102 protein-coding genes, 2 tRNA genes and 10 pseudogenes (1 of these 114 cut by a window edge) are annotated in these 112,498 nt (G+C 70.6%); 57 read left to right on the top strand and 57 right to left on the bottom strand.

Annotated elements, in window-relative coordinates; translation table 11 throughout:
- The 3 genes from ACFZDA_RS10610 to ACFZDA_RS10600 all read right to left on the bottom strand — a co-directional run.
- On the bottom strand, positions 1 to 993 hold the 5' portion of the coding sequence (locus ACFZDA_RS10610) for a right-handed parallel beta-helix repeat-containing protein (RefSeq protein WP_391077991.1). 1,278 nt of this gene lie to the left of the window's left edge; the window shows 993 of its 2,271 coding nt (coding positions 1-993); its start codon is at positions 991 to 993; its stop codon lies beyond the left edge, outside the window.
- A gap of 474 nt (positions 994 to 1,467) precedes the next feature.
- Positions 1,468 to 3,948: an RICIN domain-containing protein gene (locus tag ACFZDA_RS10605; RefSeq protein WP_391077988.1), complete on the bottom strand. Its 2,481-nt coding sequence runs from the start codon at positions 3,946 to 3,948 to the stop codon at positions 1,468 to 1,470.
- A gap of 351 nt (positions 3,949 to 4,299) precedes the next feature.
- On the bottom strand, positions 4,300 to 5,295 hold the full coding sequence (locus tag ACFZDA_RS10600; protein ID WP_391077985.1) for a substrate-binding domain-containing protein: 996 nt from the start codon (positions 5,293 to 5,295) through the stop codon (positions 4,300 to 4,302).
- A 311-nt stretch (positions 5,296 to 5,606) separates the two neighbouring features.
- Between ACFZDA_RS10600 and ACFZDA_RS10595 the strand changes: the two genes are divergently transcribed.
- Entirely contained in the window at positions 5,607 to 6,632 is a 1,026-nt protein-coding gene (locus tag ACFZDA_RS10595; RefSeq protein ID WP_391077982.1) for a substrate-binding domain-containing protein, read from the top strand.
- A gap of 315 nt (positions 6,633 to 6,947) precedes the next feature.
- On the opposite strand, the gene ACFZDA_RS10590 is transcribed toward ACFZDA_RS10595, so the two are convergent.
- Positions 6,948 to 7,283 carry a hypothetical protein gene (locus tag ACFZDA_RS10590; RefSeq protein ID WP_391077980.1) on the bottom strand — a complete coding sequence of 112 codons (336 nt, stop codon included), beginning with the start codon at positions 7,281 to 7,283 and terminating at the stop codon, positions 6,948 to 6,950.
- A 118-nt stretch (positions 7,284 to 7,401) separates the two neighbouring features.
- Here ACFZDA_RS10590 and ACFZDA_RS10585 point away from each other — a divergent pair.
- Positions 7,402 to 7,581 (top strand): annotated as a pseudogene (locus ACFZDA_RS10585) (hypothetical protein); the annotation flags it as partial.
- 45 nt (positions 7,582 to 7,626) lie between these two features.
- Here the strand turns inward: ACFZDA_RS10585 and ACFZDA_RS10580 are convergent.
- Positions 7,627 to 7,899 (bottom strand): hypothetical protein, encoded by a 273-nt coding sequence (locus ACFZDA_RS10580; protein WP_391078594.1) that lies wholly within the window; start codon positions 7,897 to 7,899, stop codon positions 7,627 to 7,629.
- Between the two features lie 26 nt (positions 7,900 to 7,925).
- Between ACFZDA_RS10580 and ACFZDA_RS10575 the strand changes: the two are divergent.
- Positions 7,926 to 8,129 (top strand): annotated as a pseudogene (locus tag ACFZDA_RS10575) (transcriptional regulator); the annotation flags it as partial.
- A 208-nt stretch (positions 8,130 to 8,337) separates the two neighbouring features.
- On the opposite strand, the gene ACFZDA_RS10570 reads toward ACFZDA_RS10575, so the two are convergent.
- Positions 8,338 to 8,712, bottom strand: a complete 375-nt coding sequence (locus ACFZDA_RS10570; protein WP_391077976.1) for a winged helix-turn-helix transcriptional regulator — start codon at positions 8,710 to 8,712, stop codon at positions 8,338 to 8,340.
- A gap of 90 nt (positions 8,713 to 8,802) precedes the next feature.
- On the opposite strand from ACFZDA_RS10570, the gene ACFZDA_RS10565 reads away from it, so the two are divergent.
- From ACFZDA_RS10565 to ACFZDA_RS10555, 3 genes are all read left to right on the top strand, one after another.
- A complete protein-coding gene (locus ACFZDA_RS10565; RefSeq protein ID WP_391077973.1) occupies positions 8,803 to 9,615 on the top strand; it encodes an MBL fold metallo-hydrolase in 813 nt (270 codons plus the stop codon).
- A gap of 257 nt (positions 9,616 to 9,872) precedes the next feature.
- The gene (locus tag ACFZDA_RS10560; RefSeq protein ID WP_391077970.1) at positions 9,873 to 10,223 is read left to right on the top strand and encodes an SgcJ/EcaC family oxidoreductase; all 351 of its coding nucleotides are present in this window, start codon (positions 9,873 to 9,875) and stop codon (positions 10,221 to 10,223) included.
- A 321-nt stretch (positions 10,224 to 10,544) separates the two neighbouring features.
- Positions 10,545 to 10,895 (top strand): DUF4440 domain-containing protein, encoded by a 351-nt coding sequence (locus tag ACFZDA_RS10555; RefSeq protein WP_391077967.1) that lies wholly within the window; start codon positions 10,545 to 10,547, stop codon positions 10,893 to 10,895.
- Positions 10,896 to 11,427: 532 nt separating this feature from the next.
- Here the strand turns inward: ACFZDA_RS10555 and ACFZDA_RS10550 are convergent.
- On the bottom strand, positions 11,428 to 13,437 hold the full coding sequence (locus ACFZDA_RS10550) for an FtsX-like permease family protein (RefSeq protein WP_391077964.1): 2,010 nt from the start codon (positions 13,435 to 13,437) through the stop codon (positions 11,428 to 11,430).
- Positions 13,434 to 14,213: an ATP-binding cassette domain-containing protein gene (locus ACFZDA_RS10545; RefSeq protein WP_391077961.1), complete on the bottom strand. Its 780-nt coding sequence runs from the start codon at positions 14,211 to 14,213 to the stop codon at positions 13,434 to 13,436. The genes ACFZDA_RS10550 and ACFZDA_RS10545 overlap by 4 nt, the downstream gene beginning before the upstream one ends.
- A gap of 162 nt (positions 14,214 to 14,375) precedes the next feature.
- Here ACFZDA_RS10545 and ACFZDA_RS10540 point away from each other — a divergent pair, with 162 nt between their 5' ends.
- Positions 14,376 to 15,572 (top strand): histidine kinase, encoded by a 1,197-nt coding sequence (locus ACFZDA_RS10540; RefSeq protein ID WP_391077958.1) that lies wholly within the window; start codon positions 14,376 to 14,378, stop codon positions 15,570 to 15,572.
- Positions 15,569 to 16,228, top strand: coding sequence for a response regulator (locus ACFZDA_RS10535; protein WP_391077955.1), 660 nt, complete (start codon positions 15,569 to 15,571; stop codon positions 16,226 to 16,228). The genes ACFZDA_RS10540 and ACFZDA_RS10535 overlap by 4 nt, the downstream gene beginning before the upstream one ends.
- Before the next feature lie 280 nt (positions 16,229 to 16,508).
- Here ACFZDA_RS10535 and ACFZDA_RS10530 read toward each other — a convergent pair whose 3' ends face one another.
- Together ACFZDA_RS10530 and ACFZDA_RS10525 are read right to left on the bottom strand one after the other, a co-directional pair.
- A complete protein-coding gene (locus ACFZDA_RS10530; protein WP_391077952.1) occupies positions 16,509 to 17,768 on the bottom strand; it encodes an MFS transporter in 1,260 nt (419 codons plus the stop codon).
- 52 nt (positions 17,769 to 17,820) lie between these two features.
- Positions 17,821 to 18,933, bottom strand: a complete 1,113-nt coding sequence (locus ACFZDA_RS10525) for a DUF5937 family protein (protein WP_391077949.1) — start codon at positions 18,931 to 18,933, stop codon at positions 17,821 to 17,823.
- Between the two features lie 530 nt (positions 18,934 to 19,463).
- Between ACFZDA_RS10525 and ACFZDA_RS10520 the strand changes: the two genes are divergently transcribed.
- Positions 19,464 to 19,536 (top strand) — tRNA-Arg (locus ACFZDA_RS10520).
- Positions 19,537 to 19,640: 104 nt separating this feature from the next.
- On the opposite strand, the pseudogene ACFZDA_RS10515 reads toward ACFZDA_RS10520, so the two are convergent.
- Positions 19,641 to 20,476: pseudogene (locus ACFZDA_RS10515) on the bottom strand (tyrosine-type recombinase/integrase); the annotation flags it as partial.
- Here ACFZDA_RS10515 and ACFZDA_RS10510 point away from each other — a divergent pair.
- Together ACFZDA_RS10510 and ACFZDA_RS10505 are read left to right on the top strand one after the other, a co-directional pair.
- On the top strand, positions 20,366 to 20,599 hold the full coding sequence (locus ACFZDA_RS10510) for a hypothetical protein (protein ID WP_391077946.1): 234 nt from the start codon (positions 20,366 to 20,368) through the stop codon (positions 20,597 to 20,599). The pseudogene ACFZDA_RS10515 and the gene ACFZDA_RS10510 sit on opposite strands and share 111 nt — an antisense overlap.
- Positions 20,593 to 20,979 carry a hypothetical protein gene (locus ACFZDA_RS10505; protein ID WP_391077943.1) on the top strand — a complete coding sequence of 129 codons (387 nt, stop codon included), beginning with the start codon at positions 20,593 to 20,595 and terminating at the stop codon, positions 20,977 to 20,979. Before ACFZDA_RS10510 ends, ACFZDA_RS10505 begins: the two co-directional genes overlap by 7 nt.
- Positions 20,980 to 21,020: 41 nt before the next feature.
- Here ACFZDA_RS10505 and ACFZDA_RS10500 read toward each other — a convergent pair whose 3' ends face one another.
- Complete coding sequence (locus tag ACFZDA_RS10500; RefSeq protein WP_391077941.1) at positions 21,021 to 21,548, bottom strand: SMI1/KNR4 family protein; 528 nt, start codon at positions 21,546 to 21,548, stop codon at positions 21,021 to 21,023.
- A 678-nt stretch (positions 21,549 to 22,226) separates the two neighbouring features.
- On the opposite strand from ACFZDA_RS10500, the gene ACFZDA_RS10495 reads away from it, so the two are divergent.
- The gene (locus tag ACFZDA_RS10495; protein ID WP_391077938.1) at positions 22,227 to 23,441 is read left to right on the top strand and encodes an IS110 family transposase; all 1,215 of its coding nucleotides are present in this window, start codon (positions 22,227 to 22,229) and stop codon (positions 23,439 to 23,441) included.
- Positions 23,442 to 23,500: 59 nt separating this feature from the next.
- On the opposite strand, the gene ACFZDA_RS10490 is transcribed toward ACFZDA_RS10495, so the two are convergent.
- Both ACFZDA_RS10490 and ACFZDA_RS10485 read right to left on the bottom strand, forming a co-directional pair.
- Positions 23,501 to 23,770: a hypothetical protein gene (locus tag ACFZDA_RS10490; protein WP_391077936.1), complete on the bottom strand. Its 270-nt coding sequence runs from the start codon at positions 23,768 to 23,770 to the stop codon at positions 23,501 to 23,503.
- Positions 23,767 to 24,339 (bottom strand): hypothetical protein, encoded by a 573-nt coding sequence (locus ACFZDA_RS10485; protein ID WP_391077934.1) that lies wholly within the window; start codon positions 24,337 to 24,339, stop codon positions 23,767 to 23,769. The genes ACFZDA_RS10490 and ACFZDA_RS10485 overlap by 4 nt, the downstream gene beginning before the upstream one ends.
- A gap of 392 nt (positions 24,340 to 24,731) precedes the next feature.
- Between ACFZDA_RS10485 and ACFZDA_RS10480 the strand changes: the two genes are divergently transcribed.
- Together ACFZDA_RS10480 and ACFZDA_RS10475 are read left to right on the top strand one after the other, a co-directional pair.
- Positions 24,732 to 25,586 (top strand): hypothetical protein, encoded by an 855-nt coding sequence (locus ACFZDA_RS10480; protein ID WP_391077932.1) that lies wholly within the window; start codon positions 24,732 to 24,734, stop codon positions 25,584 to 25,586.
- A gap of 447 nt (positions 25,587 to 26,033) precedes the next feature.
- A pseudogene (locus ACFZDA_RS10475) lies at positions 26,034 to 26,462 on the top strand (hypothetical protein); the annotation flags it as partial.
- Between the two features lie 227 nt (positions 26,463 to 26,689).
- Here ACFZDA_RS10475 and ACFZDA_RS10470 read toward each other — a convergent pair.
- The 4 genes from ACFZDA_RS10470 to ACFZDA_RS10455 form a co-directional block, all read right to left on the bottom strand.
- Entirely contained in the window at positions 26,690 to 28,774 is a 2,085-nt protein-coding gene (locus ACFZDA_RS10470) for a beta-galactosidase (RefSeq protein WP_391077930.1), read from the bottom strand.
- A gap of 76 nt (positions 28,775 to 28,850) precedes the next feature.
- Entirely contained in the window at positions 28,851 to 29,996 is a 1,146-nt protein-coding gene (dgoD, locus tag ACFZDA_RS10465) for a galactonate dehydratase (RefSeq protein ID WP_391077928.1), read from the bottom strand.
- A 136-nt stretch (positions 29,997 to 30,132) separates the two neighbouring features.
- Positions 30,133 to 30,897 carry an SDR family oxidoreductase gene (locus ACFZDA_RS10460; RefSeq protein WP_391077925.1) on the bottom strand — a complete coding sequence of 255 codons (765 nt, stop codon included), beginning with the start codon at positions 30,895 to 30,897 and terminating at the stop codon, positions 30,133 to 30,135.
- Entirely contained in the window at positions 30,894 to 31,934 is a 1,041-nt protein-coding gene (locus ACFZDA_RS10455) for a substrate-binding domain-containing protein (RefSeq protein ID WP_391077923.1), read from the bottom strand. The genes ACFZDA_RS10460 and ACFZDA_RS10455 overlap by 4 nt, the downstream gene beginning before the upstream one ends.
- A gap of 485 nt (positions 31,935 to 32,419) precedes the next feature.
- Here ACFZDA_RS10455 and ACFZDA_RS10450 point away from each other — a divergent pair, with 485 nt between their 5' ends.
- From ACFZDA_RS10450 to ACFZDA_RS10400, 11 genes and pseudogenes are all read left to right on the top strand, one after another.
- Positions 32,420 to 33,784 (top strand): extracellular solute-binding protein, encoded by a 1,365-nt coding sequence (locus ACFZDA_RS10450; RefSeq protein WP_391077921.1) that lies wholly within the window; start codon positions 32,420 to 32,422, stop codon positions 33,782 to 33,784.
- Positions 33,781 to 34,806, top strand: coding sequence for an ABC transporter permease subunit (locus tag ACFZDA_RS10445; protein ID WP_391077918.1), 1,026 nt, complete (start codon positions 33,781 to 33,783; stop codon positions 34,804 to 34,806). The genes ACFZDA_RS10450 and ACFZDA_RS10445 overlap by 4 nt, the downstream gene beginning before the upstream one ends.
- Positions 34,806 to 35,627 (top strand): ABC transporter permease subunit, encoded by an 822-nt coding sequence (locus tag ACFZDA_RS10440; RefSeq protein ID WP_391077915.1) that lies wholly within the window; start codon positions 34,806 to 34,808, stop codon positions 35,625 to 35,627. The genes ACFZDA_RS10445 and ACFZDA_RS10440 overlap by 1 nt, the downstream gene beginning before the upstream one ends.
- A gap of 104 nt (positions 35,628 to 35,731) precedes the next feature.
- Complete coding sequence (locus tag ACFZDA_RS10435; protein ID WP_391077912.1) at positions 35,732 to 36,415, top strand: bifunctional 4-hydroxy-2-oxoglutarate aldolase/2-dehydro-3-deoxy-phosphogluconate aldolase; 684 nt, start codon at positions 35,732 to 35,734, stop codon at positions 36,413 to 36,415.
- Positions 36,412 to 37,371, top strand: coding sequence for a PfkB family carbohydrate kinase (locus ACFZDA_RS10430; RefSeq protein WP_391077908.1), 960 nt, complete (start codon positions 36,412 to 36,414; stop codon positions 37,369 to 37,371). Before ACFZDA_RS10435 ends, ACFZDA_RS10430 begins: the two co-directional genes overlap by 4 nt.
- 40 nt (positions 37,372 to 37,411) lie before the next feature.
- On the top strand, positions 37,412 to 38,491 hold the full coding sequence (locus ACFZDA_RS10425) for a beta-propeller fold lactonase family protein (protein WP_391077905.1): 1,080 nt from the start codon (positions 37,412 to 37,414) through the stop codon (positions 38,489 to 38,491).
- Between the two features lie 43 nt (positions 38,492 to 38,534).
- Positions 38,535 to 38,762 (top strand): annotated as a pseudogene (locus ACFZDA_RS10420) (alpha-L-arabinofuranosidase); the annotation flags it as partial.
- Between the two features lie 215 nt (positions 38,763 to 38,977).
- Positions 38,978 to 40,510 (top strand): alpha-L-arabinofuranosidase C-terminal domain-containing protein, encoded by a 1,533-nt coding sequence (locus tag ACFZDA_RS10415; protein ID WP_391077903.1) that lies wholly within the window; start codon positions 38,978 to 38,980, stop codon positions 40,508 to 40,510.
- Between the two features lie 208 nt (positions 40,511 to 40,718).
- Complete coding sequence (locus ACFZDA_RS10410; RefSeq protein WP_391077900.1) at positions 40,719 to 41,126, top strand: hypothetical protein; 408 nt, start codon at positions 40,719 to 40,721, stop codon at positions 41,124 to 41,126.
- 75 nt (positions 41,127 to 41,201) lie between these two features.
- On the top strand, positions 41,202 to 42,494 hold the full coding sequence (locus ACFZDA_RS10405; protein WP_391077898.1) for a glycoside hydrolase family 27 protein: 1,293 nt from the start codon (positions 41,202 to 41,204) through the stop codon (positions 42,492 to 42,494).
- Positions 42,495 to 42,858: 364 nt separating this feature from the next.
- Positions 42,859 to 43,420 (top strand): annotated as a pseudogene (locus tag ACFZDA_RS10400) (Uma2 family endonuclease).
- Positions 43,421 to 43,708: 288 nt separating this feature from the next.
- Here ACFZDA_RS10400 and ACFZDA_RS10395 read toward each other — a convergent pair.
- Positions 43,709 to 44,103, bottom strand: a pseudogene (locus ACFZDA_RS10395) (DNA-binding response regulator); the annotation flags it as partial.
- A 10-nt stretch (positions 44,104 to 44,113) separates the two neighbouring features.
- Here ACFZDA_RS10395 and ACFZDA_RS10390 point away from each other — a divergent pair.
- A pseudogene (locus tag ACFZDA_RS10390) lies at positions 44,114 to 44,394 on the top strand (transposase); the annotation flags it as partial.
- Between the two features lie 25 nt (positions 44,395 to 44,419).
- Here ACFZDA_RS10390 and ACFZDA_RS10385 read toward each other — a convergent pair.
- Positions 44,420 to 45,136 (bottom strand): methyltransferase domain-containing protein, encoded by a 717-nt coding sequence (locus tag ACFZDA_RS10385; protein WP_391077895.1) that lies wholly within the window; start codon positions 45,134 to 45,136, stop codon positions 44,420 to 44,422.
- A gap of 74 nt (positions 45,137 to 45,210) precedes the next feature.
- Here ACFZDA_RS10385 and ilvY point away from each other — a divergent pair, with 74 nt between their 5' ends.
- Positions 45,211 to 46,095 carry an HTH-type transcriptional activator IlvY gene (gene ilvY / locus ACFZDA_RS10380; RefSeq protein WP_391077893.1) on the top strand — a complete coding sequence of 295 codons (885 nt, stop codon included), beginning with the start codon at positions 45,211 to 45,213 and terminating at the stop codon, positions 46,093 to 46,095.
- A 152-nt stretch (positions 46,096 to 46,247) separates the two neighbouring features.
- Positions 46,248 to 46,646, top strand: coding sequence for a nuclear transport factor 2 family protein (locus ACFZDA_RS10375; RefSeq protein WP_391077890.1), 399 nt, complete (start codon positions 46,248 to 46,250; stop codon positions 46,644 to 46,646).
- A 28-nt stretch (positions 46,647 to 46,674) separates the two neighbouring features.
- Here ACFZDA_RS10375 and ACFZDA_RS10370 read toward each other — a convergent pair whose 3' ends face one another.
- On the bottom strand, positions 46,675 to 46,851 hold the full coding sequence (locus ACFZDA_RS10370; protein ID WP_391077887.1) for a hypothetical protein: 177 nt from the start codon (positions 46,849 to 46,851) through the stop codon (positions 46,675 to 46,677).
- Positions 46,852 to 46,867: 16 nt separating this feature from the next.
- On the opposite strand from ACFZDA_RS10370, the gene ACFZDA_RS10365 reads away from it, so the two are divergent.
- Both ACFZDA_RS10365 and ACFZDA_RS10360 read left to right on the top strand, forming a co-directional pair.
- Complete coding sequence (locus ACFZDA_RS10365) at positions 46,868 to 47,734, top strand: alpha/beta fold hydrolase (RefSeq protein ID WP_391077884.1); 867 nt, start codon at positions 46,868 to 46,870, stop codon at positions 47,732 to 47,734.
- Positions 47,735 to 47,824: 90 nt separating this feature from the next.
- Positions 47,825 to 48,082 carry a transposase gene (locus tag ACFZDA_RS10360; RefSeq protein WP_391077880.1) on the top strand — a complete coding sequence of 86 codons (258 nt, stop codon included), beginning with the start codon at positions 47,825 to 47,827 and terminating at the stop codon, positions 48,080 to 48,082.
- A gap of 289 nt (positions 48,083 to 48,371) precedes the next feature.
- Here the strand turns inward: ACFZDA_RS10360 and ACFZDA_RS10355 are convergent, their stop codons facing one another.
- The 3 genes from ACFZDA_RS10355 to ACFZDA_RS10345 form a co-directional block, all read right to left on the bottom strand.
- On the bottom strand, positions 48,372 to 49,835 hold the full coding sequence (locus ACFZDA_RS10355) for an amino acid permease (RefSeq protein ID WP_391077878.1): 1,464 nt from the start codon (positions 49,833 to 49,835) through the stop codon (positions 48,372 to 48,374).
- 556 nt (positions 49,836 to 50,391) lie between these two features.
- Complete coding sequence (locus ACFZDA_RS10350; protein WP_391077875.1) at positions 50,392 to 50,688, bottom strand: hypothetical protein; 297 nt, start codon at positions 50,686 to 50,688, stop codon at positions 50,392 to 50,394.
- A gap of 337 nt (positions 50,689 to 51,025) precedes the next feature.
- Positions 51,026 to 52,471, bottom strand: coding sequence for an aminotransferase class I/II-fold pyridoxal phosphate-dependent enzyme (locus tag ACFZDA_RS10345; protein ID WP_391077872.1), 1,446 nt, complete (start codon positions 52,469 to 52,471; stop codon positions 51,026 to 51,028).
- A 78-nt stretch (positions 52,472 to 52,549) separates the two neighbouring features.
- On the opposite strand from ACFZDA_RS10345, the gene ACFZDA_RS10340 reads away from it, so the two are divergent.
- Both ACFZDA_RS10340 and ACFZDA_RS10335 read left to right on the top strand, forming a co-directional pair.
- Positions 52,550 to 53,503 (top strand): aldo/keto reductase, encoded by a 954-nt coding sequence (locus tag ACFZDA_RS10340; protein WP_391078566.1) that lies wholly within the window; start codon positions 52,550 to 52,552, stop codon positions 53,501 to 53,503.
- 136 nt (positions 53,504 to 53,639) lie between these two features.
- Positions 53,640 to 54,929, top strand: a complete 1,290-nt coding sequence (locus tag ACFZDA_RS10335; RefSeq protein WP_391077869.1) for an MFS transporter — start codon at positions 53,640 to 53,642, stop codon at positions 54,927 to 54,929.
- A 63-nt stretch (positions 54,930 to 54,992) separates the two neighbouring features.
- On the opposite strand, the gene ACFZDA_RS10330 is transcribed toward ACFZDA_RS10335, so the two are convergent.
- Positions 54,993 to 55,970, bottom strand: a complete 978-nt coding sequence (locus ACFZDA_RS10330) for a LysR substrate-binding domain-containing protein (protein ID WP_391077865.1) — start codon at positions 55,968 to 55,970, stop codon at positions 54,993 to 54,995.
- Between the two features lie 87 nt (positions 55,971 to 56,057).
- Here ACFZDA_RS10330 and ACFZDA_RS10325 point away from each other — a divergent pair, with 87 nt between their 5' ends.
- A complete protein-coding gene (locus ACFZDA_RS10325; RefSeq protein ID WP_391078563.1) occupies positions 56,058 to 57,224 on the top strand; it encodes a nuclear transport factor 2 family protein in 1,167 nt (388 codons plus the stop codon).
- Between the two features lie 20 nt (positions 57,225 to 57,244).
- Here ACFZDA_RS10325 and ACFZDA_RS10320 read toward each other — a convergent pair whose 3' ends face one another.
- Positions 57,245 to 57,655, bottom strand: a complete 411-nt coding sequence (locus ACFZDA_RS10320; RefSeq protein ID WP_391077862.1) for a VOC family protein — start codon at positions 57,653 to 57,655, stop codon at positions 57,245 to 57,247.
- A 99-nt stretch (positions 57,656 to 57,754) separates the two neighbouring features.
- Positions 57,755 to 57,862 (bottom strand): annotated as a pseudogene (locus ACFZDA_RS10315) (winged helix-turn-helix transcriptional regulator); the annotation flags it as partial.
- Positions 57,863 to 57,947: 85 nt separating this feature from the next.
- Here ACFZDA_RS10315 and ACFZDA_RS10310 point away from each other — a divergent pair.
- Positions 57,948 to 58,865: a zinc-binding dehydrogenase gene (locus tag ACFZDA_RS10310; protein ID WP_391077859.1), complete on the top strand. Its 918-nt coding sequence runs from the start codon at positions 57,948 to 57,950 to the stop codon at positions 58,863 to 58,865.
- 186 nt (positions 58,866 to 59,051) lie between these two features.
- Here the strand turns inward: ACFZDA_RS10310 and ACFZDA_RS10305 are convergent.
- Positions 59,052 to 59,579 (bottom strand): annotated as a pseudogene (locus ACFZDA_RS10305) (oxidoreductase); the annotation flags it as partial.
- A 58-nt stretch (positions 59,580 to 59,637) separates the two neighbouring features.
- Between ACFZDA_RS10305 and ACFZDA_RS10300 the strand changes: the two are divergent.
- On the top strand, positions 59,638 to 59,880 hold the full coding sequence (locus ACFZDA_RS10300) for a metalloregulator ArsR/SmtB family transcription factor (RefSeq protein WP_391077856.1): 243 nt from the start codon (positions 59,638 to 59,640) through the stop codon (positions 59,878 to 59,880).
- A 112-nt stretch (positions 59,881 to 59,992) separates the two neighbouring features.
- Here the strand turns inward: ACFZDA_RS10300 and ACFZDA_RS10295 are convergent, their stop codons facing one another.
- The 6 genes from ACFZDA_RS10295 to selD all read right to left on the bottom strand — a co-directional run bounded on the left by ACFZDA_RS10295 (position 59,993) and on the right by selD (position 67,397).
- The gene (locus tag ACFZDA_RS10295; protein ID WP_391077853.1) at positions 59,993 to 61,204 is read right to left on the bottom strand and encodes a ferritin-like domain-containing protein; all 1,212 of its coding nucleotides are present in this window, start codon (positions 61,202 to 61,204) and stop codon (positions 59,993 to 59,995) included.
- The gene (locus ACFZDA_RS10290; RefSeq protein WP_391077850.1) at positions 61,152 to 62,003 is read right to left on the bottom strand and encodes a PhnD/SsuA/transferrin family substrate-binding protein; all 852 of its coding nucleotides are present in this window, start codon (positions 62,001 to 62,003) and stop codon (positions 61,152 to 61,154) included. Before ACFZDA_RS10290 ends, ACFZDA_RS10295 begins: the two co-directional genes overlap by 53 nt.
- Positions 62,000 to 63,130, bottom strand: a complete 1,131-nt coding sequence (locus ACFZDA_RS10285) for an acyl-CoA dehydrogenase family protein (protein WP_391077847.1) — start codon at positions 63,128 to 63,130, stop codon at positions 62,000 to 62,002. The genes ACFZDA_RS10290 and ACFZDA_RS10285 overlap by 4 nt, the downstream gene beginning before the upstream one ends.
- Before the next feature lie 63 nt (positions 63,131 to 63,193).
- Positions 63,194 to 64,966 carry a selenocysteine-specific translation elongation factor gene (gene selB / locus ACFZDA_RS10280; protein ID WP_391077844.1) on the bottom strand — a complete coding sequence of 591 codons (1,773 nt, stop codon included), beginning with the start codon at positions 64,964 to 64,966 and terminating at the stop codon, positions 63,194 to 63,196.
- Positions 64,957 to 66,357, bottom strand: a complete 1,401-nt coding sequence (gene selA / locus ACFZDA_RS10275; RefSeq protein WP_391077840.1) for an L-seryl-tRNA(Sec) selenium transferase — start codon at positions 66,355 to 66,357, stop codon at positions 64,957 to 64,959. The genes selB and selA overlap by 10 nt, the downstream gene beginning before the upstream one ends.
- Positions 66,354 to 67,397, bottom strand: coding sequence for a selenide, water dikinase SelD (gene selD, locus ACFZDA_RS10270; protein ID WP_391077837.1), 1,044 nt, complete (start codon positions 67,395 to 67,397; stop codon positions 66,354 to 66,356). Before selD ends, selA begins: the two co-directional genes overlap by 4 nt.
- A 75-nt stretch (positions 67,398 to 67,472) precedes the next feature.
- Here selD and ACFZDA_RS10265 point away from each other — a divergent pair.
- Positions 67,473 to 67,565 (top strand) — tRNA-Sec (locus ACFZDA_RS10265).
- Positions 67,566 to 67,645: 80 nt separating this feature from the next.
- On the opposite strand, the gene ACFZDA_RS10260 is transcribed toward ACFZDA_RS10265, so the two are convergent.
- From ACFZDA_RS10260 to ACFZDA_RS10225, 8 genes are all read right to left on the bottom strand, one after another.
- The gene (locus ACFZDA_RS10260) at positions 67,646 to 67,930 is read right to left on the bottom strand and encodes a hypothetical protein (RefSeq protein ID WP_391077834.1); all 285 of its coding nucleotides are present in this window, start codon (positions 67,928 to 67,930) and stop codon (positions 67,646 to 67,648) included.
- Entirely contained in the window at positions 67,927 to 68,379 is a 453-nt protein-coding gene (locus ACFZDA_RS10255) for a hypothetical protein (RefSeq protein ID WP_391077831.1), read from the bottom strand. The genes ACFZDA_RS10260 and ACFZDA_RS10255 overlap by 4 nt, the downstream gene beginning before the upstream one ends.
- 1 nt (position 68,380) lies before the next feature.
- Positions 68,381 to 68,956, bottom strand: coding sequence for a hypothetical protein (locus ACFZDA_RS10250; RefSeq protein ID WP_391077828.1), 576 nt, complete (start codon positions 68,954 to 68,956; stop codon positions 68,381 to 68,383).
- 82 nt (positions 68,957 to 69,038) lie between these two features.
- The gene (locus ACFZDA_RS10245; RefSeq protein WP_391077825.1) at positions 69,039 to 69,353 is read right to left on the bottom strand and encodes a hypothetical protein; all 315 of its coding nucleotides are present in this window, start codon (positions 69,351 to 69,353) and stop codon (positions 69,039 to 69,041) included.
- The gene (locus ACFZDA_RS10240; protein ID WP_391077822.1) at positions 69,350 to 69,886 is read right to left on the bottom strand and encodes a hypothetical protein; all 537 of its coding nucleotides are present in this window, start codon (positions 69,884 to 69,886) and stop codon (positions 69,350 to 69,352) included. Before ACFZDA_RS10240 ends, ACFZDA_RS10245 begins: the two co-directional genes overlap by 4 nt.
- Positions 69,883 to 70,437 carry a MauE/DoxX family redox-associated membrane protein gene (locus ACFZDA_RS10235; RefSeq protein ID WP_391077819.1) on the bottom strand — a complete coding sequence of 185 codons (555 nt, stop codon included), beginning with the start codon at positions 70,435 to 70,437 and terminating at the stop codon, positions 69,883 to 69,885. Before ACFZDA_RS10235 ends, ACFZDA_RS10240 begins: the two co-directional genes overlap by 4 nt.
- Positions 70,438 to 70,496: 59 nt before the next feature.
- Positions 70,497 to 70,820 carry a hypothetical protein gene (locus ACFZDA_RS10230; protein WP_391077816.1) on the bottom strand — a complete coding sequence of 108 codons (324 nt, stop codon included), beginning with the start codon at positions 70,818 to 70,820 and terminating at the stop codon, positions 70,497 to 70,499.
- Positions 70,821 to 71,525: 705 nt separating this feature from the next.
- Positions 71,526 to 72,488 (bottom strand): helix-turn-helix domain-containing protein, encoded by a 963-nt coding sequence (locus ACFZDA_RS10225; protein ID WP_391077813.1) that lies wholly within the window; start codon positions 72,486 to 72,488, stop codon positions 71,526 to 71,528.
- Between the two features lie 243 nt (positions 72,489 to 72,731).
- On the opposite strand from ACFZDA_RS10225, the gene ACFZDA_RS10220 reads away from it, so the two are divergent.
- A complete protein-coding gene (locus ACFZDA_RS10220; RefSeq protein ID WP_391077810.1) occupies positions 72,732 to 74,147 on the top strand; it encodes an MFS transporter in 1,416 nt (471 codons plus the stop codon).
- A gap of 42 nt (positions 74,148 to 74,189) precedes the next feature.
- Here the strand turns inward: ACFZDA_RS10220 and ACFZDA_RS10215 are convergent, their stop codons facing one another.
- The gene (locus ACFZDA_RS10215) at positions 74,190 to 74,960 is read right to left on the bottom strand and encodes a TetR/AcrR family transcriptional regulator C-terminal domain-containing protein (protein ID WP_391077807.1); all 771 of its coding nucleotides are present in this window, start codon (positions 74,958 to 74,960) and stop codon (positions 74,190 to 74,192) included.
- Between the two features lie 130 nt (positions 74,961 to 75,090).
- On the opposite strand from ACFZDA_RS10215, the gene ACFZDA_RS10210 reads away from it, so the two are divergent.
- Positions 75,091 to 76,761, top strand: a complete 1,671-nt coding sequence (locus tag ACFZDA_RS10210) for a CocE/NonD family hydrolase (protein ID WP_391077804.1) — start codon at positions 75,091 to 75,093, stop codon at positions 76,759 to 76,761.
- Positions 76,762 to 76,790: 29 nt separating this feature from the next.
- Here ACFZDA_RS10210 and ACFZDA_RS10205 read toward each other — a convergent pair whose 3' ends face one another.
- Both ACFZDA_RS10205 and ACFZDA_RS10200 read right to left on the bottom strand, forming a co-directional pair.
- The gene (locus ACFZDA_RS10205; protein ID WP_391077801.1) at positions 76,791 to 78,074 is read right to left on the bottom strand and encodes an amidohydrolase; all 1,284 of its coding nucleotides are present in this window, start codon (positions 78,072 to 78,074) and stop codon (positions 76,791 to 76,793) included.
- A 139-nt stretch (positions 78,075 to 78,213) separates the two neighbouring features.
- Positions 78,214 to 78,807, bottom strand: coding sequence for a hypothetical protein (locus ACFZDA_RS10200; RefSeq protein WP_391077793.1), 594 nt, complete (start codon positions 78,805 to 78,807; stop codon positions 78,214 to 78,216).
- Positions 78,808 to 79,203: 396 nt separating this feature from the next.
- Here ACFZDA_RS10200 and ACFZDA_RS10195 point away from each other — a divergent pair, with 396 nt between their 5' ends.
- The 7 genes from ACFZDA_RS10195 (at position 79,204) to ACFZDA_RS10165 (ending at position 84,002) form a co-directional block, all read left to right on the top strand.
- A complete protein-coding gene (locus ACFZDA_RS10195; RefSeq protein ID WP_391078561.1) occupies positions 79,204 to 79,827 on the top strand; it encodes a glycoside hydrolase family 11 protein in 624 nt (207 codons plus the stop codon).
- Between the two features lie 2 nt (positions 79,828 to 79,829).
- Positions 79,830 to 80,537 carry a polysaccharide deacetylase family protein gene (locus ACFZDA_RS10190; protein ID WP_391077790.1) on the top strand — a complete coding sequence of 236 codons (708 nt, stop codon included), beginning with the start codon at positions 79,830 to 79,832 and terminating at the stop codon, positions 80,535 to 80,537.
- A gap of 88 nt (positions 80,538 to 80,625) precedes the next feature.
- Positions 80,626 to 81,195, top strand: coding sequence for a hypothetical protein (locus ACFZDA_RS10185; protein ID WP_391077787.1), 570 nt, complete (start codon positions 80,626 to 80,628; stop codon positions 81,193 to 81,195).
- On the top strand, positions 81,192 to 81,743 hold the full coding sequence (locus ACFZDA_RS10180; RefSeq protein ID WP_391077784.1) for a hypothetical protein: 552 nt from the start codon (positions 81,192 to 81,194) through the stop codon (positions 81,741 to 81,743). The genes ACFZDA_RS10185 and ACFZDA_RS10180 overlap by 4 nt, the downstream gene beginning before the upstream one ends.
- 62 nt (positions 81,744 to 81,805) lie before the next feature.
- Positions 81,806 to 82,300: a hypothetical protein gene (locus tag ACFZDA_RS10175; protein ID WP_391077781.1), complete on the top strand. Its 495-nt coding sequence runs from the start codon at positions 81,806 to 81,808 to the stop codon at positions 82,298 to 82,300.
- A gap of 143 nt (positions 82,301 to 82,443) precedes the next feature.
- Positions 82,444 to 83,277, top strand: coding sequence for an SAM-dependent methyltransferase (locus ACFZDA_RS10170; protein WP_391077778.1), 834 nt, complete (start codon positions 82,444 to 82,446; stop codon positions 83,275 to 83,277).
- Positions 83,278 to 83,303: 26 nt separating this feature from the next.
- Positions 83,304 to 84,002, top strand: coding sequence for a hypothetical protein (locus ACFZDA_RS10165; RefSeq protein ID WP_391077775.1), 699 nt, complete (start codon positions 83,304 to 83,306; stop codon positions 84,000 to 84,002).
- Between the two features lie 137 nt (positions 84,003 to 84,139).
- On the opposite strand, the gene ACFZDA_RS10160 is transcribed toward ACFZDA_RS10165, so the two are convergent.
- Entirely contained in the window at positions 84,140 to 85,327 is a 1,188-nt protein-coding gene (locus ACFZDA_RS10160) for an MFS transporter (protein WP_391077772.1), read from the bottom strand.
- A 70-nt stretch (positions 85,328 to 85,397) separates the two neighbouring features.
- Here ACFZDA_RS10160 and ACFZDA_RS10155 point away from each other — a divergent pair, with 70 nt between their 5' ends.
- The 3 genes from ACFZDA_RS10155 to ACFZDA_RS10145 all read left to right on the top strand — a co-directional run bounded on the left by ACFZDA_RS10155 (position 85,398) and on the right by ACFZDA_RS10145 (position 87,845).
- On the top strand, positions 85,398 to 86,384 hold the full coding sequence (locus ACFZDA_RS10155) for an ArsR family transcriptional regulator (RefSeq protein ID WP_391077769.1): 987 nt from the start codon (positions 85,398 to 85,400) through the stop codon (positions 86,382 to 86,384).
- A gap of 9 nt (positions 86,385 to 86,393) precedes the next feature.
- A complete protein-coding gene (locus ACFZDA_RS10150) occupies positions 86,394 to 86,897 on the top strand; it encodes a glutathione peroxidase (protein WP_391077766.1) in 504 nt (167 codons plus the stop codon).
- A 69-nt stretch (positions 86,898 to 86,966) separates the two neighbouring features.
- The gene (locus ACFZDA_RS10145; protein WP_391077763.1) at positions 86,967 to 87,845 is read left to right on the top strand and encodes a MerR family transcriptional regulator; all 879 of its coding nucleotides are present in this window, start codon (positions 86,967 to 86,969) and stop codon (positions 87,843 to 87,845) included.
- A gap of 105 nt (positions 87,846 to 87,950) precedes the next feature.
- Here ACFZDA_RS10145 and ACFZDA_RS10140 read toward each other — a convergent pair whose 3' ends face one another.
- From ACFZDA_RS10140 to ACFZDA_RS10130, 3 genes are all read right to left on the bottom strand, one after another.
- Complete coding sequence (locus ACFZDA_RS10140; RefSeq protein WP_010035575.1) at positions 87,951 to 88,142, bottom strand: DUF397 domain-containing protein; 192 nt, start codon at positions 88,140 to 88,142, stop codon at positions 87,951 to 87,953.
- Positions 88,143 to 88,338: 196 nt separating this feature from the next.
- Positions 88,339 to 89,196, bottom strand: coding sequence for a Scr1 family TA system antitoxin-like transcriptional regulator (locus tag ACFZDA_RS10135; protein WP_391077758.1), 858 nt, complete (start codon positions 89,194 to 89,196; stop codon positions 88,339 to 88,341).
- Positions 89,197 to 89,435: 239 nt separating this feature from the next.
- The gene (locus tag ACFZDA_RS10130) at positions 89,436 to 90,191 is read right to left on the bottom strand and encodes a GPP34 family phosphoprotein (RefSeq protein WP_391077754.1); all 756 of its coding nucleotides are present in this window, start codon (positions 90,189 to 90,191) and stop codon (positions 89,436 to 89,438) included.
- Positions 90,192 to 90,427: 236 nt separating this feature from the next.
- On the opposite strand from ACFZDA_RS10130, the gene ACFZDA_RS10125 reads away from it, so the two are divergent.
- A complete protein-coding gene (locus ACFZDA_RS10125; RefSeq protein WP_391077751.1) occupies positions 90,428 to 93,370 on the top strand; it encodes a D-alanyl-D-alanine carboxypeptidase in 2,943 nt (980 codons plus the stop codon).
- 201 nt (positions 93,371 to 93,571) lie between these two features.
- On the top strand, positions 93,572 to 95,419 hold the full coding sequence (locus ACFZDA_RS10120; protein ID WP_391077749.1) for an MFS transporter: 1,848 nt from the start codon (positions 93,572 to 93,574) through the stop codon (positions 95,417 to 95,419).
- A 3-nt stretch (positions 95,420 to 95,422) separates the two neighbouring features.
- On the opposite strand, the gene ACFZDA_RS10115 is transcribed toward ACFZDA_RS10120, so the two are convergent.
- Positions 95,423 to 96,262, bottom strand: coding sequence for a hypothetical protein (locus ACFZDA_RS10115; RefSeq protein ID WP_391077747.1), 840 nt, complete (start codon positions 96,260 to 96,262; stop codon positions 95,423 to 95,425).
- Between the two features lie 78 nt (positions 96,263 to 96,340).
- Here ACFZDA_RS10115 and ACFZDA_RS10110 point away from each other — a divergent pair, with 78 nt between their 5' ends.
- Complete coding sequence (locus ACFZDA_RS10110) at positions 96,341 to 97,126, top strand: SDR family oxidoreductase (RefSeq protein WP_391077744.1); 786 nt, start codon at positions 96,341 to 96,343, stop codon at positions 97,124 to 97,126.
- Between the two features lie 174 nt (positions 97,127 to 97,300).
- A complete protein-coding gene (locus tag ACFZDA_RS10105; RefSeq protein WP_391077741.1) occupies positions 97,301 to 98,875 on the top strand; it encodes a sodium:solute symporter family protein in 1,575 nt (524 codons plus the stop codon).
- Positions 98,876 to 99,436: 561 nt separating this feature from the next.
- Here the strand turns inward: ACFZDA_RS10105 and ACFZDA_RS10100 are convergent.
- Positions 99,437 to 100,552 carry an ADP-ribosylglycohydrolase family protein gene (locus ACFZDA_RS10100; protein ID WP_391077738.1) on the bottom strand — a complete coding sequence of 372 codons (1,116 nt, stop codon included), beginning with the start codon at positions 100,550 to 100,552 and terminating at the stop codon, positions 99,437 to 99,439.
- A 258-nt stretch (positions 100,553 to 100,810) separates the two neighbouring features.
- On the opposite strand from ACFZDA_RS10100, the gene ACFZDA_RS10095 reads away from it, so the two are divergent.
- Both ACFZDA_RS10095 and ACFZDA_RS10090 read left to right on the top strand, forming a co-directional pair.
- Entirely contained in the window at positions 100,811 to 101,632 is an 822-nt protein-coding gene (locus ACFZDA_RS10095; RefSeq protein ID WP_391077736.1) for an alpha/beta fold hydrolase, read from the top strand.
- Positions 101,633 to 102,122: 490 nt separating this feature from the next.
- Positions 102,123 to 102,635 carry a DUF2165 family protein gene (locus tag ACFZDA_RS10090; protein WP_391077733.1) on the top strand — a complete coding sequence of 171 codons (513 nt, stop codon included), beginning with the start codon at positions 102,123 to 102,125 and terminating at the stop codon, positions 102,633 to 102,635.
- Positions 102,636 to 102,644: 9 nt separating this feature from the next.
- Here the strand turns inward: ACFZDA_RS10090 and ACFZDA_RS10085 are convergent, their stop codons facing one another.
- Together ACFZDA_RS10085 and ACFZDA_RS10080 are read right to left on the bottom strand one after the other, a co-directional pair.
- Complete coding sequence (locus tag ACFZDA_RS10085; protein ID WP_391077730.1) at positions 102,645 to 103,205, bottom strand: hypothetical protein; 561 nt, start codon at positions 103,203 to 103,205, stop codon at positions 102,645 to 102,647.
- 83 nt (positions 103,206 to 103,288) lie between these two features.
- The gene (locus ACFZDA_RS10080; protein WP_391077727.1) at positions 103,289 to 104,287 is read right to left on the bottom strand and encodes a glycosyltransferase; all 999 of its coding nucleotides are present in this window, start codon (positions 104,285 to 104,287) and stop codon (positions 103,289 to 103,291) included.
- Positions 104,288 to 104,411: 124 nt separating this feature from the next.
- Here ACFZDA_RS10080 and ACFZDA_RS10075 point away from each other — a divergent pair, with 124 nt between their 5' ends.
- On the top strand, positions 104,412 to 104,864 hold the full coding sequence (locus tag ACFZDA_RS10075; RefSeq protein ID WP_391077724.1) for a GtrA family protein: 453 nt from the start codon (positions 104,412 to 104,414) through the stop codon (positions 104,862 to 104,864).
- 43 nt (positions 104,865 to 104,907) lie between these two features.
- Complete coding sequence (locus tag ACFZDA_RS10070) at positions 104,908 to 106,317, top strand: hypothetical protein (protein WP_391077721.1); 1,410 nt, start codon at positions 104,908 to 104,910, stop codon at positions 106,315 to 106,317.
- 75 nt (positions 106,318 to 106,392) lie between these two features.
- On the opposite strand, the gene ACFZDA_RS10065 is transcribed toward ACFZDA_RS10070, so the two are convergent.
- From ACFZDA_RS10065 to ACFZDA_RS10055, 3 genes are all read right to left on the bottom strand, one after another.
- Positions 106,393 to 108,978 (bottom strand): bifunctional FO biosynthesis protein CofGH, encoded by a 2,586-nt coding sequence (locus ACFZDA_RS10065; RefSeq protein WP_391077718.1) that lies wholly within the window; start codon positions 108,976 to 108,978, stop codon positions 106,393 to 106,395.
- A gap of 43 nt (positions 108,979 to 109,021) precedes the next feature.
- Positions 109,022 to 109,228: a hypothetical protein gene (locus ACFZDA_RS10060; protein WP_391077715.1), complete on the bottom strand. Its 207-nt coding sequence runs from the start codon at positions 109,226 to 109,228 to the stop codon at positions 109,022 to 109,024.
- Between the two features lie 72 nt (positions 109,229 to 109,300).
- Positions 109,301 to 110,155: a TIGR03619 family F420-dependent LLM class oxidoreductase gene (locus ACFZDA_RS10055; RefSeq protein WP_391077712.1), complete on the bottom strand. Its 855-nt coding sequence runs from the start codon at positions 110,153 to 110,155 to the stop codon at positions 109,301 to 109,303.
- 202 nt (positions 110,156 to 110,357) lie between these two features.
- Here ACFZDA_RS10055 and ACFZDA_RS10050 point away from each other — a divergent pair, with 202 nt between their 5' ends.
- Complete coding sequence (locus tag ACFZDA_RS10050) at positions 110,358 to 111,866, top strand: CehA/McbA family metallohydrolase (protein WP_391077709.1); 1,509 nt, start codon at positions 110,358 to 110,360, stop codon at positions 111,864 to 111,866.
- Positions 111,867 to 112,100: 234 nt separating this feature from the next.
- Here the strand turns inward: ACFZDA_RS10050 and ACFZDA_RS10045 are convergent.
- Positions 112,101 to 112,498 (bottom strand): beta-propeller fold lactonase family protein (locus ACFZDA_RS10045; protein ID WP_391077705.1); only part of this gene is annotated, 398 nt, incomplete at its 5' end.

The following is a 112,498-nucleotide window of genomic DNA, read 5'->3' as shown; positions in this document are numbered from 1 at the left end:
CATGTTGGTCTCGACGCCGGAGACGCCGACCCGGTCGATCACGTTGCCTTCGACGAGTCCGCCGCGGACGCCGGTGAGGTAGATGCCGTTGCAGCCGTAGGGGGTGTTCGCCTGCGTGATGTAGTTGCCGCGGAACGTGACGTTGGTGTACGGGGTGTAGGCGGGGTCGGTGGCCGTGGCGCGCTTGCCCCAGCCGGTGTAGACGGCGCCGGGGGCGTCACCGGCGTACTGCTTCGTGACGATCCCGCTGAACGAGGTGTTCTTGATGGTGGAGTTCTCCACGGTGATGTCGTCGAGCACCGTGGGGGCACCGGGCGCGGTGATGTCCTGCACGCTGGTGAGGAACGCGATGCCGCCGGTGTCCTTCGAGCGGTCCCAGCCCTGCGCGAAGGTGATCCCCGGCTTGTTGTTGGCTGTGCTGCCGCCGACCCACTTGACCTCGCCGGTGACGTCGTGCACGTCGACCGAGTCGATCACGAAGTGGTGCAGGGTCTGCCCGTTGTCGCCGTGCACGCCGATGCCGCGGAAGTCACCGAGCTGCGAACCGTCCGTCGTCCCCGTGGGCACCGCGTTGGATACGTCGAGGTTGCGGATCTCCCAGTACTGCTGGTTGTTCAGCCGCACCGCGTCGCCGACCGTCCCCTGACCGGCGATCTTCGGCTTGGCACCCGTCCCGTAGCTGTCGATGGAGATCGGGGAGCCGTCGATGCCGGACCCCTTCGGCCACAGCTGCCCGGTCCAGCTGTCACCCGACTCGAAACGGATGGTGTCCCCGGGCTGGAACGTCGTCGCGTTCACCTTGCTCAGCGAGCGCCAAGGCGCGCCGGTGCTGGTGCCGGCGTTGCTGTCACTGCCGCTCGTACTCACGTAGTACGTGGTTCCGACGGCGAAGGCCCGCTGCGCGGGGATGAGCACAATCGACGCGAGCACGACGGCCAGCGCGCACAGTACGGCGGCGCTCGATTGTGGCAGAAGTCTTCGATTGACGGTCATGGTCCTCTTCTTGTCGTCCGGGGTGTGGTCCTGGCTCCTGTCATGACGCCTGTGGCCGGGCCTGCGGGTAACGGCTCGGGGCCCGGACGGCCCCGGTTCGTGCGGTGGACGCACCAGCGAGTGCGCGACGACATCCGGGGGAATCCGGGCGGACATGGCCCTTCGGCGGCCGGGCCCTGCGGAAGTTCCGACACCTCGAACGCGGCGTGGCGCGAGTCCTCGTGGTCGCCGTTCTTCCGCCACCGCGGTTCGCCGGGAATCCTCATGTCTGCCTCTCCGGAAGTGTTCTGGAAAGCCTGCGGGAAAACGTATTCCGCTCAGGGTGCCCAGCGGTTGTCAAGTGCGTCAAGGCTTTGAGCGGGCCTGCTCCTGGGGGCCGGTCTGACACGCACGCCGTCGCTTCCGGCGCCCGTCGGGGGGCAGGCCCGGGGTTCGGGACTGCCCCGCTCACGGTCTTGCTCGCTGCTCAGCCGGTCAGGCCACCTTCACCAGCTTCCACCGCTGGTTGCTGCTGCCGTTGGTGAACCACTGGTCGATGGGGGTGTTGTCGGTGGTCCCGGCCTTGTACACGTCGGCCTTGTACCCGTTCGAACGGGACTCGATGGTGTACGTGCCGCTGCCGGCCGGGACGATCAGCCACTGCTGGCTGACGCTCCCGCTGGGGGTCCCCACCTGCAACTGAGTGCCGGGCCAGGTGGATGCCGCGTTGACGTCGAGGGCCTTGCCGCTGGTCACACCCGTGACGGTGAGGTAGCCGCCGCTGGTGTAGGCCAGCTTCCACTGCTGGCTGCCGCTGTTCGCGTCGGTCTTCTGGACAACGGGCGTGCCGTCGCTGGTTCCACCGTTGTAGACGGTGAGCACCTTGCCGCTGCTGAGGCTGACGATCTTGTAGGTGCCGGACAGGTCGCTGACCGGTTCGTGGGTGATGGAGAAGTTGGAGTACTCGACGGGGTAGTAGCCGACCGTGCCCAGGCCGGCCAGGCCCGCGCCGTAGCTCGCGTCGGTGACCGTGCCGACGGTGTTTCCGTCGATCTTGGCCGTGATGGTGCTGTCCTGGAAGGTCAGGGACAGCTTGTGCCAGGTACCCGTGCCGGGCGCGGTGACGGTACCGCCGGCGAGGGTGGTCCAGTTCCACGAGTTGTTGCCGGCGGTGTCGGTCTTCAGCAGCGACCAGGACCCGGTGTCGGACAGGCGCAGGTGATAGGCGTTCATCCCCCCGGCGCTGAACTTCGTCTGGGTGCCGACACGGCCCAGAAGCTCTGCGGAGCTGCCGCTCTTCTCCAGCAGTACATCGGAGCTGACCGTGTAGTTGCTCCAGCCGATGTCGCCCATGATGGTGTAGGGCTGGACGGCGTTCGAGGCCGGATACCACCAGATGATCGGCTTCTGCGGTGCCGTCTGGCGCAGGCACTGGCCGGTGCGGCCCCCGGTGCAGGGGGCGGCCTGGAACGCGCCGTTCATGGAGGCGAAGTACTTCGCCTCCTGCCCCGTGCCGTAGCCGGCGAAGGAGTCCGAGTACGGCATGACGAGCCGGTTGCGGGCGGGCGAGGTGGCCGTTCCGGCGCCCTGACCGGTTCTGGTCGTCACGGTGTAGACATGACCGGGGTCCAGGGTGAGGGTGTACGTGCCGTTGCCGGCGGTCAGGTCGGTGTTCTGCGCCATGCGGGGGGTGGCGCCGCCGGGCTGCGACAGATCGGTGGACCACACGTGCAGGGTGCCGCCGGGCAGACCTCCTGCCACGTTGAGGGTGACCGTCTGGGACGCGGTGGCGTCCATGGTCTCGAAGACGGTGCTCCAGGCGCTCTTGTCGGGCGCGGCGTAGCTGACGTAGCTGCCGTTGGTCCGGTCGCCGCCGAGGTAGCCGGAGGCGGTGTCGAGGTACTTCCAGCCGGGCGAGGTGAACTGCGTGGTCTGGGCGATGGACCAGGCGGTGCGGGAGACGCTGTAGGCGCCGGACCACGGCTGGTTGGCGGTGACCAGGCCCTGGTCGTGGAAGTAGAGGTTCTGGTAGTCGGCGGCCAGCAGGGGCCAGTTGATGTACGCACTCAGCCTGGCGTCGAGGTAGCCGCGGTTGATGGCGCGGGCGACCGGGGCCGCTCCGGTTTCGGCGTTCTCCGAGCCGTTCTCGCTGGCCCAGAGCTGCTTGCCCAGCGACTGGGCGTCGGCGGAGGAGGAGCAGGTGGTCATCGCGGACGCGTACGTGCAGGGGTAGTGCGCGCCAACGATGTCCACGGCGTTGTTCAGGGTGCTGTCGGTCTTCATGGCGGTGGCGATGTTCCAGTTGGTCTCATCGCTGCCGACCAGCTTGGTCGAGGTGTAGCCGTTCGCCGCCAGGGCGGACTTGAGCTGCTCGTAGAAGCCGGCGTTGTACGTCTTCTCGTTCCGGCCGCCGATGTAGTCGATGGTCAGGCCGTGCTGTTTGGCGCAGCCCAGCCAGTCGATCAGGTAGGTGATCCCGTCCGTCGAGTAGAAGCTGCCGTTCCCGATCCAACCGGGGGCGCCCCAGGCCAGGGCGAAGAGCTTGATGCCGGGGTTACGGGCCTTGGCCTGCTCCATCATCCACCACTCGTAGCCCGCGTTGCAGTCGATCTCGCCCCTCGCGTGCTCGAAGCTGGCCTCGGAACCGTCGGTGGAGTTGGTGTCGCCGCCGATCTCGACCTTGAGGATCTGCAGGGCCGCGCCGTAACCGGGCTTGAACAGGTAGTCCAGCACCTGGCTGCGCTGGGTGGCCGGGTAGTCGAACAGCAGGCGGCTGTTGCCGCCACCACCGCTGATCGCTCCGACACCGTCGAAGGTGCGGCCGCCGCTGGCGCCGTCCACGGTGATCGCCGTGTCGGTGGCGGCATACGCCGGCGACACTGCTCGGCCGGTCAGCAGGGCCAGTGCCATGAGTAGGGCGGCCAGGGCCGCCAACCGTCTGATGTGCCTGTCAGGCAGGCTCAAAGCATTGTGCACGGGGCCTTCCTTGGGTGCGGTGCGGGTGTGTGACTTGCACTGAGACGCGGTCCTGGGCCCTGTTGCGTGGGACCGCGCGTCCGGCAGGGGCCAAGCTGGGAAGGTCGTACTCGCATCGGGCTTGACCGGTCGACGGCACATCGATCGCCACGGGGACGCCGAGGCAGCTCGGGCAACCGCTGGAGTTTGCCGAAAGCCCAGATGTCCGTACTCGGAAACGGTCGGGAAATCGTATTCCGCGTGAGTGTGGCCGTCTGCGACCGAAGGCGTCAAGGGTTTGTGCAGGGGTTCATGGAGGTTCTGCGTGCGTCGGCCTCCCTCCACCGGGCCGCACCCCGGCTGAGGGGCGGTTCAGGCCACGCGGATCGTCGCGCTGTCGCGCACCACGACCTGGCCGCGCATCATCAAGTGCTCCTTTTCCGCACGAGCCCTGAGTGCGAGGCGGACCGCTTCGGCACCCGCCTGTGCCAGCGGCAACGACACGGTCGTCAACCGCGGTGTCACGTCGATCGCGAGTTCGATGTCGTCGAAACCGGTCAGCGAGACGTCCGCAGGCACCGCCACTCCGGCAGCCCGGAAGGCGGACATCGCACCGATGGCGATGGCGTCGTTGGCTGCGAGCACCGCATGGGGCGGCTCCAGCCCTTCGGCGAGCAGCCTCTGCGCCGCGTCGAATCCACCTTGGCGGCTCACCGCACAATGCGAGATCCGGATGTGTCGCTCCTCGACACCGCCGTCGCGGAGCCCGGCCATGAAGCCCGCGGTGCGGGCGGATACGTTCCCCCGCCCGCGGGCGCCGGCCAGGATCGTCATGTGCCGGTGCCCCAACTCGGCGATGTGATGGGCGAGTTCCTTTGCCGAGCCGTGGTTGTCGAAGCTGATGGAGTCGAACGGCATGTCGGTGTCGCCGACGATCACCACCCGGCCGCCCTCGCGTTCGTAGCCGAGCAGCTCGTCGAGCAGGCGCCCGTCGAGCGCGTTCGCGTCGAGGCGGCTTGAGGTCAGGATGAGCGCACGGGGCCGGAGGGCACGCTGCAGCCGGACGGTTTCCAGCTGGCGCTCGGCGGTGCCGTGGGTCGACGAGACGGTCACGAACGCCCCGGCGTCGCGCGCCCGCCGTTCCATCGCCGCGGCGACCATGCCCATCGACGGGGTCGTGAGGTCGTCGCCGACGACCGCGATCGAGTCGTTCGCGCGCCGCATCGCCCGGGCCGAGGCGTCCGCGCTGTAGCGCAACGCAGCCGCAGCGGCGAGGACCCGCTGCCGGTATTCCGCCGCGACCGTCCGGGAACTGCCGCCCAGGACTCGTGACGCAGTCGGCACCGACACACCGGCAGCCGCCGCCACATCACGCAGAGTGACTGTCGGTCTGGCTGGATGAGGCATCGTGCCGTTCCCTCCCGCTTGACGAGGCGAGCCGCCGTGGACGGTATCCGAGAATATCCGTGGCCGGCCCTCTACGAGATACGGACGATTTCACCGATCGCGGTTCCGCAACGGCGCGCGCCCAGGGCGACATATCCGAAGGCGCGAGCGTTCTGCCGCGGAGTGACCTTCCGTGATCACCCCGCACTCCAAGACGCTGTGCGGCTCGGTGCACAATATGCGGCATGGAAGATGGGTCGGCAGCGCCTCCTCCGCCCCCCAGCGGAAAGCCCGTGTCCGGGGAGCGCAAGGCGACCCTGCGTGATGTGGCGCGGGCGGCGGGCGTCTCCCAAGCCACCGCGTCGCGCGTGCTCAACGGCAGCATCCGGAACGTCCAGCAGGAGAACGCCGCCCGTGTGCTCGCCGCAGCCGCTGAACTCGACTACACCCCGCACCTGTCCGCCCAGGCGATCGCGCGGGGCTCGACCAACATCGCCGCGCTGGTCGTCAGCGGTGTCGACGACCCGTACTTCTCCTCCATCGCGGGAGGGGTGACGCAGGCGGCGGAGGCCGCGGGACTCATCGTCACCATGGCGGTCGCGGACCGCTCCCCCGAGCGGGAACTCCAGATCGTCAGGACCCTGCGCGGCATGCGGCCCCGCGCCCTCATCCTGACCGGCAGCCGCATCGAAGGCACCGACACCCGCGCCCCTCTGGTCGAGGAACTCGACGCCTACCGGGAAGCGGGCGGCAGCGTGGTCCTGATCAGCCGGCACGACCTGCCGTTCCACACCGTCAGCATCGACAACTACGGTGGAGCGCGGCAACTCGCCCGCGCACTGGTCGGCCTTGGCTACCGTCGGTTCGCGGTGGTCCGCGCAGGCGCCGGACTCAAGACGTCCCGTGACCGGTGCGATGGCTTCGTGGAGGGCCTGCGCGAGTTCAACATCGACGTGGACGAGCGGTACGTGGTCGAAGCCGAATTCAGCCGCCGAGGCGGAGGTGCGGCCGCCCGCGAGCTCGTCCGGAGGGGCTTGGCCGCCATCGAACTCGTCTTCGCCGTCAACGACGTCATGGCGATCGGCGTCATGACGGCCTTCCGCGACGCCGGGCTGGCCCCCGGCCAGGACGTCGCCGTCGCCGGCTTCGACGACATCGGCCCAGCGGTGGACGTCCACCCGGCGCTGACCACCGTGACCGTACCCCTGCACCAGGTCGGGCTCTGCGCGATGGAACTCGCGCTCTCCGACGACGATGCCCCGCGGATCGTACCTGTCTCCACGAACGTCGTCCTGCGGGACAGCACACCCCGTCGATAACACGCCTTCGGGGTGGTCGTCGGTGCTCCGGGACACGCAGCGGCGGGAGCGGCCGGCTCCCCTGGGCGTTCAGTCCGTACGCCACGCGCGGCGTCACCATCGTCGACCCCACCTCCGACGAACACGGTGAGCGGGCATACGCAGACCACGGCCTCGCTGGGCGGACGTCTCAACGGTCAGGTCCAGGGACGTGGTGTACGGCGGTTCGTCGAGGCCGTCGCTTAGTCGGGGAAACGAGACACAGCGCGGAGCGGTCATCGGAACGGCCGTACACGCTCACACCACCCCGAACGTTCTCGGCCTTGAGTCGCTTGATCACCGCGGCCTCCTCGAAGGTGGCGCCCCAGTGCCGGTACGGCCGACGTCCTCGCCATGCGCGATGCGCAGCGCGTGCATGAAATCGACGAGGGGCATGCCCTGCCGGGCCCGTCGCGCGGCATGCGGGCGGACGAACGCCACGTCATCGTCCGTGACCGGACGGCCGCGGGCCAGGCTGACGCTCAGCGCGTCGACCGCCTCCCTCACGTGGGCCACCACGTCGGTCAGCAGCGCTTCATCCACGAGAGCGGCGTAGTCGGGAATCTCTGCCCGCATGGCCTCCAGAGCCGCCTCGGCCGGCGACTGCCGCTGAGCGGCGATGATGTCGGCCACCTCGCTGAGGGCGGCCACCTGACCTGATCGGCGCATCACGGCCTCAGGCCAGGAGAGCCACGGCGCCATTGCGCTGGGAGATCACTGGGATGAACCAACGCTCTCGGCAAGGCCCGATGACGCCAACATCGGCTCCGTCTTCGGCACCGGCTTCCCGCCGTGCGCCAGTGGCGTGCCGCAGCACATCGACGGCTGCCCAGGCGGCAAGGGTGGATTCGCACGACGCGCGGCCACGAAATACGGCGAGCGGTTCACGGTGCCCAAGTCGCCGCGCGCGGCAGTCACCGCGGCGGCCTGACTCATCGCGCGAACGGCACGGGCGGACCCGTTCCGCGCAGGCCGGTCAGAGCCGGCTGTCCGGGGTCACCATGCGGTTGTCCAGGCTCGTGATCAGCCCGTCGGCGTCAAGGGTGGCGTACTCGATGCCGCTCAGGGCCACCAGGCGGTCGTCGGCCCTGCGGGAGGCGTGGAGCCAGCGGAGTTCGATCCTGCCGTCGTCGAGCTTGGTGGTGGTCCAGACGTGCTTGCTGTCCACCATGCCCTGCGCGAAGCCGCCGTGGACCTCCCCGAGGGCGGAGATGCCGACCAATGGCTGCTGGCCCTCGAAGAGCTGCACGATGGCGTCGGGCGCGAAGAGCGCCAGGCATCAAGAACATGCGGCATCCCCCCGTCGGCGACCTCACCCTGTCCTTCGAGACCTTCCTCCTGGCCGATGACAGCGACCAGGCCCTGATCACGCATCACGCGGAGCTGGGATCGCCGTCCGCAGAGGCCCTGCGGCTGCTCGCGAGCAGGGGCGCGGACGCCATGCGGGCCGGATCGGACACGTCGGCCCCGTCCGCCTGATGGGACCGCCCACCGGTTGCGTCAGCGCACGGGGTACACGCCGAAGACGTCCGTGCCGCTTCGATCCACGCCTTGTACGGTCACGGGCCCCCGGTGACCCGCACGAAGACCACCGACGATCCCGCCGTCGGCGGCGACCGGCAACGGCAGAAGCCGTTGTGCATCCACCGTGACAGCACGGTGACGTGTGCACACCGAGCCTGCCTTTTCAGGGCTTCGGGTCGGTGGTGTGGGTGCGCCGGTAGTGGTCGTAGTCGCTGGTGTGTTCTTCGGCCCAGTTCTGCAGGTGTTGCAGTGCTGAGGTGACGCCGCGGGCGAGGTCGGTCAGGTCGTACTGCACTGTCGGTGGGCGGCTGGTGTGCACGGTGCGGGTGATCAGTCCACTGGTTTCGAGGTCGCGCAGGGTCTGCGCGAGCATCTTGTCGCTGACACCGCCGGCCCGCCGGCGCAGCTCGGACCAGCGTTGCGGGCCGTCCATGAGATCCACCAGGACCAGGGCGGCCCACCGGGCGGTGACCAGGTCGAACAGCTGCCTGCCGGGGCAGGCGGGATTACGGACGTTACCTCGCGTGCTTTCCTGCACGTGCTCACCTCACCTGAAGGTATGTACTTCCCAGAAGAAAGTAACTCGGTCAGAGTGAGGGAGCCAACCGCTGATCGTCAAGGAGTACCTGTGGTAACCGACGTTGCCGTGACCCGCGCCGTGAACACCGTGACGGTGCTCGGCGGCCCCACCGCGCTGATCCGCCTGGCCGGCTGGACGCTGCTGACCGACCCGACCTTCGACGCCGCCGGCACCGAGTACCAGGACGGCCCGGTCCTGGTGCGCAAGACCGCCGACCCGGCGCTGAAGCCCTCCCAACTGCCCGCTCTCGACGCCGTCGTGGTCAGCCACACCGGGCATCAGGACAACCTCGACACCGCCGGGCGTACGGTGGCCTCCGGTGCCTCGGAGGTGTTCACCACCGTCGCCGGCGCCACCGATCTCGGGAGCGCAGCCGTCGGCCTGGAGCCCTGGCAGACCCGGACCCTGTCGAAGCCGGGCCGCACGCCGCTGAACATCACCGCGGTCCCCGCCCGCCACGGGCCCGTCGGCACCGAGGACATCACCGGTCCGGTCACCGGCTTCCTCCTGCACACCGACGACGGCTCGGCACCGAGCGTGTACGTCTCCGGTGACACCGTCGACCTGGACGCGATGAGTGCCCTGGCCGGCCGGTACCGCGTCGACGTGGCGCTGCTGCACCTGGGCGCGGCCGGCTTCGAGGCATTCGGTGACATACGACTGTCGCTGACCGCGACCCAGGCCGTCGAGGCCCGCCGCCTGCTCGGCGACCCCCTCGTGGTGGCCGTGCACGCCGAGGGCTGGGCGCACTACACCGAAGACCGCGGCCACGTCCAGCAGGTCTTCGACGCCGCCGGCGTCCCGCTGCACTGGCCCACCCCGGGCGAGCCCATCACCCTGCCCGACCCGCACACCCGCTGACACCTCACCCCGTGCCGCCAGCGGCGCACCGGCCCGCTCCTTCTACGCCGCCGCAGACGCGGGAGCGGCTGCGGTCACCGCACTGCATGAGGGGCTCGCCGCTGCGCCGGACAAGATCATCGGTGCGCACGACAGCGCCCAGCAGCTTGCGGGGCTGACGCCGCGCACCACCGGTCAATGGCTTACGCAGATCGGCCTGTTGCCGACGGGCCCGTCCGCAACGAAAGAAAGAAACGAAAGAAAGAAAAGGAAAGAATATGAAGCCGGAAGTCGTGCACGAGCGCTTCGCCCAGTACCTCAAGGACCAGGACCTCGACGGACTGGGTTCCCTGTTCGACGAAGACGCCATGTTCGTACCGGGACCGGGACAGCAGCCCGTCTACGGCAGGGAAAGCATCAAGGAAGCGCTGAAGCCCTACCTCGCCGCGCCCAGCACCATGGAGGTGGTGGCCACGTCGGTCCATCAGAACGGCGACCTGGCGATGGTCCAGCCGTCCTGGCGGATCACGAGCGAGAGCGGCACCGTGGAAGGAAAGGCGGTCGAGGTGATGAGGAGGACGACCGAGGGGGACTGGGTCTACATCATCGACAACCCCTACGGCGTCTGATTCTCGTCAGCCCCCGCTGCACTGGCCCACCCCGGGCCGGCCCCTCACCCTGCCGGACCCGCACACCCGCTGACACCTCACCCAGTGCCGCCGCCGGCGCACCGGCCCGCTCCGTCCACGCCGCCGCAGACGCGGGAGCGGCTGCGGTCACCGCACTGTACGAGGGCCTCGCCATCGCGCCGGACAAGATCATCAGCGCACGACAGCGCCCGGCAGTTTCCGGGGCTGATGCCGCGCTCCCACCAGTCAATGGCTCACGCAGGTCGGCCTGTTGCCGACGGGCCCGTCCGCAACGAAGAAACGAAAAGAAAAGGAAAGAACATGAAGCCGGAAGTCGTGCACGAGCGCTTCGCCCAGTACCTCAAGGACCAGGACCTCGACGGACTGGGTTCCCTGTTCGACGAAGACGCCATGTTCGTACCGGGACCGGGACAGCAGCCCGTCTACGGCAGAGAAGGCATCAAGGAAGCGCTGAAGCCCTACCTCGCCGCGCCCGGCACCTTTGAGATGGGGGCCGCGTCGGTCCATCAGAACGGCGACCTGGCGATGGTCCAGGTGCCCTGGCGGATCACGAGCGAGGACGGCACCCTGGAAGGAAAGTCGGTCGAGGTGATGAAGAGGACGACCGAGGGGGACTGGGTCTACATCATCGAAAACCCCTACGGCGTCTGATTCTCGTCATCCCGGCATCAACCTCGGGCGACGGAACCTCGTCACGGCAGCGGCGGCCGTATCGACGTTCTCGATGCGGCCCCCGCTTGCTGTCCGGCGTCGGTGACACGGCCATGATGCCGACGGGGGTGAGTCGTTCGATGGTGTGCCGGCCGTCGGGAAACGCCGTGGCCAGTGCGGTCAGCAGCATGACAAGGACGTCGCGGTCGGACTTGCGCCGAAGCCTGCGGGGCGGTTGTGGTCGTGGAAGTCCTCGGCCAGTGAGCTGTTCCCAGTAACCGTCGGATACCGTCCGTGAGGGCGAGGCGCGTCGCGCAGTCCGCGGTATCCCCAGGTCCGGGCAGGCGTAAGGCCCCTGGGGGAGTTGCCGTGATAGTTCCGTCGAGGTCCTCCTTCAGGGCCGTCGATGAGACACTCCGTCGGCAGGTCGTCGGCTACGCCCACGGCCGGGGCGGGCGGGAGACCGACAGTGAGCTCGCCCGCGGCCGACCACGGGCGGCGTGGGTGCCGGGCCGGGCCGGCACCCACGGCATCACTCCCCGCGCGCCCCCGCCTGCCGGGTGACCGAGCGCAGCAGGGGGCGGCTCAGGCCGCCGGCCGCGAGAATCCCGCCGGCCCCGGCGGCGCAGCACACCGCGAGAACGGTCAGGCCACGTGCGTCGAACGAGGAGTCGCCGCCGGCCAGCATCATCGAGCCCCCGCACAGCAGCCCGGTCGCGACGGCCCCGCCCGCCAGCACGGTGACCGGGATGAGCGTCTCGCGGTTGCGGGCGGCGTCCAGGACGCGCAGCGGGGTCCCAGCCAGGTGCAACAGGGCGTAGGTGCGGCGGCGATCCAGGACGGCGGCGGCCGCGGTGATCACGGCCGAGGTGATGGCGACCGTGAAGGTCACCACGAGCACCACTCGGGTGAGGGTGGTGAAGTCCTGGGTGAACTGCGTCTCGGACCAGTTCACGTCGATGGTGGTGAGCGGGTACTGGTCCGGCGTCAGGCCGGTCAGCGCGGTGCGGGCGCGGTCCAGTTCGGCCGGGCCGCCGGAGACGGTGGCGGTGACCTGACGGCTGTCGTAGGCAGCCGTGGCCACGAAGCCGTCGTCCACGCCGACCACGGCGCTCACGTCGGCGGCCCGCAGACGCTGTTCGGCCTGTTTCCGCACCTGCGTCACCTTGTGGACCGGAGCCGCGATGGCGAGCTGGTCGGGCCGTCCTCCCCACGGGGGAGCGGCGTCCAGGGTGAGCAGGGCGAAGAATCCGGCGACGAAACCGGCCAGGGTGAGTCCGGAGACGATCCGCCAGGCAGCTTTGGGATCGTCCAGCAGCCGGCGCCCGGCCAGCAGTGTCGCCGGCCGCTTGGCCAGGGCGGTGACGATCCTGCCGAGCAACCGGACCACCCACGGCCCGATCACGGCCAGCACCAGGAAGACCGCGGCGAACGCGTACAGCGCGAGGGAATCGTCGCTGCCGTACTCCTTGCTGATCCAGCCGTATCCGGCGACGACGGCCACGAAGACCACCGCCCGCACGACGCTCACGCCCCGGCTGCGGGAGCGGCGTGCCACGCCCAGCGGGCCGACGACCACCTGACGGAGTCCGGCGAGCGCGCTGACCACGACCAGCGCGACCACCCCGGCCATTACCGCCAGCAGTGGCAGCGCGCCGATCCACAGGTCGGCCGGGTACCAGGCGCCGCCCGCGAGCGGCAGACCCGCCGCCGCCGGCAGCAGCACCGCGTACCCCACGGCGCCGAGCAGCGCCCCGGCCGCCCCCGTGAGCAGTGCCTCGGCGGCCGTCATTCCGGCGACACGGCCCGGCGTGGCACCGATCAGGCGCAGCGCGGCGAGGCGCTGGTCGCGGCGGGAGACCGACAGGCGCGCGGCCGAAGCCGCCAGCACCAGCAGCGGAACGATGACGAGGATGGTGGCGACCCGGGCCAGGGACTCGTACATCCTGCCCGTGCCGTCCGTCAGCGGCGCGCCGGTGAAGGACGCGACGCGAGTGGGGGAGACGATGTCGCCGGCCCGGCGCGGATCGGGCGCGCGCTCGGCGGTGACCGCCGGGTCGCCGGTGCGGTGTCCGATCACCGCGACGAGTTCGCCGGGGTGGGCCAGTGCCTCGCGGCCCACGGTTCCGGTGGGCGTGCCGGGCACCGGATGGCGGTCGGCGGGCAGCCGGTCGAGCAGGGCGCCGAGCGCCGGGGAGACCCACAGTTCGCCGGGCGCGGGGAGGCGGCCGAGGCCGGGCGGGGCGGGAGCGGCGCGGCCGGGCAGTCGGGCGACGTCCACGACGGTGACGGGTGCTCCTCCGGTGAAGGTGGTCCCGACCGCCTCGACCGCCACGGGGCGGGAGGACTCCACGGGGTTGCGCCAGTCGGTGCGGTCCGCGCGGTGCTGGAAGCCGAGGTTCATCGCGACGCACAGCAGCAGCAGTGTGGTGGACACGGCCGCCGCCGCGACCGCGAGCCCGGTGGCGAGCAGGCCGGTGCGGCCGCCGGCCCGCGTGAGCCGCCAGGTCAGTGCCCAGGTGGTGCGGTCCAGTGTCCTCATCGCCGGTACCCCGCATTCGCCTCGGCCCCGGTGCCCGTCCCTGCCCCGGCCTCCGACTCGGAGTGAGACTCGACCAGTCGGCCGTCACGCACCTGCACCGTGCGGTCGCACCAGCGGGCCACGTTCGCGTCGTGGGTGACCAGGACCAGGGCGGCGCCCTGGCGGCGGCTGACGTCCGTCAGCAGGTGGATGACCTCCATGCCGGTGGCCTGGTCCAACGCGCCGGTCGGCTCGTCGGCGAAGATCACCTTTGGCTTGCCGACCAGAGCCCGGGCGATGGCCACCCGCTGTGCCTGACCTCCGGACAGCTGCCCGGGGCGCCGGGCTTCCAGGCCCTGCAGTCCCAGGGGGCCGAACCACTGCCGGGCCTGCTCGACGGCCGCCCGGCGTGGAGTGCCGCCGAGCATCAGCGGCAGGGCGACGTTCTCGTCGGCGGGCAGTTCCGGCAGCAGCTGGCCGGACTGGAAGACGAAGCCGAACGCGGTGCGGCGCAGCTCGCTGCGGGCCGGTTCACGAAGCTGGTCGATCCTCCCCCGGACTTCGTCCGGGGGGACCCCCGTCTCGCTTCGCTTGCCGTCCAGCAGGACCTCACCGGAGTCGGGCCGTTCCATGCCTGCCAGGCAGTGCAGCAGGGTGGACTTGCCGGAGCCGGACGGGCCCATGACGGCCAGCGACTCGCCGGCCGTCACGACGATGTCGACGCCGGCCAGGGCGCGGGCCATGCCGTAGGACTTGAACAGGCCGGTGCCGGTCAGGACGGCGGCGGGGGTGTTCATCGGGCGGACTCCCCGGAAGAAACGGTGATCATCGGATGCATGCCGTCCACGATCGGGGCGTACGGCACCCGGCGGGCTCGGCCGGACGGCCGGTTGTGAGGGTCGGACATCGGCCATTCGGCCGAGTCCGCGGGGAATCACCTCTTCCGTATTCTGCCGAGCGTGTACACCGAGACTTCGCTGCTCCGCCGGGCGCTGATCGCCGCCGGCTGGATCCTCCTCAGCCTGCTGGGACTGCTCGACGTGTTCGCCGGTCGGGAACCCGACTACCGCTGGACGAGCTGGCTGCCGATCGTGTCCGGGCCGCTTGCCTGCACGGCGCTGTTGTGGCCCGGCCGTGGGCCCAAGACGCAGGTACGTGCCGTACTCGTCGCCGGCGGCTCACTGGCCCTCACTATCGGGATCGGCACAGTCGCGGGCCCGGACGGTGCCGGTACCTGGGGACTGCTGGAGAGCGGCGCTCTGCTGGTGCTGCTTTCCCGTGCAGTGTGGGAGGTGCCGCGCCCGAGGACCGCGGCAGCCGTGTCGGCCGCACTGGCCGTGGCGGCCGTCGCGATCCCGCTGCGCTGGCTGCCGAGGGACATCCAGACCGACAGCCAGACCGCCATCAACTGGTGCCTGCTGATGACGCTGGGCGCCGGCACAGCTCTCGCCTGGGGCCTGCGCGCACGGCTGCTGAAGGAGCAACGGGCCCGCGACATCGCCGCCGTACGCCAGCGCCAGCGCCTGGAACTCGCCCACGACCTGCACGACTTCGTCGCCCACCACGTCACCGGCATCATCGTCCAGGCCAACGCCGCGCTGGCACTCCGGCACACCGCACCGGAACAGGTCGGACCGCTGCTGGAGAACATCACCCGGTCCGGATCGGAGACGCTGGACTCGATGCGCCGCCTGGTGCGGGTCCTGCGCGAGGACGACCACGAGGGCATCCGGCCCGGCGAGGTGTGGGCGGAACTCGCCCGTCTGGTCTCGGCGTTCTCGCAGGACGAAGCCGACGTCCAGCTGCACGTCGCCGCGGCCGCCCGCGAGGCGCGTCTCGCCCCCGAGGTGGAGACCTCCGTGCACCGAGTCGTGCAGGAGGCCCTGACCAACGTGCGCCGCCACGCGCACGGCGCCGTAGTGGCCGTACGGGTCGACATGGACGGGCCCCGGCTGCGGGTAGAGGTGCACAACACGGCACCGGCCGCACGCCACCCCGGCCCGGTCGGCGGACGCGGCGGCTTCGGACTGGTCGGCCTGCGCGAACGCGTAGAAGCGGTGGAGGGTGCGCTGACCGCCGCCCCCACCGACGACGGCGGCTGGCGGGTGACCGCCGCCTTCCCGATGCCGGCCGCCATGGCAGGATCACCGGCGTGAACGACACGGTGATCCGCGTACTGATCGCGGACGACCAGGAAATGGTCCGCATGGGCTTCCGGCTGATCCTCGGCGCCCAGCCCGGCATCGAGGTGGTCGGCGAGGCCGCCGACGGCGCCGCCTGCGTGGAACTCGCCCGCCGACTGCGGCCCGACGTGTGCCTGGTCGACATCCGGATGCCGAAACTGGACGGCCTGGACGTCACCCGCGCGCTGGCCGGACCCGGAGCCCACAACCCGATGCGGGTCGTCGTGATCACCACGTTCGACCAGGACGACTACGTCCACACGGCGCTGCGCAACGGGGCGTGCGGCTTCCTGCTCAAGGACGCCCCGCCCAGCCTGCTGATCGAGGCGGTACGGGCCGCCGCCCGCGGCGACGCGCTGGTCTCCCCCGCCGTCACCGTCCGGCTGCTGAGGGAGCTGTCCGCCACACGGCCCGCCCCGGACGCCAAAAGCCCGCTCACCGACCGCGAACTCGACGTGGCCCGACTCGTCGCGGTGGGCCGCACCAACCAGGAGATCTGCGACCAACTCGTGGTGTCACTGTCCACGGTCAAGACCCACCTGGCCAACATCCAGCAGAAGATCGACGCCCGTAACCGGGTCGAGATCGCCGCCTGGGCCTGGGAGTCCGGCACGGTGCGGGAACGATAGGACCGGCTGCACAGCCGCCGCAGCCAGACCGGGAGTTCGACGCTGCGGGTAGGGCCGGGGCTTCACCCTGGAGGCCGGTCCGGAAGTCCGAGCACGGCTCCCATCTCGCCGCCCGGACGATCACGGAAGGTCAGGCGGGCGCCCAGGAGGCGTGTCTGGCCGAAAGGGCGGCGGCGCGGAAGTCTGGTTCAACACGAACGGCTCACGACTGGTGCGGCTGGCCTCGCTCACGGCGGGCCGTCCGGAATCGGGGCCGGCGGGACGACAGCAGGGGGGTCAGTCACCGGGCGGACTCCGGCGCGACTGCCGGTTGTTCGGCCTCGGAACCAGACGGGACGCCGATGCGCAACTGCCCGGGCCGCTGTGCTCTGGCTGTGCGGGCCAGAGTGAGCGCGGCACTCATGGCCAGAACGACGAGGGCGGCGCCCGAGAGGAGGAAGGCGTCCTGGACTCCGGTGAGTGCGATGGTGGTCGAGGCCACGAAGGGGGAAACGGCCAGGGCCCCTGCCACTCCGGCCTCCCACAGACCCAACGCCTTCGCCAGATGGTGACTCGGTATGCGCTGCTGCACCAGCGCGATCAGCGGGATGTCCGTGAGGGCCGAGGCCAGCCCGGTGGCGATCAGAAGCACTGCGGCCCCGGCGGTGGAGGTGACGATTCCGAGCGGCGCACGGAAGATTCCGAGCAGGGCCCAGGCCAGCACCGCCGCCAGGGCGAGTCTGCGCATCCGCAGGCCGGCCAAGAGGAGCGCCCCCGCCACTTCCGCGACCCCGGCGACGCCCAGCAACAGGCCGTAGCGGCCGCCCTGCCCCACGACGGCGACCAGCCCCACCGTCAGGAAACCACTGGTCAGAGCGAGGGCGAGCACGAAGGTCACGATGACCACCAGCACGTCGGGAGCGGCCCGAACGGCCCTGAGCCCGGCGGCGAGATCGGCCCACAGCCCCACCTGCCCTGCGGCCAGGACGGGACGGGTCACGCGGATGGCGGCCACGGCGCCCGCCGAGCCCAGGAAAGTCAGTCCGTTGACCACCAGCGCCGCCCGCATGGAGCCGTAGGCCAGCAGCGGCGCGAGCATGAGCGGGCCGACGAAGAAGGCGGCCCGGAAGGCGACTTGCAGCAGCCCGTTGGCCTGTTGCAGACGGTCGGCCGGGACGATCTGCGTGACGATGGCGTTGCGGGCCGGGGCGAACGGGGCGCCGATCAGGGCCAGCAGCGCCGTTGTCACCACGAGCAGGGGCAGGTTCAGCAGACCGAGGGACAGCAACACCGCGGCCACCGCCACCACGGCGACCCGGGCCAGATCGGTGGCGATCATCAGCTTGCGGCGGTCGTAACGGTCGGCGTACGAGGCGGACACGAACGTGGCCAGGAACGCGGGCGCGAACGCGGACACGCTGACCACGGCGACGGCCGTCGGGTCCTTCGTCAGCGACCAGGCCAGCCAGGCGGTCGCGGCGGTGTACAGGCCGTCGCCGAAGCGTGAGACGGCCTGGCCGACGAAGAGAAGCAGGAAATTGCGGTCCCTGAGCAGTGACATGACGCCACTGTCGGATCTCCTCGGGCACCTGATCCACTTATTAGGCAGATGGCTAATCAATGGGGTCGGTGGTGTGCAGAAAGCTCTCCAGGCTGGGAGCGAGACCCGCCACCTGCCCGGGCAGGAGCCGGTACAGGACGTAGTAGCCCTCACGGCGGCGTTCGAGCAGGCCCGCGTCCGCCAGGACGCGCAGGTGCTTGGACAGGGCGGCCTCGCTGACGCCGACGAGCGGGGCCAACTCCTGGGTGCTGCGCGGGCGTTCGGCGATCAGCCGGAGGGCGCGCAGGCGGGTGTCGTCGGCGAGCGCGCGGAGCATGGCGACGAGCTGTGCGGGAGGAATCCTGGGGCGGGCTTCCCGGGCGATCGACGAGACGGGAAAGACGAGGCCGAGGGGCCAGGGACCGTCACAGTTGACCCGGACGTGCGGCCACACATACGCGCTGGGGAGGAGCAGCAGAGTGTCGTCCGGGCCGATGGCGACCTCGTGGTCGTGGGGGCGCTCCAGCCAGAAGCGTTCGGCCTGCCGGTCGCTGCGCACCTCCGGCCACAGGCCGCGGAGCATGCCGTACAGTCCGCGCTGTTCGATCTGGTGCCCGGCCTCGCTGACCCCGGCGGCCAGTTCCGGTTCGATCCGGGCCCATTCCTCCTCGAACGCCTCCCGCCAGTAGCGTTCCAGCATGCTCAGGAACCTTTCGAGGAGTGCGCGGGGGTCGTCCAGGAGCATCGCGGCCATCGCTTTATCGCTTTCCCGCGCGAGACGCTCCCGCAGCAGGGCGCGTACGTCCGGTTCCCGCAGCGCGTGAGGATCCCTGCCCTCGCCGCCGCCCGGCCACGGCGACAGCAGCGGGACAGCGAACTCCAGCCGGACCAGCTCCGGGTCCGCCGTACGCAGGCCGGCCAGCTCGCTGCCGAAGTCCGCCAGCCCACCGGTCGGCCGCGGAAAGAGGAACTCGGGAAAGTACGAGCGCACCGCGTAGGAGAACGCCTCGATCTCCCGCTTCAGCGCCGGCGACAGCTTGCGCATCGCACGCACCCAACCGTGTTGGACGGGGTGATGCTTGGGCTCCACCAGCACGTGAAGGCTCAGTACGGCTTCCATCGTCGGCGAGTAGGCGAACCCCACACGCTCAGCACCACCGGCGGGCACCCGGAACACGATCGTCATGACTCGTCATCCTCGCCGTCCGGCGTCCCCGGAGGGAGCGTGCCGCGCGAGACGGGGGTCGGCGATGCTGACTTGACGATGACCTGTGCGTCGTTCTCGCCGTGGGCCCACCCCGAGGTTGTGAGCGTGTCCCGCTTGCGTGCTGCGCAAGAGGCCCCTGCCTCCGCGGGAGCGACCTGTCATGCCAGGCGCCCCGAGACAGCGGCAAGTAGCCCCACAAGCTGACACAGGGGGCAGAACGGTCCTACGGTCCTCGGTTCCGGCTTCCACAACGTCCACCGCCCGCGCGACGCAAGCCTCAGGCACCGCAGGTCAGAGGACTCCAGCTCGCCGCCCCGAGCTCCTGCCCCCACACAGAGGACCCTCACTGGCGCGCATCCGCTAAGCTACCCTTGGTCAGTCGTTGGTACGTGACGTTGTCTGCTCAGATGACCCAGCGGAGAGCGTTGCACCACGTCTGACCAGCGGGCTTGCGCTCCTCGTCGAAGATCCACACCCTGGGTTTTCAACAAGGTTTTCTACAAGCCCCGGCCTTCGTAGCTCAGGGGATAGAGCACCGCTCTCCTAAAGCGGGTGTCGCAGGTTCGAATCCTGCCGGGGGCACAAGAGAAAAGGCCAGCTAGGAGCAGGTTCCTAGCTGGCCTTCGTCATGGGACCTAGGAACGTTCCTAGGTCCTGACATACGCATCTGACATCAACAAGCGCGGTCACTGACGATGGGGGCTTCTCCTGAGCAGGCGGTCCATGTGGCTCATGGCTTCGCGCTGCGTGTCCTGGACGACATGGGTGTAGACGTCCATGGTGACGCTGATCTGGGAGTGACCGAGGATTTCCATGACAACGCGGGGCGCGACCCCGGCCGCCGTGAGCAACATGGCCGTCCCGTGGCGAGCGTCGTGCAGCCGGATCACGCGGAGGCCGGCGGACTGGGCGACGCAGGTGAAGGAGCGGTACAGGTTGCGCGGCTCGACGGGGCGGCCGGTGCGTGGCGAAGACGTAGTCCGACTCCTGCCACCTCTCCCCCGCTTTGGCGCGAGCGTCCGTCTGCCGTAGGCGGTGCCAGCGCAGGGGCGCGATGCACAGGGCGGGGAGAGGAACCGCCCGGCGACGGCCGCTCTTGGGGTCGTCGTCGTACAGGACGCCCCCGCGGCGCTGGACCTGGTGGCGAACGTAGAGGACGCGATTGTCGAGGTCGACGTCCGACCAACGCAGGCCCACGATCTCTCCCCGGCGGAGCCCCATGGCGATGGCGAGCACGAAGGCCGCGTAGAGCGGGTCTTTGCGAGATGCGGCGAGGAAGTCGAGTGTCTCGTCGAGGGTCCACGGGTGCAGCTCGGGCTTGTCCGTGCGGGGCGACTCGACGAGCTTGGCAACGTTGCGCGCGATGAGTTCCTCGCGACAGGCGGAAGGACAGCGCCGAGCACAGAACTCGGTGCGCCTCCTTGGCGGTTGCGGCGGTGGTCTCCTTCTCCAGGCGGACGAGGAACCGGCGGATGTCGGCGACGCCGAGGGACTCAAGCCGCTTGGAGCCGAGCAGTCGCACGGCCGAGGTCTGGGCATGGTCAGCGCCATCGCTCACCGCATCGTCGTGCACGACGGCGACCAGGGCCACACGGTCACCGCGGAGCGGTACGCAGACGCACTGCGGGGAGGTCATCTGTGCTGAATCAGGGAACCCGCCGCGGCTTCTGGTGCGAGTGCTGGACAGAAGACCTCACCGAGCAGCGGGCACCGGCACTCCCGGCATCCTTCGACGCCTACTCGGCACCGCAGGCCGACCGATGGGTGGCGGTGACACTCCGCACGATCTCACCGGCGCTCGACACGGATGCCTCAGAAGAAGCCTGGGAATGGCTATACGAAGGCCGCATCAGGACCCGACAAGCCCTGTTACGAGCCGAGCCATGCGCGGTGTCAGTGACCCACGCAAGCACCCGCGTCACCTGGGCTATCCGACCCGTAGCCTTCCTGTCACTAGTACACCGCCAGGGCATCGAACTTCCATCCTGCTCAGCCAACTTCAAGCCCCAGCCCAGGAGCGACTAGGTCGCCTTCGAAGCAGGCTACGGCTGTGCGTAGGAGCCCTTTCAGCGACAGAACTCCATGATGGTGTCATCGAAGTCCGGGAACTCCCGGGTTGCCTGCTCAATGACGACAGCCGGCGACTGCTTACAGTCGGCGGCGAATCGTTCGGCAACGGCCGCCAACTCCGGGTTGTGATGCGGAGTCCAGTCAGGCTCGTACGAGGTGGCCGCCTCCCAGGGACCGTATCCGCCGGCCAGCAGCCACAAGAACGCCCCCAGGTCACGCGCCAGGACACTGGTCTCACCCTCGGAACCAAGGAAGACCACAGGCTGATCAACGAGCGGGCGATGCGGGAGGACGAGCCAGAACGCCGCATAGCCCCCCGTGCCGTCCTGGCCGAACACGCGGAAGCTGTCGCCATCCAGCTCGCCGTTGCCTGTCCAAGCGCGGAACCAATCGGTGGTCTCCTCGGCGGACAGGAAGGCCGGGAACGCCTCGAAGTCGACGCCGTTGCCGTCGTTGTAGTCGAAGGGAAGTGCCAGAGCGGCAGCAAGGGCCGCAGGGAACTCCCGATCATCGGTAGGGGTCACGCGAACAGGCTAGCGAGCAGCTCTGTCACTGGGACTGCCCCATACAGGTCGCGCTGCTGGCTCAGCTCCCTTGTCGATGCGCAGCGGCTGCCGAGGCCGCGTGCTGACAACCATCAGCTGGGACCGAAGTGTCAGGCATCTCCCGGGACCTGACAGCCCGCCAGGCAAAGTGAGTTACAACTTTCTCTACTGGTTTCAAGGCCCGCGCACGGCGCGGGCGCGCGCCGCCTCTGCGGCGCGGCCTGCCTCCTGTCTGCGCCCCGGCTGGCCGCGCCCGGCGGCGCGCTCGACGGCTGCGGGCATGAAGTGGGAGACACCCTCTGTGGCTGAGGCGGTCGGCTCCACGGCTTTAGGCAGCCACTTTGGGGCGAGCCTCTAAGATCATGGCCCCAACGTCGTGCTTTAACGGGCAGGTCCACAGACTGCCCGACTCGCCGGAAGCTTACGGGGCCATGATCACTCGCCCCAAAGCAGCTCCGTAAGGTGTTTGGCGGTCCGGAAGAGTGGGGTGTGGCTCTAAAGTCGCTTGCCCCCGGTGGCTCCGGTGGAGTGGCCGCCCCGCTCTTCGGGACGCCCGGGCCGCTGATTGAGATGTGCGATTCGGTCGCTGTTTACGGAGCTGACGGCGGGGTGTCCTCGGACCGGAACGGCACGCTGTCCGAGGCCGAGGAGATGCACATGACCACACAGGTGCCCTGTTTATGGGTCGGTATCGATGCCAGCAAGGCCCACCACTGGTGGGTCGCCATCGACGAGACCGGAATCACCATCTGGAGCCGGAAGGTCAGCAACGACGAGGCCGTCATCCTCGCCGGCCTGCGCGATGTCCTTGCATTGTCCGGTGAGGTCCGCTGGGCAGTGGACCTCACCGGCACGGCGCCCGCCCTGTTGCTGGCCCTCCTCGCCGACCACGGCCAACGAGTCATCTACGTACCGGGCCGAACGGTCAACCGCATGGCCAGCGCCTACAGGGGCGAGGCCAAGACAGATGCCCGCGACGCCTACGTCATCGCCGAAACAGCCCGTCTGCGGAGAGACTTCGCCGCCGTCGAGGTGCCCACGAACCCGGTCGCTGACCTGGCTCTGCTCACGACCCACCGCACCGACTTGATTGCCGACCGGGTCCGTCTGCTCAACCGCCTCCACGACGTGCTCACCGGCATCAGCCCTGCCCTCGAAGCGGCCTTCGACTACGCCGACCACAAGGGCGCCCTGGTCCTGCTCACCGGCTACCAGACCCCCGCCGCCCTGCGCCGCTGCGGCCAGGCCCGCCTTACCCGCTGGCTCGCCGCACGAGGCGTGCGCCACCCCGAAACGGTCGCCGCCACCGCCCTCACCGCCGCGCATGCCCAGCACATCCAACTGCCCGGCCAGGACACGGCCGCGGGCATCACTGCAGACCTCGCAGCGCAAGTGCTGGCCCTGGACGAACGACTCAAGCAACTCGACCGGCAGATCAGCGACGCCTTCCGCACCCACCCGCAGGCCGCCGTCATCGAGTCGATGCCGGGGATCGGCCCCATCCTCGGCGCCGAGTTCCTCGTCGCCGCGGGCGACCTGGCTTCCTTCCCCGACGCCGGTCACCTCGCCTCCGCCGCCGGCCTGGTCCCCGTCGCCAAAGACTCCGGACGCCGCACCGGCAACCTCCGCCGGCCTCAGCGCTACAGCCGCCGCCTGCGCAGAGTGTTCTACCTCTCCGCGCAGACCAGCATCATCCGTGACGGCCCCAACCGGAGCTACTACCTCAAGAAACGAGCCCAAGGGCACAAGCACATACCCGCCGTCATCGCCCTCGCCCGCCGCCGCGTCGACGTCCTCTGGGCCCTGCTACGTGACGACCGCCCCTTCACCATCAGTCCACCAGCAAGGACACGGGCCGCTACAGCAGCTTGACTCGGTCATTAAGACTCCGCCGACCTACATCGAATCACCCTATCGCACGCGACTACGCACTATGGGATATCAGCAGAATCATCTCGCGCAGTCTTCTTTTCACCATTAGACCCCTCTGCATCGAGTTGCCGCAGAAGCGATTGCAGCACTTCCGGGTCAACCTCTTCCGCATTGAGCGTGAATTGCGTATCTCCTCGCCGAACGGTGATTTTAGGGTTCCGATTTCGGGCGGCCCTCCAGGAGAAAATGGCAGTGACGAAAGTAGCAAGAGAAACGCCTGAGCTGAATGCGATGCTCAACACGTCGAGGAGCCCACCAGCGAGTGTCACAGCTCCTCCAGCTCAACGATCAGAGCACTGCTGCCAGCCGTTATGAACGTAATGCCAAAGAACCATAGGGACTGAATCCCAACGGCATGTTGATCAATCTGATCGCTATCTTGAAGACCGGACGATATGTTCGCGAAAACGATTGACGTCAAACAAGCGATCACAATGTTTCCGAAAGCCAGGACGTTGGCAATTAACTTGCGCCGTGGCGTCCTCTTGGTGAGAATCTGCCCGGCTGCCGCGGCAGCCAACCCTGCCGTCACAATTAGCAATTCACCGCGCCCGATGAGATCCCAGAAGCCGAGGCCTTTGCCACGGCTTCCATTGATCAGCATTCCCGCAAGAATCGGCATTACCGCAAAGATGACACCAAAGAACAGCCAGTGCATCACTTTACTGAGGGCTTCTTCTCGAGTACTCAGCGAGCGAACTGCGTTAGCCGTAGCACCTGAAATGGGCAGCGAAACAGCATCATTTGATGTGCTCCTATCGCCCTGCCCCGCTACTGACTGATCAGTCGTTCCAGCAGCACTCCTTTGGGACTGCTGAGAGTCTGCCGTCTCAGACATCAGACTCCGTCCAAGCGCAGTGCCACATATGTGTGCCCCCTCCCAACCCACATTAGCGGCACTCAGTGTACTTCTGATCACCGTCTGTTGATCGAGGTTCAGGGCGCTCAGTAGGAACCGTCAGATCTCGCGGTTGCCCAGGCACCGTAACGCTCTCAAGCCTGAGCGCCCTCCCGGGCCGTCCTCGGGCCGTGGAAGGGCGCTCAATGGTGACCAACGTCGACAACTGCCGACAGCTCAGCAGCAGGTCAGGGCGTTAATCGACAAGACGGCCGCAGGTCACGGCCGCCGAAAATCAGTTGTGGCTGAACTGAGACAGGGCCGCCCCGGTCCAGCGCTCCTGTGTACGGGATTGCCGTAGGAGGAGGCAGCCGTTACGGCATGCTCGGGGCATGGACCTAGAGGGGATCGGTGCCATGTCGGCTGCAGCAGTGGCAGCGCTCGGAGTCCCAGCCGCTGTCCTGGTGGGCCGTTGGCAGATGCGCGGCGCGCTGCGAGCAGCTGAGGAGACTGGCCGTGCCGGCATTGCTCAGGCGGAGTCGACTTACAGAGCTGCCTTGGATGCTGTTCGTACCGAGGCTGACGCGGCTCACCAGCAGTGGCGACGTGGCATCCGACGTGACGCGAACGCAGGCTTCCTTCTAGCCATGACGCGCTGCGTACAGGCCGCCGAGACGCTACCGCGGGGACGACTAGAGACGTCTCAAGTCCTCAGTGCCGCCGAGGACGAACTCATTAGGGCGAAGAATGATCTGAGCGCAGCGCTTTGGGTGGTAAAGCTCGAAGGGCCTCCTCATATCGCCGACGGTGCTGGGAGCGTGTCGTCGCTTACATTCGAATTCACGGCGGCGCTGGCTCGGAAGGCTGAGTATCACCATGCGGCCAGCATCCTCTATCACCTCAGCTTGTCCAACCCCACAGCTGCGGAACTGGACGCCTCGTTGATGGGATTGGCCGTGGTAGTGAGCGAGACGGGGTACAACGCACGGCCCGGAGCACGACAGATGCCACCTCAGGAGGTGACGGAGGCCGTCGAACGCGCAACCGAGCTCCATGGCCAGCTGTCGGACGACATAGGAATGTCTGAATGGGTCGTGCTGCTCAACGAGGCGCTCAACTACTACACGGACCCAGAGGCGCTCAAGCGGCGGCTCACGTCGAGCGTAGAGCAGCTGCTCCCTGCCTGCAGACAGGCTCTGGATGCCCGATCAAGTACAGGTAATCCTTCCCTGGCGACGGATCTCTGACATCCAAAGCTGACATCAACGACGCCGGACGGGGGCGTACACCAGCATCTCTGTCCGGCCGTCGCACCAGTCGCCAGCAGCAGCCGGAGCTGACGCGGATCGAACTCCTAAAGCGGGTGTCGCAGGTTCGAATCCTGCCGGGGGCACAGGAAAAGGGCCAGCTCAGGAGGCTTTCCTCCCAGGCTGGCCCTTCGTCGTGTTCGAGGTCGTGCCACATGCGTGCCACTGGAGTCCACGCGGAGTCCACATCCGGTGTCTCTCACTGTTGGATAGGGACGTGCCGAAGAGCGATCACTACGCGAGAACCAGCATGCGACTGATCATATGGGGCTGCCTTGCCGGGTTGGCCGTGGCCTTGGCTATCCCGGTGTACATAGTGGTGGCCGTACTCCTGGGCGGGGTGCCGGCCCCATGAAGGAGCAGCCCGCGCAGGCGTTGTCTCAATGAGACTCAGTCTGGGAAGTCGGGTCGACGGGGTACGAGTGGGACGCCGAGCAGCGCAGGCACTACGAGGGCGGAGAGCCGTACAAGGACTTCAACAAGGACAAGACCGGCGAAGGCTACTGGTGGGACTCCTACATCCCGGAGAGCCAGGTCGGTGCCCCCAGCTCGCTCGACTGCACCAAACCGATCTTCTGGGTGGACAACGGCGACCCGTCGCCGGCGAACATCCCTCAGGCCATCACTCCGGAGATTCTGGCCCAGCTCGCGTACGCCGAAATCCGCGTCCCGTCGACGACCGTGAAGCTCGCGCCCAAGGACACCACGAAGGTGAACCTGCCGACCTGGGCATGGCTGGACTCAGCAAAGTTCAAACCGGTGTCGGTGACGGCCAGCGTTCCGTTGCTGAACATCCAGGCGACGACCACCGCCGAGCAGGCGTGAGCGCTGCGCGGTGCCGGTGCAGCGCCGCGAGATCGTGCCGGTCGAACGGGGAGTTCTCCAGCCACTTCACCGAGCCGACGAACAGCAACTCCTTGGCGGCACCGGGAGTCAGTCGGTTCCCCTTGTGCAGGGCCAGGCGCAGCAGGGCGCGGCCGACGTGGCGCGGACTGACCTCGCGCTGACCCGTATGCGAGGGGAACTGGAACGTCATCCCCGTCTCATCGGTTTTCACGGTGGGCTCGGGGAACGTGACGGAGGACCGCCCCACCGAACGGCGGCAGGCGCACACCACCAGCGACGGGCGACGGGGGGTCGCCTGCCAGCAGGTCCTCGGGCTGGATCACTCCGGTCCCGAGATCGATGGTCACCTCGTCGGTGGTGTGGTTGAGCAGGAAGAGGTGGTCGGAGCCGTCGGCGGCGCGGCGGCGGACGGCTTCGACGCCATCGGGGGTGTCCAGGACAGGCGTGACCCCGGCACCGGTGCAGCAGTCCAGGACGAGGCGGCGCATGGTCTCCCGGTCGGGTGACGTGCCGAGGTAGGTGGCGGTGCCGGTGCCGAAGCGGTGCCGGGTGGCCGCGGGCCGCCCCTTCAGTTCCCCGTCGGTGTAGGCAGCCAGCGCCTCGGCACCGGCAAGGTCGATCACGTCCTGCCAGTCGGTCGCGGTGCCGGTGTGTCCGGCGTGGTGCAGCCCGTGGGCCCGGTCGGTCTGCAGCGGGTTGAAGTCGTCGATGTCGATGCCCAGCAGGTCGCGGAAAGCGCCGGGGTGGCCGCCGGGCCGTACCCGGTCGTACTCGTCGACGATGCCTGAGAAGTACGACATGAGCAGGTGACCGCCCGCGCGCACGTACGCGGTGATGTTGGCGGTGGCGGCGTCATCGACCAGGTAGAGGTTGGGGACGACCACCAGGCGGTAGGGGCTGAGGTCGGTGTGCGGGCGGACGAAGTCGACGGGGACGTTGGCGTTCCACAGCGGGCGGTAGTGGTCGATCAGGCGGTCGGTGAAGTGCAGGTCGCTGGAGGGGTGGTCGGGCCCCTCCAGCGCCCACCAGTTCTCCCAGTCCCACACCACGGCCACCTCGGCCGCGTCGCAGGCGCCGCCCGCAAGGTCCGCCAGCCGCGCCACGTCCCGGCCCAGGTCGGCCACCTCGCGCCAGGTGCGGGTGCGGGTGCCGCCGTGCGGGACCATGGCCGAGTGGAAGCGTTCGGCGCCGGCCCGGGAGGCCCGCCACTGGAAGAACATCACCGAATCCGCGCCCCGGGCCACCGCCTGCAGCGAGCGCACCCGCAACTGGCCTTCCGGCCGGGAGTGGTTGCGGTTGCCTGCGAGGTTTCTGCCGGTGGCGGACTCCAGCATCAGCCATGGCCGGCCGCCGCGCAGCGAGCGCATGAGGTCGAAGTTGTACGCGGCGAGGAGCTGGCCTTCGGGATCCTCAGGGCGCGCGTAGATGTCGAGGGAGACGATGTCCTCCTCCGCTGCCCACCGCCAGTAGTCCAGGTACTTGAAGGAGCCCATGAAGTTGGTGGAGACCGGCAGGTCGGGAGTGTGGCGGCGGATGATGTCGCGTTCGGCGGTGCAGCACTCCAGTGCCGCGGCGTCGGAGAAGCGGAAGAAGTCCAGCAGTTGGCCGGGGTTGGGGCCGGAGATCAGCCGGGAGCGGGCGGCGGGGGTGCCGACGTGGTCGAAGGAGTCGTAGCGCTGGCCCCAGAAGGCCGTGCCCCAGGCGTCGTTGAGGGCGTCGATCGTGCCGTAGCGGTCGGCGAGCCAGCGGCGGAAGTGCGCCACGGAGACGGGGCAGTGGCAGCCGAAGCCGATGTACTCGTTGCCGATGTGCCACATGGCCAGTGCGGGATGGCCGGCGTAGCGCTCGGCGAGTCGGTCGGTGATGCGCGCCGCGTAGTGCCGGAAGACCGGTGAGGACTGGCAGTAGTGGCAGCGGGCGCCGAAGGCGATTCTGCGGCCGTCGCCGTCCACGGGCAGCGTCTCGGGATGTTCGTGGGCGAGCCAGGAGGGCGGTGCGGCGGTGGGCGTGGCCAGGTCGACGCCCACGCCTGCTTCGGCCAGCAGGTCCATCACCTCGTCCAGCCACCCGAAGTCGAAGACACCGGGCCGTGGCTCCAGCAGGCCCCAGGAGAACACGCCGACGGTGACGAGGTTCACGCCTGCCTCGCGCATCAGGCGGACGTCCTCCCGCCAGGTGGCGGCCGGCCACTGCTCGGGGTTGTAGTCGCCGCCGTACGCCAGGCCACCCAGCCGTTGGCGCAGCCGCTTCAGGCGTTCTTCGGCGGGGTCGGTACGAGACACGGGCTCTCCTGTCGTCGGTTCGGAAAGGGGCCGGGGAGGCGTCGGCTGCTGCTGTACAGAGCGAAGTCAGGGGCCGCTACCAGGAGGCCAGCGAGCCGTCCGCGTTGCGCCACAGGGGGTTGCGCCAGTGGTGGCCGCGTTCGGCGGCGGTGCGGACCGCGTCCTCGTCGATGGTGATGCCCAGACCCGGTGCGGTCGGGCGCTCGATGTAGCCGTCGCGGAACGCGAAGGTCTCCGGGTCCACGAGGTAGTCCAGCAGTCCGCTGCTGTCGCCGTAGCCGATGCCGAGGGCCTGTTCCTGGATGAGGAAGTTGGGTATGGCGAAGTCGAGTTGCAGGCTGGCGGCCAGCGCGATCGGGCCGAGCGGGCAGTGCGGCGCCACCAGGACGTCGTACGCCTCCGCCATCGACGCGATGCGCCGGCTCTCGGAGATGCCGCCGGCGTGACTGATGTCCGGCTGTGCCACGGCGATGCCGTCCGACAGCACGGAGCGGAAGTCCCAGCGGGAGTAGAGCCGTTCACCGGTCGCGATGGGGATCGAGGTGGAGCGTGCGACGGCACCGAGGTCCTGGGTGAACTCGGGCAGCACCGGCTCCTCCACGAACATCGGCAGCAGCGGTTCCAGCAACGGCAGGACGCGCCGGGACATCGCTCCGCTGAAGCGGCCGTGGAAGTCCAGTGCCACGTCGCGGTCCGGGCCGATGGCCTCCCGGACCGTTCTGGTGGTCTCCACGATGGCGTTGATCGCGCCGGCCGTGGCGAGTGGCTCCAGCTGTCCGCAGGGGTTGAGTTTGACCGCGGTCATGCCCTTGGCGACCTGTGCGGCCGCCGACTCGGCCAGATCGTCGAGCGTCTTCCCGCCGACCCAGCCGTAGACGCGTACCCGGTCACGCACATGGCCGCCGAGCAGCTGGTACACCGGCACGCCGTGGGCCTTGCCCGCGATGTCCCACAGGGCCTGGTCGATGCCTGCGAGGGCACTGTTCAGTACGACGCCGCCGCGGTAGAAGCCGCCCTTGGCGAGCGTCTGCCAGTGCTCCTCGATGCGGGCGGGGTCCTGCCCCACGAGGTAGTCGAACATCTCCTCGACGCACTTGGCGACGGTGTGCGCCTTGCCCTCGACGATGGGCTCTCCCCAGCCGGAGATGCCCTCGTCGGTGTCGACCCGCAGGAAGAGCCAGCGCGGTTCGACGAGGAAGAGTTCGTATCCAGTGATCTTCACGGTGGGGACCTCCGGGTCCTGGTGCGCGGCCCGAGGGCCGGTTGGTGCGAGGGAGGGGCGGTGTGGGAGTACGGGCCAGGGGCGCTGAAGGTACGAGGTTCGCGGGCGGTCCACGTGGCTGCCCGGGTACCTCGTGCTACTCCTGGGAACTGATGCTGCGGCCGCCGTCCACGAGCAGGTTCTGGCCGGTGATGAACGAGGCGTCGTCGGAGGCGAAGAAGGCCACGGCGGCCGCGATGTCCTCGGGGGTGCCGAGCCGGCCGACCGGCGTGCGCGCGGAAGTCCGGGCCCGGTACTCAGGGTCGACCTGTCCCCACAGGGGCGTGACCACGGCTCCTGGAAGGATGGAGTTGAACCTGACTTGCCCCCCGTACTCGACGGCGAGTTGGCGCACCAGGGCGTCGATGCCGCCCTTGGCCGCCGCGTATGCGGGGAAGCCCCTGAACCCGAGGGCCGCGTGGATGGAGGAGGTGACGACCACCGCGCCATGGGCGGCCCGGAGCAGGGGGAGCGTGGCCCGGACGCCGTAGAGGACCGAGTCGAGGCAGAGACGCAGCTGGTCGTGCCAGGTGGCGTCGTCCAGCTCGTGCGCCGGCCCGTACAGGTTCCGGCCGGCGTTGAGGTGCACGATGTCGAGGTGGCCTGTCCAGGACGTCACCGCCTCGACGGTCTCGGTCCACGCGTCGGCCGAGGTGACGTCGAGCCGACGGTGCAGGGCCCGGCCTCCCTCGGCGCGGATCTCCTCGGCCACCCGGCGGGCGCCCTCGGCGTCCACGTCGGTGACGAGGACCGACGCGCCTTCGGCGGCCAGGCGGTGGGCGGTGGCCTCGCCGATGCCGGAGGCGGCCGCGGTGAGCAGGGCCGTACGGCCTTCGAAGCGGGTGAGGTCGGCCCAACTCATGGGGAACCTCCTGGTCTTGCTGTCGAACCACGCAGCATCAGACGCGGTTCGGTGGGTATGACGATGTCTCCGAGTGGCGCCCCCTCGATGGCTCCCACCAGGGCGTCCACGGCCGCGGTGCCCAGTTCGTACAGGGGCATCGCCACCGTGGTCAGCGGCGGGGAGAGGTGGCCGGCGACCGGCAGGTCGTCGTTGCCGACCACGGAGACGTCCTCGGGGATACGCAGGCCGAGGTCGCGGACCGCCGCCATGGCGCCGATGGCCTGGGCGAGGGAGCTGGTGTAGAGCGCGGTGACCGGCGGACGCGTTGCGCCGTCGGCCGGACGGAGCAGTTCCAGTGCCGCGGACACACCTCCCTCCTCGGTGAAGTCACCGGACGCGACAGGGGCGGCGGACAGCCCGAGTTCCTCGGCGCGCCGCAGGAACGCCTCCCTGCGGACCTCACCGGGGGTGATGCCCGGCGGGCCCGCGATGTGTCCGACCGCGCGGTGACCGAGGGAGTGCAGGTGGTCGAGGGCGGTGACGCTGGAGCGGGCCACGTCCATGGTGACGTTCCGGCCGGAACCCTCCACGGCGCGGTTGAGGAAGACATGGGGCACCGGGCTGCGGCTCAGAGCGTCCAGCAGCGGATGTCCGGGGCGCGCGGAGGCGATGAGCAGTCCGTCGACCCGGCCCTCCTGCACCAGGTCGTTGAAAGTTTCGTCGGCTTCCTGCCCGTCGAAGTCCTCCGCGAGCAGGGAGAGATAGCCCAGTTCGCGGGCACGCTGATAGGCGCCGCGAGCGATGGTGACGTACGTGGGGTTGCCCAGAGCGGGGACAAGCAGGGCCAGGGCGTGCGTGCTGGCACCGGCCAGGGCCCGGGCCCCGGAGTGGGGGCGGTAGCCCAGCGCCTCAGCGGCCTCGTGGACGCGGCGCCGGGTCTCCGGACGGACGGACAGATCCTGCCTGCCGTTGAGCACCTTGGACACGGTGGCCTTGGACACTCCGGCTTTCTCCGCCACATCCACCAGCCTGGCTCTCACGGGCTGTTCCGGCATGTGGGCCTCCCCCTTTCCGATGTGCGCCAGGGGCGCTCGGAGTATCCGGCGATGGCGTGTTCCGACCCCTTGACACCTTCTGGCGCCGCAACTTAACGTTCACGCCAGCTCAAGTCAACCGGTTTCCTCAAGTGGAAATAAGCGGTATATCTGAGCAAAACCAAAGAAACCGGTCAACTCACCCCTCTCGTTGTCGCTGGCTGAAAATTGACGACACGTAAGGCGCGTGAGGAAGCATCCCGAATGGCGCACCGCGCACGTGACCACCGTCGCAACCGCGACTTCGTCACGACCGCGCCGGCATCCCCGAACGCAGATGAAATCCCTGCCCGGGGGAGTCGGTGAATCGCTGAGCGAGTCCGGCGCTCCCTCCTCTCAGCTTCCCTGCTTCCTTCAGGCGCCCGCATGCCGCCCACATGCCGCCCGCATGCCGCCCGCATGCCGCCCGCACGTCCCATACGCCCTATAGGAAAGGGTTTGCACCCATGTCCAAGCTGCCCACGACGTCCCTCGACAGACGCCGATTCCTCGCCCTCTCCGCCGGTGCCGCACTCGGCGCGTCCGCACTGTCCGCATGTGCCGCCTCCGTCGACGAGGGAGGCGGTTCCGGGAAAGGCGGTTCCGGTGGAGGCGGCCGCACGACGCTCACCGTCATGTCCGTCGACAGCGAGATGGACAAGAAGACCATCGCTGCCGCCGAGCAGGCGCTGGGCGTGAAGATCAGCTACCTCGGCTTCGACCAGACCAAGCTCAACGCGATGCTGGCCAGCAAGAACCCGCCGGACGTGGTGCGCGGCAGCGGGGCGACGGACACGCCGTACTTCGCCGCCCGCGGGCTGATGGCCGATCTGGACCCCTACTTCGCGAAGAGCGCGGCGCTCAAGGTCTCCGATCTGGACCCGGTCAACGACCTGTGGCGCTACGACGGCAAGACGCAGGGAGCGGGCCCGCGCTACGGCATGGCGAAGGACTACTCACAGGACGCGATGTTCTGGTACCGCGCCGACATGTTCGAGGCTGCGAAGCTGGACCTGCCCGGCGGCACCGAGCCGCTGCCCTACGACGAGTGGCTGGACCTGGGCAAGCGGCTGGTCAAGCGCCGGCTCGGCAAGGTGAAGGTGTACGGGATGAACGCCGGGGGTGGCAACACCGCCATGTTCATGGGCATGACCGCCTCGGCCGGCGGCAGGCTGTTCGCCGACGATCTCGCCTCCGTCGACTTCTCCTCGCCCGAGGCGTTGAAGGCACTGCGCTGGTACCTGGAGTACGCCAAGGCCAACATCGGCCCGAGCCCCGTCAACCCGAACCCGGACGGCTGGGACTGGCCCACCTACCAGGCCAACCGCATGGCGATGGCCAGTGACGGCTACTGGTTCGGCGGGATGATCGGCGGCGATGCGAAGATCGCCGAGGTGTCGCGGTTGGCCCCCGCGCCGCAGCTGGGCAGCCACCGCATCAGCCCCTGCTTCGGTGCCACGGGCTACTGGATACCCAAGGAGGCCAAGAACAAGGACGCCGCCTGGAAGTTCTTCGAGTGGTACTTCGGCGGCCAGCCGGCCAAGGACCGGGCCGGCAGCGGCTGGGGCATCCCGACCCTGAAGTCACTGCACCCGATGATGCCGCAGGACAAGCCCTACCAGAAGCAGGCCTACACCGTCCAGCAGAAGGAACTGCCGTACCTCCAGGTCATGTCTGTCACCCCGTACACGCAGGTGACCGCTCTGGACGCGGTGATCAACAAGGTGCTGCCGGGAGCGGTCAGGTCGGACAGGTCCGCCGGGAAGGTCGCGGACGCGCTCAACTCGCAGATGAACAACCTGATCGCCAAGGGCAAGGAGCTGGTGGGGTGAGCACCCATCAGGTCACCGGCGGCACCGCCCGGGTCGCGCCGTCCCCCTCCTCGGGGGCGGCCGCCCGCCCGGCACACAGGCGGTTCTCACTCAGACAGCGCAGGGCATGGGCCTTCTACGCGTTCACCGGCCCGTGGGTGCTGGGCTTCCTGGCACTGACGGCCTACCCGCTCGGCTACGCGCTGTGGCTGAGCTTCACCAACTCCGACGGACTCTCCAGCCGTACCCGTTTCGTCGGTCTGACGAACTACAAGGAGGTCTTCTCCGACCCGGACACCCTGGCCTCCCTCGGCCGGACCGCGCTGTTCACCGGCATCACCCTGCCGCTGTCGATCGTGGCCGGGCTGCTGCTGGCGGTGCTGGTCAACCAGCCGATCCGCTCCCGGGGCCTGTTCCGCACGCTGCTGTACCTGCCCGCGGTCGTGCCGCCGGTCGGCGCGGCGCTCACCTTCAAGCTGATCTTCGACCGGGACTCGGGGTCGGCCAACGGACTCCTGGACCTCCTCCACGTCAACGGCGTGTCCTGGCTGGTCGACCCCTACGCCCGCTGGGTGCTGATCGTCCTGACGATGTGGGGCGTCGGCAACGTCATGATCGTCTCGCTCGCCGGGCTCCAGGACATCCCGAAGGAGCTTCTCGAGGCGGCGCGGGTCGACGGAGCCAGTTCCTGGCAGTCCTTCACCCGGATCACCCTGCCGCTGCTCTCGCCGGTGATCTTCTTCCAGGTCGTCACCGGGATCATCGGATCGCTGCAGAGCCTCGCGCCGCTGCTGATCGCGCTCAACCCCAACCCGGCGGGCGTGACGTCCGTGCCCCAGAGCAACTACTTCTACATGATCAACGTCATCGCCCAGTTCTTCGCCAACGGACGCTACGGCTACGCCTCAGCGATGCTGTGGGTGCTCTTCGCGATCATCATCGTCGTCACCTTCCTGCTGTTCAAGGTGAGCAAGGGCGCCGTGTTCTACTCCGTGGAAGCGGAGCCGGAGAAGAACAGGCCTCGCAGAATGGGAGACGCGTGATGGTGTTCGCCCGGCGCAACGCGATCTACATGCTCCTCGTGGCGCTGCTCGTCCTCTTCCTCAGCCCCTTCGGCTGGCTGGCGGTCACGGCACTCAAGGATGCCTCGGAACTACGGGTCATGCCCATCCACTGGTGGCCGCATCACCCGAGCCTGGACAACTTCCGACAGGCACTGACCACGTTCGACTACCTCGGCTACGCCCGCAACTCCCTGACGATCTCCGGCGTCTACGCCGTGCTGGTCACCCTCGCCTCGGCCTGGGCCGGATTCGGCTTCGCCCGGCTGACCGCCCCGGGCAAGCGGGCCATCTTCGCCGTCCTGATGTCGACGATGATGCTGCCGGGGATCATCACCCTCATCCCGACCTACCTGATGTTCGCCAAGCTCCACCTGCTGAACACCTACATGCCGTGGGTACTGTGGGGCCTGTGCGGCGCACCGTATCTGATCTTCCTGTTCCGGCAGTTCTTCAGCAACATGCCGAAGGAACTGGAGGAGGCCGCGATCATCGACGGCTGCGGTACCTTCCGGATCTTCCTGCGGATCTTCCTGCCGCAGTCGTGGCCAGTGATCGCCACCAGCCTGATCCTGTCCTTCAGTTGGTCATGGGGCGACTACATCGGCCCCGCGCTGCTGCTGGACGACGCGCACACCACCCTCGCGGTCAAGCTCGCCACCGGCTACGTCAACGCACACGGCCTGCCGATGCCCAACCTCGTCGCGGCGGGCGCCGTGATGTACGTCGTCCCCGTGCTGGCCCTGTTCCTGATCATGCAACGCGGCTTCATCTCCGGGATTTCCACCTCCGGACTCAAATGACCCACAAGGAAACTGATTCAACGTCAGTTTTTCTCGTGAGACCTGAAAGGCAAGACGATCATGACCGACGTCCAGGGCACCGACACGACTCGCGAGGTGGGGTGATGGAACGCCCGGCCCTCACCCCGCAGCTCGGCCGGACCAGGGTCATGGCCATCCTCCGGTCGGTCGACGCCTCGGGCCTGCCCGCCGTTGCCCGCGCGCTCGCGGCCGGCGGCATCACCTGCCTGGAGGTCACCCTCACGACCCGCGGCGCGCTCGACACCCTGGCCTGGATCAGAGACGACCTCGGGCCCGAGGTCGCGGTGGGCGCGGGCACGGTCATGAGCTGTGGCCAGGCCCGGGACGCGCTGGCGGCGGGTGCCGACTTCCTGGTGGCGCCCATCGTCGACGCCGACGTCATACGCGGCGCGGCGAAGAGCGGTGTGCCGTGCTATCCGGGCGCGTGGACGCCGACCGAGGTTCACGCCGCCTGGCGGGCCGGTGCCGCCGCCGTCAAGCTGTTCCCGGCCTCGACCGGCGGTCCCGGACATGTGCGTCAACTCCGCGCTCCTTTGCCGGAGATCCCGCTGCTGGCCGTGGGCGGCGTCGACGTCGCCCACGCCGGTGAGTACGTCGCCGCGGGAGCGTGCGCCGTGGGAATCGGGTCCCCGCTGCTGCGCGGGGCGGACCGGGACCCGAGCGCCGGGGCACTGGAGTCCCTCACCACGAGGGCGCGCGACCTGCTCGACGCGGTCGGCGACACCGTGCGGCTCCCCCATCCCGAGGCCGAGGGGGCCGACCGGTGAGCAGGCGGCACAAGGAGCCCTATCTCGTCACGGTGGGCGAGACCCTGGCGGCGCTGTCCGCGTCCCGGCCGGGCCCCCTCTCCCTGGGGGCGGATGTGCGCCTGGGACTGGCCGGAGCGGAGTCCAACGTCGCCGTCGGAGTCAGCCGGCTCGGCGGCAGCGCCACCTGGATCGGCCGTGTCAGCGACGACGCGCTCGGCGACCTCATCCTGCGCGAACTGCGCGCCGAAGGGGTCACCACGCTCCCCGTACGCGACCCCGCCCCCACCTCACTGCTGCTGAAGGAGCGACGCACCACCGGCCACAACCGCACGTACTACTACCGCACCCACTCCGCCGGTTCGCGGCTGGTCCCTGAGGACATCCCCGAGGACGTCGTCGCCGGGGCGGCCGTCCTGCACGTCACCGGTATCACACCCGCGCTGGGTGACGGCCCCGCCCGGGCCGTCGCGCGGGCCGTGGACATCGCCGCCGACGCCGGGGTGACCGTGTCCCTGGACATCAACTTCCGCTCCCTGCTGTGGAGCGAGGCAGAGGCCCGTGCCGCCCTGATCCCGCTGCTGCGCCGCTGCGACCTGGTCTTCGCCGGACAGCACGAGGCGGAGCTCACGGTGGACGGCGCCAAAGACCCGGGCCGACTCGCGGAAGGCATCTGCCACTTCGGCCCCGCCTCCGCCGTGATCAAGCGGGGCGCCGAGGGCGCGTACGCGCTCATCGACGGCCGCTCGTACCGGCAGCCCGCCATCCCCGTCCAGGTGCACGACTCCGTCGGCGCGGGCGACGCCTTCGCCGCCGGCTACCTCGCCGAACTCCTCGCGGGCGAGCCGCCTGAGCGGCGGCTGAGGACGGCAGCCCTGCTCGGCGCCTTCGCGGTCAGCACCGCCGGTGACTGGGAGGGCCTGCCCCGGCGCTCCGAACTGCGGCTCCTCGACCACCACGACGACAACGTCCGCTGACCGCCCCGACGGCCTCCCCGCATCCACCCAAGGACCACTCATGCCCAGCCGTAGCTCCGACGACCGTCCCCTCGTCCTCGCCGGCTCCTATACCCCGGACAGCGGGGGTGACGGCACCGGAGTCGCCGCCCTGCGGCTCGATCCGGCTACCGGCGGACTGTCGTACGACGGCGGGGTGCCGCCCGTGCCGGTCAGCGGCGCATCCTTCCTCGCCGGGCACCCGGTCCTCGATGCCGTCTACAGCACGAACGAGACCGGTCCGGGAACCGTCAGTGCCGTCACCAGGCTGCGCCCCGACGGTGTCCTGACCCCGCTGGGCGCCCCGGTCGACAGCGGCGGCGCAAACCCCTGCCATCTCACCGTCCACCCGGACGGAGGCTGGCTGCTGACCGCCAACTACGGCAGTGACACGGTGCGCGGCAGTGTCGGCGTGGTCCGCCTCGACGCGGACGGACGCCCGGTGGAGCTGACCGATGTCGCCGTCCATGAAGGGGCGGGCCCGGTCGCCGGACGGCAGGAGAGCAGCCACGCCCACCAGGTGCTCGTCGACCCGGCGGGGCGTTACGTCCTCGCCACCGATCTCGGCGCGGACGCCGTCTTCACCTACCGGCTCGACACCCGCACCGGACGTCTCGAACAGACGGCGGTGAGCCACCTGCGTGCCGGCTCCGGCCCGCGCCACCTCGCCTTCTCTCCCGACGGGGAACTGGTCTTCAGCGCGGACGAACTGTCCTCGACCCTCACCTGTCACCGGTACGACGCCGCGCAGGGCACCCTGACGGCTGTCGCCACCGTGCCCGCCACCGCGGCCCGGGACGTCGTCAACCAGCCCGGCGGCATCGTCGTCTCCCCCTGCGGTCGCTTCGTCTGGCTGACCAACCGCGGAGCCGACACCGTGGCCGGGTTCCGGGTCACCGGCACCGCCCCGGAGCCCATCGGCGAGACGGCGAGCGGTGGCACGTGGCCCCGCGGCCTGACCTACGCGGCCGGTCATCTGCTGGTCGCCAACCAGCACAGCGGCACGTTGGCGGCCCTGCGCGTCCTCGGTTCGGGAGCCCTCGAGCAGGCCGCCCCAGCCACCCGCGCACCCTCCGTCGTGTGCGCGCTCGTTCTCCGCTGACCCACTGCGACTCCCTTGTTCGGCGTCCGTGTGAAAGGCAGTCATGTCCGTTCCTGGAGACACCCCGGTCGCACGCTTCTCCCTCGACTCGGCCTTCGGTGTCGGTGCCGTCCACCCCCGGCTGTACGGGTCGTTCGTCGAGCACCTGGGCCGCTGCGTCTACACCGGCCTCTACGAGCCCGGCCACCCGCGGGCCGGCACCGACGGTCTGCGCCAGGACGTCCTGGAACCGGTCCGGGAACTGGGTGTCACCACCGTGCGCTACCCCGGTCGTCTGGTGCGCGCCTGACCGTGGAGCGAGCCGAGGCGGGCACCAGCACCGACTCTCCTCGACATCGCCGAAGCCGATCACCTCGACCCTGCCTCGGACTCGCAGGTGGGCGTCGGCGAGAGCGCGCAGCACATCCATCACCGTGGTCCGTCACACAGAACACACCGCGCCCAGCCTTCTCAACGATCCAAACCACCCATGTTGGAGTACCACCCGTGTCCACTGCCACTGCCACCGCGGTCATCAACCTCGACATCGAGGGTCCGAAGATCAGCCGACACCTCTACGGTCACTTCGCCGAGCACCTCGGCCGCTGCGTATACGGCGGCTTCTGGGTGGGCGAGGACTCACCGATCCCCCATGTGGGCGGCATCCGCCTCGACGTCGTCGAGGCCCTGCGCGCCCTGAACATCCCCAACCTGCGCTGGCCCGGCGGCTGTTTCGCCGACGAGTACCACTGGAAGGACGGCATCGGCCCGCGCGAGCAGCGCCCCCGCATGGTCAACACCCACTGGGGCAACGTCGAGGAGAACAACCACTTCGGCACCCACGAGTTCATGGCCCTGTGCGAACTCCTCGGCGCCGAACCGTACATCAGCGGCAACGTCGGCTCCGGCACCGTGCAGGAGATGAGCGAGTGGGTCGAGTACCTCACCCGGGACGGCGACAGCCCCATGGTGCGACTGCGCAAGGCCAACGGCCGCCACGAGCCCTGGCGCGTGAAGTACTGGGGCATCGGCAACGAGACCTGGGGCTGCGGCGGCAACATGCGCGCCGAGTACTCCGCCGACCTGGCCCGGCAGTACGCCACGTACTGCCGCGACCACGGCGACAACAAGCTCTACCGCATCGCCTCCGGCGCGAACGGTGACGACTACAAGTGGACCGAGACGCTGATGCAGCAGATCAGCTGCTTCGGCTGCGAGGCCACCCCCCGCACCTTCTTCCAGGGGATCTCCGTCCACCACTACACGATGGCCGGTCCCCGGGATGCCAAGGGCAGCGCCACCGACTTCGACACGGACGACTACTACCGGACGATGCTGTCCGCGCGGAAGATCGACCGCATCCTCGCCGGCCACTCCACGGTCATGGACATCTACGACCCCGGCCGGAGCGTCGGCCTGGTCCTGGACGAGTGGGGCACCTGGTGGGACGTGGAGCCGGACACGAACCCGGGCTTCCTGTTCCAGCAGAACACCTTGCGGGACGCCCTGGTGGCGAGCACGCACTTCGACATCTTCCACCGGCACGCCGCCCGCCTGTACATGGCCAACATCGCCCAGACCGTCAACGTCCTGCAGGCGATGGTCCTCACCGACGGCGACACGCTCGTTCTGACCCCCACCTACCACGTCTTCGAGATGAACAAGGGGCACCAGGACGCCGCCTCGCTCGATGTCCACCTGCGTACGCTCAACACCCGGCGCAGCGTGGGAAACGAGGAACTGGACACCCTGTCCGCCTCGGCCAGCGTCAAAGACGGAACGGTCCTCGTCTCGCTGACCAACCTGGACGCGCAGAAGCCCGCCGAGGTGACGCTCGACCTGCGCGGCGGCACCGTCGGGGAGCCGACCGCCCGGCTGCTGACCGCGGACCGGCTCCAGGTCCACAACAACCCCCACATGCCAGAGGCTGTGGCCCCGCGCCCGTTCAACGGCGTGAAGGCAACCGGCCAGGGGCTTGTGCTGACGATTCCGCCGCACTCGTTCGTCACCGTCGAGGCTCCCCTGGCCCGCACGAGCTGAGAACCGCCATGACGACCAGGAGATCCGACGCCGCCGCGCAGACGATGATCGACGTCGGCACGGCTCTGCCAGACCACGGTCACCGAAGCGCCGAAGCCGCCGGCTTCACCGCCTGGCACGCCAAGTCGGGTGCCTGGGAGCCCGACGGCGAGCGCCTCGTCCGGCAGACGGCCGGCGGCACCGGCGTCAGGCTGTCGCTCGGGAGGCGGTGGACGGGCCGCCGTACGTCTTCGCCGTCCGGGCCAGGAAACCGGCCGGAGCGCAGGGATTCGTCCTCGGCTTCGCGGGAACCTCCTCCGGCGACTGGTACCAGTGGACCGTCGGCGGCTGGAAGAACCGGCCCAAACGATTGCAGTGCGTGGACGACGGCATCCAGCACGACATCACCGACGCGAGCAGGCCCCTCGAGACCGGCCGCCGGGTACGACCTGCGCGTCGGCGTGGACGGGCGGCGCATCCGCTGCTACCGCGCCGACGGGCTGCTCCCCGACATGGGGGTCCTGCCGCACGCCATGAGCCGCTCGCCAAGGACATCACCATCGAGGTGGTCCGACGCAACCCCGACGACGAGGGCAGAGGCTTTCTGTCCCCGCCTCCCCGGCCGAGGACCGGGTGACCGGCCCGGTCTGCGATCTCCCGCCCTGCTCCTTCACCGTTCTGCACCGCACACATACGCCGAAAGGGAACAGCGATGAACCGACAGCCTCGTCCGATCCCCGCACACCGGGCGCGTCCCCCGATGGGGTGGAACAGCTGGGACTGCTACGGCACCACCGTCACCGAGGACGAGGTGCTCGCCAACGCACAGTTCATGCGGGACCACCTGCTTGCGCACGGCTGGGACACCGTCGTCGTGGACGGCCAGTGGTACGAGCCGACGGCCCGCGCTCACGGCTACAACCCGGACGCGCCGGTGGTCATGGACGCCTATGGCCGCCAGCTCCCAGCCCCGAACCGGTTCCCCTCCGCTGCGGGAGCGGGCTTCGCGCCGCTGGCCCAGCGCGTGCACGACCTCGGTCTGCGCTTCGGCCTGCACATGATGCGCGGCATCCCCCGCCGCGCCGTCGCGGCCAGGCTGCCCGTCGCGGGAACCGGCTTCACGGCCGACGAGATCGCTGACACCGACTCGCTCTGCCCCTGGAACACCGACAACTACGGCCTGAACCACGACCACCCGGGCGCCCAGGCGTACTACGACGCCCAGGTCGCCCAGTTCGCCGAGTGGGGCGTCGACTTCATCAAGGCCGACGACATGCTCTTCCCCTACCACGAGCGGGAGATCGCCGCCTACGCCCAGGCCATCGCCCGCACCGGCCGGCCCATCGAGCTGAGCCTGTCCCCCGGCACCGACGTTTCCCTCGCCCGTCTCGACCACTTGCGGGAGCACGCCGTCATGTGGCGGATCTGCGACGACCTGTGGGACCGGTGGGAGGACGTCGAGACACAGTTCGCCCGGATGGCCCGCTGGGCTCCTTGGCAGAGTGAGCGCGGCTGGGCGGACGCCGACATGCTGCCCCTCGGTCACATCGGCATCCGGGCCGAGCGGGGAGAGGACCGGCTCTGCGCTCTCACCTATCCGGAGCAGGTCAGCCTGCTGACACTGTGGCTGGTCTCCCGCTCCCCACTGATGATGGGCGGCGACCTGCCCACGAGCCCGAAGGAGACGATCGAGCTGCTCACCAACGACGAGGCACTCGAGGTGCTCTGGCACAGCAGGGACAACCGGGAGGTCCTCCGAGAGCGTGACCTCGTCCTGTGGACAGCCGGCGACACCGACGGACGCACCCGCTACGCTGCCGTGTTCTCCCTGTCCGACAGCCCTGAGCGCGTCACTGTCCCTCTCGGTTCCGTCGGTGCTCGCCCGGACGACCAGGTACGCGAACTCTGGACTCACGCCGACGTCCCGCACGACGGCCGCTGCCTCAACATCGACCTCCCAACCCACGGCGCTGCCCTCTACCGCCTCATACCCTCAGCCGGCTGAACAGCGCAGGGACGGTAGCGTCGCGAACCGTCCGATCCACGTGGTCATACCGTCGGCCTGCATGGCCACCAGTACGCCGACGACACCATTCCTACGGCTGTGGCCGGACGGGAAGCCGTCTCCCCGTTCTCGTCCCCTGGCGCGCGGCGCTCACCGGTGTGGCCAGCAGGTCGGTGGTGCCGCTGGTCTGTTGCGATCCACTGGTGACGAGTCCGTCGTCGGTCCTCACTTGTCGTGGGCTCGCTGGTTGGATACCGACCGGCGGGAAGCGGGCGTGAGCGGGATCAGCCTGCCGGACGGATGGCCGACAGTACGCTGAACCCATCGGGATCGGGCCCGCGGCACAGTGTCCGGGAGGTGCTTCATGACGGCCGAGATGGTGGCACCGGCGTGGATGCATGAGCAGATCACGGCGCAGGAGTACGACTCCTGGTCCGAGGAGCAGTGCGCTGGCATCGAGATCGTGGACGGGATGGTCGTCGTGAGCCGAGCGCGTCCAAGCGGCACAACCGGCTGGCCCGTATTCTGGCGAACGCCTGGATGCCGCGGGCCCGGAGTGGAACGCCGACACGGGCTTCGACGTCCGGCTTCAGGACATCCTGCTCACCAATCGCCGTCCTGACGTCGTCGTGTACCGCGCGGACACGATCGACATCACCCCCACCCGTCCTGAGCACGTGCTGCTGGTCGCGGAGGTGGTGTCGCCAGGCTCGGAGACCACCGACCGAATCGTGAAGGTCGACCAGTACGCCAAGGCAGGCATCGGCTTCTACTGGCGGATCGAGCAGGCCGCGACAGGCGTTCCTCTCGTGTACACCTACGTTCTCGACCCCGCGACGAAGACCTACCGGGAGGGGCATGTGTTCACCGGCGTCCTCAAGGTAGCGGCCCCCTTCCCGGTCGAGATCGACCTCGGCCAGATCTGACCCACGCGCTGCTCAGCAGTCGGCAGCGCGTGAGCGATGCGTGAGCGGACGGCTCGATACAGGGCGGCATGCGCCGGATCAAGTGGCTCGCCGCGCGCTTCTGAACAGGGAAAACAGCACCGCAAGGCAGTGCCAGGCATCCCCCGGCAAGAATCCGACCCCATAGGACAAATGAGGTGCGTGTCGGCGGTGGGGAGCCTTGGCGCGACTCCCCCGCAGAATGCTCCGGCCAACGCAGGTACGAGAACTTGGGCGACCGTCTTGGGTCTCACATGAGGGCCGCCCGTCCTACGAACCCCACACTCCACGCCGCCCGTCACCCGCGAACCCGGTCTCGTAGGCGACGATCACGAGCTGGGCACGGTCGCGCGCACGCAGCTTGGCGGGCAAGCGCCCGATATGGGTCTTGACCGTGGCCAGGCTCAAATGAAGGTGCTCCGCGATCTCGGTGTTGGACAAACCCCGCGCGATCAGGCCGAGCACCTCCAACTCCCGGTCGGTGACGCCGTCGAGCGAGCGGCTGGCGGCCTCGCAGGCTCCGGACGGCGGGGGAACTCCGCGATCAGGCGGCGGGTCACCGAGGGAGCCAGCAGTGCCTCGCCCGTGGCGACGACGCCGACGGCGGAGAGGACCTCGGTCGGCGGCGTCTCCTTGAGGAGAAAGCCCGCGGCGCCTGAGCGTAGGCCGTTGTTCGCCCACAAAGGCGGCACCATCAGGCGCTGGGCGAAGAAGAACCGGGTCGAGCTGTGCTTCACCCCGACCTACGCGTCCTGGGCCAACCCGATCGAGGCGCACTTCGGGCCGTTGCGGCAGTTCACCATCGCCAACTCCAACCACCGCAACCACACCGCGCCCTGCACGCGTACCTGCGCTGGCGCAACGCCGACGCCCGCCACCCCACCGTGCTGGCCGCCCAACGCCGCGAACGCGCCCGCATCCGCAGCGAAAAAGGCATCCGCTGGGGCGGACGTCTGTTGGACAAGGCCGGAAGCGAAGCAGCTATCGGCGGTGGCAGAGGATCTCGCCGTGCGTCGGCGTGCGGGACGTACGCGAGACGATGTTGAAGCCGGCCCGCTCCAGCATGCCTTCCAGGACCCAGGCGTATGTGGAGAACTCCTCCCGGACGTGCGCCTCGAAGTCCGCCCGGGTAAAGCCCCGGCCCTCGGGGTGTCCTGCGGTGTCGATCCACTGCTGCAGATGCTCTGCGGCGTCGGCGGGCTCGAAGCTGAAGATGACGTCCCACAGGTAGAAGGTGCCGCCCGGCCGCAGCATGCCGGCCGCGTTGAGGAGTGCCTGCTGCTTCCAGAAGTCCGGCAGTTGGTGCAGGGCCGACTTGGTGGTCACCACGTCCGCGGGTCCCGCGTGGTGGGCGTAGTCCAGGAAGCCGGCGCGGTGCCAGTGTGCGCTGGCGCCGGCCCGTTTCGCCTGGGCCTGGGCGAAGGCGAGCATCTCCTGCGAGACGTCGACGCCGTGGGCCTCGGCCCCGCGTCGTGCTGCCTGGATCACCAGCGAGCCGGTGCCGCAGGCCAGATCGACCAGGCGGCTGCCCGTGTCGACGCCGAGGCGGTCAAGGAGCGCGTCGTCGGCGTCCGGGTCGGTGCCCTGGTTGCGGTCGTAGGCGGCCACGGCAGCCGGGCTGCCCAGGTCGATGCCGACGGGCTCGTACTCGCGGAAGAACCATGCGGGGCGTGGGCGGGTGCTGTCGCTTCGTGGCATGACCCGTTTGTAGGGTCCGGGCAGGTCCACCGGCAACAGCAACATCCGCAGCATGGCGTTCCGGAAGGTGAAAGATGCAGGACCACGACCAGTACCGGCTCTTCCTCCATCTCGCCTCCACGCTGAGCTTCACCCGAACCGCGGCCGACTGCCACGTCAGTCCCGCTACGTTGTCCCGGACCGTGCAGCGGCTGGAGACCTTTGCCGGGCACCGGCTCCTGGACCGCGGCCCGCACGGCGTCGCGCTGACCGAGCACGGCCACCGCTTCCGCCGCTACGCGGCCGAGGCCCTGGAGCTGTGGAACCGTTACACCGACAACGACTTCACCGAGGGCCAACTCGGCGGTCAGTTAAGGGTGTTCGCCTCGGTCACGGCCTGCCAGAGTCTGCTGCCCGACCTGCTCGCACCTCTGCGACACGCCCATCCCCGGGTGCAGATCTCGGTGCGGACCGGTGACGCCGCAGCCGCCCTCGCGCTCCTCGACGAAGGCGAGGCCGACCTCGCCGTCGCGGCCCTCCCCTCCCGGGTTCCGGCTACCCTCCTCGCCCGCACCGTCGCCCGCACCCCCCTCGTCCTCGTCCGGGCCGACCCCCCACGACCAAACGCGCAGCTTCCTGATCCCGACGAGCCGTTCGTACTCCCCAGACAGGGCCTGGTCCGAGACATCGCCAACCGGTGGTTCCGCCGCCTCGGCATCACACCCCGCATAGCCGCAGAAGCCGACGGACACGAAGCCCTGCTCACCCTGGTCGCTCTCGGCTACGGCACCGGCATCATCCCTGACCTCGTGCTGCAGCACTGCAGCATCCGGCACCGGCTCCACGTCGCCCCGGCCCCGTCCAGCCCAGGCGAACTCACCATCGGCGCATGCATCCGGCGCACCGATCTCCACCGCCCCCTGGTCGCCGCCGCCTGGGCAGCAACAGGGCCCGGTCAACCTTCCCGGTCAGAGCACTAGCTACTTGTAGTGGTGGCCGTCTTGTTCTCTTCCCTCGTCGCAGCGATGGCCTTTTGACGTCCCCGCCGGACGGCGGGCTTCAGATCGGCAGGGGTGGGGAAGGCGCGGCTGGTAAGGGTCGTGCGCCGCAGTCCGATCAGGAAGTCCACACCATGGCTCACACCGCACAAGCGACAGCCGTCCCCGGCTGGGTCCTGAAGTTCATGGACGCCATCGACACCCTGGAGTTCGGCAAGGGATTCGCGCCCCTGACCGACAACACCGACATGTACTTCGGCGCCGCGCACATCCACGGCGTCGAGGCCATCAAGGAGTTCTTCGTCAAGATCGACGCGCCGCTGGTCATCAGCCATGAGGTCCTGGAGTTCTGGACCGCGGGCGAAGGCGTCCGTCTGCTGCGCGGTGAGGCGGTCATGGCCAAGAAGAGCGAACCGGAGCGGGTGGTGCGCGCCCCCTTCATGCACATCTTCTACCTCGAACAGGAAGAGCCGGTGCGCATCCGGACGCTCCGTGTCACCGCGGGCCCACTGCAGACCGACGCCGTGATGTGACGCGGCTCAGGGCAAGGCCCCCGCGAGGTCACGGCTTGCCGGTTACCGCGCAGAATTCGTCGATGTCGCGGGTGCGGCCCGCGTCCGCGGGGTCGGGACGCCGCCGCGTGAGGGGAACGATGCCGGGTTCGAGCAGTTCCAGACCGTTGACCAGTGGCCTGCTGTTGAGCAGGTCCTGCTGCGCGTCCATAACCAGAGTACGCATTTCAAAGGGGTTGGATATGAACTCGGTGCACCACCGGACCGCCACTGTCGACGGCTATGAGATCTTCTACCGCGAAGCCGGCCCCGCCGACGCCCCCGTGATCGTCCTGCTGCACGGCTACCCAACCAGCTCGTTCATGTTCCGCGAACTCATCCCGCTGCTGGCCGACGACTACCACGTCATCGCGCCGGACCACCTCGGCTTCGGCCACTCCGACGCCCCCCTCGCAGGGGAGTTCACCTACACCTTCGACGCCCTCACCGAACTCACCTCCGGACTGCTCGACCAACTGGGCCTGGACCGCTACGCCCTCTACGTCCAGGACTACGGAGCCCCCATCGGATGGCGCCTCGCGCTCCAGCACCCCGAACGAATCTCCGCCCTCGTCACCCAGAACGGCAACGGCTACGAGGACGGTTTCGTCGAGTCGTTCTGGACCGATGTGTGGGCCTATGGGGCGAACCCCGGCCCCGACACCGAACCAGCCGTCCGCGCCGCGCTGGGCGTCGACGCCATCCGCTGGCAGTACCTGCACGGCGTGCCCGACCCGAGCCTGGTCAGCCCGGACACCTGGGAGCACGACTTCGCTCTCGTCTCCCGCGAGGGCAACGACGAGGTCCAGCTGGCGCTGTTCCGCGACTACCAGAACAACCGCCCGCTCTACCCGCTGCTGCACGAATTCCTACGCACCAGCGAGGTCCCGGTGCTCGCCGTGTGGGGCCGCAACGACGAAATCTTCGGCCCGGCGGGCGCGCGGGCCTTCGCCCGCGACGCCAAGGACGCGGAGGTGCACCTGATCAACGGCGGTCACTTCCTGCTGGAGAGCCACCTGGACATCGTCGCGGGTTACCTGCGCGGCTTCCTCGGGCGGGTGCTGGGATAAGTAGGGTCGAGCGATAACGCCCCATGGATCGCTCATGTGAGGATCCAACCAGCGAATGAACTCGGTGGCCGATGAGGTCCCCCCCGAGATGTGGGGTTGGGTGACGAGCCGAAGCCTGTGATCCGCCGCATGGCCGAGGAACTCGGCGTGCACCACGAGGCTGTGCGTAACGCGATCCGTCAGGACGAGGCCGATACCGGCGAGCGAGACGACATCCTCACCACCGCCGAGCGTGCGGAGCCGGCCGCTCGGCGAAAGGAGAATGCCCAGCTCAAGCAGGCGAACGAGGTCCTGCGGACGGCCTCGGCTTTTTTCGCGGCCCAGCTCGACCCGACCCGGCCCAGGTGACCGCGCTCCTCGATGCGCACCCGCACCTGGGGGTCGAGCCTGTACCCCGGGAACTTTCCATCCCCTCCTCCACCTCCTACCGAGGGCGCCAGGCCGAGAAGGAGCCGTGCGAGCGACGCCGCCAGGACGCCGAGCGGATGCGGTTCGAGGTCGTCCATGCCGTCCTCGCGCTCGTTCATGTGCGTCAGACCGGTCGCGGCTTGTGCGCCCGGTGGTGGAGGCAGGCCCGCCCCGCCTTGGCAGGCGAGGCGGGCCCTGAGCTCTTCCGTCCGTACCCCTTTCGCCTGCGCTACGGCCGCACGGCAGTTTCGTCCCGCTGGTCCTTCCCTGTGCCGGAAGCGGAACCGATCCGCTCACGGACCAGCGCGATCGCCACGACCAGCGCCGCGACCAGCAGCGACAGCAACAGGATCTCGCGGTTGTCATGCTCGGTGTCGGTGAGCATGTAGCCCAGCACGAAGACGATCAGCGCGATAGTCGCCCAGGTCAGGTACGGGTACAGCCACATCCGCACGACCAGTTTCTCCGGCTCGTCGCGCTCGATGACCTTCCGCAGCCGCAGCTGCGAGAAGCAGATCACCAGCCACACGAACAACGCCACGGCACCCGAGGAGTTGACCAGGAAGAGGAAGATCGTGTCCGGGTAGGCGTAGTTGAAGAAGACGGCCACGAATCCGAAGGCGACCGAGGCGAGGACCGCGGCGACCGGCGCGCCGCGTGAGGTGGTCCGTGCGAACGACTTCGGCGCGTCGCCACGCTCGCCGAGGGAGAAAACCATGCGGGAGGCCGTGTAGAGGCCGGAGTTGAGGCAGGACAGCACGGACGTCAGCACGATGAAGTTCATGATCTGACCGGCATGCGCGATGTCGAGGGAGTCCAGGGCTGCGACGTACGAGCCCTTCTCCGTGACGGAGGGGTCGTTCCACGGCAGCAGTGTCACCACGACGAAGATCGAGCCGAGGTAGAAGACGGCGATGCGCCAGATCACACTGTTGGTGGCTTTGGTGACCGCACGCCGCGGGTCCGCGGTCTCCCCTGCCGCGAGCGTGACGATCTCGCTGCCCATGAAGGAGAAGACGACGAGCAGCATGCCCGTGAGGATGGCACCCGGCCCGTTCGGCAGGAAGCCGCCGTGGCTGGTGAGGTTGGCCAGCCCTGCGCTCCGACTGTCCACGCCGGGCAGGACGCCGAAGACGGCGAGCCCGCCGACGACGATGAACGCGGCGATCGCGACGACCTTGATACCCGCGAACCAGAACTCGAACTCGCCGTAGGAGCTGACGGAGACCAGGTTGGTGGCGGTCAGCACAACCATCACGATCAGCGCCCACGCCCACTGCGGCACGGCCGGTATCCAGCCCTCCAGGATCACCGCGCCGGCGGTCGCCTCCACGGCGAGGACGACGACCCAGAAGAACCAGTACAGCCAGCCGATCGAGAACCCGGCCCAGCGCCCGAGCGCACGGTCGGCGTGCGCGGAGAAGGACCCGGACGTCGGGTTGGCGGCCGACATCTCACCGAGCATCCGCATCACAAGGACGACCATTGTCCCTACGAGGGCGTAGGACAGCAGGATGCCGGGGCCGGCGGTGGCGATACCGGAGCTGGACCCGACGAACAGGCCGGCGCCGATGACACCGCCGATGGCGATCATGGACAGGTGGCGGTCCTTCAGTCCGGCTTGAAGGCCGTCCGAGGCTGGAGTCTGCTCGCGGCTGCCGGGTGGCATCTGAGCCTTGTTCGTCGTGGTCATGAGCGTCCTTGACTAGGGGTTCAAAGATTCAGCGGCCTGCCGCCCGGCCGACGGCATGGGCGGACCAGGGAAGGCTGCGGCTGTGCGGGGGCGATGCCGGGAGCGCGTGGGGAGGACTCCACAGCGCTGTCAGAGGCCAAGGGCCGGTGCACACCTGCGCGATCTTGTGGAGACAGGTGAACTGCGATTTCCGCACCGGTTGCGATTCTTTGAGACCGCCCCGGGTCAAGCCGGAAGGTGGGGGCTTCCCGGATGTCTCATGGGCAGCAAGGCTAAGGACGAGCTGCGAAATCCGTACATGCTCCATCCTGGCCCGCGGTGGCCAGCTCATTTGTCCGGAGTGGAGCTTGCGCACCGGGCCGCCCCCGTCCTCCAGGCGCCCTCGCGCCGGGCTGTACGTGGGTCAACCCATGCTCCTCATCGTTCGCCATGCCGGCATGTGGTCGGCGACGACCGCCACCGAGCCGTGCATGAGCCGGTCCGGGTCGTCCAGGACACAGCTCCCAGCCGTCCAGGCATACGGCGCGCGCCGCGAGTCTGCGGGCCTGGGCCGGGCTCAGGAACCGCCGAGGGTGATCAGCGCCGTGACCTGCGACGGACGGTGGGTGAGCAAGAGCACCAATGCCTGGGCGCGCCCGGTTTCGCCCTCCCGGGCGAGCTGCTCGACCACCGCTACCAGGGCCTCGCCCCACAGCCGGTGGCGCGTGAGCGAGCAGAAGAGGGCTGCGGCGCGCTCGGTGTCGCCGCCACCGGCCGACGCACCGACCCAGTTCGGCCTGGTGCCGGGCGAGACGGTCGCGATCGACGGCGCGACCGGCGGTGTGGGGACCGTCGCGGTCCAGTTGCCAGGCACGGCGGTGCGGTCGTCATCGCAACGGCCAGTCCCGGAAACCACGACTACCTGCGCGTGCTCGGGGCGCCACCGGTCGAGTACGGAGATGGTCTGGCCGACCGCGTACGCCAGGTTGCGCCCAACGGGGTGGACGCCGCTCTGGACACGCCCGGAGGCGGCTCCATGCCGGCCCCGATCGAGCTAACCGGCGACGGGAGACGGGGCGTCCTCGGACAGGTGGCGGCGATGGTGGCCGCCGGCAGCCTCACCATGCCCAGCGCTCGCACCCACCTCATGACCGATGTCGGCGCCGCACACCGCGGCAGCCGAACCGGACGCGTCCGCAAAAGGCTCGCTCTCACGTGGACAACCGGTCGCTGACCACTCTCGGACGGTCCCGCGCGCTCTGATCGGCCACCGCCGCGGCGAGCAGGGCCACGGCGTCGTCGACGGCACTGTCGGCGAGGTTGCCGTAGCCCAGGACGAGGCAGTTCGCCGGTTCTCTGCGGTCCACCTGGTAGGTGCGCAGGTCGACCAGCCGGAGTCCACGGGCGGTCGCGGCTGTGACGACGCCGGCCGCGTCGACGCCGGCACCGAGGTGCGCCACCAGGTGCAGGCCGGCGGCCGTACCGGTGACCCGGCACGCCGGGAGCCGGGTGCGCAGTGCGTCGAGCAGGGCGGCCCGCCGGGCCCGGTAGCGCCGTCGTACCGAGCGCAGGTGCCGCTCGTAGCCACCGGTGCGGATCAGGCGGGCGAACGCCAGTTGGTCCAGCACCGGCGGGCCGGACCGGGCGGTGCCGCTGGTCTGCAGCATCCGGCACCACCTCGGGGGCGCGACCACCCAACCGATGCCCAGGGCCGGCGACAGGGTCTTGCTGACCGAACCCAGCAGCACGACCCGCTGCGGGCACATCCCCTGGACCGCGCTCAGCGGCCGGTGGTCGTAGCGGAACTCGGAGTCGTAGTCGTCCTCCAGCACCACCCCGTCGACCCGCCGCGCCCACTCCACGAGCGCTGCGCGTCGCCCGGCCGTGAGCGTGACGCCGGTCGGGAACTGGTGGGCCGGAGTGCTGAGTACCGCGCGGACCGACGGGTCACGGTCCAACTCGTCCACCCGAAGGCCGTGTTCGTCCACCGGAACCGGGACGACGCTCAGCCCGGCCTCGCGCGCCACATGGTGCAGGCGGGTCCAACCGGGGTCCTCGACGGCCACGCGGGCGATCCCCTCCGCTCGCAGGGCGCGGAACAGACGGGCGGCGCCGTCCGTGACGCCCGTGGAGACCACGATGTCGTCGGTGTCCGCCACGACGCCCCGGCAGCGGTGCAGGTGGTCTGCCAGGGCCCGGCGGAGCTCCGAGTGCCCGCCCGGGACGGGAAAACCCAGATCGGCAAACGGCACACGCCGCGTCTGGTCGCGGAGTGCCTCACCCCACCGGGACCGCGGAAAGGCGCGTAGGTCGGGAAGGCCCGGCGTCAGGTCGAACCGCGTCGGCGACGTCGGCGGTCGGTCGGCGTCCGGTTGCATGGGCGCCGCGTCGGGAGACCAGCGCACCCGGGTGGCCGACCCGACCCGTGCGTCCAGATATCCCTCGGCGACCAGTTGCGCGTACGCCTGCGTCACGACCCAGCGGGAACAGCCCAGGTCGGCGGCCAGGACGCGGCTCGGCGGCAGAGCGCTGCCCGTGGGCAGCCGCCCGGAGCGGACCGCCGCCCGCAGCGCGCGGGTCAGCCGCTCGTGCTTCGCGCCGGTGGCGGGGAGGTCGAGCAGCGCGCCCCACGCGAGATTGGTCCGGGATTCGGTCATGCGATTGGATCGTACGGCCTCGCCAACCGTCGTTAGCGTGAACCGCGATCACGACAGGAGGCCGACGTGGAACAGAGGATGCTGTCCGACGGCGGTTCGGGGCTCGGCGTGAGTGCGCTGTGTCTGGGAACCATGCACTTCGGTACGACGGTCGACGAACGGCGGGCATTCGCCGTCCTCGACCGGTTCACCGACGCAGGCGGCACGTTCATCGACACCGCCAACACCTACGCGTTCTGGGTGCCCGGCGGAACCGGTGCGGAGAGCGAGGAACTGCTGGGCCGGTGGCTGGCGTCCCGGCGGGCCCGCGACCGTGTCGTGCTGGCCACCAAGGTGGGTGCGCTGCCCGACCCTCCGGGTGCCGCCTGGCCGCAGCACGCGGAAGGGCTGGCCGACAAGGTGGTCCGGGCTCAGGCCGTGGCCGGCATGCGCCGCCTGGGCACCGATCATCTCGACGTCTATTACGCCCACATCGAGGACCGTCGCACATCGTTGGAAGACACCGTGGCCACCTTCGCGTCGCTGGTGACCGAGGGCCTGACCCGGGTCACGGGGTGCAGCAACCACGCCGCGTGGCGCGTCGCCAAAGCCCGTGAGATCGCCAGGGCCGCGGGCCTGCCGGGTTTCAGCTGCGTTCAGCAGCGCCACACCTACCTGCGACCGCGACCGGGTGCCGAGTTCGGTGCGAATCCGCATATCAGCGACGAGTTGCTCGACTGCGCACGTGAGGAGCCCGACCTGACGGTGCTCGGCTACTCGGTGCTGCTGTCCGGCGCGTACACCCGCTCCGACCGGCCGCTGCCCGAGCAGTACGACCACGCGGACAGCAGACGACGGTTGGAGGTGCTGGGCGACGTGGCGAACGAGTTGGGTGCGACGCGGAACCAGGTGGTCCTCGCCTGGTTGCTCCGCGGCAATCCGCCGGTGTTGCCGGTACTCGGCGTCAGCTCGGTGAGCCAACTCGACGAGTGCCTCGGCGCGCTGGACCTGGAACTGGACGACGAACTGCGGCACCGCCTCGACAACGCCTGACCAGGTCGCGCATCGACGACACACCGCACCGACGGGACTGCGCCGACGGCCCTGACATCCCGCTCCCCGACCGCTGCGAGGGCCACCGTCCCACCAGGCCCCGACGACTGTCCCCACGGCGTACCTGGAGGTACTCGTGCCCCGTGTCCGCGGCCATCAGGCAGTCCTGCTCCGAGCCCGCGTCGCGACGTCGCTGGCCTTCCTGGCCTTCGGGACCGCGTTGGGCGCCTGGACCTCCCGTATCCCCGCGATCAAGCAGCGGCTCGACCTCGGCGACGGACAGTTGGCCGTCGGGCTGCTCGCCTTCGCCGCCGGTGCGATCACCGGCATGCAGGTGGTCGGTCGTCTCCTCGACCGGTACGGCAGTCGTACGGTGCTGGTCCCGATGGTCTTCGTCGAGGGAGTGTTCCTGATCCCGCCCGCCCTGGCGGTCGACGTGGTGACCCTCGCCGTCGCCCTCTACGCGTTCGGCACCGTTCACGGCGCCCTCAACATCGCCATGAACGCCAACGCCATCGATGTGGAACGCGCCGCCGGCAGGCCGCTGATGTCGTCTTTCCACGCGATCTACAGCATCGGTGGTTTCGCCGGGGCGGCGGCCGGTGGCCTGTCCGCCCATGCCGGTTCGGCCGCGGCCACCACGTTTCTCACCGTCGGCGCCGCCGTCGGCGCGGCCGCCCTGTGGACAGCACGCTGGGCGTTGCCCGCCGACTGCGTCCCACCGGTGCGCCAGGACCGCTCCACCATCGGAGACGACCGTCCACAGCGGAGCGACGCCGCTCCGGCCGGGGTGCTGTTCCTCGGGATCCTGGTCTTCTGCTGCCTGGTCGGAGAGGGCGCGGCGGCCGACTGGAGCAGCGTCTACCTGCGCGACACGCTGGGTAGCGGAGCCGGGTTCGCGGCTGCCGCGTACGCCGCGTTCTCGATCATGATGGTGGCCGGCCGGCTCGTCGGGGACCGCCTGACGGCGCGAGTCGGCCCGGTCGCCCTGGTGCGCGGCTGCGGTGCCGTCGCGGCGGTCGGCCTCGGCGCCGCGCTGCTGGTCGGCCACCCGCTGGCAGGCATCGTCGGCTTCGGCTGTCTCGGCGCCGGTCTGTCGTGCATCGCGCCACAGGTGTTCTCCGCCGCCGGCAGCCGTGACCCGAGGCACGCCGGCCGCGCGATCGCCCGCGTGGCCAGCATCGGTTACCTCGGTTTCCTGACCGGGCCGCTGCTCATCGGCGCCGTAGCGGAGCTGACCGGCCTGGCATGGGCTCTGACCATCCCGGTGGTCCTCGCACTGTTCGTCACACTGACCGCCGCCGCCGTGCGGCCACGACCGCCGGGCGTGGGTCCGTCGGGGGCGGGTCCGTCGGGGGCGGGTCCGTCGGGGGCGGGTCCGTCGTGGGAGGCCGGTCCGCGTACGCCCGGATGGACCAAGCCATAGGGTGAGCACGCCGTGGATCGGACACGCCGGGCAATGCCTGATTCGCTTCTGCTGCGGGGGCTTTCAGCCGGGTGTTTCCGTGATGCCGTCGTGAAGTGCCGGCGCGGCGGGGTCGACGTTCGTCTCAGTCGGCTGGTGCTCGGCGTGGGTGGGACACCGTGGGCCGAAGGCTGTCGCGAGCTGGTCGAGCAGGGACGCTGCGGACGGGTTCGGGTCGCGACGCGGGGTGATCGCGTAGACGCCCCGGGCCGGGGGATCGATGAGGGCCACTGTGGTGACGTCGGCCCGCAGCGCGCCCGTCAGCACACCGGGTATGAGCGCGATGGCGTGGCCGGTTGCGACCAGGGCCACCTTGCCGGGCAGATCGGCCGCGGTGAGGTCGATGCGGGCGGTCACTCCGGCGCGGGCGGCGTGCTGGCGCAGCAGCGCTGCCGAGCCGTCGTTGTCCTCGACCCAGGTCTGGTCGGCCAGCGTCCGGATGTGCACCGGGCCGTGTCCTGCCCGCGGATGGTCGACGGGCAGCACGACGACCATGTCGTCCATCCCCAGGAACCGTCGTTGGACACGTGGGTCGTTGGGCAGCCCCGGTGGCGCATCGGTGACGACCGCTACGTCGAGATCGCCGGCGATCACGCGGTCGTGCAGTTGTGAGCTCAGCCCGGGCACCAGGTTCCACCGGAGGGGGGCGGCCTCGTCCAGCAGGCGGCGGATCGCCGCGGGCACGATCGCGGCAGCCAGAGACGGCGTCGCGCCGATCGCCAGAGGCCGGCTGAGCGCCCCGTCACGAACGTCCCGTACGGCACGCACGGCGCGATCGGCGTCGTTGAGCGTGACCAGGGCGTGGTGACGGAACACCTCGCCGGCAGCCGTCGGACGCACGCCGCGCACATGCCGCTGTACCAGCGGCACCCCGAGTTGGCGCTCCAGCCCGGCGATCTGACGGGATACGGCCGACTGCGTATAACCGAGTTCGGTGGCCGCCGCCGACAGCGACCCCAGCCGACACACCGTCACGAACGTTTGCCACACGGCCAGTTCCATGGCGCAAGTATGCCCTGCCGGTCTGCGCGGCCCGCATGGCTGCCCTGCTGGACCTGCGCTTGTCGCAGGGGGCGCGGTGCCCGCACGCTGGGACGCATGACCGCACCGCGCACGATCGCCGTCCTCGGCCTGGGTCGCATGGGCGCCGCCATCGCGACACGACTCGCCAACCATCATGGGGATGTCGTCGGTTGGACACGCTCTGGGCACAGCACAGGCGCTGTCGAGACGACCGGCGACCCGAACGAGGCCGTGGCGAAGGCCGACATCGTTCTTCTGGCGTTGTTCGACGGCCCGGCCTGCCGGCAGGTTGTCGACCGCGTCCGTGACTCGCTGCGAACGGACACGATCGTGCTGAACACCAGCACCATCGCCCCCGCCGAAGCGTCGGCGCTGGCCCGGCAACTCGGCCGGTCCTACGTCCACGCGCCTCTGCTCGGCTCCGTGCCGGCTGCCGCCGCGGGCACCCTGCAGATCCTCGCCGCCGCCGGCCAAGACGCGCTCGACGGAGCTCGGCCGGTGCTGGAGACGCTGGGCACCGTGCGGCGTGTCGACGACGCCGCCACAGCCGCCGCGCTCAAGCTGATCGCCAACTGCGGTCTGGCCGGCGCCGTCCTCGCGCTGCGCGACTCACTGCGGCAGGCCGACGCCCTGGGCCTGCCCCGTGACCAAGTGCTGGACGTCCTCGAACGCGGCCAGCTCGGCGGACTCGTCGCCCGCAAGCGGGCCTTCCTCGCCGACGGGCCGACCGCTGTCCCGGCTGAGTTCACGATCGGTGCGCTGGCCAAGGACATGGCGCTGCTGGCCGCCGCGTCGAACACGCCTCTGCGCAGCGCGTCCGACCTGGCCGGCATCTCTTCCGCCGCTGAGGCAGACATCGCCGTCGCTGCCACGGCCCCCGCCGTGGAGGACGCCGTGCTCGAACCGCTTCGTGCCTACATCCGCGGTCACGTCACCGGCGACGCCTCCCACTTCCGCGACGCGTTCCTGCCCACCGCCCATATCGAGGGGATACGGGACGGCGCCTTCGTCTCGTGGCACCTGGACGAGTACTGCGCTCTCTTCCACGGCCGGCCGGCCCCGGATGAACCGACCCGCTCCCGCCGCATCGACGCCATAGAGGTCCACGGTACGGTCGCGACCGCAACGATGACGCTCTGGCACGGCGCTGACACCTTCACCGACATCTTCCTGCTGGTCCACGACGACGGCCGCTGGCGCATTGCCAACAAGGCTTACCACCGCAACGCTTGAGAGGGCGGTTGGGGATGACATCAGCCGCGCTTGGGCCAGATCGGGCCCTGCTCGGTCCAGATGACGCCCTTGTTGCGGCACAGGCAGAAGGGGTGGCCGATCGGGTCGGTGTAGACCTGCCAGCCGTAGCCGTTGGGACCGATGAAGTCCTGCCTCAGCGTCGCGCCGAGGTCGAGGACGCGGCGCTGCTCGGACTCGATCTCGTCCACTTCGAAGTCGAGGTGGAACTGCTTGGGGTGCTCGCTGTCGGGCCACTGCGGAGCGCGGTAGTCGTCCACCCGGATGAATGCCAGCTCGATCTCGCCGAACTGGATGCCGGCCCAGTCCTCGGAGCTGCCTTCCTTGATCGGACGGCCCGTCACCTCGGAGTAGAAAGCCGCCAGCATCATCGTGTCCGGACAGTCGATAATGAAATCGGTGAGTCGCAGCATTCCGCGATCTTGTCACAAGCTCACACCCGACTCCGGAACAGGCCTTAAGCAGCTCCGCTGAGGTGGGGGAACAAAAAGTTCCTGTGGGCTTCGCCCTCAGGCCATGGGTGTGAGGCTGTACTCGACCTTGGGTGGCACGGTCGGATAGACGGTGCGGATGAGCAGCCCGTCCCGCTCCAGTCGGCGCAGGTTGAGGGTGAGCATCCGCGTGACATAAATGTGCCTCCTTCCGCTGGGCAGCAAGGTTATCGATGATGACTGCTGTTACACGTCGTGAACCAAGGGGGAAGAGATGTCTGTTCGTGCTCTCGTCGTCGATCCGTCCGCACCCGCCGCCGTCCGCCTCGCCGCGGTTCCCGACCCCGTGCCCGGACCGGGCCAGGTCCTGGTGGACGTCTCCCATGCCTCCTTGAACTACGGCGACCTCAACGACGCCCGCTCCGGTCGGGTGCCCCCGGGTGCGGTGCTCGGTTCGGACACCGCCGGGGTGGTGGTTCAGACCGCAGCCGACGGAACCGGCCCGGCGGTGGGCACCCGGGTGGTGGCCCTGACGTCGGGGGCGTTCGCCGAGCGCGTCGCGATCGACGTGGGTGCGCTTGCCGAGGTGCCCAAGGGCTTGGACCTGGCGAAGGCGGTCGCCCTGCCGGTCGCCGGAGTGGCCGCACTGCGCTCGCTGCGGGCCGCCGGGCTCGCGCCGGGCAAGAGGGTGTTGGTCACCGGCGCCTCCGGCGGGGTCGGCCGGTTCGCCGTCCAGCTGGCGGCGCGGGCCGGTGCCCACGTGATCGCGTCCGTGGGCTCGACGGCCCGCGGGGAGGGGCTGGTCGACATCGGCGCCGACGAGGTGCTGATCGGCCTGGAGGGACTCGAGCGAGCCGTCGACGTGGTCATCGACAGCGTCGGCGGCCCCCAACTGGTGGAGGCGTGGGGCCTGCTCGCTCACGGGGGCAGCGTGCAGAGCGTCGGCTGGACTTCCGGGGAGCCAGCGGTCTTCCCTCCCTATGCGACCGTCGGCCCCACCAAGTCGCTGACGTCCTTCGTCATCGAGGGCGATGCCGGCCCGGACCTGGCCGTTCTCGCCGAGCTGACCGCTGAGGGGTCCCTCACTGTCGAGATCGGCTGGCAGGGTTCCTGGGACCACTTCGCCGAGGCCGCCGAGGCCCTCCGCGGGCGCCGTGTCTCCGGGAAAGCGGTGCTGCAGGTCACGCGGTGAGCGGCATGCCCCGGCACTGTCTCCGCAGGGCTAGGACGTCGGGGGCGATCATGTGCGGGTCAAGATGCGGTGCCAAGCAACGCAGGACCGCTTCAGGGCCCCGGAGGGGCAGATGCTTGGCCGATCGGGCGTAGCCGGGGCGTCTGACATCAGCGGTTGACATCAACACCGTCGGACAACAGCGGATCAAGCCGACCGCGGGCGGAACGGGGTCGGCCCGCAAGGGAATTCGCGCAGGCCGGCGAGCACGACCCTGGTCATAGCGGGCGGGCCGCAGACGTACACGTCGCGTTCGGTGATGTCCGGGACCAGCCGGTGCAGGCTGTCCGGACCGAACGGCGGGGTGCCGCACTCGTCGGTTCTGCCGGTGAGCAGGTGCAACCGGCCGCCCCGGAGCGTGACCAGGTGCCGTACCTCGTTCAGCAGCACCGCGTCGGCCTCGCTGCGTACCCGGTACAGCACGACGACGTCACCGGTCGCCTCCTCCAGCATGGCCCGCATGGGTGTGATCCCCACGCCGCCGGCGATCAGAAGGGTGCCGGGGCGGCTGCGGTGCAGCGAGGTGAACGCCCCGTACGGTCCCTCGACGAAGGCGCGGCTGCCGACGGGGACGTTCCGCAGGCCTGCGCTGGTGCTGCCCACCGCCTTCGCCGTGAGGCGCAGGCCCTGTCCGCCCGGTGCCGCCGACAGGGAGAAGGGGTTGGCCGACCACCAGTCCCGCGGTACCGCTCCGGCCGGGCAGCTGACCCTGCGGGACCTGCACGACCGGCTGATGGCGCTGACCTCGCCCGCCCGGATGGAACTCTGCCGCCATCTGCTGGGCGAACCCATCACCCCCTCGGAGCTCGCCGCCCGGCTCGGCTCCACCGAACCCCAGGTCTCCCGCGCCCTGAGGACCCTGCGCGACGCGGGCCTGCTGCGCTCCACCCGGGACGGCAAGCTGGTACGGCACCGCCTCGCGACGGACGTCGTCCAGCGGCTGGGCCACGATGTCCTCGCCACCGTGGCCCGCTGAACCCCCGAGGCGACCTCGGCGGTTCAGCGCCCCACCGGGGGCTCGGGCCGAGGCAGGCACTCAGTGCCCGCCCGCGTGTCCTTCCAGACCGCGCCCGGGCCCGTGAGGGCGCTCACATGAAGTTCTTGGTGTGCAGAGCCGCCAGTGCCGCCGCTTCGTCGTCGGGAAAGCCGATGAAGGCCAGGCGCCTTCGGCGGCCTTCGTCCATGGCCTGTTGGAGCTGTTGCACCTTTCGCCATCCCCGTTCGATGGCCGCCGGCTGCCACGAGCCGGCGGCGATGAGGACCAGGGAATCGAAGACCCGCTGGTTGAGCCCGGCGGTGTCCACGAGTGCGGCGTGCCTGCGCTCCACCGCTGTGCGCAGACGCGTCAGAAAGGCCGGGTCGCGTTCGACCGCGTGGGCGGTGTGGGCGACCCCGAACGCCACGTGCCGGGCCTCGTCGCGCGCGGCCAGGCGGGTCACATCCGCCGTGACGGCGTCCGGCGCGTGGCGGTGGAGGAATCGGAGCAGGTCGACGAAGGATCCTTCCCCGAGGACGGACAGCAGGAAGGAAGCGAGGGTGAAGTCCGGTTCGTCCAGCAGCGTCTGGAGGGAGGCGCGGCCGCCCACGCCCGACACCCCCAGTTCGGTGCGGTTGAGCAGGGCACGGCGGGTGAACACCTCCATGTGCCGGGCCTCGTCGGCGACCTGCACGGCGAGGAGCTGCATGACCTCCCTGAAGTGCGGATGCAGGCGGGAGAGCAGGCGGGCGGGGAGTACGAGGGCGGCCTGCTCGTTCTCCACGAGGTACGTCATCACCTGCACGACGGCGTCCTCGATGGCTCCGGGGAGCTCCACCCGCGTGTCCCAGTCGACCGCCGTCGCCGGATCCCACTGCCCCGCGGCCGCCTGCGCGTAGAGGCGTGGAGCCACATCCGCCCACACGAGGTCGCGGTCCACCCAGTCCACCGAGAGGGCGGGCCCGCCCGGCTCGACGAGAGCGCCGCGGGCCGCGAGTCCCCAGCGACGGTCGGCGTGTTCGACGACCCGTCCCGGAAGGGCGCTGCCGGCCCGCTCGGCACCGTGCAGGCGGTCCTCGTCCGATGATCCCCTGACGATCACGGGAGTGGTGCCGGCCATGTCGAACCCGTGACCGTTCGCCCGGCACCAGGCACGCAGGTGGACGGCGAGCGCCGGGTGCCGTCCGTGAACGGCCAGGCGCGTCCCGGGGGGACGGGCCACCAGGGCGTGCTGGAGGAGGAGGTGGCCGCCGACGTCGAGGCCCAGACCCTCAAGGTCGATAGCCGGCAGCCGTGACGCGTCCTCGTTCGTCGTAGAAGCCACTCGTGCTCACCGCCCTCTCCAACGCCGTGTAGCCCTGGAGTCGGCCCGGTCGCCATTCCTTGAGTCCTTCGAGGTCGAGCAGGGGCCTGACCTCGGCGTCGGCGTAGTCCATGGCCAGGAGCAGCCGCGCGAACGCCTCGATTGCCGCCGGGTCCGCCGACGGCCCGGCCGTCATGTTGCAGTGGTCGTAGGGTTCCGTCTGGGCGATCACCCTGACCGCCCCGGAGGGCATGAGTCCCTCGCGTGAGAACGTCAGCAGGTTGGTGTCGCTCAGGCACGCCGCATCGGCCTTTCCGGCCAGCAGCGCCTCCACCGCCGCGCGCTCGCCGCCGATGTGGTCGCCGTGCAGTCCCGTACCGATGTCGAAGCGCAGCACGCGGACGTCTCGCAAGTGGCCCGCCGCGCGGAGCAGTTCCAGCGGCAGCAGGGTCGCCTGGGGCGAGTCGACGGCCCCCGTGGCCAGGGTGCGGCCGCGGAGGCCGGCCGGCGAGGTCAGCGCGGAGTCCGCGCGCACGACGACGACGGACGTCAGGTCGCAGTCGGTGTCCCGCATGGCCACGGCCCGCACCTCTTCGCCGCGCGCTTCGGCGAGGCGTCTGGCGCGCACCCAGGCCAGCGGTGAGTTCCACGCGGCGTCGATCCGCCCGGCCAGGAGATCGGTCACCTGACGCTCGTAGTGGGAGTACAGGACGTAGTCGAACGCGAAGCCCTGGCCGCGGAACCAGGTGCGGAAGCCGTCCCAGATGGTCACGACCTTGGGGTCGTAGGCCACCGCGCCCAGCACCAGAGAGGTCGTCATCGCGCGCCCCCGTCCAGGAGGGGCAGGCCGAGCAGGGCACGTCCGGTGAAGTCGAGGAGGGCATCGGTGGTGGGTGCCATGACGCGGGCGGCCCGCGAGTCGCGGAAGCGCCTTTCGAGGCCCAGTTCCTTGCGGAACGCCGCTCCGCCGCAGACCTTCAGCGCGGCGTCCGCCACCTGTGCCGATGTCTCGGCGGCGGCCGCCTTCACCTCCAGCGTCAGCAACTGCGCCTCGGGAAGGCCCCGTTCCAGGGCGTCGACGGCCTTGTCGAGCAGGGCGTGCGCGCTGTCGGTCTCGATACGCATCCGGGCGGCGGACGCCCGCGCGATGGGCTGGTCGGCCAGCGACTGGTCGAGGTGTTCGAGCCGGGTGCCGCGCAGGTGCTGGAGCGTCTCCGCCACGACGGCGTCCGCCAGCCCCACGCTCGCCGCCGCGTTGAGCACGAGGAACCAGGGCAGGGCCACGGTGAGCGCGAGATCGAGACCGGAGCCGTCCGCCCCGAGCATGCGGTCCCGGGAGACGCGCAGGCCCTTGGTCTCGACGGGTGCCGAGTGGTTGCCTCGCAGCCCCAGCCCGTCGAAGCGCCGTGTCACCGAGAGCGCCGGGTCCTTGGAGTCGACCAGCCACAGGGTCATGGCGTCCGGCGAGGTGACCGGCCGGCTCGACCACACATAGCTGTCCGCCTCTCCGGCGGATGTCACCCAGCTCTTGCTCGACTCCAGCACGATGGCGCCGTCGCGGGGTGTCGCCGTGCCCATCGGCGCCCAGAAGTGGCTGCGGGAGCCCGCCTCGGAGAAGGCCAGGGTCGTCAGGTGGCGTCCGGAGGCGATGTCCTGGCGCATCTCGTCGGTCCCTGCGGCCGTGATGAGCGCGGTGGCGCTGTAGTGCATCAGCACCACCATCGCCGTGGAACCACAGGCCCCGGCGAGACGGCGGACGACCTCGGCGGCCGCCCGTACGGTCTGTCCGCCCCCTCCGGCCTCCTGTGGCACCGTGAGCCCCAACAGGCCCGCGTTACCCAGCGCTTCCACGGCCTTGCGGGGGAAGACGCCGTCGCGGTCGACCCGTTCCGCCTCGGGTTCCACGATGTCTTCGATGATCTGTCGCAGGGCTTCCTCGTACGGCATCTCTTCTCCGTGATCTGGTGAGCGTGGGGACGGTGGCATCGGCGTGCCGGGCGTGGGGCGAGCTCAGGTGCACCGCCTGTGGGTCGCGTCGATGCGCCTGGTGAGCCCCGTCCGGTCCATCAGTTCCAGCAGGGGCACCGCGACGCGGCGGGTGGTTCCCAGTGCCTGTCGTGCCTGGCTGAGGGTGAACGGCTCAGACAGGGCCGACAGACGCCGCCGGGCTCGCTGCGGTGCGTCGGGCAGCAGTACGACGCTCCCCGGCAGGCGCAGCAGCAGCCCGCTGCGGGCGGCCGCGGCGACATGCCGTTCCGTCAGGCCCAGCGACAGCAGTTCGTCCGCCGACGGAGCGCCGAAGGGTGCCTCGGTCAGACGCTCGCGCACGGATCGCATCGCGCGTTCGACGGCTTCCGGGAACGCGGGCCTCGCGCCCGCACGGTGCACTCCGGTCGCGTCGTGGACCAGACCGGCCGCGCCGACCAGGGCGTCGAGCAGACCGGGGTCGGGCAGTCCCAGTTCCCGCACGGCGCTCTCGCGGGACATCCCGGGCGCCAGCGGGTGTTCCCGCGCCCACTGGTCCGTGACCTGGCGCAACCGCGTCGCCCAGGTGTCCCACTGTCCCGGGTGAACCAGCCAGTCTCCGACGGTTATGGCGTCCACGGCCGGTTCGCTGCCTGTGGGCAGGACCCCCGTGGCCAGCAACCGGCTTCGGGTGACAGCGCCCAGACGGGCGACTTCCAGGGCCGGCTCGGGAACGTCGGGCACGTCGGCGAGTGCCGCGCCGCGCGCCGCCGCCGCCCCACGCCGGTCGAGCGGCGGCGGCAGGACGTCGAGGACGACCGCGCCCACCATGATCTCCCGGTTGCCCGGCGCGCGGATCACGCCGCGTTCGCCCTGGTGCACCGCGACGGGGCCGGCGAGTCTCAGACGTGCGGTATCCGGGCCCAGGGGTCGGGCCCGTACGGGTATCGCGGCGGAGCCGAGATGGAACACGAGTTCCTTGGGCAGTCGCTCCGGCACCCGTGTCAGGCGGACGTCCAGTTCGCCGGTGACCGTCCATCCTTCGGGGCTGATCAGCGCCTGGCCCCGCCTGATCGAGGAGCAGGCGCTGCCGCGCAGGTTGAGAGCGACGCGGGAGACCGCCGCGGCGCCGCTCACCGTCGTCTTGAGGCATTCCATCGAGCGGACGCGGACGGTGCGGCCGGTGGAGGCGATCCGGAGCTCGTCCCCGACGGAGACGCTCCCGCTGCCGAGCGTCCCGGTGACGACGGTGCCCGCGCCGCGCACGGTGAAGACCCGGTCGACCCACAGCCGGGCGGGCCGCCCCGCGTCCGGCACGGGCATCCGGGCGACCAGCCTCGCGCAGGCGTCACGCAAGGTGTCCATGCCGTATCCGGTGACCGCGCTGGTCTCCACGATCTCGACGGCCGCCAGCGATGTGCCGGCCAGGCGCTCACGAGCCGCCGCGACAGCCGGCGCGGGGTCGGCGAGGTCGGCGCGGGTGACGGCGAGAACGCCGTACCGCACGTCGAGGGCGTCGAGTACGGCGAGATGCTCCTCGGTCTGCCTCGCCCATCCCCCGTCGGCCGCCACCGTCAGCAGGGCCGCGGGCGCGGGTCCCACCCCGGCCAGCATGGTGGTGAGGAACCGCTCGTGCCCGGGTACGTCGACGAAGGCCGCTGTCTCGCCGTCCGCGAGGGTGGTCCACGCGTATCCGAGGTCGATGGTCATGCCGCGGCGCCGCTCCTCGGGCAGCCGGTCGGTCTCCATCCCCGTCAGGGCCCTGAGCAGTGCGGTCTTGCCGTGGTCCACATGACCGGCGGTGGCTATCACTCGCATGCGGCCCGCTCTCTTCCCGGGGAGTCCGCGCCCGGCTTCCCTCCCGCGCTCCGGCCACCGGCGTGCTCTGCCGCCACGGCCGTGGCGGCGCGCAGGACGGCCTCCGCGAGTTCGTCGTCGCATTCCGCCGGGACGCACCGCAGGTCCAGCAGGCAGTGCCCGCGTTCGGCCCGCCCCACCACGCAGGGCTCGCCCGCGCGCAGCGCCTGTGTGTATCCGGAGGGCAGACGGACCGCCCAGCCGGGCAGCCGGACGCCCGGGGCGCCACCGCCGCCGGCCATTCCGTCACTCGGTACCGCGCGAGCGGGGATGTGCCGGCCGGTGAGCCGGCCTGCCAGTTTCTCGGCGCGTGCGTGCAGCGCCTGGGGGTCCGCGTGCAGGAACGCGACGGCCGGTGGCCTGGGCCCCAGGAGGGTCGCCTCCAGGGCGGCGAGGGTCAGCTTGTCCACGCGCAGGGCCCGGGCGAGGGGGTGGGCGCGCAGGGCGTCGACGACCTCGCGGGTGCCGAGCAGCAGGCCCGCCTGCGGGCCGCCCAGAAGCTTGTCGCCACTGGCGGTGACCAGGTCGGCTCCCTGGGCGAGCCAGTCGTCGGCGTCGGGTTCCTCCGGGAGCACCGGGTCGCCGGTGAGCAGGCCGGAACCGATGTCGGCGACCACCGGCGGACCCAGTGTGGCCAGATCGGCTACGGAGACGGCGCTGGTGAAGCCCTCGACGCGGAAGTTGGACGGGTGGATCTTCAGCAGGAAGCCCGTGTCGGGGCCGATCGCACGGCGGTAGTCGTCGAGGTGTGTGCGGTTGGTCGTCCCGACCTCACGCAGTCGCGCGCCGGTGCTGACCAGGAGGTCGGGCAGGCGGAAGCCGTCTCCGATCTCGATGAGTTCCCCGCGGCTGACGACGATCTCCCGTCCCGCCGCGAGGACCGTGGCGGCGAGGACGAGGGCAGCGGCGCCGTTGTTGACGACGTGGGCCTCCTCGGCCCTGGGGACGGCCGCGCGCAGTACCGCCAGGGTGCCTCGCCCCCGGCGGGCTCGTGTCCCGCTGCCGGTGTCGAACTCGACGTCCACATAGCCACTGGCCGCCTGTACGGCCTCGACGGCGGCTGCGGACAGGGGGGCGCGGCCGAGGTTGGTGTGCAGGACGACGCCCGTGGCGTTGAGGACGGGGCGCAGGGTGGTGGCGGTCCGCGGCAACAACGCCGAGGCCAGGTCGGCCACGGCTTCGGGTGGTATCTCGCCGCCGCGCGCCCGCCGCTGGGCCTCGTGGACGGCTTCCTTGACGACGGCCTGCCCGAGCCGGCGCACCGCGTCGGCGAGACGGGGATCGGCCAGCACGGAGTCGGTGCCCGGGACGCGTCGGCGCGGGTCGTCCGCGGCGTGTTTCGCCGTCGTCATCCGACGACGAGGGTGTGGTCCTGGGCGGGCACCAGTTCGCCGATGACCGGGGCCCCGGGTATCTCGCCGACGATCAGCAGCCCGCCGGACGTCTGGGCGTCGGCCAGCAGCAGACGCTCCTCCTCGTCGACGGCCGCGCCCCACCGGGTGTGAGGGTCGACCCAGGCGAGATTGCGCCTGCTGCCGCCACTGACGAATCCGTCCCGGACGGCCGCGCGGGCACCGTCGAGATACGGAACGGCGGCCGGGTCCACCCTGGCTGTGACGCCGCTCGCGCGTGCCAGTTTGTGCAGGTGTCCCAGCAGTCCGAAGCCGGTGACGTCGGTCGCGCAGACGGCGCCCGCGGACAGGGCCGCCGATGAGGCGTCCCGGTTCAGCGTGGTCATGGCCGCCACCGCTTGCGGGAAGTTCTCCCCGGTGCGTTTGTGGCGTGTGTTGAGGACGCCGATCCCCAGGGGCTTGGTCAGTGACAGGGGCAGACCGGGCCGGCCGGCGTCGTTGCGCAGGAGGCGGTCCGCGTCGGCGATCCCGGTCACCGCCAGGCCGTACTTGGGTTCGGCGTCGTCGATGCTGTGTCCGCCCGCCAGATGGCAGTTGGCGGCGCGGGTGACATCGAGGCCTCCGCGCAGCACCTCCCCTGCGAGTTCCATGGGCAGGGTGTCGGCCGGCCAGGCCAGCAGGTTCACGGCGACGAGCGGTGTGCCGCCCATGGCGTAGACGTCGGAGAGGGCGTTGGCGGCCGCGATGCGGCCCCAGTCGTAGGCGTCGTCGACGACCGGTGTGAAGAAGTCGGTGGTGAGAATGGTCGCCTGCGTGCCCTGCAGACGTACGACGGCCGCGTCGTCGCCGCCGTCCAGCCCGACGATCAGTTCCCCCTGGCCGAACTCTCCTGACGGATCGGGCAGCTGAGCCACCATCGATTCGAGCCGGCCCGGGTCGATCTTGCAGGCGCATCCTCCGCCGCGGGCGTACTGCGTCAGTCGTACGTCGGGTGTCCGGGGGGCGGAACGCGGCGGCTGGGGCTGGGTGTCGGTGTTCATGCTTCCCACTGTCGAAAGGCGCTTGCTTGATCGATTCGGCTGCCGTGCGCGGGACGGGTCGGTTACGGTGGCGCCGGAGGCGTCAGGGTTCCTGGTGGGCCTCCCCGCCTTCAAAGCGGGTGGGGCGAGGCATCCTCGCCCGGCGGGTTCGATTCCCGTCCGCCTCCGCCGGGTCGAGCGGCTCTCGCCGCTTTGGAGACCGGTGCCGGGCCGCTTCTCCCGGCCCGGCACCGCTCTCCCGCCCTTGCTCAGCTGAGCAGCGGCCCCATGCCGGAGCGGCCCGGCCTGACCAGGACCACGTCCTCGGGTCCCGAGGTGACGCGCACCTGTCCGGCCGTACGCCGCATGGAGCCGGCGGACACCAGACGTATCGCGTCGTCGACGTCGACCCCGGGACGGTTCAGGTGCACGGAGATGACGTCCTGGGGGCTGCCGTCGGCAGCGACGTCGGCGGCCACGTAGACGTTCGCGGTGCCGTCCGGATTGTCCTTGATGAAGGCGACGCCCCGGTCCGTCGGAGTACGAGTGATCACAAGTGGTTCCTCCTGTCTGTGTGAAGGTCGGTGTGAAGGTCTGGCTGAAGATCTGCCTGAACGGCGGAATCCGCCGCGAACAGCGGTTCCGGTGCGGTGGTCGGCGTACCGAACATGACCTGCTTCCACTCGCCGCTGTAGGCGTAGATCCCACAGGACGTGGTGGCTCGCAGACGGGCCGGCAGGCGCGAGGCCGTGATGTGGCGCTGGGACTCGCCCATGGCGTAGACGCTGTCCAGCCGGTCCCAGAGCGAGAAACTCAGGAGGGTCCGGCTGCGCCACTGGACGAGCGTGGTGTGCCCGAGGTAGCCGTCGGCCACCCGGCGCACCTCACGCTTGACCCTGTGGTGCAGGGCGAGGATGAACAGCAGGGAGAGCAGGCCGCGGCACTCGAAACGGGTGAGGACCACCTGCCCCCGCGGGTCACTGACGCGCCGATGTCCGGTCATCTCACCAGTTCCCCAGGGTGACGACCGCGGCGACCGCCAACAACGCGACACCGCAGGTCCTTCGGATCAGGGTGAACCAGGGCCGGATCCTGTCGCCCTGGTCGGGCATTCCGTTGACGCTGTAGTAGACGCTCCGCACCGCGATCGTCAGCACACCGAGCACGGTCATGCCGACCAGGACATACCCTGCGGCGGACGGGACCAGCAGCCCCGTTCCGGCGAGAGCCGCCCAGGTCAGTGAGGTGCTCTTCTGCGTCGTGAACAGCAGTGACAGGTCGAACCCCCAGACCAGACCGAGCCTCCCGGGTGGAATGCTGCGGACGTACGCCTGAGGTACTTGGCGCCAGGTGTGCGGTGTGCGGTTGGCGATGTCGGCCAGGCCGAGCACCACCAGCGACACCGCTACCGCCACCAGACGGGCATGCGGTGGCAGCCACCACTCCAGCAGTGTGCCGAGTCCGAAGAGGACCGCTGCGAGGAGCAGTGAGGCGATGGATCCGCCGACGAGAAGCCCCGTCAGGAACCTGGTTCCCTGGGGTTTGTCGCGGCGCAGCATGGGACCGGCGACCCCGGCCATGGACTGGCCTCAAGGGCTGAAGACCTGAAGGACCGCCGCGACACCGGCGATCACCAACCATGTCACCATCGTGGAGTCGCCGTCAGCTGTGCAGGCACTGGGCCGCGGACAGCGCGTTGCCTGCCGTTTCGCAGCAGGCGCAGTGGAGCGCGCCCGTGGAGCTTTCGCAGTACCAGATGTAGGCCGCGTGCGCCTTGCAGTAGCTGTAGGTGGTGTTCTCGGGGTAGTTGGCCAGGTTGCAGCACGCGGGCGCGGCCGCGGCTTCCTGCGCACCGGCGAAGACACCCGCCGAGGCCGCGAGGCCGGTGGCGCCGATGCGGCCCAGCAGCCGACGACGCCCCATGCCCTTCTTGGGCTCGGCGCCCTCCGCTGACGCGGCACTTCTGCGGAACTTCATCTGAGTCCTCCTGTCGTCACGGTCTGGACCTTCTGCTGGATCGCACGGAATGTTCCGAAGGTGTAGGCGTCGGTCAGCACTCCTTCCTCGAACACCAGGGCGGCGGGGCTGCTGTTGACACCCAGACTTCCGACGGTCCAGGTACCGCCCTCGTCGACGTAGTGGGGGATCTTCTGCAGCGCGTGGCGGGCGACGAACTCCGCGCCCGCCTCGGCGCTGCCGGAGGAGACGATCAGCGTGTACTGGTCGCCGAGTTCCTCCGTCGCCAGATGGGAGAGTTCCTCACCCACCTTGCTGCAGGTGGCGCACACCGGGCTGAGGACCAGCAGGACTCTGCGTCCCCGGCCCATGTGCGCGCGCAGCGCGTCCGGCCAGTCGGCCGGCGCGAGGCCCGGGGTCGCGTCCGGCAACGGGACGACGGACTTCTCTTCACCCGGGTCGGGCACGCGTGAGGACAGTTCCCCCATCATCGCGAAGAGCAGGGCGACGGCTACGGTCAGAACGAGTAGGGCCACTGAGAGCAGGACGGTCATGCGGCGGACTCCGGCTGTTTGAGTAGGTTTCCGACCACCGTGTGTACGTGCTTGCGATGCGAGTAGAGCAGCCAGCCTCCTGTGACGATCGCCCCGAGCCCCGCGACGCCGGCGGACGCGGAGTCCGTCCCGGTCGGGCCCACGCCGTGCACCCACAGCGCCGACACCGCGTCGGCCAGGATCGCGAGTCCCATCAGAACGTTGCCGGCACCGAGCGGGCGGGTGCTGTCGGCACCGAAGCAGCCGCACGGCTCGGTGCTGCCCCGCAGCAGTCCGAGGACGCCGGCACCGGCGAAGAGGAGGCCCAGCGCCGCCAGCGGCACATGAGCCGGCCCGCGCAGGGAGGGGAGCGCCATGGCCAGGGCCACCGCGATCTCCACGACGGCCAGGGCCCGGACGACGCCCGCGGGCACGGGTGCCCTGCCGGGACGAAGCTCCCCCGCGGCCGCCGCCCCCAGCGCCGGCGCGACCACCTTGGCCGCGCCGCCCCTCACGAGCAGTGCGACGACGACCGCGTCGGCGCACACCAACAAGGCGTCAGTGAATGTCATGTTTCCCCCGTGTCCCCCGTGTGTCCCCCGTTGATCGCCGTACGCGCTACGGCCCGCTCTCAGCCGTCGAGGTACTCGACGTCGAGGCTGTCGGTGTGTCCGGCCCAGGAGAGGGAGAACTTCCAGCATCCCGGCTTCGGCATGTCGACGAGGGAAGGGCCGGGCCCTCCGGCGACCGAGCGGGTCACCACTTCGTTCGTGCCGGCGAGGCGGGCCTTGATGGTCAGCCGGTCGTCAGGCCCCATGTCGGCGGCCGCCTCGGCGTCCTTCGCCACCCAGAGGATCTTGTTCTCCCGGCTCTTGACCGCCGGCGCGTGGTACGGGTACCCGAAGAGCACCGCGGCGATTTCGCCCTGGTCGCCGATGATGTGGCGCTGGGCCACGTTGCGCGGGAATCCCTTCCGCGCCCACGAGGGAAGAGAGCCCTGCTGCACCGCGGGGCGGCAACTCCCCGCCGCGTGCGACCCGGCGATGGTCCGAGTGGATTCCGTGGCCCGCGCCTTGTCCGGGCTGCTCTCGCTCCCGCTGCACCCGCTGGCTGTGAGCACCGCGGCCGTCACCAGAGCGAGAAGCGCACCAGGCACGGCGGAACCGTCCGGGCGCCGCGCGATCAGTCGACTCAGGTGTACGGGCATCCCGGCTCCGATGCATTGCGGCAGCTCACCTGGCCGAAGCCCGGCGAGTCGAGCTGAACGGTGTTTGACGAGTGGTCACTGTTCCACGGGTTTCGAAGGATGGGTAACCTGCAATTTGGCCACGCCCGCAGCTGCCTCCGGGACGCGGACGACCTGGTCGCGGGCGCCTTCCGGAAGCAGGTCCGGCTCAGTGCGCGCAGGGCGGGGCAACCGGTGCAGCATGTCGAACGGGGCAGTTCACCGCGGTCGCACACCGGATCACCGGCGGGCGCGCACAGCGCCACGCCGCCGCTTCCGTATCGGGTTCCGCTTGTCGACGCCCGAGCGACCGGGACGGCACCGCGACCTTGCTTTCCTCCATCCGCGGGCGGCTTTTGAGCGGCCGAAAACCGGCCTACGGAAGTAATCGCTTTCCGCGGCCGAGGACGCTCCGAACTCGTCCAACGGCGCCGCTCAGGCGCCCGGCAGGGCCGGAAGGAACCCGTCCGGTGGCAGCGTGCCGCGCTCGGTCGGGGCGTGGGCCGGGGAAGGGGTGGCGGGCGGCTTCGAAGGGGCCGGGTTCGGGTGGGTGTTCGCCGGGTCCAGGCGGAGCATGGCCGTTTCGTCCGGGGTGTCGGGGGCCGCCTGGTAGACCACCATGCGCTGGCCGCCCGTCCGGGCCAGTCGCATGACCTCGTAGGTCAGGGTCATCGGGCCGACCGCCGGGTGCTGGAAGCACTTCTGTCCGCCGCCGCGTTCGCAGACGTCGTACCGCTCCCAGAGCTGCGCGAACTTCGCTGACTTCAGCACCAGTTCGCCGACGAGCGCGGTCAGCTCGGGATCGTCCGCGTCGGCCCCGGCGACCGCCCGCAGGTGCGCCACCGAGAGGGCGACCGTCTCCTCCCACGGCTCGTAGAGCGTCCGGCCGACCGGGTGCAGGAAGAGGTAGCGGGTCAGGTTGCGCTGGTCCTCGGGCCAGTCCCACAGCCCGGGCAGCAGCCGCCGGCCGGGCGGGTTCGCGGCCAGGACGCGGTTGTAGCGGCTCACCACGTACGCGGGCAGCGGGCGCACCGACTCCAGCATCCGCAGGACCGACTCGCGGACGGTGTGGTCCGAGCAGGCCGGCAGCTCGGAGGGCCGGCCGGAGGCCAGTTCCGCGAGCTCGTGCAGGCGTTCGTAACCGTCGCCGCGCAGTCGCAGGGCGCGGCCGAGGGCGTCCACGACGGCGGGGGAAGGGTTGGTCTCCCGGCCGCGCTCCAGGCGGATGTAGTAGTCGACGCTCACTCCGGCCAGCGCGGCCAGTTCCTCACGGCGCAGTCCGGGAGTGCGGCGCAGGCCCGCGCCGGCCGGGAGACCGACGTCCTGCGGGCGTACCTGCGCCCTGCGGGCCTTGAGGTATCGGCCGAGCTCCGTGCCCCTGGTATCCGCTGCTGCCATCCGGCCATTGTCGCAGGCGGTCAAGGAGCGTGGGGGGCCGTGTCAGGGCCTGGAACACCGCACCCCGGGTACAGCCCGGTCTGCCGGGCAGGCACGTGCGGGAGGAGAGTTCGAGCTGCCGGAGCGGGCGGCCCGCCCGCCGGGGCCCAGGGGGTGCGCGACACCGGTCCGCGGCCTCGGAAACGGGCTGCGGCCGCCCGCCCGGTCACCGTGTTGAGTCGTCCCTCGCACCAGGAGTTCACCATGCCGGCCAGCCCCGCCCCGTCCCCGTCCCAGGCCAGGACGACCGCGTCGCCGCCCGCCGAGGTCCCCGCCGTGCCGCGGCGCAGCGGCGTCGCGCTGGTCGCTTCGCTGCTCGGGTTCACCGTGATCACTGTCGACGTCTCGGCCGTGAACATCGCGCTGCCCGCGATCAGGGACTCCCTCAGCGGCGGGATGGCCGGGCTTCAGTGGGTGGTGGACGCCTACACCCTGATGTTCGCGGCCCTGATGCTCTCCGCGGGCGCCCTGGCCGACCGCATCGGTGCCCGCCGCGCCTACGCGTGGGGCGTCGCCCTGTTCACCCTCGCCTCGCTCGGCTGCGCGCTCGCGCCCGGCATCGGTGTGCTGGTCGGTGCGCGCGTGGCGCAGGGGGCCGCCGCCGCGATCGTGATGCCGGCCTCGCTGGCGCTGATCCGGCAGGCCTACGACGACGCCCGGGCGCGTGCCCGCGCCATCGCGCTGTGGACGGTCGGCGGCTCGGTGGCGATGGCCGCGGGTCCGGTGCTGGGCGGGCTGCTCACCGACTCGGCCGGCTGGCGGGCGGTCTTCCTGCTCAACCTCCCGGTGGGCGCGGTGATCCTGGGCCTGCTGGTGCGGGTGCCGCGCTCCCCGCGCCGGCCCGCCGCACTGGACGCCGGCGGTCAGCTCACCGCCGTCCTGGCCCTGGCCGGGCTGGCCTTCGCGGTGATCGAGGGCGGCCACCTCGGCTGGACCAGCGGCCCCGTGCCGGCCGCCGCCGCGCTCGCCCTCGCCTCCGGGTACGCCTTCTACGTGGTGGAGGCCCGGCACCGCCGGCCCATGGTGCCGCTGGGCATGCTGAGGGACCGCCGGGTGGCCGTCCCGCTCGCGGTCGGTTTCGCCGTCAACGCCGCCTTCTACGGGGGCATCTTCCTGCTCGGGCTGTACTACCAGCAGCTGCGCGGGATGTCGGCGATCGCGGCCGGGCTGATGTTCGTCCCGATGTCGGCGGTGGTGACGGCGACCAACCTGGTGTCGCCGCGGCTGGCGGAGCGGATCGGGCGGCGGCCGGTGATCGTCGCGGGGCAGCTGGTCTTCACCGGAGCGATGCTGGCCATGCTGCCGCTGGCCGCGCACACCCCGGTGTGGCTGGTGCTCGTCCTGCTGCTGCCGCTGAGCGTCGGCGGGGCGCTCGCGGTGCCCGCGGTGACCGCGCTGCTGATGGACGCCGTCCCGCAGGAGCGCGCGGGCACCGCGTCCGGGCTGCTCAACTCCCTGCGCCAGACCGGTGGTGCGCTGTCCGTCGCCCTGTTCGGCAGTCTGCTCGCCGGCCCCGGCGGGGGCTTCTCCCTGCCGGGCATGCGCATCGGCCTGCTCGCCGTCGCCGCTCTGCTGTTCGCCACCGCCGTCCTCTCCCGCCTCCTCCTGCCGCGCGGCTGATCCGTCCCCATGGCCTGATCGCCGGGGGGAAGGTGAGCGGGGTCAGTCGGTGGCGAGGCCGTCGACCAGGCGGTTGAGGAACCGGGTGAAGGTCGCTTCCGGGGTCACGGTGCGTGCGGGGGCCGCGAGCGCTTCGGCGAGTTCCGGGTGTCGGCCGTCCGCGGCGACGGCGGCGAGGTAGCGGGCTTCCGCCGCCGCACGGTCGGGGGACCCGGCCGCTGCCGCCTGCGTGATCTCGTAGGTGACGTGTCCGGCGACGAACGCGGTGAGCTGGGCGAAGACCTCCAATTTCGCCGCGCCGTCCAGAGCGGTGGGGCGCAGGGCCGCGAGGGCGTGTTCCAGGAACGCCAGGGTGTGGGGGCCCAGGCTGCGGCGGGTGGAGAGGGCGGCGGGCAGCCAGGGGTGGCGGAGCATGAGGTCCCGCTGGCGGTGGGCGATGGTCTTCAGGTCGGCGCGCCAGTCGCCGGTGGGAGGATCCGACGCCGGCAGTTCGCCGCTGACGTGGTCGACCATCAGCTCCAGCAGCGTCTCCTTGTCGGAGGCGTAGCTGTAGAGCGACATGACTCCCGCTCCGACCTGCGCGGCGACCCGCCGCATGGTGACCGCCTCGAGCCCTTCCGCGTCGGCCAGGGCCACGGCCGCCGCGGTGATCGCCTCGCGGCTGAAGCCCGGCCTGCGGCCCCTGCGGGGCTGCTCGGGGGTCAGCCACAGCTGTCGGGGGTCGGTCCCCGGGGTTGCGGACCCGCCGCCGTCACGCGTCACCGTGTTCGTCCTCCCGTCGTCGCATGCGTCGCCCTCTCCTGCGTGAACCATCCAAGCATCGTCTATTCTCGTACGACGTACGAGAATAGTGGGAGGCACCATGGCATCACGTGGCCACGACGCTGCGGCAAGGCCTGTCCGGACACCGCCCGGCCGGAAGCCGCCGCTGTCCTCGCGGATGATGAGGGCGATCTGGCGCGGCCTGCCGGACAAGCGGCACGACGTGGGGTGGGAGCCGGGGCTGGTGGTGCCGGCCGCCGACGGCAGTCCGCTGGTCACGGACCACTACTTCCCCCGGACGCCCGGCGACTTCCCGACCCTCCTGGTGCGTTCGCCGTACGGCAGGGGCCTGCCCTGGTCCCCCATGTACGGCATGCTCTTCGCCGAGCAGGGTTTCCACGTGGTGCTGCAGAGCTGCCGCGGCACCGGCGGCTCGGGCGGCACGTTCGATCTGTGGCGCAACGAGGCCGCCGACGGCCTGGCCACGATGTCCTGGCTGCGCCGGCAGCCCTGGTTCGACGGGACGTTGGGCACGATCGGCCCCAGCTACCTCGGGTACGTGCAGTGGGCGCTCGCCCTCGACCCGCCGCCGGAACTGAAGGCCATGGTGGTGCAGGTGGGCCTGCACGACCCGTACGCCCTGTTCTACGCGGACGGCGCTCTCCGGCTGGAGAACGCCCTGCTCGTCGGCCTGGGGATGGCCTACCAGCACCGGGGGATCGCACCGTTCGCCGGGGCGACGCTGCGCCTCCAGCGCCGTATGCGCGACATCGTCACCGCGCGGCCGCTGCGCGGGGCGTACGCGTCCGCGCTCGGTGATGTGCCGTGGCTGGACGACGTGATGGCGCACCCGGACGCCGGCGACCCGTACTGGGAGGGCGCGTCCCTGGCGCGGGCGGCCGAGGCGCTGCGCGTCCCGACGAGCCTGATCACCGGACGGTACGACGCCCTGGTCGACCAGACCTTCGAGCAGTACGCACGGCTGCGCCGGGCCGGATGCGACACCGCCCTGCTCGTCGGTCCCTGGACGCATACCTCCGCCGTGCAGCAGGGCTGGCCCGAGGTGTTCGCCGAGAGTCTGGCCTGGCTGCGTGCGCACCTGTGCGGCGAGCCTGACGGGCTGCGTGCCACGCGGGTGCGGGTGCACGTCGGCGGTGAGGACGTCTGGCGGGACCTCGACGACTGGCCGCCCGTCTCCGCCGGCACCGCCTCGCCCACCACCTCGTGGGTTCCCACCGCGGACGGGCATCTCGACCGGCGAGCCGACGCGGAGCACATGGGCGGGACCGGGTCCGGGGGCGAGGCGGAGCCCGCGGACGGCCCGGGCCCCGCCCCCCTCGCCTCCCTGCGCTACGACCCCGCCGACCCCACGCCGTCCATCGGCGGCCCCCTGCTCTCGCGCACGGCCGGTCCCCGTGACAACAGCGCTCTGGAGGGGCGGGAGGACGTCCTGACCTTCACCGGGCCGCCGCTGGCCGAACCGCTGGAGCTCCTCGGTCCTGTCTCCGCCCGGCTCAGCGTCTCCACGGACACCGGGTACGCCGACGTCTTCACCCGCCTGTGCGACGTGGACGCCCAAGGGCGCTCCATCAACGTCTGTGACGGGCTGGCCCGGCTGGAGACGGTGGGACAGGCGGCCTCGGAGGTCACCGTGCGGATGAGTTCCACCGCCTACCGCTTCCCCGCCGGACATCGGATCCGCTGGCAGATCAGCGCCGGTGCCCATCCGCGTTACGCCCGCAATCCGGGCACCGGCAAGTCCCCGGTGGACGCCGTCGACTTCACACCGATACGCGTCACGCTGCACACCGGCTCCGCGCTGCTGCTGCCCCACGGGTGCCGGGCCGCGTGACGTCCCGGGCGGGCATAGCGCAAGGCCCCCTATGGACGGGTCCGATGTGCCAGCCACCCCGCCATCGCCCGTACGCCGATGCCGATGGACCGCTCGTCCGGGGCGAAGTCGGGGAAGTGGGGATAGGCGGTGGTGATGGGGGCGCCGGGGGCGCGGACCCCGAGGAAGGTGTACGTGCCGGGCAGGCGGTCCAGGTAGAGGGCGTAGTCCTCGCCGCTGAAGGGCGGGAACGCGGAGTGCAGCGTGGTGACCGGGTCACGGCCCGGTGCGCGGCGCAGGTGCCGGGCGAGCGCGCGGGCGTCGGGTTCCGGGCAGACCAGGGCCGGGAACGGCTCGGCGGGGAAGCTCACGGCGGCTCCCGCGTACGACGTGGCCAGCCGGCGGATGTCCTCGCGTATCTGCGTGTACCGCTCCTGCGGCCAACAGCGGTAGGACACGCTCACGTTGGTGTCCTGTGCCGAGGCCCGCAGGGCGACGAAGCGGGCGAAGGGGCCGTCGGGCGTCTGGGCGTCGGTGACCATCCGCTCGATGTCCGCGGGCGTCCGCGGGGGCGTCACCGTGGCGAGCGCGCCGATCTCGGCGGCCAGGCGCCGCGCGGCCTCGGGTGCGTCCGGGCCCTGGAGCGTCACCTCCGCCTTGTCCTGGCCCGGCATCCCGAAGCCCCCGGTCACCGCGAACCGGCCGACGGGGAAGGGCCCGCAGTGCAGCGCGTGGATCTCCTCGACGCGGGTGCGCTCCAGCACGCCCGCCTCGATCAGCGCGCGGGCTCCGGACAGGCTCTCCTCGGCGGGCTGGAAGAGGAACACCACCGTGCCGCTCAGCTGCCGCCGCAGCAGCGCCAGGACCTTGGCGACGCCGAGGGCGACCGTCGTGTGGATGTCGTGCCCGCAGAGGTGGGCCGCGGCCCGGCCGTCCCCGACGATGTCCTGGGGCGGCACGGCGTCCATGTCGGCCCGGTACGCGACCGTCCGGCCCGGGCGCGTGCCGTGCAGGACGCCGACCACGCCGTGGCCGCCGATCCCGGTGGTGACGGTCAGCCCGGCCGCTCGCAGTTCCCGGGCCACCACGCCCGCGGTACGGCGCTCCTGCCCCGGCAGTTCGGGGTGCCGGTGGAGGTCGCGCCGCAGCTCGGCCAACCCGCCCTCCAGGCGCGTCACTTCGGCGTCCAGCCTCCCGTCCCCCGCCGGTCCGCTCCACCCGCCGGCGACGGCCCTCCCCGCCGTACCCCCCACGCTTCCGGCACCGGCTGCCACCGCCAGGCCGGCCGCCAGCAGCGTGCGGCGGGCCGGACTGTGCTCCAAAGAACGCTTCACCGTTCCCCCTTCGTGGTCGGTCACGCCGCCCACGATCACCTCTCACGCACGCCGTCGCCCATCCGGCGAGCCACCGCTCGCGGGTGGGGACACCCCCCCGCACCCCCTGGGCCCGGCCCCTCACGACGGCACGCCGGTGTCAGCCGCGTACGGCCAGGTGGTACGACGAGGCCCACAGCACCGCCGCGCTGCCCAGGCCGACGACGAGCCGCACGGTCTCGCTCGCCAGGCCGGCCGCGACGAGGACGAAGCCGGTGACCGCGACAGCCGTCAGCAGTGACGCCGTCCACCGGTACTGCCACTGGTCGTACAGCCGGGCGAGCGGGAAGAAGTGCAGTCCCACGACGAGGGCGATGCCCGCGGGGATCGCCCCGGGGTGGCCCGTGGCGTTGGACACGGCGATGACGGCGAAGACGGCCACGAGCTCGACGGAGTTGACGATGCCCACGCCGCGCGCCCAGTTCGCCGGCGGGCTCACCACGCGGGGCGAGGGCGGGGCGTCCTTGCGGTACCCCAGGTAGATCGCCGCCGCCGTGAGCGCGAGTGCGGCCACCTCGATGCCCAGCGGGGCGACGTCCGTCGCCGAACCGGTCCCGGAGGCCGCCGCGACGGCCCACACCAAGGCGAACACGGAGAGGACGAGCGTTCCCCTGCGGCGCAGGTTACGGGTGAGCGCGAGGCACTCGGCGTCCATGGGGGAAGGGGTGGGCGTGGCCGGGACCGAAGGTGTCACGCGCGGAGAATACACGGGCCCCTCTGCCTTCTTTTGGCCGTTTTCAGCCAGCCTTCACGCGATGGACCTGGCCGCCCGCCCAATCCGGAAGCACACCGAAACATTCGAGTACCGGAACCCTACCCTCCGCACCAGAAGGGCAGACGGCTCGCCAAATCGACCACCCGCCCCGCCACTCAGCACCCATCGAACTGGACAAAACCTCTACTACCGCCCCACCAAGGTTGACGAATATTTCGCAACTCCCACCGAAACCATTGACAGTTGACAGGGCCCGGCCAACACTCCCGATGACACAGGCTCCCCATCGACCGACCCCCACGAGGACGAGGAGGAAGCACCCCCATGAAGAAGTCATCGAGCCGCTTACGGCTGTTCCTCAGCAGCGCCTGCACCATGCTGCTGGTCGCCTTCGCCACCATCGCCATGCCGGGCACCGCCCACGCCGACACGGTCGTCACCAGCAACAAGACCGGCATCGACAACGGCTACTTCTACTCCTTCTGGACCGACGCCCCGGGCACGGTCTCCATGACCCTGTCCTCCGGCGGCAAGTACAGCACCTCATGGCGGAACACCGGCAACTTCGTCGCCGGCAAGGGCTGGAGCAACGGCGCCCGCCGCACCGTGAACTACTCCGGCTCGTTCAACCCGTCCGGCAACGCCTACCTGACCCTCTACGGCTGGACGGCGAACCCGCTGGTCGAGTACTACATCGTCGACAACTGGGGCACGTACCGGCCCACGGGCCAGTACAAGGGCACCGTCACCAGCGACGGCGGTACGTACGACATCTACAAGACGACCCGGTACAACGCCCCGTCCGTCGAGGGCGTCCGGACCTTCGACCAGTACTGGAGCGTCCGACAGTCCAGGAGGACCGGCGGCACCATCACGGCCGGCAACCACTTCGACGCCTGGGCCCGGGCCGGCATGCCCCTGGGCAACTTCAAGTACTACATGATCATGGCGACCGAGGGCTACCGGAGCAGCGGCAACTCCAGCATCACGGTGCACTGACGATGGGAACCCCACCACGGTCCCCGCTCCACGCCCTGCTCACGGGACTGACCGTCCTCACGACGACCGCGGCCGCCGCCCTCACGGCCACCACCGCGACAGCCTCGGTCGCGACCCCGCCCCGGGCCGCCGCCTGCACCGGATACGTCGGCCTCACCTTCGACGACGGCCCGTCCGGCACCACGGCCCAACTGCTCAGCACACTCCGCCAGAACGGGCTGCGGGCCACGATGTTCAACCAGGGCCAGCACGCCGCCGCCAACCCGTCCCTGGTCCGGGCCCAGGTGTCCGCCGGCATGTGGATCGGCAACCACAGCTACACCCACCCGCACCTGACCGGCCTGAGCCAGTCCCAGATCGACTCCGAGATCTCCCGGACCCAGCAGGCCGTCGCCAACGCGGGAGGCGGCACACCGAAACTGTTCCGCCCCCCGTACGGCGAGACCAACGCGACGGTCAAGTCGGTCGCGGCCCGCCACGGCCTGACCCAGATCATCTGGGACGTCGACTCCCAGGACTGGAACGGCGCGAGCCCGGAAGCGATCGCCCAGGCCGCCGCCCGCCTCACCAACGGCCAGACCATCCTCATGCACGACTGGCCCGCCAACACCCGCGCGGCGATCCCCCGCATCGCCCAGAACCTGGCGTCCCGGGGCCTGTGCGCCGGGATGATCTCCCCGCAGACGGGCCGGGCGGTGGCTCCCGGCTGAGCGAACGGCGCGATGGCCTGCAGCGCCATCGCGCCACCCGGGCAGGGCCGGACGCCCGTTGTCAGTGCCCGGTCCTACGATCCGCCGTATGCCTGAATGGATGCACGTGTCCAGTCCGGTTCTGGAATCCGGTTGGCACGACGAGGTGAATCTCGTGTTCGCGCGGGGGATGGGGCCGGGCGCGCTGGCCGAGGGGTTGCGGGGGCTGCGGCGGGAGCCGTTGGTGTGGGGGGAGGGGAAGGGGTGGGTGTGGGTCGTTCACGACATGGTCAACGCCGAGATCGAGGACTTCGACCCCGTGCCGTACGGGGAGATGTCCGCGGGCGCCGAGCTCGTCGTGTTCGTGACCGAGCCGTGCAGTGCGAAGGGGCACGCGCCGCATTTCGAGTACTACCGGGACGGGCGGCTGATCACCTGGTTCAGCTTCGAGGACCTGACGCAGCGGCCGGGGGACAACCCCGACTATCTGTCCTCCGAGTTGCTGGCCGCGAAGCTGATCGGACCGGACGCCGGGTGCGCGGAGGGGGACGAGGGCGGGCACGACTGCTTCGACCACCACTACGAGGACCACAACCGCATCGTCCGGGCGGTCGCCGGCTTCTTCGACCTGCCCTCGCCGCCGCTGTCCCCTGCGGTGACGGAGGCGGCGGACCGGTGACCTGGCTCGCGCCCGACACGTTCCTCACCTTCTGCCGGGGGATCCCCCTGGCCGACCTCACCGGCTTCTTCAGTGAGGCGGGGCTGCCGCCCACCGCCTCCGGCACGGCGGACGGCTGGGCCTGGCTGACGCACCACCCGGACACCACCCCCGACGGCGGCGCCGTCCAGCAGCTCGGCCAGTACATCACCGGCTTCCGGTACACGGACCGCGTGCGCGACCAGCACAACGTCGACATGGTGTTCCTGGCGTCCACGCCCGCCTGCTCGTGCGGCGACCACTACGCCGTGCCCCACTGCGCCGAGCATCCCTACCAGTTCGCCTACAGCCGCGGCGGCTTCGCCGTCTGCCTCTTCAACGTCGGCGCCCGTCGCGAGTCCCGCCGCTTCGGCGGCCAGGCCGACCTGTTCATACGGCAGTTCCTGGAGGAGGGGATCGTCGGACGCACCACCCGCTACGACACCGACCCGGACTTCAACCGAGACGGCAGCCACACCGTCCGCGTCATCGCCGAGCACTTCGGGCTGCCGACGGGAGTAGGGCCCTAGGTCGCCCTACCTGAGTACACGTGCTCATGACGGCCCCGCCCGGCCCCTGTGACCATGGCCGTATGAAGACACGGGGAATGCTTTCGGCCGGGGTCGCGCTCGTTCTCGGGGTGCCGGTCGCCGCCTGGGGACTGATGGGCCAGCAGAACTACGACGGGCTGCCGGCGAGCGAGCTCGACCACGCCTATCAGCCGTGGGACATCGGCGACGGTGTGGCCGCCGGCGTCGGTGGCCTCGCGCTGGTGCTGGCCGGGGTCGCTGCCGCGGTGCTCGTACGGGGTGCGCGGCGTGACGCGATGGACCGACGCTGGTGGGGGGTCCTCGGGCCGCTGGTGGTCGTCGGGATCATGGCCGGTGTGGGCTGGCGGATCCTGACCGCGGGGGTCGTCGGGGCCAACATCGGTGCCGGACTGCTGATCATCTTCGGTACGCCGGTCGCCGCCGGACTCGTCCTGTGGTCGCTGGGCCGGGGCATCTGGCTGGCCACGCGGCGGCACGGCGACGACGGCGGGGCCGGCGGCCGGCGCCTGGGCGGTTTCGCCTCCGGCGGGGTGTGACGGGCGACGACGCGGTCGGCTTCCGCGTGGCCGAAATCCCACGGGGGGCCAGTGAGCGGGGCGGACGACATCCGTATCCGACTGCGGAGTTCACCTAGGTTGGTGGACCGGTCCCCCTTCCCCGCCCTCCAGGAGGCCCCGCCATGCCCGACGACAGCCTGCGCCTGCGTATCGACACGTCCAAGCCGCACTCGGCCCGCTTCTGGAACTACTTCGTCGGCGGCAAGGACAACTACGAGGTCGACCGTGAGATCGGCGACCAGATCAAGTCGATCTTCCCGGGCCTGGTCGACGTGGCGGTGACGAGCCGCCGGTTCCTGGGCCGGGCCGTCCGGTACCTGGCCGTGGAGCAGGGTGTGCGGCAGTTCCTGGACGTCGGCACCGGGCTGCCGACCGCCGACAACACACACGAGGTCGCCCAGCGCGTGGCCCCGGACTCCCGGATCGTCTACGTCGACAACGACCCCGTCGTGCTGGCCCACGCGAACGCCCTGCTCACCAGCACGCCCGAGGGCAGGACCGCCTATCTGGACGCCGACCTGTACGACCCGGAGGCGGTCCTGGAGGCCGCCGCGGGCACACTCGACCTGTCGCGGCCGGTCGGCCTGATGATCCTCAACACGCTGGGGCATGTCGCCGACTACGAGCAGGCCCGGGACCTGGTGCGGCGGCTCATGGCCGGGCTGCCGGCCGGCAGCCACCTGGTGATCAGCGACAGCACCGCGACGAGTGAGGGCATGATCGCCGCGTCGGAGGCCTACAACGCCAGTGGGGCCGTGCCGTATTACGTCCGGCCGGTCGCCGAGATCACCGGGTTCTTCGACGGGCTGGAGCTGGTGGAGCCGGGAGTGGTACGGGTGCCGCAGTGGCGGCCCGAGCCCACCGAAGTCGACGCCGCCGATGTCGACGCCGCCGGTGTGGACGCGTACTGCGGCGTCGGCCGCAAGCCCTGGGGGATCAGTTCCCCGCGCCCCTGAGAAGCCACCCGGCGATAATCAAGGACATGTCCGCACCACCCCCCGCCCCCGAGCCGGTTCGGCGGCTCATCGGTGATCTTCTCGCGGTGGGTGAGGCGTACGGCCTCGTCCTCGCGGGCGGGTACGCCGTGCTGGCGCACGGGCTGGTGCGGCGGGGCGGGCGGGACGTGGACGTCGCCACCGAGGACCCCGCCGGGATGGACGGCATCGCCGACACCGTCCGGACGGGGCTGGTGGCGCGCGGCTGGCTCGTGCAGACGCTGGAGAGCGAAGCGCTCTCGGCCCAGTTCCTCGTCACCGACGCGGCGACCGGCGCGGAGTACGAGGTCGGCGTCCGCAAGGAGGTGCTGTGGCGCCCGCCCGTGCCGACCGCGCTCGGGCTGGCCCTCTCCCTCGACGACCTGGTCGGCACCCGTGTACGGGACCTGGCCGACCGCGGGCTCGCCCGCGACCTGGTCGACGTACACGCCGCCTCGGCCCGCTGGAGCCACCCCGAACTGGAGGAACTGGGCCGCCGGCACAGCCCCGAGCCCTTCGACCTCACCGATCTCCAGGCCCGGCTGACCGGCACGGACTGGCTCGACGACAGCGCGTTCACCGCCCACGGCCTCGACGCCGAGGCCCTCACCGGGCTCCGCCGCTGGGCCCAGGAGTGGGCCGACGACATCGCGGAACGGCTCATCGAGGGCGGTGCCCCGGAGGAGAGCGCCCCGGACGAGGAGTGACCCGCGCGGGGAGCTACCGGTCGGTACTCGGACCGGAACCGGACTTCACACTGGAATCGGACTTCAGGCCGGAAACGGACCTCAGACCGGAATCGGACCTCAGACCGCAACCGGACTGGTGGACCGGACGGTGCGGCTCACTGTCCTGACACCACCGCCATCGCCCGCCGCTCCCGCCTCCCCGCCGCCATCAGCGCCAGCGTCACCCCGGCCGACACCGTCGCCATCGCCGTCATCGCGCCCGCCGGGGACGTCAGTTGGGCCACCGAGCCCGCGAGCGTCGCCGCCACGCCCTGCATCGTGAGCATGCCGGCCGAGTGCAGTCCCAGGGCGTGGCCCGTGAGGGCGTCGGGCGTCAGGGCCACCAGGCGCTCCTGCTGGACGAGGCTCGCGCCGAAGCCGACCGAGGCCAGGGTGACGGCGGCTGTCGCGAGCGGCAGCGGGGGGTGGAACAGGAAGGGCACGTACGGGGCGGCCAGGAGCAGCAGGAGGGGGTGGCCCAGGCGGGGGCGCAGGCGTGGTGGGACCAGGCGGCCCACCAGGACGTCCCCGGCCAGCATGCCCAGCGCCGCGCAGGCGAACAGGGTGCCGGCGGCGTCGGGGGCGTAGGAGACGTAGAGGGATTCGCAGCCGACGACCAGGCCGTTCGGGATCCACAGGGCCAGATAGACCTGGCGGCGGGGTGCGGACGACCAGAGCAGGGCGTTGGCGCGCCACGTCGCCGGCACCGAGGGGCGGCCGGCCGTACGGGGCGGGCGGCTGGTCAGGCCGAGGCGGACGACCAGTGCCGCCAGTAGGTAGAGGGCGGCTGACGCCAGCAGGGAGATCCGCGGGGACAGCAGCGCCACGAGCGCGCCGCCGGTGGCGTATCCGGCGATCTGCATGAGGCCGCTCATCATGTTGAAGACCGAGCGGCCCAGCAGATAGCCGTCCTTGGAGAGGATCTCGTTCAGCAGGCCCCAGCGCACTCCCCCGCCCACCGACTTCGCGATCCCCATGGCCAGGACGATCGCGAGGAGGGCCCAGACGGGTAAGCCGGGCAGGGCCAGGGCCGCCGTGCCGGCCGCGAAGAGGAGGGGGAGGGCCGTCAGGGCCGCGCGCGGGGGCAGCCGGTCGGCCGCCGAGAGCAGGAGCGTCGCGCCGAGCACCTGCACCAGCGACGAGCCGAACATGCTCACCGCGGACAGCAGCGGCGACTCGGTCGCCCGGTACACCAGGGTGCCCAGCGCCAGTCCGCCCATCGTCTGGGCGACCGTCTGCGCCGACGCGGCCAGGAAGAACGGGGTGAACTCGGGGGTACGGAACAGTTCGCGGTAGCTGCGCATGCGGGGAGTCTCCGGCGCCCCGGATCACCTGGTTATTGTTTCGCGCGGGTGCGAAACGTCGGGGGTGCGCGTGGGCTGGTGGCAGATCAACGCCGACACGCTGGCCGGGAGCCGGTTCGTGCTCTCCCCGCTCGCCGAGACCTTCGCCTGCCTCCAGTTGCTGCACCGGGGCACACCCACCCACCCGGGGGAACGGGCCTGGTTGCGCGACCACCTGCCCGGCTACCGGGCCCGGCTGGCCGCCGACCCCGTGACCGCGCTGCTCGTCCGCGCCGGGCTGGGCCGGTCCTGGAACGCCGACTTCCTCACGCCCGCCCCGCAAGACGGGGAGACCTTCGACGAAGGGCTGGCACGGGTGCGGGCGGCCCGCCCCGAGGAGGCCCGCGCCCATCTGCGGACCTCCCTCGCCGGCCCGCTTCCCACCGCCCTGGACCGCGACGACCTCCCCGAGCGTGCGGCCGGTCTGCTGACGTACGTCTGGACCGCGACCGTACGGCCGGACTGGGACCGGCGCCGGCGGGTGCTGGAGGCGGACGTGGTCGCCCGTACCGCGCAGGTGAGCCGGGGCGGCTGGGCGGCGGTGCTGGACGCACTGCGACCGGGCCGGACCCGGTGGCTGGGTGACAACCGGCTGCAGGTGAATCTGCACGAGTACCCGCCCCGCGAGATCTCCGGCGCCGAACTCCTGTTCGTGCCGGTGACCCCGAAAACCGGCTGGGTGTCCTGGGAGGAGCCCGACCGGTACGCGGTGATCTACGCGTGCGCGGGCGTGCTCGCCGACCCCGGCGGCCGGACCGTGCCGGCGAGCCTCGGCGCACTGCTCGGGCGCGCACGGGCCGCTGTGCTCGTCCTTCTCAACTCCCCGATGAGCACGAGCCAGTTGGTCGCCGTTACCGGGCAGGGCCTCGGCTCGGTCGGCCGGCATCTCAGAGTGCTGCTGGACGCCGGCCTGGTGGAGCGGCGCCGCGCGGGCCGGTCGGTGCTGTACTCGCGGACGGCGGCGGGGCAGGTGCTGGTGGAGGCCGGAACCAGCCGGACCGGCCCCTGCCGGAGTTAGCATCCGCTCATGACGACTAGCAACGGTTCCTCTCCCCTCGACGTCGAGATCGGTGCCCTCCAGGGCGGTTCCGCCGACCTGTCCCAGTACGCGGGCAAGGCGGTGCTGGTGGTGAACGTGGCCTCCAAGTGCGGCCTGACCCCGCAGTACAACGGGCTGGAGAAGCTCCACGAGCGCTATGCCGAGCGCGGCTTCACCGTCCTCGGCGTGCCCTGCAACCAGTTCCTCGGGCAGGAGCCCGGCAGCGCCGAGGAGATCGCCGAGTTCTGCTCGGCGACCTACGGCGTGACCTTCCCGATGACCGAGAAGGTCGAGGTGAACGGCGACAACCGGCACCCGCTGTACGAGCGCCTGACCGGCTTCGCCGACGCCGAGGGGCACAGCGGGGACATCCGCTGGAACTTCGAGAAGTTCCTGATCGGCCGGGACGGCGAGGTCGTCGCCCGCTTCTCCCCGCAGACCGAGCCCGAGGCGACGGAACTCGTGGCGGCGATCGAGGCGCAGCTGTCCTGACACCGGCCCGTTGACCTTGCCCCTGGGGCAGGGGCGAGCCTCCTCGTCATCGGGCGGAAGAGCCGCCCGATGACGGAGGATGCCGTGGTGGACGTACCGGACCCTGACCTGCTCACCATCGGGACGTTCGCCGCGCGCGCCCGGCTGTCGGCCAAGGCCCTGCGGCTGTACGACCGGCTGGGGCTGCTGTCCCCGGCGCACGTCGACGAGGCCACCGGCTACCGCTACTACCGCGCCGGACAGGTCGAACGGGCCCGGCTGGTGGCCATGCTGCGGCAGCTGGACATGCCGCTCGCCCGGATCGCCGAGGTGGTCGCGGCGGGCGACGGGCCGACGGCCGCCGAGCTGCTCGGCGCGTACTGGGCGGATGTCGAGGCGCGGGTGGCGGGGCAGCGGACGCTCGCCGAGTACCTCCGTGGACGACTGTCGGGGAGGAGCTCCGAGATGTACCAGAGGTTCGCGATCGAGACGGTAGACGTGCCCGCGCAGGTAGTGATCACCGAGAAGCGGCACACGCTGGCGGACGAGCTGCCCGCGTGGATCGGCGCTTCGCTGGGCCGGCTGGAGGCGGCGGCCCGGGAGTGCGGGGGCGTGGCCGGGGTGCCGTACGTCGCCTACCACGCCGAGGTGTCGATGGAGAGCGACGGCCCCGCCGAGGCGTGCGTGCCGGTCGCCGACGAGGCGGCGGCGCGGGCGTGGGTGGAACGGCACGGGCGGGCGTGGGAGACAGCGGTGCGGGTGGAGCCAGCCCGGCGGCTGGCGTACACCCGGATCGCCAAGGCGCAGGTGGCGCACCCGCAGATCCTGGCCGCGTTCGAGGCGGTGGAGGAGTGGATGGCGGCGGAGGGCCTGACCCAGGCCGGTCTGTGCCGTGAGCTGTACTTCGCCGACTGGGAGGCGGCGGGAGCCGAGGACCCGGTGTGTGACGTGGCGTTCCCGGTGAGCTGATCGCTTTCAAGGCCCCGCGGGCACAAGCGGAGCCCTCTCGGCAAGGACGGCGGACTGGTCGAGAGGGCTCTTCGGGTGATGCTTGTGCTGTTGTCGAGCGGTGGCTCAGGCCTTGACCGAGGCCACGAAAGCGCTCCACGCGTCGGCGGGAAACGCCAGCTTGGGGCCCTCGGGGATCTTGGTGTCCCCGAGCTCCAGGGCCTCTTCGACGGTCGACCTGACCATCACACAGGCGCCGTTGTTGTTGGTGTAGGAGGACGTCGTCCACGTTTCCGTGGCGCCCAGACGAATAGCCATGTTCGCTCCGTAGCCAGTTGCGTTTACGCCAACCCGTGCTGGTGGTTGGCGTGATCGACGCTACTCGCCAACATCCTCTTACGGAGCAGTCATTCACTCGACTGGATGGCATATTCCAGGGGAGACTTCCAGTCAGGCGTGTCAGGGGTGTAGCATCCCGCACTTTGCCGGACGGAAGGTCCTGCGCCACGGACGGTCAGCGCGCGTACTCCTTCGCCCGGCGCTCGATGAGCTGCCGCGACTGGTCCACGTTCAGCGACTGGGCGCGCAGGTGCTCGTACATCACCGTGTACTTCTGCACGTCGAGCGGCTTCTCCAGGTAGAGGTCGCTGGTCACGCCCTCGATGTACACCACGCTGGAGTCGGCCGCGTCGGCGAACTCCAGGATCGAGTACTGGCCGTTGATGCCCGCGTGCGCGCCAACCTCGAACGGCAGCACCTGCACGGTGATGTGGGGCAGCTGCGACATCTCGATGAGGTGCTCCAGCTGTTCGCGCATCACCTGCCGGCTCCCGACGGTCCGGTGCAGGGACGCCTCGTCCAGCACCACCCACAGCCGCAGCGGGTCCGTCTCGGCGGTGATACGGCCCTGCCGGCGCAGCCGGACCTCGACGCGCTTGTCGTTGTCCGCCTCCGTGGCCTCGGGCGAGCCGCCCCGGATGATGGCCTCGGCGTACGCACGCGTCTGCAGCAGGCCGGTGATGATCTGGGGTTCGTAGACCCTGAGCGACTCGGCGTCCGTCTCCAGGCCGATGTAGACGCTGTACGGGATGTCCCCGAAGGCGTGCCACCAGCCCTGCTGCCGGGAGTCCTTGGCCATCTGCATCAGCGAGTCGACGATCCGCTGGTCCTCGACCTCGTAGACCCCGCACAGGTCGCGCACGTCGCGCTGGCTGATGCTGCGCCGGCCGTTCTCCAGCCGGCTGATCTTCGACTGCGAGACCAGCAGCCGCTCGGCGACCTCTTCGGCCGTCATGCCCTTGAGCTCACGGAGCCTGCGCAGCTCCTGGCCCAGCCGGCGCCGCCTGACGGTGGGATTGACATTGGACGCCACGGGACGTGCACCTCCGGCTGCGTGCCTCTACTTTGCGTATCTGCTGTTGAGCAGACTGCCACCAAGGTCCTTCCTACCGCTGGGAAACGGTGGATATGCGACGGGTACACGCCAGTTCGGACAGGGCACGCCGAACGGGGCGGGGAGAGTGTGTGCTCTCCCCGCCCCGCTCGGACAGCGGCTCCCGTGACCGGGTTCTGGGGTACTGCGGGTGCTGCGTGGTGCTGTGGGTCCGCGGCTCAGTGGGCCACGGCGCGCGCCATGCTCCCGTGGCGCGGCTGCATCGGAACGCCTCGGGCGGGTTCCGCTGCGGACCTGGCTCCGCCGGCGGCCTGACGGCCGGGCGGGGCCGGGCTGCGGCGCGGCTGCGCCGCCACGCCGTTCTGGACGTCCATCACGGCGTGCGCGACGAGACCGCCCATGGGGTCGTGCCTGATCAGATCCCGCAGCCGGGACCGAGAGGAACGCCCCTCGTTGCCCGGGTACAGGTGCTTGCCGAGGCCGACCGCGTGTGCCAGGGCGGCGAGCGCGGCGGTCCGCGGGTCCGGCGGTACGCCGGTGCGGATCGCCGAGTCCAGCCGGGCCCTGATCTCCCGGCTGATCTCCGTGTCCGTCGCCTGGTAGCGAGTCGTCGGCAGCACTCCGCACATCTGGCCGGCCACGGCATGCACCATGCCGCACCGCTCCAGATGCGAGAGGTAGGTCTGGCGGAGCCCGAGACGGGGTCCGCCAATCCAGTTCACTGCCCGCACGGGAGCGCCGCGCCTGCGCAGCAGCTCCAACGCGCAGTCCAACGTTGGATCTCCAGTCGGCCGTGGTACAACCACGGCTATACGATCCCCGTCTGGGGCTATCCGTCCGGCCAGTGCCAGCTCCACTAGCTGTGCTCCGGCCAGACCGAGGTCGAGCGACTGCGGCTGCGCAGTGGTACCCGTGGTCGGGTCCAATGCCAGCAGCAGAAGCTCCTCCGGAAGTGTTCTGCGGCTCCTGCCCATCCATGCCTCCCCGCGTGGATGAATGACAGGGTGACCCCTCTCACATTGGTCTGTCGAGGGTGCGTGACCGGTTCGTAGTGGAACCAGTAGGTATGTCGTTCTCGTCTACCGGATGGGTTCAGTGCGCGCACAGGACACTGGTACATGGTTCGGACAGCGCCTTGAGCGGTGTCACGGGCGGCGGTTCACGGTTCGGTACGCGCACGCGGGGAGTGCGGCGCGAGGAGGAGGCATCGGTGGCGGGCGAGTCCCCCGACAGGTCGAAGCAGCGCGAGTCGTCGGCAGAACCGACGTCGGGGAGCGCGAGTCCGGTTCCCGAGGCCAGGAACGAGGCCCCACCCAGGCGCGACCCGCGCCTCGCGGTGGCCCGGGACACGGAGAGGTCCACGAAGCACGGCGGCGCCGACACGGCGACCCGCGTGCTCTCCACCCGGACGGCGGAGCGGGCGGCCGACGCGGAGCGGGATGAGAGCGACGCGGGCGTCGAGGAGGCGGCGGCTGACGCGGAGCGGGACGCGGGTGGTGCGAGCACCGCGGGCACGGCTGACGCCGAGCGGGACGACACGGCCACTGACACCGAGCAGGGTGTGAGCGGCGGGGGCGCCGAGCGGGACGCCGACCAGGCGGACTCGGCGGCGGACGCCGAGCAGGACGACGATGCCGCCGAGCGGGACGAGAGCGGCGCGGGCGCCGGGCAGGACGACGGTGCCGCCGAGCGGGACGAAAGCGACGCGAGCGTCGAGGGCACGGCCGCTGACGCCGAGCGAGGCGCGGACGAGACCGACACGGCCGCGGACGCCGAGCAGGACGCCGACGAGACCGACACGGCCGCGGACGCCGAGCAGGACGCCGACGACAGCGATGCCGCGGGCACGGCCGACGCCGAGCAGGACGCGGACGAGGCCGGGACGGCCGCTGACCCCGAGCAGGGCGCGGGCGCCGAGCGGGACGAGAGTGGCGCGGGCGTCAAGGAGGCGGCGGCCGACGCGTCCCAGGAGACTGTGACCGGCTCCGCCGAGCGCGGGGACGACGCCGGCGCCGGTGACGGGCGGTTGCGGGACGCCGTGGCCGCGTGGGTCGCGTCGGCCGACCAGGAGGACGAGGAGCCCGCGGCAGCCAAGGACGCCGACAAGGGCTCTGAGGACGGCCAGGAGGCGGCTGGGAGGGCGGAAGAGCCCGCAGAGTCCGACACGGACGCCCAGGAGCCTGAGAAGCCTGCTGAGGCCGACGTAGACGCCCGGGACGACCGAGAGGCCGACGGCGCGGACGACGCCGCCGAGGCCGCCATCGGCGTCCAGGACAAGCCGAAGGCCGACGGCGCGGGTGACCGTGCCGGTGGCCGGGACGGTCGGGAAGAGGCCGACGAGCCGGAGGCGGACCGTTCCGCCACCGGTGGCGCGGGCGATTCCGGGGCCGCCCCGGCGGACAGCACCCCCGCCGACGACACCGACGACGCCCCGAAGTCCGAGACGGCCAAGGCCGACTCCGCCGAGCCCGACACCGACGACGCCCCGAAGCCCGAGACGGCCAAGGCCGACTCCCCCGGGCCCGAAACCGACGGCGCGGACGAGAGCCCCGAGTCGGACGGCAAGGGCGACGCCGCGCCCCCCGTCGACCAGCCCACCGCCGTCTTCAAGGCCGTGCGGCCCCCGGTCGACCAGCCCACCACCATGCTCAAGCTCGGCGGGGCCGCCAAGGACGCCAAGGACGCGCCCGAGAAGGACGCCGAGCGGACCAGCAAGTTCGTCGCGCTCAAGCCGCTGGACGAGCCGTCGACGCGGAAGCCGGCGGCCGGCGCACCGGCCGGACAGGCCGCTGCGGCTGCCCCCGCCCCCGCCGACGCCACCGCCCCCGTGCCCACCGTCGGCCCCGAGCGGACCACCCAGCAGCCCCTGCCGCCCCGGCCGCCGCTGGATCTGCTGGCCGAGCTGACGAACACCCCGCCGCCGCCGGACACCCCGCTGCGGACGGCCGTACGGCGGGTGAAGATCTGGACGCCGCTGGTGCTGCTGCTGGTGGTCCTCCTCGGCGTCGCGCAGAGCGTGCGCCCGCTGCCCGCGCCCACCCTGGACCTCACCGCCGAGGACAGCTACACCTTCGAGGGCGGCAAGGTCGACATCCCCTGGCCGGCCAAGGGCCAGGCCGCGCTGGACGTGCAGGGCATCGGCTCGTTCGGGTCGTCCGGCGAGCAGAAGGCCGTGCCGATCGCGAGCGTCGCCAAGGTCATGACGGCCTATGTGATCCTGCGCGATCACCCGCTCAAGAGCGGTGCGGACGGGCCGAAGATCGAGATCGACCAGGCCGCCGAGGACCAGTCCGACGCCGGACAGGAGTCCACCGTCGACGTCACCAAGGGCGACAAGATCAGCCAGCGGGAGGCCCTGGAGAGCATCCTGATCGCGTCCGCGAACAACGTGGCGCGGCTGCTCGCCCGCTGGGACGCGGGGTCCGAGCAGGCGTTCGTGCGGAAGATGAACGACGCCGCCAAGGACCTCGGCATGAAGAACACGACGTACACCGACCCGTCGGGCCTGAACAACACCACCGTGTCCACGGCCGTGGACCAGGTGAAGCTCGGCAAGGCGGCCATGGAGGAGCCCGCCTTCCGCGAGGTCGCCGCGATGATGTCGTACGTCGACTACAAGGGCACTAAGCACGACAACTGGAACCGCCTGGTCGGCTACAACGACGTCACCGGCATCAAGACCGGCACCACCACCTCGGCGCTCGGCAACCTCGTCTTCTCGGCGAGGAAGGAGGTGGGCGGCGAGACCCGCCGGATCGTCGGCGCCGTGGTGCGCCAGCCGGCCGGCGGTCCGGACAACACCATCCTGGGCGCCGCGCTCTTCGAGGGAGACAAGCTGATCAAGGCCGCGCAGGGCGCGCTGGAGTCGGCGACGATCCTGAAGAAGGGCGACGTCGTCGGGTACGCCGACGACGGTCTCGGCGGCCGTACGCCGGTCGTCGCCACCCAGGACGTCAAGGCCGTCGGCTGGGCGGGCCTGTCCGTCAAGCTGACGTTCGCCGCGGACGAGCTGCCGCACACGGCGAAGGCCGGCACGAAGGTGGGCACGCTCACCGTCGGTGACGGCAGCACCAACGCGGTCAAGGTTCCGGTCACCCTCCAGAAGGATCTCGTGGAGCCGGGCTTCGCGGACAAGCTCACCCGCCTCGGCTGAGGGCTGAGCCGGCTCACCGGCCCGCCCCACCGCACCCCGCCGAGTGACGGCCCGTCCGGGCGCCGCCCGGCGGGGTGCGTGCTAGCGTCGCGAACCGGGCAGGCCGTGGACCGCTGACCGACGGGACACGGCCGGTGACACCGGTACGAGACGACGAGAACAGACGAGAACAGAAGACGGGACGACGGGGAGTGCCTTCGAGTGGCCACAGCGGAGCCGACACGCGCCGACGACGCCGATCCGGGCCCGGTGTCCGCCGGCCCGCGAATAGGCCTGCCCGCGGCCGGGGAAGGCAGCACCCGAAGCGGCCGTGAGGACCGGCCGCTGACCCTCGTACTGACGCTGCGTGAGCGCATGCTGCGCCACCCGGTCCTGTCCGTCACGGGCCTCGCCGGACTGCTCCACGTCCTCTGGTTCTTCACGTTCGCGAACAGCGGCGGCGATCTGGCCGCGCAGGACGCCTGGGCCGAGTTCGTCGGCCGGCACCCGGACTCGGCGTACAACCTCGCCTGGTACGGCGGGATGCACCCGGTGTCGTACAGCGTCGTGTCGCCGTATCTGATGTCGGTGCTCGGCGTGCGGACGACGATGATGATCGCGGGGACGGTCTCGGCGGGGCTGCTGACCCTGCTCCTGCTGCGCAGCCGGTCCGTCCGCAACCCCCTGTGGGCGTCGCTGGCTGGTGTGTTCGGGCTGTTCTGCAACGCGGTGTCCGGGCGGGTGACGTTCGGTCTGGGCATGATGTTCGCGCTCGGCGCGGTCGCGGTCGTGTTCTGCTGGCCGTACCGGTGGCGTTACAAGCGCTGGGCGAAGGCCCTGAGCGCGGCGCCGCTGGCCGCGCTGGCCACCATGGCGTCGCCGGTCGCGGGTCTGTTCGTGGGCCTGGTCGCGGTGGCGCTGTTCCTCCAGAAGCGGCGGCCGGGCGCGTGGGCGCTGGGGCTGGCGCCGAGTGCGGTGGTGGCGGCGTCGGCGTGGCTGTTCCCGTTCTCGGGGACGCAGCCGATGACGTTCGGCTCGGTGCTGCTGCCGCTCGCGTTCTCGGTCCTCGCCTTCCTCCTGGTGCCCGAGGACTGGAAGACGGTCCGGGTCACGGCCGCGGTGTACGGGCTGGGCGTCGTGCTGGTGTGGCTGGTCAGCTCCCAGATCGGTTCGAACATCACACGGCTGGCGATGCTGTTCGCCGGGGTGGTGCTGATCGCCGCACTGCCGTTCACGGTGCCGAAGACCCGCAAGTGGTACGCGGTGGTCGTCGCGCTCGTCGGTTTCGCCGTGTGGATCGGCTACAAGACGGTCGACGACATCGTGCACACGGCCCCGGCGGCGTCCTGGTCGCGCGAGCTGGCGCCGCTGGTGAACGAGTTGCAGGAGGTCGGCGCCGAGAAGGGCCGCGTGGAGGTCGTCCCCGCCCGGTCCCACCGCGAGGCCTCCGCCCTCGCCCCGTACGTCAACCTGGCCCGCGGCTGGAACCGGCAGGCCGACATGGAGCGCAATCCCCTCTTCTACGACGACACGCTCAACTCGGCGAACTACCACGAGTGGCTGAAGCGCTGGGCGGTGCACTACGTGGTGCTGCCGAAGGACGAGCCGGACGGTGACGGGGGCCAGCGGGAGCGGGCGCTGGTGCGGCGCGGGCTGCCGTATCTGACCCAGATCTGGGGTGACGACCAATGGCAGCTGTTCAAGGTGACCGCCCCCACGCCCCTCGCCGAGCCGAACGCCATCGTCGACCGGGCCGAGCAGGGCGAGATGATCCTCCGCGTGAAGAAGCCGGGCCGCATCCTGGTCCGCATCCCGTACTCCCCCTGGCTGAGCATCGTCGACGCGGAGGGCAAGAGCCTGAAGCCGCCCCAGGAGACGCAGGCATCCAAGGAGCGCCCCGAGGGCGAGCCGAAGACGTACGTCAACGTCAACGGCTGCCTGGCGGAGACCGAGGAGGACGCCCAGGGCGACAAGTGGACGGAGCTGCTGGCCCCCAGGGCGGGCACGTACCGTCTGGCGGCCCCGTACCAGCTGCCCCGCGGAACGCCCTGTCCGGAGGAGCTGCGCTGACCCTCAGCGGAGCCGGTCCACGTGTGTGTCGGTGCCCGGCACCGTCGGGATGAACGGCGCCACCAGTTCCACTCTCCCCAGCCCCGACTCGGCCACCGCCGCGTCCAGGCCCGTGAAGCAGGGGTCCCAGCACTCCCTCGGGTCGGTCTGGAGGAACCACAGCAGGGTCAGCCGGGTGTCGACGCCCTCGACCTGCTTGACGTAGGTCATGCGGTCGCCGGGCAGCGGGGTCGGGCGGAAGACGGTCACCAGCGCCGCCGGGGAACCCGCCAGCCGTTTGGGCAGGTGGCGGGAGCGCAGCCACTCCAGCAGCCGCGGGCGCTGCTCGGGGGTGCCGGCCTCGACGACCTGGAGGACCAGGCCGGCATAGGGGTGGTCGAGGGCGTGGACGTCGCGCGGGCCCGCCGCCCCGTCCCGGTAGACCGTCGCCTCGTGGTCGTGGAACGCGGTCAGGACGTGGGTGCGGTCGTGGTAGACGCGGCCGTCGCGGCCCAGGCGCTTGTTGATGGCGACCGTCCAGCGCATGTGGTCGTCGTAGCGGCCGTCGGTGATCCAGTACGTGGAGAGGTAGCAGCCCGTGGTGACGGGCTGTGCGATCGCCGACTCCTCGGGGTAGCGCAGGAGTTGCAGGTCGCGGGTGGCGACCCAGCGGCGGCCGGCGTACATCCAGGGCATGGCCATCGCGCCGGCGTAGTAGTGGTCGTCCTCGTACCAGCGGTTGTAGGCGTACTCGTGCCCCGGGTGCGGTTCGACCAGGGTGATCAGGGCGTGGCCGGGGTGGGTGCCGTAGGGGCCGACGGCGGCCAGTTCGGCGTACAGCTCGCTGCGGGTGTCGTCGCTCATGCCCTTCCCCTCTGTTGGCGGCTGGCTCATACTCTGACGCTCCGTCAGATAATGCGCCAGGGTTCCGGGGAGGCTTCGATGTCACTGCTCGCGGGCAAGACGGTCGTCGTGTCGGGGGTCGGGGCCGGGCTGGGGCGGCAGGTGGCGGCGACCGTCGTCCGGGAGGGGGGCCGGGCCGTGCTCGGGGCCCGTACGGAGGCGCAGTTGGCGAAGACGGCGGCCGAGCTCGACCCGGACGGATCGCGTACGGCGTACCGGGCGACCGACATCACCGACGAGGCGCAGTGCGAGGCGCTGGCGGGGCTGGCGCGGGAGCGGTTCGGGCGGATCGACGCGGTGGTGCACGTGGCCGCGCTGGACAGTTGCTTCGGCGGTCTGGAGGACGCGGATTTCGAGACCTGGCGCTCGGTCCTGGACGTGAACCTGCTGGGCACGCTGCGGATGACCCGGGCCTGCCTGCCGTCGCTCAAAGAGGGCGGCGGGGCTGTCGTGTTCATCGGGACGCAGTCGGCGGTGGCGGCTCCGACGCAGGTGCGGCAGGCGGCGTACGCGGCGTCGAAGGGGGCGCTGACGAGCGCGATGTACTCGCTGGCGCGGGAGCTGGGGCCGTACCGGATCCGGGTCAACACCGTGCTGCCGGGCTGGATGTGGGGCCCGCCGGTGCGGGCGTACCTGCGGTTCGCCGCCGGTTCCGAGGGCGTGTCGGAGGCGGAGGTGCTGGGCAGGCTGACGGATCGTATGGCACTGCCGGAGCTGGCGACGGATGCGGATGTGGCGGACGCGACGGTGTTCCTGGCCTCGGACCGGGCGCGGGCGATCACGGGCCAGTCGCTGCTGGTGAACGCGGGTGAGCTGATGCGCTGAGGGCGGTTTCCAGCCACGCGCGGCGCCTCACGCACTGGTTCACGTACATAAACTCAGGTCACCTCACCGAACTTTTTTACGGTCTCTTGACCCTCCTCTTCCTTGCCGTGCGCACGTCACCGAAACCAGAGTTCACATGCCTGACCCTGGCGGCGCACCCGTGGAAGGGGACTCATGAACGGTCTCGACTGGGCCGTGCTCATCGGCTACTTCGCCGTGATGGTCGCGATCGGCGTCTGGTCGCACAAACGCGTGGACAACGTCAGCGACTTCTTCACCGCCGGCGGCAAGATGCCGTGGTGGCTCTCCGGCATCTCGCACCACATGTCGGGCTACAGCGCGGTGATGTTCACCGGGTACGCGGGCATCGCCTACACCTACGGCGTCACGTCCTTCATCACCTGGTCCTTCCCGATCGCCCTCGGCATCGCCATCGGCTCGAAGCTGTTCGCGCCGCGCATCAACCGGCTCCGCTCGCGACTCCATGTGGCCTCCCCGCTGGAGTACCTGAAGAACCGCTACGACCTGAAGACGCAGCAGGCGCTGGCCTGGTCCGGCATGCTGCTGAAGATCGTGGACGTGGGCGCGAAGTGGGCGGCGATCGCGACGCTGCTGTCCGTCTTCACGGGGATCTCCCTCAACCAGGGCATTCTCATCACCGGCGCCATCACGGCGATCTACTGCACCATCGGCGGCCTGTGGGCGGACGCGCTGACCGAACTCGGCCAGTTCGTCATCCAGTTGCTGGCCGGCGTCGCGATGTTCGTGGCGGTGGCCGTACGGCTCGACGACCACGGCGGCTTCTTCGGCGTCTGGGACTCCCCCGAGCTCCAGGGCCACGACAAACCGCTGGTCGGCCCGTACGGCACGGTCTTCCTGCTCGCGTTCCTCTTCATCAAGCTCTTCGAGTACAACGGCGGCATGCTCAACCAGGCCCAGCGCTACATGGCCACCCCGAACGCCAGGGAGGCCGAGCGGTCGGCCCGCCTCTCGGCGATCCTCTGGCTGGTCTGGCCGCTGGTGCTGTTCTTCCCCATGTGGATGTCCCCGCTGCTGGTCGAGTCCCAGAAGGCCGACGGCTCCGACTCCTACGCCCTGATGACCGAACAACTCCTCCCCCACGGCCTGCTGGGCCTGGTCATCGTCGGCTTCTTCTCGCACACCATGGCCATGTGCTCCTCGGACGCCAACGCCATCGCGGCCGTGTTCACCCGGGACTGCGCGCCGGTGATCTGGGCCCGGGCCCGGGCCTGGAACCAGAGCCAGGGCCTGCGGGTCGCCCGGGTCGCGACGGTCGTCTTCCTCGGTCTGTCCATGGCGGCGGCGACGCAGGTCAACTCCCCGGCGTTCAAGGACATCATCACGGTCGTCATCAAGTGGGTGGCCGGCCTGATGGGCCCGATGGCGATCCCGATGATGCTGGGCCTGCTGCGGGCGTTCCGCCGCTCCGGCCCGACGGCGGCCCTCATCAGCTGGTCGATGGGCCTGTTCGCCTTCTGGCTGGTGAACTACCCGATCAACTGGAACGTCGAGGGCGGCGTACCGCTCCAGTACCAGGTGTCGATCCCGCTGGCGGTCTCCCTGGTCCTCTACATCCTCGTCGGCTACATCAAGCCGGAGGACACCCCGGAGCGGCTGGCACTCATCGAGAAGATCAACACGGACGGGGACGGTGCGGCGTCGGCCCCGATCCCGACACCGGCCGGGGCGCCGGACGGCGTGGTGGGGGCGACGCCGGGCAAGGAGTAGGGGCGGGGGCGTATGCCCTTCCGGGGGGGGCGGTGGTCCTGGGGGGCTGTGGTCCTGGGGCACGGTGGTTTGGGGGCTGTGGTCCTGGGGGCGGTCGCCTTTCGACGCGGCCGTCTTGGGGGGGTGTCCAGCGGCTGGGCTATCCAGCCGGGGGCGCGCCCTGCACGGGGGCCGTCCAGCGGGCTAGCCGTCCAGCGGCGCGGCCGTCCAGCCGGGCGGCACCTTCAGCAGAGGGGCGTCCCGCCGGGGGGCGCCCCGACGTCGGCCCACGGCGGCCGTCCAGCGGCGCGGCCGTCCAGCGGGGGCTCCCCCTGCAGAGGGGCGTCCAGCGGGGGACCTCCAGCCGGGGGCGTCCCGCCGGGGCCATACAGCGGGGGCCCTCCTAAACGGCGGCCCTCCTACGGCCCGGCCGTCCAGCGGCGCCGCCATCCAGCAGGGAGCCGCCCCGCACGGGGGCGGTCCCACGGCTCGGCCGTCCAGCGGCGCGGCCGTCCTCCAGGGGGACCGTCCTGCGGTTCACGCCCGGGGCAGCGGGGGCTCACGCCCGGGGATAGGGCGGCCTCACGCCCGGGGATAGCGCGCCAGCCACCCCGGGGACGCGCCCGCCGGGCTGTGCAGGGCCGGGCCCTGGGTCATCTCCATGGCGAAGTCGTCGGCCAGCTCCAGGATCGTGGGACGGCCCTCCAACTCGGCCAGCCAGGCTGGGGGGAGGGCCGTCTCGCCGTGCAGGGCGCCGAGCAACGCGCCCGTCAGCGCACCGGTGGCGGCGGAGGGGCCGTCGTGGTTGACGGCCAGGGTCAGCCCGTGCCGGACGTCGGCGGCGACGAGGGCGCAGTACACGGCGGCACCGACGAGGCTCTCCGCCGTACCGGCCCCGCACAGCTCCGCCACGCGCTCCGGCCCGGGCAGCCCCTGCCTGACGGCACCCAGCGCGTGCTGGAGCGCGTCCGACACGGGCTGGTGTCCGGGCCGGGCGGCCAGCAGCGCGAAGCCCCGCTGCACGGCACCGTCGAGACTCTCCCCGAGGGCGAGCGCATGCACGATCACGGCGTACGCACCCGCCGCGAGATACGCCGTCGGATGACCGTGGGTCTGCGCCGCGCACTCCACCGCGAGCTGGACGACGAGCTGCGGCTCCCAGCCCACGAGCAACCCGAACGGGGCCGACCGGGCGGCGGCCTCGGGCCCGAGCTCACCGGGATTCTTGGGCGCCTCGGGCGTCCCCATGGTCGCGTCGGCGAGCCCGAGGAGCAGCGCCCGGCTCGGGTCCCTGCGCGCGTACAGCCACTCCTCCCGCGCGAGCCACCCGTCGTCCTTGCGCCGCAGGTCGGGCCCCCAGTCCCGCTGGGTGGCGGCCCAGCGCAGATAGGCCCGGTGCAGGTCGGTGGGCGGATGCCAGGCGCCGGTGTCGCGCCGTACCTGGGCGCGGATCAGCCCGTCCACGGAGAACAGGGTGAGCTGGGTGAGATGGGTGACGGCACCACGTCTGCCATAGGCGGGGGCCAGGTCGACCAGCCCCTCCGCCCCGTACGCCTCCCTGATCCCGTCGATCTCCAGGCCGTCCACGGGCGCGCCCAGCGCGTCCCCGACGGCCAGCCCGAGCAACGTCCCGCGCACCCGGCTCCGAAAGTCCTGCTGCTCCGTACGCCCCCAGACGGCACCGGCAGTCGCACCCACCTTGACCTCCCAGGGACCGTCCACACGTACGACAGCTCAGCACTGTAATCGAACGGGGACGACGGGCCGCCCGCAGTGCGTTCACTTTCCACTCATTGCAACGAGGCTCTCAGTTTGTTGCTTTGACTCCTGAACCGTTGCAACGATTATGCGCCAGCCAACTGCGCATACGCGATCGCCGCGCGATGAATTCGTTGCCGAATAATCAAACGCAACGTAGCCTTTCCATGATTCGAAACAACGAGTTCAGGGGGACACATGACGAAGACATGGACCGGCATGGTGCCGGTCGACGACACGGCCCTGGCCGTCACCGACACCGGCGGGCCCGGGGTCCCGGTGGTCTACCTCAACGGCCAGTTCGCCACCCAGGGGTACTGGCGGCGGGTCATCGCCGAACTGGGCCCGGGGTGGCGGCACATCACCTACGACGAACGGGCCCGCGGCAGGTCGAAGCGTTCGGCGGACTACTCCTTCGAGGCCGCCGTCCGGGATGTCGACGCCGTTCTCGCGGCCCGGGGTGTGGACCGCGCGCTGGTGATCGGCTGGTCCTACGGGGCGGTCGTAGCGGCGCACTGGGCCGACCGGAATCCGGAGCGGGCCGTGGGGGCGGTGCTGGTCGACGGCGCGTTCCCGTACGACTGGCTGGACGAGGCCATGGAACAGCGGATCCGGAAGCTGTTCCGCCGGCTGGGCTGGTTCATGCCGCTGCTGCGCCCGACGGGCCTGACCCCGCGGATGACGGCCGCGCAGCAGGCCGACAGCAACATCGAGCTCGGCAGGCTGTCGCGAGAGCGAGAGCTGGGGCCCGTGCTGGGCGGCATCACCGTCCCGGTGCGGTACGTGGTCGCCTCCGGCACGTCCTTCGGCAGCCGAGGCGACGAACAGGAACGGATCCGCGCCGGCCTCGACACGGTGACCGCCCAGAACCCGAACATCCGGATCGCCGCGAAGGTCGCCAGCAATCACGGCGCGCTCCTCAAGAAGGACTTCCGGGTCATCGCCGAGGCCGTCCGCGAGGTCGCCGCCCTGGACTGCCCCGCAACACTCGACGACCTCATTCCTCCGGAAGGCACCTGAACGCTCCTGGAGTTCGCTGCGGGGCGCAGAGCCTCAGTCCTGGGCGGGGGCCGTTTCGGTCTCAGGAGTCGTGTCGTCCTCTTCGGCCTCCGCTCGCTCCTTCTTCAAGGCGAGTTCCCGGGCCAGGGACTCCGAGTACAGCCTCATTTCCGCTTCTTTTCGCTCGTCAAACACCAGTGCCTCCTTGAATGCCGGGGTGGGGTCCGGGAGTGAGTGTGCCGACTGGTGGCGGGCAAGTCACGGTCGGATTACCTCCGCACACAGGTAATTCGCACGCCGTTCACCCGGCCCGGGCCACCGCCCTGCTGCCGGCCGAGAGGCCCTGGTCCTCCGCGTTGCCGTGGAAGCGGAAGCGGTGGCGTTCGTCGTGTGGGGGAGTGCCGAAGTTCGCGCGGAACAAGGCCCGTTCAGCGGCTCCGCCGACGAAACCGGCCCGGATCCGCCGTCATTGAGTCGCGTCGGCCACCGCCGCTCGGGAAGAATGATCAGCATGGCCACCTCCTCCACCTCACGCCGCGGCGCGCTGCCGCTCGCCGCCGCGCTGCTCACCGCCTCCGTCGCGCTCTACATGGCGCTGGTCGCGTTCGGGAACATCACCGACTTCGGGACCAACCAGCAGTTCGTCCGCCATGTTCTCGCCATGGACACCACGTTCAAGGACGAGGACCTGATGTGGCGGGCCGTCACCAGTACGGGACTTCAGGACACCGCCTACGTCCTGATCATCGTCTGGGAGACCGTCGCCGCGCTCGTCCTCATATACGGGGCCTGGCTGTGGGCCAGACGGCAGGAGCGCCAGGCGCGGCGGATGTCCACGTACGGGCTGCTGATGGTGCTGCTGCTGTTCGGGGCGGGGTTCATCGCGATCGGCGGTGAGTGGTTCTCGATGTGGCAGTCGAAGAGCTGGAACGGGCTGGACGCGGCGACCCGGGTGTTCCTGTTCAGCGGGCTCGTGCTGATAGTCAACCACCTGCCGTCGAAGCAGTCGGACCCGACCGCCTGACCCCGGCCGCTACTTGACCACGGTCACGGTCGTGCCGACCGTGCCGAACGCCCACAGTGCCGTGCCGTCCGCCTTCCGCATCCTGACCCCGCCCGTCTTGGCGCCGGAGTCGGCGGGCGGCGGCGAGGCGCCGTCGACCGCGTTGGAGAACGCGACGGAGACGCCGGACTTCGCGGCGAAGTACATGATGTGCTCGATCCGGACGCCGTCCGAGCCGGTCGTGGCCTCGCTGCGGGACGACACCGTGTAGGTGCCGGGGTCGGGGCTGACCGTACCCGGCCACACGGCGAACGTGCGGCGGGTCGCCTCGCTCGCGTCGACCAGCCACACCCGCTTCTCGCCGAGGGAGTACACGATGCGCCGGCCGGTGCCGGAGCCGTCGGGCACCCGGGCCGGGGCGGACGCGGTGGGGGCGGGGTGCGCGCCCGCCGACGCCGAGCTGCTCGGCTTGGCCGACGTGGCGGCGGGGTGGGGGGCCTGGTCCGCCTGCACGGCCAGGACCGTCACCGCGGCTATCGCTCCCACGGTCAGCCCGGTCACCCAGGCCCACGAAGGAAGTCGGGCAGGCACGGGCACGCATCTCCTCAGTCACGGGACCCCACAGCACGGGGGTTCCGATCATCGTACTGCGAGCCCGTCGCCCCCCAGGCTGCTCAGGACCCGTCGACGTTTTTCCGGACCGGTACGGGGCCCGTGCCGGCTCCGTGGGCGGTGTAGCGCGGGGTGCGGACGGGGGCCGGGTAGGAGAGGTGCACCAGCCGGGTCTGCTCCTGCCGCATGTGCGTGAGCGACTCCAGGATGTAGCCCACGAGCAGGACGAGCGCGGCGATGGTCATGATCGCGGCGGCGAGGATCGCGGTGGGCACGCGGGGCACCGTGCCCGTGCGGACGAAGTCGGCGATGACGGGGATGCCCAGGATGACCGAGATCAGGGCGAGGACGCCGGCGAGCACGGTGTGGACGAGGGAGGGGCGCTCCCGGCGCGCCAGGTCGAGGATGACCCGCAGGATGCGCCAGCCGTCCCGGTAGGTGCGCAGCTTGCTCTCGCCCCCGGCGGGCCGGACCCGGTAGTCGACGACCACCTCCGCCGTGGGGAGCCGGAGGTGGAGGGCGTGGATCGTCATCTCGGTCTCGGTCTCGAACTCCCGGGCCAGCGCCGGGAAGGACTTCACGAAGCGGCGCGAGAAGACCCGGTAGCCGCTGAGCATGTCGGTCACGTCGTTGCCGAACAGGGAGCGCACGGCACCGGTCAGCAGCTCGTTGCCGACCGCGTGTCCGGTCCGGTAGGCGCCGTCGTCCGTCACCCGGCGGGCGCCGACGACCTGGTCGTACGGCCCGTCGAAGAGCAGGTCCACCATGTCCCGGGCGCGCGAGGCGTCGTAGGTGTCGTCGCCGTCGATGATGAGCAGGGCGTCGGCGTCGACGTCGGCGAAGGCGCGGCGGATGACGTTGCCCTTGCCCTTGCGGGGCTCCTGCCGGACGATCGCGCCGGCCGCGCGGGCGACTTCCACGGTGCGGTCGGTCGAGGCGTTGTCGTAGACGTAGACGACGGCCTCGGGGAGGGCAGCGCGCAGGTCGCGGACCACCTTGCCGACGGCCGCCTCCTCGTTGTGGCACGGCACGACACACGCGATCGTCGGTTCCACGACCACTCCCCACTCCTCGTCTGAGCCGGTGTCGATTTTCGGTATGTGGGGAAATCATGCGATATGAGCGCGTCTCTGAGGTGAGGGCGCGCCGGGTGGCTACGCTCGCTTTGTGCCGGTTCTCGCCTCTGTGACCCGTTCCGTCCGCGATGCCGTGCAGGGTGTCTGGCGTGAGGCCGCCAAGTTCTCCGTCGTCGGGGCGCTGGCCTTCGTCGTGGACAACGGCGGCTACAACCTGCTGGTCTTCGGCCTGCCCGGCGGGGCTCGGGGCGGGCCGATGTCGGACTCGCCCGTGCAGGCGTCCGTCGTCGCGACGGGCGCCGCCGCGCTGTTCAGCTGGGCCGGGAACCGCTACTGGACCTACCGCCACCAGCACCGTGAGAAAGTCTCCCGTGAACTGGGCCTGTTCCTCGTCGCGAACGGCGTCGCCCTCGCCATCACCGCCGGCACGGTCTTCGCGTCCCGGCAGCTGCTCGGGCTCGACTCGGCGCTCAGCGACAACACGGCCCGCATCCTCGGCTGGGTGCTCGCGACCCTGTTCCGCTTCTACGCCTACCGGCGCTACGTCTTCGTCGCACCCTGAGCCGTCGGCGGCCGGCGTCCGACGACCCGCTAGCATCCGGCATATGGGACAAATGCCATGGGTGTCGGGTGTGCAGCGCTGGGTCTGGGGGCTGGCCGCCGTCGCCGCGGTCTGCTGCCTGGGCACGATCGTCGTGTTCGCCCCCGGCTATCTGAGTCCCGACAGCCTCGACCAGCTCCGGCAGGCCGAGGGCACCAGGCCCCTGACCGACTGGCATCCGCCCGTGCTGAGCCTGGTGTGGCGGGCGCTGATCGCCGTGACCGGCTCGTTCGCGTCCATGGCCGTCCTGCAGTCCGTCGTCTTCTGGGGAGCGCTGTGGGTGCTGGCCCGGTGCGTCTGGGAGCTGACCGCGAGCCGGGCCGGTTCGCTCGCCGTGCTCGGGCTCGGGCTGACACCCTTCGTACTGACGTTCGTCGGGGTGGTGTGGAAGGACGTCCACGCGGCGTTCGCGCTGCTCGCCGCGTGCTCGGTCGCGCTCACCGGGCTCCGGCTGCGGGAGAGCCGGCCCCGGCCCGCCGTGCGGTGGGGCCTGTTCTCGCTGGGCGTGCTGTTCCTCGCCTACGCCATGCTGGTGCGCAAGAACGCCTTCCTCGCCGCGATCCCCGTCTTCGTCCTGCTGGTCCTCGCGCTGTGGCGCGCCCCCGGACGCCGTACGTGGGTGGGGTGCACGGCGGCGCTCGTGGCCGCCCTCGTCGTCCCGGCCACCGCCATCTCCCTGTTCGCGCGGCCCCTGGAGACGAAACAGGGCGCGCAGATCATGCTGGACGACCTGGTCCATGTGCTGACGGTGCAGGAGCTGCGGTCGGCGGATGTGTCACCCGACCTGCGCGACCGCCTCGCGGCCGCGGCGCAGAAGTGCCGGCGCGTCGGCGCCCAGTCGGACGCCTACTGGGCCTGTTACGAACGCCCGGCGGACGGGCTGCGCCGGGACTCCGGCGAGATCACGTCCCTGTGGCTGCGCGAGATGAGCGGGCATGTGCCGCAGTATCTCCAGTACCGGCTGCTGCTCTTCACGAGCCTGCTGTTCGAGACCGACTACGCCTACAAAGCGGGCATCACCCGCAACGACCTGGGCATCGAGGTGGCGCATCCCCGTCTCGAGGACCTGCTCGGCACGTACGTCAAAGGCATGGTCGCGGACCTGCCGTGGCTGTTCCGGGGCTGGTTCTGGCTGGCCGTCGCCCTGGTGCTGGCGATCCGCCCCGGCAGGGGCACCTTCTCGATGCCCGTCCGGGCGCTGGGCATCAGCTCGGCGGCCTACATCCTCGGCTATCTGCCGATCATGCCGGCGACGGACTTCCGCTACGTCTACTGGCCGGTGATCGCCTGCTCCCTCGGCCTGCTGCTGCTCTGGCTCGGACGGCGCACCCCTCCCCCACGACCGGCACCCCCCGGCACCACCACCGACCGCACCGTGACGACACGTCAGCCGGCGGACGCCGGGGGCCAGTAACCGTCACTCGGTCCAGCACCGGCAGCAGCACCGGCAGATCCCCGTCCGACACCCGCGCCGCCCGCTGCCGTTCGCTCAGTCCAGCACCGGCAGCAGCTCCGGCAGATGCCCGTCCGACACCCGCGCCGCCCGCTGCCGTTCCTCGGGCACCTCCCCGTACAGGGTGTTCCGGGGCTTCGCCGGGCGGCCCGCGGCGTCGGCCACCGCGATGAGGTCCTTGACCGACTTGTACGAGCCGTACGACGAGCCCGCCATCCGGGAGATGGTCTCCTCCATGAGCGTCCCGCCGAGGTCGTTGGCGCCCGAGCGGAGCATCTCGGCCGCGCCCTCGGTGCCCAGCTTCACCCAGCTGGTCTGGATGTTGGGGATGTACGGGTGCAGCAGCAGCCGGGCCATGGCCGTGACCGCGCGGTTGTCCCGCATGGTCGGGCCGGGGCGGGCGATCCCCGCCAGGTACACGGGCGCGTTGGTGTGCACGAACGGCAGCGTCACGAACTCGGTGAAGCCGCCGGTGCGCTGCTGGATGCCGGCCAGGGTGCGCAGATGGCCCAGCCAGTGGCGGGGCTGGTCGACATGGCCGTACATCATCGTCGAGGACGAGCGGATGCCCAGCTCGTGGGCCGTCGTCACCACGTCGATCCAGTCGGCCGCGGGCAGCTTGCCCTTGGTGAGGATCCAGCGGACCTCGTCGTCGAGGATCTCGGCGGCCGTGCCGGGGATGGTGTCCAGACCGGCCTCCTTGGCGGCGGTCAGCCACTCGCGGACCGACATGCCGGTGCGGGCCGCGCCGTTGACGACCTCCATCGGCGAGAAGGCGTGCACATGCATGCCCGGGACGCGTTCCTTCACCGCCCGCGCGATGTCGAAGTACGCCGTGCCGGGCAGGTCCGGGTGGATGCCGCCCTGCATGCAGACCTCCACCGCGCCGACGTCCCAGGCCTGCTGGGCCCGGTCGGCGACCTGGTCCAGGGAGAGGGTGTAGGCGTCGGCGTCGGTACGGCGCTGGGCGAAGGCGCAGAACCGGCAGCCCGTGTAACAGACGTTGGTGAAGTTGATGTTGCGGGTGACGATGTAGGTGACGTCGTCGCCGACGGCCGACCTGCGGACGTCGTCGGCGACCCGCGCGAGGGCGTCCAGGGCCGGGCCGTCCGCGTGCAGCAGGGCCAGCGCCTCGTCGTCGGTGAGTTTCGTGGGGTCGTCGGCCGCCGTGCGCAGGGCCTGCCGTACGTCGGTGTCGATGCGCTCGGGCGCCATGCCCGGGGCGGCGGCCTCGCGCAGGGCGCCCCAGTCGCCGTACACCTCGTCGAAGTCGTCCCGGCGGTCGGAGGTGCGGCCGTCGGTGTCGATGGAGCTGTGCAGGTCCGTGCGTCCGGACGCGACGAAGACCTCCTCCGGCTCCTGCCACGGCAGGCCCTCCGGCAGGGCGCCGGGGCGGGCGAGCCCGGTCTCCGGGTCGGCCAGCGCGGCCACGTGCGGGCGCAGCCGCGGGTCCAGCCAGGGCTCGCCGCGCCGGACGAACTCCGGGTACACGCAGAGGCGTTCGCGCAGTTCGAAACCGGCGGCGCGGGACGTCTCGGCGAGCTGCTCGATCTGCGGCCAGGGCCGCTCCGGGTTGACGTGGTCGATGGTCAGCGGGGACACCCCGCCCCAGTCGTCGATGCCGGCGCCGATCAGCCGCTCGTACTCGTCGTCGACGAGGTTGGGCGGGGCCTGTATGCAGCCCGAGGGGCCCATGAGGAGACGGGCGACGCCCACCGTGGCGACCAGCTCGTCCAGTTCCGCGTCGGGCATGCCGCGCATCGCGGTGTCCGGCTTGGCGCGGAAGTTCTGGATGATCAGTTCCTGGACGCCGTGGTAGGCCCGGGACACCTTGCGCAGCGCGAACAGCGACTCGGCGCGTTCCTCGTAGGTCTCGCCGATCCCTATGAGGATGCCCGAGGTGAAGGGCACGGAGGAGCGGCCGGCGTCCTCCAGGACGCGCAGCCGCACCGCGGGCTCCTTGTCGGGAGAGCCGTGGTGCGGACCACCCGGCTCGGACCAGAGCCGGGTCGCGGTCGTCTCCAGCATCATGCCCATGCTGGGCGCGACGGGCTTGAGCCGCTGGAAGTCGGTCCAGGACATCACGCCCGGATTCAGGTGCGGGAGGAGTCCCGTCTCCTCCAGGATGCGGATGGAGATGGCGCGGACGTAGGCGATGGTGTCGTCGTAGCCGTGCGCGTCGAGCCACTCGCGCGCTTCGGGCCAGCGGTCCTCGGGCTTGTCTCCGAGGGTGATGAGGGCTTCCTTGCAGCCCAGCGCGGCGCCCTTGCGGGCGACGTCCAGGACCTCGTCGGGGGACATGAACATCCCGTGGCCCTCCCGGCGCAGCCTGCCCGGGACGGTGACGAACGTGCAGTAGTGGCACTTGTCCCGGCACAGCCGGGTCAGCGGGATGAAGACGCTCTTGGAGTACGTGATGACGCCGGGCCGGCCGGCCGCCTCCAGGCCCGCGTCCCGCACCCGGGCGGCCGAGGCCGACAGGTCCTCCAGGTGCGCGCCCCGGGCCTGGAGCAGGACGGCCGCCTCGGCGACATCGAGGCTGACGCCGTCCCTGGCCCGTTTCAGGGCGCGACGCATGGAGTTCTCGGTGGGGCCGGTTCCGGAGGTCGCGGAAGTCGTCATCCTTCGAGCATACGAGTGCGCTGATCAACTCGGCCGGAGCCGGTCAGTGGAAGGCCAGCCATCCGATGCCCAGGGCGGACACGAGACCACTGAGGGCCACCGCGAGGGGCCTGTTGCGGTGCAGGCTCAACCAGACCAGAGCGGCGGTCACGAGCACGGCCAGAGTGCCGATCGCGGCGCGCAACAGCCCCTGGCTGTAGCCGTATTCGGTGAAGTGCCGCGCGAGCCACGATAACCAGGCAAGCCTCATGACGCCGTGCTCTCCCCCTGTGTCCGGACCGAAATCGGCAGCGAGTTGTTCAGCGCGTTGTTCAGCGAGTTGTCAGGTACCTGGAAGATATCGCGTGAGTCCGTCCAGCGCCTTCAGCACCTCCGCCTCGCCCGCCGGCGGAAGCTGCGCCACGACCTCCTCGATGCCCAGGTCCGCGTAGTGCGCGAGCTTGCCCGGACTCGGGTGGACGGCGTACGGCACGACGTGCAGGTCCTCCGGGTCGCGGCCCGCGTCGGTCCACGCCGCGCGCAGCAGCGGCAGTGACTCGGTGAGGCCGCGCCCGCCGATGGGCAGCCAGCCGTCGGCGTACTCACAGATGTGGGCGAACAGCTTGGGCCCGGCGGCCCCGCCGAGGAGCGTGCGCGGGCCGATGACCGGGCCGCGCGGCTTCCGGACGGGCTTGGGGTGCGCATGACTGGCCCGGACGCCGCCGAACTCCCCTTCGTACGCGACGGGTTCCTCCGACCACAGCGTCCGCATCAGCGCCATCCGGTCGCGGACGAGCTCGCGCCGGGTGCGCCACGTCACGCCGTGGTCGGCGGCCTCCTCGACGTTCCAGCCGAAGCCGAGCCCGAGCGTGAACCGGCCGCCGGACAGGTGGTCGACGGTCGCGACCTGCTTGGCCAGGCCGATCGGGTCGTGCTGGGCGACGAGCGTGATGCCCGTGCCGAGCCCGAGCCGCTCGGTGACGGCGGCGGCCTGGCCGAGCGCCACGAACGGGTCGAGCGTACGGCCGTACTCACGCGGCAGCTCGCCGCCCGCCGGGTACGGGGTGGTCCGCTCGACGGGGATGTGCGTGTGCTCGGGCAGATACAGCCCGGCGAAACCACGGTCCTCCAGCTCACGGGCGAGCCGGGTCGGGGTGATCGTCTCGTCGGTGAGGAAGATCGTCACGGCGATGCGCATGGGCCATCTGTACCCGAGGGGCGCTCGACTGTCCATACCGACCGGTCGGGACTGTCAGGCGCCGACGCAACGTGTTCGGCTGTTTCCCGCCATTGGATTCCCTTCCCTTGCCCGCGGGTTCAGGGCCGCATACAAGAGTTGCACCGCACCACCCCCGCACCACCCATGCCCTGTCAGCGGACGACACCTGGGGAGCAGCAGCATGTGCGAGGACCACCACGGCGGGCTCGGCCGGCGGGCGCTGTTAGCGACGGGAGCGGCCGCCGCGCTTACCTTGGGAAGCGTGAGCTTCGCCGCAGCGGCCGACGGGGAGCGGGAGAGCAGAACGGTGCGCGGCACCCTGCCGCCCGGCTCCCCCGACTTCGTGTACGTGCCCGTCGAGGTCCCGGCCGGTGTCCGGGAACTCAGGGTCGCCTACACCTACGACCGACCGGCTGTCCCGTCCGGCACCACCGGCAACGCCCTCGACATCGGCATCTTCGACGACCGCGGCACCGAGCTCGGCGGCCGGGGCTTCAGGGGCTGGTCGGGCGGGGCGCGCAGCGAGTTCTTCATCCGCGCGGACGAGGCCACGCCCGGCTACCTGCCGGGGCCGGTGCGCGAGGGCACCTGGCACATCGCGCTCGGCCCGTACACGGTCGCCCCGCAGGGCCTGTCGTACGAGATCACGATCACGCTGGCGTACGGCGAGCCGGGTGAGGCCGTCCGGCCGGTGTACCCGCCGGACCGGGCCGGTGGCCGGGGCCGGGCCTGGTACCGGGGCGACTGCCATCTGCACTCCTGGTACTCCGACGGCCGCCGCACCCCCGCCGAGATCGGGGCGCTGGCACGGGCGGCGGGCCTGGACTTCATCAACTCCTCCGAGCACAACACCCACGCGGCGCACGCCCACTGGGCGGACGTGGCCGGGGACGACCTGCTGGTCATGCTGGGCGAGGAGGTCACGACGAGGAACGGCCACGTGGTGGCGCTCGGCACCGACCCGGGCACCTTCGTCGACTGGCGCTACCGGGCCCGCGACAACCGCTTCGGCCGTTTCGCCCACCGCATCCGCCGCGCCGGAGGCCTGGTCGTCCCGGCCCATCCGCACGCCACATGCGTCGGCTGCAACTGGAAGTTCGGCTTCGGCGAGGCCGACGCGATCGAGGTGTGGAACGGCCCCTACACGCCCGACGACGAGGTCACCCTCGCCGACTGGGACAGCATGCTGGTGGCGTCCGTACGGGACGGACACGACTGGATCCCGGCGATGGGCAGCAGTGACGCCCACCGCGACCCGGACACCGTCGGACACCCCCAGACGGTCGTCCTGGCCGACGACCTGACCCGGCAGGCGATCCAGGAGGGCATCAGAGCGGGACGGTCGTACGTCGCCGAGTCCGCCAAGCTCGACCTGGCGTTCCGGGCGTCCGGCGGGCGCGGCGACCACGCGGGCATCGGCGAGCGGCTGCGGGTGGACCGCGACACCCCGGTCACCGTCCGCCTGGAGGTCACGGGCGCCCCGCGCTGCACGGTCCGCTTCGTCACCGACCAGGGCGTCCTGCACACCAGCGCCCCGCTGCCGGTGTCCGGCTCGGGTGCCGTCGAGTGGCGGACGACGCCGTCGTACGCGGCGTACGTCCGGGCGGAACTGCGGCACGAGGCGGCGGCGGGGCCGGTGCCGGGGGCACTGGCGGCGTTCACGAACCCGATCTTTCTCGGACGTCAGTGAGATCGGGTGTGGGGCCTTTACGGAGGTACCCAGCGGAGTCAGTCCACGACCTGTGGGCTCCGGCAGCGGCATCGCTGTCCAGCCGTTGTGCACTCATGATCTGCCCTGATGAGAGGACGCCGGGACTGGTGACCCGGCTGGTCACCAGCCGCGGCTGGCCTGGTTGTGGCGTTCCATCGAGTCCGCACGGACTGGTGGAGCGCCGTGAACTCCTCCCTCGCCTCGTCGCTCTCGTCAGGGAGTGGGTGCGATGGCCACGCCCACAGGTGCACTGCCGACGGGGATGGTGGCGGTGACGGTGCTGGTGCCGGTGTCGATCACGGACACCGTGTCTGAGCCGGAGTTGGTGACGTAGGCGCGGGTGCCGTCCGGGGTGACCGCCACGCGGACCGGGCTACTGCCGACGGGGATGGTGTCGGTGACGGTGTCGGTGGTGGTATCGATCACCGACACGGTGTCCGAAGCGGAGTTGGCGACGTAGACGCGGGCGCCGTCCGGGGTAACCGCCACACCCAGCGGTGCTGAGCCGACAGCGATGGTGTCGGTGACGGTGTCGGTGGTGGTATCGATCACCGACACGGTGTCCGAAGCGGAGTTGGCGACGTAGACGCGAGCGCCGTCCGGGGAGACCG

Source organism: Streptomyces sp. NPDC007991, from assembly GCF_042958445.1.
Lineage (GTDB): Bacteria > Actinomycetota > Actinomycetes > Streptomycetales > Streptomycetaceae > Streptomyces.
The sequence above is the reverse complement of the archived record's forward strand: the minus strand, read 5'-3'. Positions and strand labels throughout refer to the sequence as shown.

Coding starts and splice junctions, on each gene's coding strand:
- ACFZDA_RS10560 (WP_391077970.1), top strand. CDS start 9,873: ATGAAGCCGGAAGTCGTGCACGAGCGCTTCGCCCAGTACCTCAAGGAC.
- ACFZDA_RS10555 (WP_391077967.1), top strand. CDS start 10,545: ATGAAGCCGGAAGTCGTGCACGAGCGCTTCGCCCAGTACCTCAAGGAC.
- ACFZDA_RS10550 (WP_391077964.1), bottom strand. CDS start 13,437: ATGAGGACACTGGACCGCACCACCTGGGCACTGACCTGGCGGCTCACG.
- ACFZDA_RS10545 (WP_391077961.1), bottom strand. CDS start 14,213: ATGAACACCCCCGCCGCCGTCCTGACCGGCACCGGCCTGTTCAAGTCC.
- ACFZDA_RS10530 (WP_391077952.1), bottom strand. CDS start 17,768: ATGTCACTGCTCAGGGACCGCAATTTCCTGCTTCTCTTCGTCGGCCAG.
- ACFZDA_RS10525 (WP_391077949.1), bottom strand. CDS start 18,933: ATGACGATCGTGTTCCGGGTGCCCGCCGGTGGTGCTGAGCGTGTGGGG.
- ACFZDA_RS10495 (WP_391077938.1), top strand. CDS start 22,227: ATGACCACACAGGTGCCCTGTTTATGGGTCGGTATCGATGCCAGCAAG.
- ACFZDA_RS10485 (WP_391077934.1), bottom strand. CDS start 24,339: ATGTCTGAGACGGCAGACTCTCAGCAGTCCCAAAGGAGTGCTGCTGGA.
- ACFZDA_RS10480 (WP_391077932.1), top strand. CDS start 24,732: ATGGACCTAGAGGGGATCGGTGCCATGTCGGCTGCAGCAGTGGCAGCG.
- ACFZDA_RS10460 (WP_391077925.1), bottom strand. CDS start 30,897: ATGAGTTGGGCCGACCTCACCCGCTTCGAAGGCCGTACGGCCCTGCTC.
- ACFZDA_RS10455 (WP_391077923.1), bottom strand. CDS start 31,934: ATGCCGGAACAGCCCGTGAGAGCCAGGCTGGTGGATGTGGCGGAGAAA.
- ACFZDA_RS10450 (WP_391077921.1), top strand. CDS start 32,420: ATGTCCAAGCTGCCCACGACGTCCCTCGACAGACGCCGATTCCTCGCC.
- ACFZDA_RS10440 (WP_391077915.1), top strand. CDS start 34,806: ATGGTGTTCGCCCGGCGCAACGCGATCTACATGCTCCTCGTGGCGCTG.
- ACFZDA_RS10435 (WP_391077912.1), top strand. CDS start 35,732: ATGGAACGCCCGGCCCTCACCCCGCAGCTCGGCCGGACCAGGGTCATG.
- ACFZDA_RS10425 (WP_391077905.1), top strand. CDS start 37,412: ATGCCCAGCCGTAGCTCCGACGACCGTCCCCTCGTCCTCGCCGGCTCC.
- ACFZDA_RS10405 (WP_391077898.1), top strand. CDS start 41,202: ATGAACCGACAGCCTCGTCCGATCCCCGCACACCGGGCGCGTCCCCCG.
- ACFZDA_RS10385 (WP_391077895.1), bottom strand. CDS start 45,136: ATGCCACGAAGCGACAGCACCCGCCCACGCCCCGCATGGTTCTTCCGC.
- ilvY (WP_391077893.1), top strand. CDS start 45,211: ATGCAGGACCACGACCAGTACCGGCTCTTCCTCCATCTCGCCTCCACG.
- ACFZDA_RS10375 (WP_391077890.1), top strand. CDS start 46,248: ATGGCTCACACCGCACAAGCGACAGCCGTCCCCGGCTGGGTCCTGAAG.
- ACFZDA_RS10370 (WP_391077887.1), bottom strand. CDS start 46,851: ATGCGTACTCTGGTTATGGACGCGCAGCAGGACCTGCTCAACAGCAGG.
- ACFZDA_RS10365 (WP_391077884.1), top strand. CDS start 46,868: ATGAACTCGGTGCACCACCGGACCGCCACTGTCGACGGCTATGAGATC.
- ACFZDA_RS10355 (WP_391077878.1), bottom strand. CDS start 49,835: ATGACCACGACGAACAAGGCTCAGATGCCACCCGGCAGCCGCGAGCAG.
- ACFZDA_RS10345 (WP_391077872.1), bottom strand. CDS start 52,471: ATGACCGAATCCCGGACCAATCTCGCGTGGGGCGCGCTGCTCGACCTC.
- ACFZDA_RS10340 (WP_391078566.1), top strand. CDS start 52,550: ATGCTGTCCGACGGCGGTTCGGGGCTCGGCGTGAGTGCGCTGTGTCTG.
- ACFZDA_RS10330 (WP_391077865.1), bottom strand. CDS start 55,970: ATGGAACTGGCCGTGTGGCAAACGTTCGTGACGGTGTGTCGGCTGGGG.
- ACFZDA_RS10320 (WP_391077862.1), bottom strand. CDS start 57,655: ATGCTGCGACTCACCGATTTCATTATCGACTGTCCGGACACGATGATG.
- ACFZDA_RS10310 (WP_391077859.1), top strand. CDS start 57,948: ATGTCTGTTCGTGCTCTCGTCGTCGATCCGTCCGCACCCGCCGCCGTC.
- ACFZDA_RS10300 (WP_391077856.1), top strand. CDS start 59,638: ATGGCGCTGACCTCGCCCGCCCGGATGGAACTCTGCCGCCATCTGCTG.
- ACFZDA_RS10290 (WP_391077850.1), bottom strand. CDS start 62,003: ATGACGACCTCTCTGGTGCTGGGCGCGGTGGCCTACGACCCCAAGGTC.
- ACFZDA_RS10285 (WP_391077847.1), bottom strand. CDS start 63,130: ATGCCGTACGAGGAAGCCCTGCGACAGATCATCGAAGACATCGTGGAA.
- selB (WP_391077844.1), bottom strand. CDS start 64,966: ATGCGAGTGATAGCCACCGCCGGTCATGTGGACCACGGCAAGACCGCA.
- selA (WP_391077840.1), bottom strand. CDS start 66,357: ATGACGACGGCGAAACACGCCGCGGACGACCCGCGCCGACGCGTCCCG.
- selD (WP_391077837.1), bottom strand. CDS start 67,397: ATGAACACCGACACCCAGCCCCAGCCGCCGCGTTCCGCCCCCCGGACA.
- ACFZDA_RS10255 (WP_391077831.1), bottom strand. CDS start 68,379: ATGACCGGACATCGGCGCGTCAGTGACCCGCGGGGGCAGGTGGTCCTC.
- ACFZDA_RS10250 (WP_391077828.1), bottom strand. CDS start 68,956: ATGGCCGGGGTCGCCGGTCCCATGCTGCGCCGCGACAAACCCCAGGGA.
- ACFZDA_RS10245 (WP_391077825.1), bottom strand. CDS start 69,353: ATGAAGTTCCGCAGAAGTGCCGCGTCAGCGGAGGGCGCCGAGCCCAAG.
- ACFZDA_RS10240 (WP_391077822.1), bottom strand. CDS start 69,886: ATGACCGTCCTGCTCTCAGTGGCCCTACTCGTTCTGACCGTAGCCGTC.
- ACFZDA_RS10235 (WP_391077819.1), bottom strand. CDS start 70,437: ATGACATTCACTGACGCCTTGTTGGTGTGCGCCGACGCGGTCGTCGTC.
- ACFZDA_RS10225 (WP_391077813.1), bottom strand. CDS start 72,488: ATGGCAGCAGCGGATACCAGGGGCACGGAGCTCGGCCGATACCTCAAG.
- ACFZDA_RS10220 (WP_391077810.1), top strand. CDS start 72,732: ATGCCGGCCAGCCCCGCCCCGTCCCCGTCCCAGGCCAGGACGACCGCG.
- ACFZDA_RS10215 (WP_391077807.1), bottom strand. CDS start 74,960: ATGGTTCACGCAGGAGAGGGCGACGCATGCGACGACGGGAGGACGAAC.
- ACFZDA_RS10210 (WP_391077804.1), top strand. CDS start 75,091: ATGAGGGCGATCTGGCGCGGCCTGCCGGACAAGCGGCACGACGTGGGG.
- ACFZDA_RS10195 (WP_391078561.1), top strand. CDS start 79,204: ATGCTGCTGGTCGCCTTCGCCACCATCGCCATGCCGGGCACCGCCCAC.
- ACFZDA_RS10190 (WP_391077790.1), top strand. CDS start 79,830: ATGGGAACCCCACCACGGTCCCCGCTCCACGCCCTGCTCACGGGACTG.
- ACFZDA_RS10185 (WP_391077787.1), top strand. CDS start 80,626: ATGCCTGAATGGATGCACGTGTCCAGTCCGGTTCTGGAATCCGGTTGG.
- ACFZDA_RS10175 (WP_391077781.1), top strand. CDS start 81,806: ATGAAGACACGGGGAATGCTTTCGGCCGGGGTCGCGCTCGTTCTCGGG.
- ACFZDA_RS10170 (WP_391077778.1), top strand. CDS start 82,444: ATGCCCGACGACAGCCTGCGCCTGCGTATCGACACGTCCAAGCCGCAC.
- ACFZDA_RS10165 (WP_391077775.1), top strand. CDS start 83,304: ATGTCCGCACCACCCCCCGCCCCCGAGCCGGTTCGGCGGCTCATCGGT.
- ACFZDA_RS10160 (WP_391077772.1), bottom strand. CDS start 85,327: ATGCGCAGCTACCGCGAACTGTTCCGTACCCCCGAGTTCACCCCGTTC.
- ACFZDA_RS10150 (WP_391077766.1), top strand. CDS start 86,394: ATGACGACTAGCAACGGTTCCTCTCCCCTCGACGTCGAGATCGGTGCC.
- ACFZDA_RS10145 (WP_391077763.1), top strand. CDS start 86,967: ATGACGGAGGATGCCGTGGTGGACGTACCGGACCCTGACCTGCTCACC.
- ACFZDA_RS10140 (WP_010035575.1), bottom strand. CDS start 88,142: ATGGCTATTCGTCTGGGCGCCACGGAAACGTGGACGACGTCCTCCTAC.
- ACFZDA_RS10130 (WP_391077754.1), bottom strand. CDS start 90,191: ATGGGCAGGAGCCGCAGAACACTTCCGGAGGAGCTTCTGCTGCTGGCA.
- ACFZDA_RS10115 (WP_391077747.1), bottom strand. CDS start 96,262: ATGAGCGACGACACCCGCAGCGAGCTGTACGCCGAACTGGCCGCCGTC.
- ACFZDA_RS10110 (WP_391077744.1), top strand. CDS start 96,341: ATGTCACTGCTCGCGGGCAAGACGGTCGTCGTGTCGGGGGTCGGGGCC.
- ACFZDA_RS10105 (WP_391077741.1), top strand. CDS start 97,301: ATGAACGGTCTCGACTGGGCCGTGCTCATCGGCTACTTCGCCGTGATG.
- ACFZDA_RS10095 (WP_391077736.1), top strand. CDS start 100,811: ATGACGAAGACATGGACCGGCATGGTGCCGGTCGACGACACGGCCCTG.
- ACFZDA_RS10090 (WP_391077733.1), top strand. CDS start 102,123: ATGGCCACCTCCTCCACCTCACGCCGCGGCGCGCTGCCGCTCGCCGCC.
- ACFZDA_RS10070 (WP_391077721.1), top strand. CDS start 104,908: ATGGGACAAATGCCATGGGTGTCGGGTGTGCAGCGCTGGGTCTGGGGG.
- ACFZDA_RS10065 (WP_391077718.1), bottom strand. CDS start 108,978: ATGACGACTTCCGCGACCTCCGGAACCGGCCCCACCGAGAACTCCATG.
- ACFZDA_RS10060 (WP_391077715.1), bottom strand. CDS start 109,228: ATGAGGCTTGCCTGGTTATCGTGGCTCGCGCGGCACTTCACCGAATAC.
- ACFZDA_RS10055 (WP_391077712.1), bottom strand. CDS start 110,155: ATGCGCATCGCCGTGACGATCTTCCTCACCGACGAGACGATCACCCCG.
- ACFZDA_RS10050 (WP_391077709.1), top strand. CDS start 110,358: ATGTGCGAGGACCACCACGGCGGGCTCGGCCGGCGGGCGCTGTTAGCG.